At 65.2% G+C, this 114093-nt stretch carries 95 protein-coding genes and 2 pseudogenes (1 of these 97 only partly in view); 40 read left to right on the top strand and 57 right to left on the bottom strand.

What is annotated here, in order from left to right; genetic code table 11:
• From ACNFBT_RS25280 to ACNFBT_RS25245, 8 genes are all read left to right on the top strand, one after another.
• Positions 1-727, top strand: the 3' portion of a protein-coding gene (locus ACNFBT_RS25280) for a PAAR domain-containing protein (protein WP_416753449.1). 464 nt of this gene lie to the left of the window's left edge; the window shows 727 of its 1191 coding nt (coding positions 465-1191); its start codon lies beyond the left edge, outside the window; its stop codon occupies positions 725-727.
• A gap of 1491 nt (positions 728-2218) precedes the next feature.
• Complete coding sequence (locus ACNFBT_RS25275) at positions 2219-3259, top strand: sterol desaturase family protein (protein ID WP_416753448.1); 1041 nt, start codon at positions 2219-2221, stop codon at positions 3257-3259.
• A 146-nt stretch (positions 3260-3405) separates the two neighbouring features.
• The gene (locus ACNFBT_RS25270) at positions 3406-4104 is read left to right on the top strand and encodes an AzlC family ABC transporter permease (protein ID WP_416753447.1); all 699 of its coding nucleotides are present in this window, start codon (positions 3406-3408) and stop codon (positions 4102-4104) included.
• Positions 4101-4415 carry an AzlD domain-containing protein gene (locus ACNFBT_RS25265; protein ID WP_416753446.1) on the top strand — a complete coding sequence of 105 codons (315 nt, stop codon included), beginning with the start codon at positions 4101-4103 and terminating at the stop codon, positions 4413-4415. Before ACNFBT_RS25270 ends, ACNFBT_RS25265 begins: the two co-directional genes overlap by 4 nt.
• A gap of 148 nt (positions 4416-4563) precedes the next feature.
• Positions 4564-6057, top strand: a complete 1494-nt coding sequence (locus ACNFBT_RS25260; protein WP_416753445.1) for a PLP-dependent aminotransferase family protein — start codon at positions 4564-4566, stop codon at positions 6055-6057.
• Between the two features lie 266 nt (positions 6058-6323).
• Complete coding sequence (locus tag ACNFBT_RS25255; protein ID WP_416753467.1) at positions 6324-7391, top strand: sugar phosphate isomerase/epimerase family protein; 1068 nt, start codon at positions 6324-6326, stop codon at positions 7389-7391.
• Between the two features lie 54 nt (positions 7392-7445).
• Positions 7446-8717 carry an MFS transporter gene (locus ACNFBT_RS25250; RefSeq protein WP_416753444.1) on the top strand — a complete coding sequence of 424 codons (1272 nt, stop codon included), beginning with the start codon at positions 7446-7448 and terminating at the stop codon, positions 8715-8717.
• Positions 8718-9088: 371 nt separating this feature from the next.
• Positions 9089-9934 (top strand): DMT family transporter, encoded by an 846-nt coding sequence (locus ACNFBT_RS25245; protein WP_416753443.1) that lies wholly within the window; start codon positions 9089-9091, stop codon positions 9932-9934.
• A gap of 13 nt (positions 9935-9947) precedes the next feature.
• Here the strand turns inward: ACNFBT_RS25245 and ACNFBT_RS25240 are convergent, their stop codons facing one another.
• Genes ACNFBT_RS25240 through ACNFBT_RS25230 form a run of 3 tightly spaced genes read right to left on the bottom strand, consistent with a single transcriptional unit; the run spans position 9948 to position 11784 of the window.
• The gene (locus ACNFBT_RS25240; RefSeq protein ID WP_416753442.1) at positions 9948-10190 is read right to left on the bottom strand and encodes a DUF2790 domain-containing protein; all 243 of its coding nucleotides are present in this window, start codon (positions 10188-10190) and stop codon (positions 9948-9950) included.
• A complete protein-coding gene (locus ACNFBT_RS25235; protein ID WP_416753441.1) occupies positions 10187-10747 on the bottom strand; it encodes a cytochrome b in 561 nt (186 codons plus the stop codon). Before ACNFBT_RS25235 ends, ACNFBT_RS25240 begins: the two co-directional genes overlap by 4 nt.
• Complete coding sequence (locus ACNFBT_RS25230; RefSeq protein WP_416753440.1) at positions 10747-11784, bottom strand: catalase family peroxidase; 1038 nt, start codon at positions 11782-11784, stop codon at positions 10747-10749. Before ACNFBT_RS25230 ends, ACNFBT_RS25235 begins: the two co-directional genes overlap by 1 nt.
• 162 nt (positions 11785-11946) lie before the next feature.
• Between ACNFBT_RS25230 and ACNFBT_RS25225 the strand changes: the two genes are divergently transcribed.
• Both ACNFBT_RS25225 and ACNFBT_RS25220 read left to right on the top strand, forming a co-directional pair.
• Positions 11947-12456: a sigma-70 family RNA polymerase sigma factor gene (locus ACNFBT_RS25225; RefSeq protein ID WP_416753439.1), complete on the top strand. Its 510-nt coding sequence runs from the start codon at positions 11947-11949 to the stop codon at positions 12454-12456.
• Complete coding sequence (locus tag ACNFBT_RS25220; protein WP_416753438.1) at positions 12453-13199, top strand: anti-sigma factor family protein; 747 nt, start codon at positions 12453-12455, stop codon at positions 13197-13199. The genes ACNFBT_RS25225 and ACNFBT_RS25220 overlap by 4 nt, the downstream gene beginning before the upstream one ends.
• Positions 13200-13498: 299 nt before the next feature.
• Here the strand turns inward: ACNFBT_RS25220 and ACNFBT_RS25215 are convergent, their stop codons facing one another.
• Both ACNFBT_RS25215 and ACNFBT_RS25210 read right to left on the bottom strand, forming a co-directional pair.
• Positions 13499-14491, bottom strand: coding sequence for an asparaginase (locus tag ACNFBT_RS25215; RefSeq protein ID WP_416753437.1), 993 nt, complete (start codon positions 14489-14491; stop codon positions 13499-13501).
• 103 nt (positions 14492-14594) lie between these two features.
• Entirely contained in the window at positions 14595-16037 is a 1443-nt protein-coding gene (locus tag ACNFBT_RS25210; RefSeq protein ID WP_416753436.1) for an alanine/glycine:cation symporter family protein, read from the bottom strand.
• A gap of 168 nt (positions 16038-16205) precedes the next feature.
• Between ACNFBT_RS25210 and ACNFBT_RS25205 the strand changes: the two genes are divergently transcribed.
• Positions 16206-17024, top strand: coding sequence for a helix-turn-helix domain-containing protein (locus tag ACNFBT_RS25205; RefSeq protein WP_416753435.1), 819 nt, complete (start codon positions 16206-16208; stop codon positions 17022-17024).
• 164 nt (positions 17025-17188) lie between these two features.
• On the opposite strand, the gene ACNFBT_RS25200 is transcribed toward ACNFBT_RS25205, so the two are convergent.
• Positions 17189-18073, bottom strand: a complete 885-nt coding sequence (locus tag ACNFBT_RS25200; protein ID WP_416753434.1) for a DMT family transporter — start codon at positions 18071-18073, stop codon at positions 17189-17191.
• Between the two features lie 497 nt (positions 18074-18570).
• On the opposite strand from ACNFBT_RS25200, the gene ACNFBT_RS25195 reads away from it, so the two are divergent.
• Entirely contained in the window at positions 18571-19821 is a 1251-nt protein-coding gene (locus ACNFBT_RS25195; RefSeq protein ID WP_416753433.1) for an OprD family porin, read from the top strand.
• A 400-nt stretch (positions 19822-20221) separates the two neighbouring features.
• Here ACNFBT_RS25195 and ACNFBT_RS25190 read toward each other — a convergent pair whose 3' ends face one another.
• Positions 20222-21448 (bottom strand): PilT/PilU family type 4a pilus ATPase, encoded by a 1227-nt coding sequence (locus tag ACNFBT_RS25190; protein WP_416753432.1) that lies wholly within the window; start codon positions 21446-21448, stop codon positions 20222-20224.
• Positions 21449-21636: 188 nt separating this feature from the next.
• On the opposite strand from ACNFBT_RS25190, the gene ACNFBT_RS25185 reads away from it, so the two are divergent.
• From ACNFBT_RS25185 to ACNFBT_RS25170, 4 genes are all read left to right on the top strand, one after another.
• Positions 21637-21915 (top strand): peptidylprolyl isomerase, encoded by a 279-nt coding sequence (locus ACNFBT_RS25185; RefSeq protein ID WP_152223913.1) that lies wholly within the window; start codon positions 21637-21639, stop codon positions 21913-21915.
• A gap of 7 nt (positions 21916-21922) precedes the next feature.
• Positions 21923-22288, top strand: coding sequence for an MmcQ/YjbR family DNA-binding protein (locus tag ACNFBT_RS25180; protein ID WP_275611599.1), 366 nt, complete (start codon positions 21923-21925; stop codon positions 22286-22288).
• Positions 22285-22839: a putative glycolipid-binding domain-containing protein gene (locus ACNFBT_RS25175; RefSeq protein ID WP_416753431.1), complete on the top strand. Its 555-nt coding sequence runs from the start codon at positions 22285-22287 to the stop codon at positions 22837-22839. Before ACNFBT_RS25180 ends, ACNFBT_RS25175 begins: the two co-directional genes overlap by 4 nt.
• 346 nt (positions 22840-23185) lie before the next feature.
• Positions 23186-24367, top strand: coding sequence for an MFS transporter (locus tag ACNFBT_RS25170; RefSeq protein WP_416753430.1), 1182 nt, complete (start codon positions 23186-23188; stop codon positions 24365-24367).
• Here the strand turns inward: ACNFBT_RS25170 and ACNFBT_RS25165 are convergent.
• A complete protein-coding gene (locus ACNFBT_RS25165) occupies positions 24364-26013 on the bottom strand; it encodes a phosphoethanolamine transferase (RefSeq protein ID WP_416753429.1) in 1650 nt (549 codons plus the stop codon). The genes ACNFBT_RS25170 and ACNFBT_RS25165 overlap by 4 nt on opposite strands.
• Positions 26014-26383: 370 nt before the next feature.
• On the opposite strand from ACNFBT_RS25165, the gene ACNFBT_RS25160 reads away from it, so the two are divergent.
• Positions 26384-27661 carry an OprD family porin gene (locus ACNFBT_RS25160; protein WP_416753428.1) on the top strand — a complete coding sequence of 426 codons (1278 nt, stop codon included), beginning with the start codon at positions 26384-26386 and terminating at the stop codon, positions 27659-27661.
• 58 nt (positions 27662-27719) lie between these two features.
• Here the strand turns inward: ACNFBT_RS25160 and ACNFBT_RS25155 are convergent, their stop codons facing one another.
• Both ACNFBT_RS25155 and ACNFBT_RS25150 read right to left on the bottom strand, forming a co-directional pair.
• On the bottom strand, positions 27720-27998 hold the full coding sequence (locus tag ACNFBT_RS25155) for a hypothetical protein (protein WP_416753427.1): 279 nt from the start codon (positions 27996-27998) through the stop codon (positions 27720-27722).
• Positions 27999-28154: 156 nt separating this feature from the next.
• Complete coding sequence (locus ACNFBT_RS25150; protein ID WP_416753426.1) at positions 28155-29105, bottom strand: phospholipase D family protein; 951 nt, start codon at positions 29103-29105, stop codon at positions 28155-28157.
• 239 nt (positions 29106-29344) lie between these two features.
• Between ACNFBT_RS25150 and ACNFBT_RS25145 the strand changes: the two genes are divergently transcribed.
• Complete coding sequence (locus ACNFBT_RS25145; protein ID WP_416753425.1) at positions 29345-30934, top strand: ABC-F family ATPase; 1590 nt, start codon at positions 29345-29347, stop codon at positions 30932-30934.
• A 157-nt stretch (positions 30935-31091) separates the two neighbouring features.
• On the opposite strand, the gene ACNFBT_RS25140 is transcribed toward ACNFBT_RS25145, so the two are convergent.
• Complete coding sequence (locus ACNFBT_RS25140) at positions 31092-32105, bottom strand: alpha/beta hydrolase family protein (RefSeq protein ID WP_416753424.1); 1014 nt, start codon at positions 32103-32105, stop codon at positions 31092-31094.
• A 208-nt stretch (positions 32106-32313) separates the two neighbouring features.
• A complete protein-coding gene (locus tag ACNFBT_RS25135) occupies positions 32314-32922 on the bottom strand; it encodes an FMN-dependent NADH-azoreductase (RefSeq protein ID WP_416753423.1) in 609 nt (202 codons plus the stop codon).
• A gap of 134 nt (positions 32923-33056) precedes the next feature.
• Here ACNFBT_RS25135 and ACNFBT_RS25130 point away from each other — a divergent pair, with 134 nt between their 5' ends.
• Positions 33057-33962: a LysR substrate-binding domain-containing protein gene (locus tag ACNFBT_RS25130; RefSeq protein WP_416753422.1), complete on the top strand. Its 906-nt coding sequence runs from the start codon at positions 33057-33059 to the stop codon at positions 33960-33962.
• On the opposite strand, the gene ACNFBT_RS25125 is transcribed toward ACNFBT_RS25130, so the two are convergent.
• On the bottom strand, positions 33957-34667 hold the full coding sequence (locus ACNFBT_RS25125) for a DUF1294 domain-containing protein (protein ID WP_416753421.1): 711 nt from the start codon (positions 34665-34667) through the stop codon (positions 33957-33959). The two genes, ACNFBT_RS25130 and ACNFBT_RS25125, sit on opposite strands and share 6 nt — an antisense overlap.
• An 11-nt stretch (positions 34668-34678) precedes the next feature.
• Positions 34679-35509: an undecaprenyl-diphosphate phosphatase gene (locus tag ACNFBT_RS25120; protein WP_416753420.1), complete on the bottom strand. Its 831-nt coding sequence runs from the start codon at positions 35507-35509 to the stop codon at positions 34679-34681.
• A 614-nt stretch (positions 35510-36123) separates the two neighbouring features.
• Between ACNFBT_RS25120 and ACNFBT_RS25115 the strand changes: the two genes are divergently transcribed.
• Positions 36124-36774 (top strand): hypothetical protein, encoded by a 651-nt coding sequence (locus tag ACNFBT_RS25115; RefSeq protein ID WP_416753419.1) that lies wholly within the window; start codon positions 36124-36126, stop codon positions 36772-36774.
• Positions 36775-37028: 254 nt separating this feature from the next.
• On the opposite strand, the gene ACNFBT_RS25110 is transcribed toward ACNFBT_RS25115, so the two are convergent.
• Both ACNFBT_RS25110 and ACNFBT_RS25105 read right to left on the bottom strand, forming a co-directional pair.
• Positions 37029-38363, bottom strand: a complete 1335-nt coding sequence (locus ACNFBT_RS25110; RefSeq protein WP_416753418.1) for a sigma 54-interacting transcriptional regulator — start codon at positions 38361-38363, stop codon at positions 37029-37031.
• Positions 38364-38494: 131 nt separating this feature from the next.
• Positions 38495-39985, bottom strand: a complete 1491-nt coding sequence (locus tag ACNFBT_RS25105; protein WP_416753417.1) for a RimK family protein — start codon at positions 39983-39985, stop codon at positions 38495-38497.
• A gap of 153 nt (positions 39986-40138) precedes the next feature.
• Between ACNFBT_RS25105 and ACNFBT_RS25100 the strand changes: the two genes are divergently transcribed.
• Positions 40139-41233, top strand: coding sequence for a GNAT family N-acetyltransferase/peptidase C39 family protein (locus ACNFBT_RS25100; RefSeq protein WP_416753416.1), 1095 nt, complete (start codon positions 40139-40141; stop codon positions 41231-41233).
• A gap of 229 nt (positions 41234-41462) precedes the next feature.
• Here ACNFBT_RS25100 and ACNFBT_RS25095 read toward each other — a convergent pair whose 3' ends face one another.
• Together ACNFBT_RS25095 and ACNFBT_RS25090 are read right to left on the bottom strand one after the other, a co-directional pair.
• Entirely contained in the window at positions 41463-41897 is a 435-nt protein-coding gene (locus tag ACNFBT_RS25095; protein WP_416753415.1) for a carboxymuconolactone decarboxylase family protein, read from the bottom strand.
• A gap of 303 nt (positions 41898-42200) precedes the next feature.
• Positions 42201-42680: an Lrp/AsnC family transcriptional regulator gene (locus ACNFBT_RS25090; RefSeq protein ID WP_416753466.1), complete on the bottom strand. Its 480-nt coding sequence runs from the start codon at positions 42678-42680 to the stop codon at positions 42201-42203.
• 173 nt (positions 42681-42853) lie between these two features.
• Between ACNFBT_RS25090 and ACNFBT_RS25085 the strand changes: the two genes are divergently transcribed.
• Entirely contained in the window at positions 42854-44536 is a 1683-nt protein-coding gene (locus ACNFBT_RS25085) for a flavin monoamine oxidase family protein (protein WP_416753414.1), read from the top strand.
• A 229-nt stretch (positions 44537-44765) separates the two neighbouring features.
• Positions 44766-45554 carry a carbon-nitrogen hydrolase family protein gene (locus tag ACNFBT_RS25080; RefSeq protein WP_416753413.1) on the top strand — a complete coding sequence of 263 codons (789 nt, stop codon included), beginning with the start codon at positions 44766-44768 and terminating at the stop codon, positions 45552-45554.
• 403 nt (positions 45555-45957) lie between these two features.
• On the opposite strand, the gene fusA is transcribed toward ACNFBT_RS25080, so the two are convergent.
• Positions 45958-48066, bottom strand: coding sequence for an elongation factor G (gene fusA, locus ACNFBT_RS25075; RefSeq protein WP_416753412.1), 2109 nt, complete (start codon positions 48064-48066; stop codon positions 45958-45960).
• Positions 48067-48786: 720 nt separating this feature from the next.
• On the opposite strand from fusA, the gene ACNFBT_RS25070 reads away from it, so the two are divergent.
• The 3 genes from ACNFBT_RS25070 to ACNFBT_RS25060 all read left to right on the top strand — a co-directional run bounded on the left by ACNFBT_RS25070 (position 48787) and on the right by ACNFBT_RS25060 (position 51200).
• On the top strand, positions 48787-49446 hold the full coding sequence (locus ACNFBT_RS25070; protein ID WP_416753465.1) for a DsbA family oxidoreductase: 660 nt from the start codon (positions 48787-48789) through the stop codon (positions 49444-49446).
• 318 nt (positions 49447-49764) lie between these two features.
• Positions 49765-50400 carry a DUF1326 domain-containing protein gene (locus tag ACNFBT_RS25065; RefSeq protein WP_416753411.1) on the top strand — a complete coding sequence of 212 codons (636 nt, stop codon included), beginning with the start codon at positions 49765-49767 and terminating at the stop codon, positions 50398-50400.
• A gap of 77 nt (positions 50401-50477) precedes the next feature.
• Complete coding sequence (locus tag ACNFBT_RS25060; protein WP_416753410.1) at positions 50478-51200, top strand: DUF2182 domain-containing protein; 723 nt, start codon at positions 50478-50480, stop codon at positions 51198-51200.
• A 124-nt stretch (positions 51201-51324) separates the two neighbouring features.
• On the opposite strand, the gene ACNFBT_RS25055 is transcribed toward ACNFBT_RS25060, so the two are convergent.
• Entirely contained in the window at positions 51325-51660 is a 336-nt protein-coding gene (locus tag ACNFBT_RS25055) for a ribonuclease E inhibitor RraB (protein ID WP_152223940.1), read from the bottom strand.
• 205 nt (positions 51661-51865) lie between these two features.
• Between ACNFBT_RS25055 and ptrC the strand changes: the two genes are divergently transcribed.
• Entirely contained in the window at positions 51866-52057 is a 192-nt protein-coding gene (gene ptrC / locus ACNFBT_RS25050) for a type III secretion system co-regulatory protein PtrC (protein WP_416753409.1), read from the top strand.
• 408 nt (positions 52058-52465) lie between these two features.
• On the opposite strand, the gene putA is transcribed toward ptrC, so the two are convergent.
• The 9 genes from putA to ACNFBT_RS25005 all read right to left on the bottom strand — a co-directional run bounded on the left by putA (position 52466) and on the right by ACNFBT_RS25005 (position 64292).
• Positions 52466-56404 (bottom strand): trifunctional transcriptional regulator/proline dehydrogenase/L-glutamate gamma-semialdehyde dehydrogenase, encoded by a 3939-nt coding sequence (gene putA / locus ACNFBT_RS25045; protein WP_416753408.1) that lies wholly within the window; start codon positions 56402-56404, stop codon positions 52466-52468.
• Between the two features lie 432 nt (positions 56405-56836).
• Positions 56837-57157 (bottom strand): DUF2025 family protein, encoded by a 321-nt coding sequence (locus tag ACNFBT_RS25040; protein ID WP_416753407.1) that lies wholly within the window; start codon positions 57155-57157, stop codon positions 56837-56839.
• A 189-nt stretch (positions 57158-57346) separates the two neighbouring features.
• A complete protein-coding gene (gene ubiM / locus ACNFBT_RS25035; RefSeq protein WP_416753406.1) occupies positions 57347-58519 on the bottom strand; it encodes a 5-demethoxyubiquinol-8 5-hydroxylase UbiM in 1173 nt (390 codons plus the stop codon).
• Between the two features lie 137 nt (positions 58520-58656).
• On the bottom strand, positions 58657-59499 hold the full coding sequence (locus ACNFBT_RS25030; protein ID WP_416753405.1) for an IclR family transcriptional regulator: 843 nt from the start codon (positions 59497-59499) through the stop codon (positions 58657-58659).
• Between the two features lie 461 nt (positions 59500-59960).
• Complete coding sequence (gene zapE / locus ACNFBT_RS25025) at positions 59961-61031, bottom strand: cell division protein ZapE (RefSeq protein WP_416753404.1); 1071 nt, start codon at positions 61029-61031, stop codon at positions 59961-59963.
• Positions 61021-61626, bottom strand: a complete 606-nt coding sequence (gene pcaG / locus ACNFBT_RS25020) for a protocatechuate 3,4-dioxygenase subunit alpha (protein ID WP_416753403.1) — start codon at positions 61624-61626, stop codon at positions 61021-61023. The genes zapE and pcaG overlap by 11 nt, the downstream gene beginning before the upstream one ends.
• Before the next feature lie 12 nt (positions 61627-61638).
• A complete protein-coding gene (gene pcaH, locus ACNFBT_RS25015; protein ID WP_416753402.1) occupies positions 61639-62358 on the bottom strand; it encodes a protocatechuate 3,4-dioxygenase subunit beta in 720 nt (239 codons plus the stop codon).
• Positions 62359-62475: 117 nt separating this feature from the next.
• Entirely contained in the window at positions 62476-63405 is a 930-nt protein-coding gene (pcaQ, locus tag ACNFBT_RS25010) for a pca operon transcription factor PcaQ (protein WP_416753401.1), read from the bottom strand.
• Positions 63402-64292 (bottom strand): helix-turn-helix domain-containing protein, encoded by an 891-nt coding sequence (locus tag ACNFBT_RS25005; RefSeq protein ID WP_416753400.1) that lies wholly within the window; start codon positions 64290-64292, stop codon positions 63402-63404. The genes pcaQ and ACNFBT_RS25005 overlap by 4 nt, the downstream gene beginning before the upstream one ends.
• 106 nt (positions 64293-64398) lie before the next feature.
• Between ACNFBT_RS25005 and pobA the strand changes: the two genes are divergently transcribed.
• The 4 genes from pobA (at position 64399) to ACNFBT_RS24985 (ending at position 69877) form a co-directional block, all read left to right on the top strand.
• A complete protein-coding gene (gene pobA, locus ACNFBT_RS25000) occupies positions 64399-65583 on the top strand; it encodes a 4-hydroxybenzoate 3-monooxygenase (RefSeq protein ID WP_416753399.1) in 1185 nt (394 codons plus the stop codon).
• 553 nt (positions 65584-66136) lie between these two features.
• Positions 66137-66373 (top strand): hypothetical protein, encoded by a 237-nt coding sequence (locus tag ACNFBT_RS24995; RefSeq protein WP_416753398.1) that lies wholly within the window; start codon positions 66137-66139, stop codon positions 66371-66373.
• A 128-nt stretch (positions 66374-66501) separates the two neighbouring features.
• Positions 66502-68409 carry a di-heme-cytochrome C peroxidase gene (locus tag ACNFBT_RS24990; RefSeq protein ID WP_416753397.1) on the top strand — a complete coding sequence of 636 codons (1908 nt, stop codon included), beginning with the start codon at positions 66502-66504 and terminating at the stop codon, positions 68407-68409.
• Between the two features lie 313 nt (positions 68410-68722).
• Positions 68723-69877, top strand: coding sequence for a catalase family protein (locus ACNFBT_RS24985; RefSeq protein ID WP_416753396.1), 1155 nt, complete (start codon positions 68723-68725; stop codon positions 69875-69877).
• Between the two features lie 113 nt (positions 69878-69990).
• Here the strand turns inward: ACNFBT_RS24985 and ACNFBT_RS24980 are convergent, their stop codons facing one another.
• From ACNFBT_RS24980 to ACNFBT_RS24970, 3 genes are read right to left on the bottom strand one after another with little or no spacing between them, the layout of a single operon-like run.
• Positions 69991-70278: a hypothetical protein gene (locus ACNFBT_RS24980; RefSeq protein ID WP_416753395.1), complete on the bottom strand. Its 288-nt coding sequence runs from the start codon at positions 70276-70278 to the stop codon at positions 69991-69993.
• Complete coding sequence (locus ACNFBT_RS24975) at positions 70275-70988, bottom strand: peptidoglycan recognition family protein (protein WP_416753394.1); 714 nt, start codon at positions 70986-70988, stop codon at positions 70275-70277. Before ACNFBT_RS24975 ends, ACNFBT_RS24980 begins: the two co-directional genes overlap by 4 nt.
• Positions 70985-71554: a PAAR domain-containing protein gene (locus ACNFBT_RS24970; RefSeq protein ID WP_416753393.1), complete on the bottom strand. Its 570-nt coding sequence runs from the start codon at positions 71552-71554 to the stop codon at positions 70985-70987. The genes ACNFBT_RS24975 and ACNFBT_RS24970 overlap by 4 nt, the downstream gene beginning before the upstream one ends.
• Before the next feature lie 382 nt (positions 71555-71936).
• Between ACNFBT_RS24970 and ACNFBT_RS24965 the strand changes: the two genes are divergently transcribed.
• Positions 71937-72443 (top strand): Bro-N domain-containing protein, encoded by a 507-nt coding sequence (locus ACNFBT_RS24965; RefSeq protein ID WP_416753392.1) that lies wholly within the window; start codon positions 71937-71939, stop codon positions 72441-72443.
• Positions 72444-72647: 204 nt separating this feature from the next.
• Here ACNFBT_RS24965 and ppk2 read toward each other — a convergent pair whose 3' ends face one another.
• From ppk2 to ACNFBT_RS24930, 7 genes are all read right to left on the bottom strand, one after another.
• On the bottom strand, positions 72648-73565 hold the full coding sequence (gene ppk2, locus ACNFBT_RS24960; RefSeq protein WP_416753391.1) for a polyphosphate kinase 2: 918 nt from the start codon (positions 73563-73565) through the stop codon (positions 72648-72650).
• Between the two features lie 226 nt (positions 73566-73791).
• Positions 73792-74244: a PaaI family thioesterase gene (locus tag ACNFBT_RS24955; protein ID WP_416753390.1), complete on the bottom strand. Its 453-nt coding sequence runs from the start codon at positions 74242-74244 to the stop codon at positions 73792-73794.
• Between the two features lie 132 nt (positions 74245-74376).
• Positions 74377-74766 carry a hypothetical protein gene (locus ACNFBT_RS24950; protein ID WP_416753389.1) on the bottom strand — a complete coding sequence of 130 codons (390 nt, stop codon included), beginning with the start codon at positions 74764-74766 and terminating at the stop codon, positions 74377-74379.
• Positions 74767-75124: 358 nt separating this feature from the next.
• On the bottom strand, positions 75125-75730 hold the full coding sequence (locus ACNFBT_RS24945; RefSeq protein WP_416753388.1) for a TetR/AcrR family transcriptional regulator: 606 nt from the start codon (positions 75728-75730) through the stop codon (positions 75125-75127).
• Positions 75731-75733: 3 nt separating this feature from the next.
• Positions 75734-76156 (bottom strand): nuclear transport factor 2 family protein, encoded by a 423-nt coding sequence (locus ACNFBT_RS24940; protein WP_416753387.1) that lies wholly within the window; start codon positions 76154-76156, stop codon positions 75734-75736.
• Between the two features lie 270 nt (positions 76157-76426).
• Positions 76427-76585, bottom strand: a complete 159-nt coding sequence (locus tag ACNFBT_RS24935) for a hypothetical protein (RefSeq protein WP_275611552.1) — start codon at positions 76583-76585, stop codon at positions 76427-76429.
• 435 nt (positions 76586-77020) lie between these two features.
• Entirely contained in the window at positions 77021-78142 is a 1122-nt protein-coding gene (locus ACNFBT_RS24930) for a M14-type cytosolic carboxypeptidase (RefSeq protein ID WP_416753386.1), read from the bottom strand.
• Positions 78143-78353: 211 nt separating this feature from the next.
• Between ACNFBT_RS24930 and lpdA the strand changes: the two genes are divergently transcribed.
• Positions 78354-79754, top strand: a complete 1401-nt coding sequence (gene lpdA / locus ACNFBT_RS24925) for a dihydrolipoyl dehydrogenase (RefSeq protein ID WP_416753385.1) — start codon at positions 78354-78356, stop codon at positions 79752-79754.
• Positions 79755-79998: 244 nt separating this feature from the next.
• Entirely contained in the window at positions 79999-80268 is a 270-nt protein-coding gene (locus tag ACNFBT_RS24920; protein WP_152222743.1) for a hypothetical protein, read from the top strand.
• A gap of 333 nt (positions 80269-80601) precedes the next feature.
• On the opposite strand, the gene ACNFBT_RS24915 is transcribed toward ACNFBT_RS24920, so the two are convergent.
• Positions 80602-81519: a CobW family GTP-binding protein gene (locus ACNFBT_RS24915; protein WP_416753384.1), complete on the bottom strand. Its 918-nt coding sequence runs from the start codon at positions 81517-81519 to the stop codon at positions 80602-80604.
• Positions 81516-83264 (bottom strand): amidohydrolase, encoded by a 1749-nt coding sequence (locus tag ACNFBT_RS24910; RefSeq protein WP_416753383.1) that lies wholly within the window; start codon positions 83262-83264, stop codon positions 81516-81518. Before ACNFBT_RS24910 ends, ACNFBT_RS24915 begins: the two co-directional genes overlap by 4 nt.
• A gap of 123 nt (positions 83265-83387) precedes the next feature.
• Here ACNFBT_RS24910 and ACNFBT_RS24905 point away from each other — a divergent pair, with 123 nt between their 5' ends.
• Positions 83388-84434 carry an AraC family transcriptional regulator ligand-binding domain-containing protein gene (locus tag ACNFBT_RS24905; protein ID WP_416753382.1) on the top strand — a complete coding sequence of 349 codons (1047 nt, stop codon included), beginning with the start codon at positions 83388-83390 and terminating at the stop codon, positions 84432-84434.
• 50 nt (positions 84435-84484) lie between these two features.
• Here ACNFBT_RS24905 and ACNFBT_RS24900 read toward each other — a convergent pair whose 3' ends face one another.
• The 6 genes and pseudogenes from ACNFBT_RS24900 to ACNFBT_RS24875 all read right to left on the bottom strand — a co-directional run bounded on the left by ACNFBT_RS24900 (position 84485) and on the right by ACNFBT_RS24875 (position 96429).
• On the bottom strand, positions 84485-86731 hold the full coding sequence (locus ACNFBT_RS24900; RefSeq protein ID WP_416753381.1) for a molybdopterin cofactor-binding domain-containing protein: 2247 nt from the start codon (positions 86729-86731) through the stop codon (positions 84485-84487).
• Positions 86732-86742: 11 nt separating this feature from the next.
• Positions 86743-87201, bottom strand: a complete 459-nt coding sequence (locus ACNFBT_RS24895; protein WP_416753380.1) for a (2Fe-2S)-binding protein — start codon at positions 87199-87201, stop codon at positions 86743-86745.
• A 244-nt stretch (positions 87202-87445) separates the two neighbouring features.
• Positions 87446-90157 (bottom strand): annotated as a pseudogene (gene mgtA / locus ACNFBT_RS24890) (magnesium-translocating P-type ATPase); the annotation flags it as partial.
• A gap of 134 nt (positions 90158-90291) precedes the next feature.
• A complete protein-coding gene (locus tag ACNFBT_RS24885) occupies positions 90292-93957 on the bottom strand; it encodes a translocation/assembly module TamB domain-containing protein (RefSeq protein WP_416753379.1) in 3666 nt (1221 codons plus the stop codon).
• Between the two features lie 14 nt (positions 93958-93971).
• Complete coding sequence (locus ACNFBT_RS24880) at positions 93972-95702, bottom strand: autotransporter assembly complex protein TamA (protein ID WP_416753378.1); 1731 nt, start codon at positions 95700-95702, stop codon at positions 93972-93974.
• 79 nt (positions 95703-95781) lie between these two features.
• The gene (locus tag ACNFBT_RS24875; RefSeq protein ID WP_416753377.1) at positions 95782-96429 is read right to left on the bottom strand and encodes a GNAT family N-acetyltransferase; all 648 of its coding nucleotides are present in this window, start codon (positions 96427-96429) and stop codon (positions 95782-95784) included.
• Between the two features lie 129 nt (positions 96430-96558).
• On the opposite strand from ACNFBT_RS24875, the gene xthA reads away from it, so the two are divergent.
• Positions 96559-97371, top strand: coding sequence for an exodeoxyribonuclease III (xthA, locus tag ACNFBT_RS24870; RefSeq protein ID WP_416753376.1), 813 nt, complete (start codon positions 96559-96561; stop codon positions 97369-97371).
• Positions 97372-97443: 72 nt separating this feature from the next.
• Here the strand turns inward: xthA and ACNFBT_RS24865 are convergent, their stop codons facing one another.
• From ACNFBT_RS24865 to ACNFBT_RS24850, 4 genes are all read right to left on the bottom strand, one after another.
• Positions 97444-98727, bottom strand: a complete 1284-nt coding sequence (locus ACNFBT_RS24865) for a hypothetical protein (protein WP_416753375.1) — start codon at positions 98725-98727, stop codon at positions 97444-97446.
• Positions 98728-99127: 400 nt separating this feature from the next.
• Positions 99128-99751, bottom strand: a complete 624-nt coding sequence (locus tag ACNFBT_RS24860; protein ID WP_416753374.1) for a response regulator — start codon at positions 99749-99751, stop codon at positions 99128-99130.
• 253 nt (positions 99752-100004) lie between these two features.
• Complete coding sequence (locus tag ACNFBT_RS24855; RefSeq protein WP_416753373.1) at positions 100005-102359, bottom strand: hypothetical protein; 2355 nt, start codon at positions 102357-102359, stop codon at positions 100005-100007.
• 138 nt (positions 102360-102497) lie between these two features.
• Positions 102498-102731 (bottom strand): hypothetical protein, encoded by a 234-nt coding sequence (locus ACNFBT_RS24850; RefSeq protein WP_416753372.1) that lies wholly within the window; start codon positions 102729-102731, stop codon positions 102498-102500.
• Positions 102732-102927: 196 nt separating this feature from the next.
• On the opposite strand from ACNFBT_RS24850, the gene ACNFBT_RS24845 reads away from it, so the two are divergent.
• The 3 genes from ACNFBT_RS24845 to ACNFBT_RS24835 all read left to right on the top strand — a co-directional run bounded on the left by ACNFBT_RS24845 (position 102928) and on the right by ACNFBT_RS24835 (position 105717).
• The gene (locus tag ACNFBT_RS24845; RefSeq protein ID WP_416753371.1) at positions 102928-104310 is read left to right on the top strand and encodes a substrate-binding domain-containing protein; all 1383 of its coding nucleotides are present in this window, start codon (positions 102928-102930) and stop codon (positions 104308-104310) included.
• 200 nt (positions 104311-104510) lie between these two features.
• Positions 104511-105554 (top strand): TerC family protein, encoded by a 1044-nt coding sequence (locus ACNFBT_RS24840; protein ID WP_416753370.1) that lies wholly within the window; start codon positions 104511-104513, stop codon positions 105552-105554.
• A complete protein-coding gene (locus tag ACNFBT_RS24835; RefSeq protein ID WP_416753369.1) occupies positions 105520-105717 on the top strand; it encodes a hypothetical protein in 198 nt (65 codons plus the stop codon). The genes ACNFBT_RS24840 and ACNFBT_RS24835 overlap by 35 nt, the downstream gene beginning before the upstream one ends.
• Positions 105718-105911: 194 nt before the next feature.
• Here ACNFBT_RS24835 and ACNFBT_RS24830 read toward each other — a convergent pair whose 3' ends face one another.
• The gene (locus tag ACNFBT_RS24830; protein WP_416753368.1) at positions 105912-107141 is read right to left on the bottom strand and encodes an acyl-CoA dehydrogenase; all 1230 of its coding nucleotides are present in this window, start codon (positions 107139-107141) and stop codon (positions 105912-105914) included.
• A 169-nt stretch (positions 107142-107310) separates the two neighbouring features.
• Here ACNFBT_RS24830 and ACNFBT_RS24825 point away from each other — a divergent pair, with 169 nt between their 5' ends.
• Positions 107311-108243 carry a LysR family transcriptional regulator gene (locus ACNFBT_RS24825; protein WP_416753367.1) on the top strand — a complete coding sequence of 311 codons (933 nt, stop codon included), beginning with the start codon at positions 107311-107313 and terminating at the stop codon, positions 108241-108243.
• A 420-nt stretch (positions 108244-108663) separates the two neighbouring features.
• Here the strand turns inward: ACNFBT_RS24825 and ACNFBT_RS24820 are convergent, their stop codons facing one another.
• The 5 genes and pseudogenes from ACNFBT_RS24820 to ACNFBT_RS24800 all read right to left on the bottom strand — a co-directional run.
• Positions 108664-109791, bottom strand: a complete 1128-nt coding sequence (locus tag ACNFBT_RS24820) for an acyl-CoA dehydrogenase family protein (protein ID WP_416753366.1) — start codon at positions 109789-109791, stop codon at positions 108664-108666.
• A gap of 11 nt (positions 109792-109802) precedes the next feature.
• The gene (locus ACNFBT_RS24815) at positions 109803-110987 is read right to left on the bottom strand and encodes an acetyl-CoA C-acyltransferase (RefSeq protein WP_416753365.1); all 1185 of its coding nucleotides are present in this window, start codon (positions 110985-110987) and stop codon (positions 109803-109805) included.
• A gap of 15 nt (positions 110988-111002) precedes the next feature.
• A complete protein-coding gene (locus ACNFBT_RS24810) occupies positions 111003-111773 on the bottom strand; it encodes a 3-hydroxyacyl-CoA dehydrogenase (RefSeq protein WP_416753364.1) in 771 nt (256 codons plus the stop codon).
• An 18-nt stretch (positions 111774-111791) separates the two neighbouring features.
• Entirely contained in the window at positions 111792-113456 is a 1665-nt protein-coding gene (locus tag ACNFBT_RS24805) for an acyl-CoA synthetase (protein ID WP_416753363.1), read from the bottom strand.
• Positions 113457-113858: 402 nt separating this feature from the next.
• Positions 113859-114093, bottom strand: a pseudogene (locus ACNFBT_RS24800) (chemotaxis protein); the annotation flags it as partial.

The raw sequence follows: 114093 nt of genomic DNA, 5'->3' as shown, positions 1-114093 counted from the left end.
TCGCACCGCGCGGATTACGACGAAAGAAGCCACGCGAATCATCCGCCTGGAGTTGCTCCCGCCAGAGCCTTCCGAGTCGCCATGCTGTATCGCCAAGGGCATGGACGAGCCACTGGTCATAGACTTGAAAGCGAACCAGCTATTCACCGACAACTCACCCAATGGAGCCGCCATCAAAACCGTCCCGCTACCAGAAGGCGAAAAGCGCGCGCTGACGTCCGGCGAAATCGCCATGGCGCGGAGTGTCTTCAAGGACTCCATCGATTACAGCCAGGTCAAAATCCACCATGGCGGCTGGTGGTTGTTCCTAGGGTTCCAGAATACGGCTGTTACACCTAATGGGGAGTTGTACTTTCCTAATAGCACTGGCTTCTATAGAGATGACTTCTCCAATACGAGCAACGATAGAGATAAAGCCTTATTCATGCATGAAATGGTGCATGCCTGGCAGTATCAAATGGGCTACTGGGTAAAATGGAATTCCTTGTGGGTTACCAGTCGCGGCCCATCGGCCTACGAATATCAGCTTAATTCTGATGGAAAATTATCGAACTACAACATGGAGCAGCAGGGAGACATCGTCTCTGACTACTTCATAATATGCATTTTGAAAAAACCGCAATTTGTCTGGAACCCCGCAAACCAGTCAAAAGACCCCTCACTGCTTAAATCCACCATGCGAGATTTCCTAGACAACCCTCAAGAAACAAATAACCTACCAGAGTAAACCCTTAATGAGAATAAACCTCGCACTTACCCTGTTAATCACCCTGTCTTCTGAGGCATGTGCAACATCCATGGGTTGGAATGGGGAGCCTATAATAAAATCGATAAATAATTTGCCAGCAATTTGCTTACCGAATTATGCAAAGGAGGATTTCCCGGTTAGCAGAGTTGTTTTGTCCGAGAGCTATGTAAACACACCATTGATCTGGACAATCAAACTCAAGAAAAATGCCACCCCTCTAACACTAAAGGCAGGCGAATGCTTTAGATTTTCCGAAACCCCGAACGAATACGAATTAGATGAGAACTCCAACCTTGATAAATTGCAGAAGAATACAACCTACGTATTTATGATGGATAGAATCAACGACGCAAAACACCATAATTACTTTTATTCATCCTCCTTTTGCATAGAGGGGGATACCCCAGAGAAATACAAATACCTCCAATACGTACGCCTACCTGATGGTAGTTCAACAATTCCCGCCTGCGACTCCAAGAGCAAAAGAGACACTCCTTCATGGGGAAAATAATTCTGAAAAATAAACCATCCTCTTTGAGAAATCCAATCCAGCATGAGCAAAACCACCCGCATCCTAATAGTAGCTTTTCAGACTCTCGCCAACTGCGTATCCGTGTAACGCCGGGAGACAGAAAACAGTATGCCGCAATGTCTTTTTAGAGGTATTCCAATGCGAATAGCCCCTCTGGCCATATGCGCCTCCATTTCTGGTTGCATCCCATACCCAACATATAAGACATTACAGCCGTACGCCCAGGCTCATGTGATTGACCAATATGGAAACCCAATCTCAGGCGTGAAGGTTAGCCTTATTAGCAGTGCTTATCCTTATGGCTTTGAAAAAGCTAGAACCGTTTCGATTACTCGGAATGGGGTTGCGGAATTCTTCCAGGTTAAAGAATTTCGTATTGAAGCTATTGGGCTGCATGGTGCAGAGTTTTATTTCTGGAACTGGTGCATTGAAAAGGACGGATATAGAACATATTCAACACATTACGGTAGTAGTGATGAATTTGACCCAAAGCCCACATTTAAGCTTGAGTCTGGGCCTTCAAGTTCGTGCGACGCTGAATCCTCTTGATAAACTGTTTTTAGAAGAGGGAACACCCATTAGCCGGCCTAAAGCTGGCCGACGCGTCGGATTCCGTCGAGTCGATTCGCGTCGGCGGCCCCTTTTGACATTAAGAATTATTCCCAATTACCATTGCGCCCACACTGAGTCCGATGCCTGGCCTGCGCGTTCAGCCACTCCACACGCCGTGCATCGCTGAGCCCCACCGCCAAGCCATTCCAAGAACAAGAGACAACCCATGCTTTTCTTCCAGCCGGCCGCTTCGCCGTGGCAACCCGAAGCTACGATGAAGTTCATGAGCCTGAGCGTTGAATGCGCGCACCGGATTGCCGATGGCGCCGCGCCCCTGGCCTGCTCCGATCCCCAGCCCCCCGCCCTTCGCCAAAGACTCACCTGCCGTGGATGATCTCCTGCCGTTCCATAGCCACCTGACCGCCCTGGTAATCGATCCGGTCATCCACCGTTTCGCCGGTCTGTTCGACCTGAACGGCCGGGTCGGCGCGCTGTTTCTGTTCCTCTCCTATGCGGTCGCCTATGCGCTGTTCCGCTTCAGGAAGTACCGTGGGCTGACGGATGTGCGTTCGTTCTGGCAGTTCATCGGTGGCAACCGGGTGCATTTCCATCGTTCGGCGCTGCTGGATTATCAGTACTACTTCGTGCGGGGCATCCTGCATGCGGCGGTGATGGTGCCCATCATCGGTCTGGTCGATCCGTACATCCTGCGCTCCGGCGATTACATCGCCTTCTTCACCAAGCTGTGGGGCGCGCGCCCGCAGGTGGGTGAGAACCTCGGCCTGTCCCTGCTCTATGGGCTGGGGGTGTTCCTGGTGGGCGACTTCAAGAATTACTGGGTCCACCGGGCCTTCCACTCCCGCTGGCTGTGGGCGTTCCACAAGGTGCATCACTCAGCGGCGGTGCTGGTGCCGGCGACGGCCAGCCGCGTTCACTTCGTGGAGAAGCTCGCGGCGAAGCTGGCCGGGGTGGTCGCCCTGGGGGCCTACGCCGGTGCCTTCTGGTACGCCTGCGGCGGGGAGATCAGCCGCTACACGCTGTTCGGCGTGACCTATCTGATCTTCATCTTCAATGCGCTGGCGGTGAACCTGCGGCACAGCCATGTGTGGCTGTCGTTCGGGCCGGTGGTCGAGCATTTGCTGAACAGCCCGGCCCAGCACCAGATCCACCACAGCGATGCGCCCCGGCACTTCAACAAGAATTTCGCGATCAACCTGTCGCTCTGGGACTGGATGTTCGGCACGCTCTACGTGACCAGCCGGACGCCCGAGCGCATCCAGTTCGGCGCCGGGGAGCGCGATGACGACCGTTACCTGACGCTGTACAGCCTGATCGTCACGCCATTCGTGGAGACGGCGCGCAAGATTCGCAAGGCGAGACGCCGGCAAGCGGTGGCGCGCGGTGCGTCCCAGGCGCCGACTTCGTAGCCGATTCGAAAGTCAGCCGAGGGCAGCCGGGATGGCTGCCCTTTTCATTTGCGGCGGAGAAAATTCCCAACCGCAGCAAGATTGTTCAAGCCAGCGAGCGCCCCCTTCTGCCACGCTGTCAGGACGAAAGACTGCAAAGAATCACCATGTCCCACACCACGCTTTACTCCCGCGCCTTCCTCAAGGGCGCCATCGACATCACGCCGCTGTCCTTGGCGGTGCTGCCCTGGGGCCTGCTCGCCGGTTCGCTGGCCATCGACGCCGGGCTCTCGCCGCTGCAGGGTCAGGGGCTGTCCGCCATTGTCTTCGCCGGCGCCGCGCAACTGGTGGCCATCGGCATGCTCAAGGGCGGCGCCGGGTTCTTCTCGATCATGGTCACCACCCTGCTGCTGACCTCCCAGCACCTGCTCTACGGGATGACCATGCGCCCGGTGATCTCCGGCCTGCCGGGCCGCTGGCGCGCCGGCCTGGGCTTTCTGCTCACCGACGAGTTCTTCGCCCTCACCAGCGGCCACGACCGCGAGACCTTCAACCGCTGGTACGCCCTGGGCGTGGGCCTGACCTTCTACATCGCCTGGAACCTCTTCACCCTCGCCGGCGTGCTGCTGGGCAGCAGCATTCCGGGGCTGGAGCACCTGGGCCTGGACTTCTCCATCGCCGCCACCTTCGTCGCGCTGATCGCACCAGTGGTGAAGAACGTGCCGACCGTGGTCTGCGTCGCCGTCTCGCTGTTCTGTTCGGTGCTGTTCAGCTACTGGCAGCTGGGTTCGGCGCTGGTGCTGTCGGGGCTGGCGGGGATGTTCGCCGGCTTCATCTGCCAGAAATTCTCGGGGGTGCGCGCATGATGGTCTGGGCAGTGATCTTCGGCATGGGCCTGATCGTGTTCTTCAACCGCTACGTGTTCCTGGAGCCGCGCCTGCCGATCCGCCTGAGCAGCAACGTGCGCCAGTTCCTCGGCTTCGCCGTGCCGGGAATGCTCACCGCGATCTGCGGGCCGATCGTGTTCCTCCCCGACCACCAGTTGAACCTGCGCCCAGACAATCCCTACCTGCTCGGCGCCGTCGTTGCCGTGGCGCTGGTGCTGTGGACGCGCAACGTGCTGATCAGCGTGGTGCTGAGCATGGGGGCGTTCTATCTGTTGCGGTGGTGGTTGTAAGAAGACAAGGACGGGGCCAGTGGCGCGCCCCGTCCGATCCCGTCGATAACGCAGCACCGAAGCACGCCCGTAATCCCCCTCCCCCAATTTCCCCCGTCAAGGCACAATCCGAGCCTCTCGGCTCGCTATTGCGCAAGGCACACCCCGAATGAAAACGCCCGGCGGCATGCTGCTCACCGGCATCGAGCTGGATCGCTCCAGCCCGATCCCCCTCTATCGCCAGTTGTACCTGCAGGTGCGCAAGCAGATCCTCTCCGGCCGGCTGCCCGGCGGCACGCGGTTGCCGTCGACGCGGACGCTGTGCAAGGAGCTGGGCCTGTCGCGCATCACGCTGCTCAATGCCTTCGACCAACTGACCGCCGAGGGCTTCCTGGCCTCGCGCACGGGCGCGGGCACCTATGTCGGCAACGAATGGGAGGGGCGCAGCGCCGCCGACGCGCCGCGCAAGCCGCCGCGCCTGTCGAACCTGAGCCAGGCGGTGCACTCGCTGCGCGCCGAGCATTTCAGCGGGGTGTCGTACAGCACTTGGGCGCCGGATTGCCCCACCTCCTTCCTGCCCAGCCACCCGGCCTACGATGCCTTCCCGATGCTGGTGTGGAAGCGCCTGATGAACCGCCACTTGCGCAAGGGGACCAAGGATTCGCTCGGCTACGGCGAGCTCAAGGGCCTGCAACGCTTGCGCGAGGCCATCGTCGAGTATGTGTTCGATGCGCGGGGCATCGAGTGCAGCATCGACCAGGTGATCATCACCTCCGGTGCGCAGCAGGCGTTCAACCTGCTCGGCATGTTGCTGCTCAACCCCGGCGACAGCGTGTGGATGGAAGACCCCGGCCACATCGCCGCGCGCATCGCCTTCCAGGCGCAGGGGTGCGAGATGGTGCCGCTGCGCATCGACGACGAAGGACTGGACGTGCAGCAGGGCCTGCGCGAGCGGCCGGATGCGCGCCTGGCGTTCACCACCCCGTCGCGCCAGCACCCGCTGGGCACCACCATGAGTTCTGCGCGCCGGCAGGAACTGATCGACTGGGCCGGGCGCAACCAGGGCTGGATCGTCGAGGACGATTGCGACAGTGAATTCCGCTACGTGGGCCGCACGCTGCCGGCGCTGTTCGCGCTGGATGCCTGGGAGCGGGTGATCTATGTCGGCACCTTCAGCAAGGTGCTCTACCCCTCGCTGCGCCTGGGCTACGTGATCCTGCCGGAGGCGCTGGTGGAGCCGTTCTGCGCCATCCGCGCGGTGATGGACCGCAGCCCGTCGACGCTGCACCAGGCGACCACGGCGGACTTCATGCAGGACGGCCACTTCCTCGGCCATATCCGCCGCATGCGCAGCCTCTACCAGGCGCGCCAGGCCAGTGTGCTGGAGGCGCTGCAGCGCGAGCTGGGCGGCGCCATCAGGCCGACGCCCGCCGAGGCCGGGCTGCACCTGATCGGCTGGCTGCCCGAGGGCAGCGACGATACCGCCGTCGCCCGTGGCCTGGCCGAACACCAGGTGTACACCTACGCCCTGCGCGACTACTGCATCCGTAATTACCTGCCGCCGGGGCTGCTGCTGGGCTTTGCCGCGGTACCCGAGGAGCAGGCCGGACGCCGTGTGCAGGAGTTTGCCCAGGCCCTGAAAGCCCTGGGCTGGAAGCTGTGAGAACCTTTTTACGATCTGCTGCGCGTCGGCATAACTGCGTTAAAAACAGGCGAGGACTGCTCATTTACAGCGCGTAAACTCCGCGTCCTCGCCTGTTTTTGCCTTGTTCTGCTCTAGCTCGCGAGATCGTAAAAAGGTTCTGAAGCCGACCTAGAGCGGTCGGCAAAGTGGTCATACGAACAAAACAATAATGGCTATAGGGATAGCACCATTCCGGAGCGATAAAAGCACCGCCGGCCACCCCGGCGTCGCTATCAGGAATGACAATAATGAATGCTATCCAAGCCCGATTCGCGGCCCTGCTGGGGCGTAACGCCACGCCCGCAGATACGCCCCCTCCTACGCTGACCCCCGAACTCGCCCGCCGCCTGCTCGACCGTCTCGACAGCCTGCGCCTGTTCGCCCACGGCTACCCGCTGCTGACCAACCTCACCCACGGCCGGGTCACGCCCGGCGACATGCTCGACTTCACCTACCGCCACGAGCTGGACGGCCTCTCCCTGCACCTGCTGGACGGCGAGGAGAACAGCCTGTCGCAGATGACTCCCGAGCAACTGACCGCCTTCGGCGAAAAGGCCCGCCGCCTGGGTCTGGCCCTGCACGTGGAAATCAGCAGCACCCGCCCCGAAGACGTCGACCAGGCGGTCGCCGTGGCCCTGGCCATCGGCAGCCGCAATATCCGCGTCTACTCGCGCTACGAGGGTCACCTGTCGCGGGTGATGGACCTGATCGAGCTGGACCTGCGGCGCCTGGCGCAACTGGCCGATGCGCACGACCTGAACTTCGACTTCGAGCAGCACGAGGAGCTCAAGAGCGACGAGATCGCCGCCCTGCTGCGCAAGGTCGGGCATCCGCGCCTGAACGCGCTGTTCGACTTCGGCAACATGATCAACGCCTGCGAGCGCCCGCTGCCGGCGCTGGCCCACCTCGCCCCGTTCATCCGCCAGGTGCACCTGAAGGGTGTGCGCGTGGTGCCCGAGGCGAACGGCTTCGGCCATTACGGCGTGCTGCAGGGCAGTGCCGAGGACCAGTTGCCCGGCGCGCGGATGCTGCTGGAACTGCTGCTGCTTGGCGACAACGCCCCCCAGGTGGTGGCGTTCATCCTCGAGCAGGAGAACCACTACATCGCCCCGGCGTTCCGCCAGAGCGATGAAGCCGCCGACCCCTTCATTCCCTACCGCGAGATGAGCGAAACGCCGCTGCCGCCGGGCTACAGCCTGGAACGCATGCTGGCCGACGAGCACCGCTGGGCGAACAACCAGGTGCGCCATGTGCGCGGCCTGTTGAACGAGTTGCGCCTGCTGGCCGAACTGACCCTGGCCGACGCCGCCTGATTCCGACGGCCGCTCAGGCGGCCACCCCTTATCCGTAAACGGTGGAGAACAACAATGACAGCACAGGCTAAAGCCAAGTGGCTCCGTTTCCTCGTCCTGGTTCTGGGCGGCGGCACCATCTACAAGCTCGCCAACCTCAAGGACGCCTTCTACATCCCCATGCAGGAACACATGGGCCTGACGCACACGCAGATCGGCACCCTGCTCAGCGTCAACGCCATCGTCGCGACCGCGCTGTTCGTGGTCGGTGGCTTCCTCGCCGACCGTTTCGAAACGCGCCGGCTCATCCCGGTCGGCCTGATCAGCATCGGCGGGCTGGGCCTGTACCTGGCCACCTTCCCCGGCTACAGCCAGCTGCTGATCGTCTTCAGCCTGCTGGCGATCTGCGCGGACTGCATCTTCTGGCCCTCGCTGCTCAAGGCGATCCGCAACCTCGGCAATGACGACGAGCAGAGCCGGATGTTCGGCTTCCTCGAAGGCGGACGCGGCGTGGTCGACACCCTGGTGGCGTTCTCCGCGCTGGGCGTGTTCGTTGCTCTGGGCTCCGGCGCCGCCGGCCTGAAGGCCGCGATCCTGTTCTACTCGGGCATCGACATCCTGGTGGGCGTGCTCACCTTGTTCCTGCTGCGCGAAGCGCCGAAGGCCAACGGCGCCGCCCCTGCCAAGGCTGAAACCCAGGGCCTCTCCGGCCTGCTGGAAGCGATTCGCACGCCGGGGATCTGGCTGGTCAGCCTGAACGTGTTCATGGTCTACATCGTGTACTGCGGCCTGACCTACTTCATCCCCTACCTGAAGGACATGTACCAGCTGCCGGTGGCGCTGGTGGGTGCCTACGGCATCATCAACCAGTACTTCCTCAAGGTGCTGGGCGGCCCGCTGGGCGGCTACGTCGCCGACAAGCGCCTGAAGAGCCCGAGCCGCTACCTGAAGTGGGCGTTCGTCGCGCTGCTGCCGCTGATGCTGGTGATCCTCAGCATTCCCCGTGGCGAGAGCTACATCTACGCCGGCATGGCCGCCACCCTGTCCTTCGCCCTGGTGGTGTTCACCATGCGCGGGGTGTTCTGGGCGCCGATGAGCGAAGTGGGCATCCCCTCGCGCATCACCGGCTCGGCCTTCGGCATCGGCTGCCTGATCGGCTACGCACCGGGCATGTTTGCCTACATCATCTACGGCTCGCTGCTCGACCATTATCCGGGTGAGCAGGGCTACACCTACGTGTTCAGCCTGATGAGCATCCTGGCGGTGGTGGGCGTGGTGGTTTCCGGCCTGCTGCAGCACCTGGTGAGCAAGCGTGCCAATGCTCCGGTGGCGGAGGCGCTGGCCTGATCTCGAAGAACAGAACTACCAGCCACCCGAAGGTGGCTGGTAGTGCCGTAGGGCGTACAACCGTTCGCGGTTGTACGCCGGTTCACCGTGGATCACCGCCGGTGCCATGATCCGATTTGGAGTGCCTTGAGGCCAAGGCTAATCGGCGTATAACGCGGAGCGTTATACGCCCTACGGGGCCACCTTCGCGTGGCTGGTGGATTTCCGCCGGCAATAGAAATCATCCCAACGGCCGGGTTGCATACGACCTTCTTCCACATCCCCTCACCTGCTGTTTCATGGCACTCTGCACGGCACCGAAGAACAACAATCGGGGCCGTTAGCGCTTTTCTACCGGCGCACGCGACGCGACCCCGCGAGCCAGGACGCCCATGCCCCAACCCCGCTATCTGCTGCTGACGCTGCTCGCCATGCTGGCCTTCGCCGGCAATTCCCTGCTGTGCCGCCTCGCGTTGCGCGAGACGAGCATCGATGCCGCCAGTTTCACCGGGCTGCGCCTGGTTTCCGGAGCGATCACCCTCGCCATTCTGCTGCGCCTGCGCGACGGCGGTTGGCGCGCGGGTGGCGACTGGCGCAGTGCCTGCGCGCTGTTCGTCTACGCCGCCGCCTTTTCCCTGGCCTATGTGCAGATGAGCGCGGCCAGCGGTGCGCTGCTGCTGTTCGGCGCGGTGCAGGTGGGGATGCTGGTGGCGGGCTATCTGAACGGCGAGCGTCTGCGCGGCTGGCAGTTGCCGGGGCTGGTTCTGGCGCTGGGCGGGATCGTCGTGCTGCTGTTGCCGGGGGCCAGTGCGCCGCCGGTGGGCAGCGCCGCGCTGATGATCCTCGCCGGCCTGGCCTGGGCGCTGTACAGCCTGCGCGGGCGGCGTGGCGGCGATCCGCTGGCGGCCACCACCGGCAACTTCCTGCGCAGCGTGCCAATGGCGGCCGCAATGTGCCTGGCGCTGTCGATGAAGCTCGACCTCGACCTGCACGGGGCGATCTACGCGGTACTCTCCGGCGCGCTGGCGTCGGGCGTCGGCTACGCCATCTGGTACAGCGCGCTGACGGGCCTGGGCGCGCTCCAGGCCGCGTCGGTACAGCTCAGCGTGCCGGTGTTCACGGCGCTCGGCGGCGCGCTGCTGCTGGGCGAGCACCTGACCCTGCGCCTGGGCCTGTCGACCCTGGCGGTGCTGGGCGGCATCGCGCTGATCCTGGCCGGCAAGCGCAAGGCCACCTGAGCGCCGTAAAGACTCAGTTCTCGTTGCCGCAGAACAGCCCCCACACCGGGTAGCGCAGGCGATGCAGTTGCCCGGCGCTGTCCTCGTAGACCATCTCCACTTCACGGATACCGCAGAAGCTCAGGTCCGCCGGCTGCACCACGCGCTTGATATCAAGCGTCTGGCCGTAGTGGTAGTCCTGCGCGGGCGGTACGTCCTGGGTGGCAAACGCCGCGCAGGCGAAGGTGAAGCTACCCAGTGCGATCAGTGTTTTCATGGCCGTTCTCCGGTCGGGTTGGGAGGCATGGCTGCGCCGGTCATGCTGGGCAGGACTGCATCGCGGCGGATGAGTCCGTGGAACAGCGCGGCGGCGAGGTGCAGGAGGATGGTGGCGAGCAAGGCGTAGGCGATGACGCTGTGGGCGCCGCGCAGGAGGGTGTGAAGCCCCACCGAGGGCGCGACCAGCGCGGGCAGTTCGAAGCCGCCCCAGAGCACCACCGGGTAGCCGCCGGCGGATTGCATGGTCCAGCCCACCAGCGGCTGGGCGAGCAGCAGGCCGTAGAGCAGCAGGTGCGAGAAGTGCGCAGCACCGCGCTGCCAGCCGGCCATGTCGTTGGGCAGCGACGGGACGCGGTGGGTCAGGCGCACGGCGATGCGCAGCAGGACGAGGACCAGCAGCGCGGCGCCCAGCGGCTTGTGAATCGCCACCAGCAAGGCGTGGCGCGGGGAGACGCTGGCGACCATGCCCAGGCCGATGAGCAGCATGGCCAGCACCAGGGGCGCCATGAGCCAGTGAAGGACGCGCAGGGAGAACGGGAAGTAGGTCGGTTTCATCAGGGGGTCTCCTGGGCCTGCTCGCGGGTACGGCGGTTGAAGGACTCCGAGTAGGCGGCCGAGCGCGCGCTGAGCAACGGGTCGTCGGAGGCGCGGATGCCGTCGGGGAGAATCAGCGGGTCGTAGTTGATGTCGCGGCAGTCGCCGCCGATTTCCGCTTGCAGGCGCTCGATCACCAGCTCCCCGGCGTCCACCTGGCGGCGATCCTTCGGCCAGGCCTGGGTGGCGTCGGCGGTGCTGTCGCCGGGCTCGCCCAGGGTGAACAGCAGGCGCCAGCGCAGCGGGCCGCTCGCCAGGCGCTGGGCGAGTTCATCGGCGAGGAAGTTGGCGTCGCCGCGCTTGTCCGCCGCCAGCGGCTCGTAGGGCGCGACCGGCTGCACCGACCAGCGCACCGGCTGCTCGCGCCCTTCCCTGTCCACCAGGTAGAAGGCGTTGAGGCCGTAGTAGGCGCTGTTGGCGTAGCTGGAGGACGGCGTGGAGGACTTCGCCCAGTCGCGGAAGGCCTGGGTTTCCGGGTGCGCCTTGAAGAAGGCGCCGGCCTTTTCGGGATCGGGCTTGCCGGTGCCCGGCTGCGGGGCCGTCGCCTTCTGCAGGTCGTAGAAACTGGCGACGTCGCGGACGACGAAGACCGGCATGGTGTTCATCCCGGTGCGCCACTCTTCACCCTCGCCCGGTTGAAAGCGCAGGGCCAGGCTGCGGATCGGCGCGGCGCCGTCGCTGGCCGCCGGATTGCCGCCGGGAATGGCCAGGCGCCCTACCACCGGTACACTGCCCGGCGCGAAAACACTGGCTCGCGACAGCGCGGCGGCGCCGCCGTTGCTCTCGAAGTGGCCGATCACGCACAGGCCCTTGGCGTGGTTGCGCCGGTAGCCGGGGTGGACGCCGCCGTTGGCTTCCAGCGTGTCGATGACCTTGGCCGGGGTGAGGCGCTGCGGGTCGAGCCAACCGGCCGTGTAGGCGAAGACGGCGGCCACGCCGAGCACCACGGCGCCGATGGCGGCCAGGCGCAGGGGTGCGTTGGGCGGAGTTTCTGTCATTTCCAGCTCCTGAGGCTTAGGCTGAATGCGTTGAGCGGGTACGACGCGCCGCAGAACGGGTTATTCCCGAGAGCCGTGCAATAAAATTTTTCGTCCATGGCGGGAATAGATCGCCGGGGCATTCGTCCTTACCGCTCGAATCCACCACTGCCTGACGTTGCGATGCACTCACTGGACGACCATTCACTGCGCGAACTGCTGCCCCGGCTGCGGCGCTTCGCCCTGTCGCTGACCCGCAGCGCGAGCAGCGCCGACGACCTGGTCCAGGCGACCCTGGAAAAGGCGCTGTCGGCCTGGGCCGGCCGGCGCGAGGACGGCGACCTGCGCGCCTGGCTGTTTTCCATCCTCTACCGCCACTTCATCGACGGGCAGCGCCGCGCCCGCCGCTATGCGCGCCTGCTCAGCCTGTTCGGCGCGGACAGCGCGGTGAGCGCCTCGCCCGAGGACATCGTCAGCGCCCGCTCGACCCTGGAAGCCTTCGAGCGCCTGCCCGCCGAGCAGCGTGCACTGCTGGCGCTGGTCAGCGTCGAGGGCCTGAGCTACCGCGAGACGGCCGAGGCGCTGGATATTCCCCTGGGCACCGTCATGTCCCGCCTGTCCCGCGCCCGCCAGGCGCTGCGCGCGCTGAGCGAAGGACAGGCGGCGACTCCCTCATTGCGGGTACTGAAATGAACGAACGCATTCCCGACGAGCACGATCTGCACGCTTATCTCGACGACCAGCTGGACCCGGCACGTCGCCAGTGGGTGGAAGCCTGGCTTGCAGCCCACCCGGAAGATGCGCGGCGCGTGGAAGGCTGGCGGCAGGATGCCCAGCAGTTGCGCGCCGCCTTCGCCGGCCAGGGTCGCGCGCCCTTGCCCGAGCAGCTCGATCCGGCGTGGATTCGCCGGGGCATTCAGCAGCGGCGTCGGTCGCGGCTGGCCACGGCGGCAGCCTTGCTGGTGGCGCTGGGCGTGGGCGGCATGGGTGGCTGGCAGATGCGCGGCGATAGCCTGGCGCGCAACACGGTGCCGATGCAGGACGCGGTGCAGGCTTACCGGCTGTTCGCCGACGCCAGCCAGAATGGCCTCGATCTGCGCGATGGCGGCGACCTGCGCAACTGGCTGGCCCACTACCTGAAGGACGCCCCGCCACCGCCGGCGCTGGATCGCGTCGGCCTGAAGACCGTCGGTGCGCGCCTGCTCGCCACCGAACAGGGGGCTGCGGCGCTGGTGATCTACGAGGACGGCCAGGGCCGTCGCCTGACCTTCTTCATCCGCCCGCCGGGCCCGCGCCACGAAATGCTGCCTCAGGGCCAGCGCACCGACGGCGATCTGCTGACGCGCTACTGGAGCCAGGGCGGGTACAACTATGCAGTGGTGAGCCGCAGCGACGATCCGCAGGCGGGGGTCGTGGGGGAAATGGTGGGGTTCTAGCGGGTGGTGGCGTAGGAGCAACTGTCTTGTCCCGGCTGAATCTGTGCCGGGGCTTTCCCCCTCACCCCAGCCCTCTCCCTCAGGGAGAGGGAGCCAGATCGTGCCGGCTGACAAAGTGGTTTCATCCTGCACCGGACGGTCCCCTCTCCCCTTGGGAGAGGGTTAGGGTGAGGGCCAACCCGACGCAGATGCATCTCGTAAGCGAACTCACCGGAGGAAAGATGCAGCCGTGCTATGCGGTTCGCGAGCAAGCTCGCTCCTACAGGTACGCACGCCCCTGAGCGACGCGCGTTAACGGATCAGCCGTCGACCCGCTCGCCGCACAGGTCGAGGGCGAACAGGCGCTCCACTTCGGACGATGCCAGGCCGCTACCGATCAGGCTGAACAGCTTGCCCAGCGCAGCCTCGCGGGTCATGCCACCGCCGGAGACCAGGCCCGCGTCACGCAGACGGCTACCAGCGGCGTAGATGTCGAAGGCCACATGGCCCTGCGGGCACTGGCTGATCGCCGCCAGCACCACGCCGCGCGCATGGGCTTCGCGCAGCGCGGCCAGCAGATCCTCGTTGTCCGAGGGACCGGTGCCGCTGCCGTAGCACTCCAGCAGCAACGCCTGCACACCGCTGCCCAGCAGCGCACGCAGGTGTTCCGCGCGCAGGCCAGGGAACAGTGGCAACACGGAGAGATTCACCGGTAGGCGCAGCTGGCGGTAGTCCAGTGCGGCGGGGATCGATTCGGCGCGCTCGCCCTGGCGTTCGCGCGGCAGCACGGCGAAGGCGTCGAAGGCCTCGCTGCGCAGCTTGGTGACGCGGGCGCCGTGCATCAGCGCGCCGTTGAAGTACAGCCAGACGCCGGGTTCGACGCCGGCTTCCAGGGCCTTCAGGCTGCCCAGCAGGTTGGCCGGGGCATCGCTGTTCGGTGCGCCCATGGGCTGCATGGAGCCGGTCAGCACCACCGGAACGTCCAGGCCGAGCAGCAGGAAGGACAGCGCGGCGGCGCTGTAGGCCAGGGTGTCGGTGCCGTGCAACACCAGCACGCCGTCGTGGCCGCCCTGCTCCACTGCGTGGACGATGGCGTCGCGCATGGCCAGCCAGTTGGCCTGGGTCATGTTGGCGCTGTCGAGCAGCGGCTGCAGCTCGGCGAAGGACCAGTTGAGGCGGATCTCGCCGTGGCCTTGCAGCTGTTCGCGCATCCGAGCTTCGAAACCGCCCGCCGGCGCCAGGCCTTCGGCGGTCTGCAGCATGCCGATGGTGCCGCCGGTATAGAGGACGAAGAGGTTCTTCACGCGACGCATGCCAGTGCTCTTGTAGGAAAGTTCACAGGATAAACCGCGAGGCCGGGAGAAGTCCCGGCCTCGCGTATCAGACCTTGGTCCGAGGAGCAGGGTCAGATGGCTATCAGCCCTGGGCCGGCAGGCTGCCGTGGGCCGGAGCGGTCGAGTTGACCTTGTGGGCATCGCGCCAGGCATCGTGGTCGATGTCCAGGTCGGCGAACTTGGCCGCGTCGAACACCGGGCGCTCGATGCCGGCGGCGCGCTGCTCGTCGTAGTCGCGCATCACGCGCAGGCCGGTCTTGATCAGCATCGCCAGGGCCACCAGGTTGACGAAGGCCAGGCAGGTCATGGTGATGTCGGCGAAGGCGAACACGGTGCCCAGGTTCTGCATCGAGCCCCAGAGGATCAGGCCCAGCACCAGCACGCGGAAGGCGATCAGCGCGGTACGGCTGCGGCCAACGATGAACTGCAGGGCGTTCTCGCCGAGGTAGTAGTTGTAGGTGATGCAGGTGAACACGAACAGGGACAGCGCGACGCTGACGAAGATGCGGCCCCAGTCACCGACCACGGCGGCCAGGGAGTTCTGGGTCAGGGTGATGCCGTCGCCTTCGAAGCCGGGGGTGTAGAAGCCCGAGAGCAGGATCAGCAGCGCGGTGCAGGTGCAGATGACGAAGGTGTCGAGGAACACGCTGAACGCCTGGACCACGCCCTGGGACGCCGGGTGACGCACGGCGGCGACCGCGGCCACGTTCGGCGCACTGCCCAGGCCCGCTTCGTTGGCGAACACGCCACGCTTCACGCCCATGACGATGGCGCTGCCCAGCAGGCCGGCGAAGGCCGGTTCCAGGCCGAAGGCGCTCTTGACGATGGTGGTCAGCATGCCCGGAACCAGCTCGATCTGGGTGAAGATCACGTACAGGGTCACGGCGATGTAGGCCAGGGTCTTGACCGGTACCAGCAGGTCGGACACGGCGGCGATACGCTGGATGCCGCCGAAGAACACGATGGCCAGCAGCACGGCCAGGCCGATGCCGGAGTACAGCACCGGAATGTGGAAGGCGTTCTGCAGCGAGTGGGTGACGGTGAAGGCTTGCAGGCCGTTGAAGGCGAAGCCGTAGGTGACCAGCAGCAGGACCGCGAAGGTCATGGCCATCCAGCGCAGCTTCAGGCCGTGCTGGATGTAGTAGGCCGGGCCGCCACGGTACAGGCCGTCGCCGTCGCTGCGCTTGTAGACCTGGGCCAGGGTGCACTCGAAGAAGCTGCTGGACATGCCCACCAGCGCGGTGACCCACATCCAGAACACGGCGCCCGGACCACCGAGGGTCACGGCGATGCCGACACCGGCGATGTTACCGGCGCCGACGCGACCGGCGAGGGACAGCATCAGGGCCTGGAAGGAGCTCAGTTGGCCAGCCTGGCCGCGGATCGATTCCTTGAAAACGCCGAACATGTGGCCGAAATGGCGGAACTGGACGAAACGGGAGCGAATGGTGAAGTACGCGCCGAGTCCGACGATGAGGACGATGAGGACTTTCCCGGAGAGGAAATCGTTGATCGCGTCGAGCATGTGCTGGGGCCTCGATTGTTATTGTGGGAGCACGGGCCTGGGGCTGGCCCGCTCACTGGGGGCGCATGGTTGCGCTCGAAGCCTGTTGAAACAATTTCGCGGCTTGTTCCGAGTTGATGCGACCTGACGCTATAATTGCGCCAGTCGCATCACCTGGACCTGGCACAAATGTCCGAAAACCTCGGCCCCAATCTCAAGCTGCTTTGCGCTCACTACCGCTCTATCTCAGAGGTTTGCCGGAAGCTTGCGATCAATCGCGCGCAGTTCAACAAATACCTCGGTGGGCAGAGCCAACCCACCGCGTACAACCTCAAACGCATTGGAGATTTCTTCGGCGTCGAGGACTACGAGTTGCAATTGCCGCCCGAGCAGTTCGCCCGCCTGATCGGCGCGCGCGGCACGTCCCCGGCCAGTGTCCAGCGCGATGACCCGCTGATGGAAATGCTCCGCCCGCTGCGCGACCACGCGGGAAACCTGTCGCGCTATTGCGGCTACTACTTCGAATATTCCAACTGCATGTCGGTGCCCGGTTCGATCCTGCTGTCGCTGGTGCACCTGTACGAGGAAGGCGGCAACTTCCTCTTCGAGCGGCAGGAACGCCAGGAGCGCTCCAGCAGCACCGACGTGCAGGCCGAGGACTGGGTACGCTGCCGCTACCTGGGCGCGGCATTCCAGCTCCAGGACCGGGTGTTCCTGTTGGACTACGAGTCGCTCACGGTCAACGAGATGAGCCAGACCATCCTCATCCCCAGCTTCAAGAGCCGCATCACCCGCCTGAACGGCCTGAAGACCGGCGTCTCCAGCGGCGACCGACGCACCCCGGCCTGCACCCGCGTGGTGTGGGAGTACCTGGGGCCGGAGATCAACCGGATAGCCGCCTACCGCCAGGTGAAGCTGTACCAGCCGGATGATCCGCGCATCGACGACGACGTGCGCCAGCGGTTGTCGGTGGGGCCGATCCGGCATGGGTTGTTCGAGATCGAATAGTTGCGGGCCTCGCAGGAACGTAGGGCGTATAACGCTCCGCGTTATACGCCGATTGACCTTGGCCAAACCCCGCGTGGAATCGAACTGGAACACCCGCCAAGGTGAACCGCGACGCGATCGATGACATCGGCGTATCGGCGTACAACCGCGAACGGTTGTACGCCCTACGTTTTGCGGCTCTGCAACCAGGCCGCCGCCAGTCCGCTGCCGCAGATCACCGCGATGCCCAGCAGCGCCGAGGGCTCCGGTGTATGGCCAAAGATCACGAAGCCCAGCAACCCCGCAAAGACGATCTGGCAGTAGCTGAACGGCGCCAGCAGCGCCGGCGCGGCGTGCTTGAAGGCCTGGGTCAGGAACAGGTGCGCCGTCATCCCGCAGGTGCCCAAGGCCAGCATCATCAGGCCATGGACCAGCCCCGGCCATTGCCAGAAGAACGGCACCAGGGCGCTGACGATCAGGGTGTTGCACAGCCCGGCGAAGAAGTTGCTGGTGGTCGGGCTGTCCACCTGGCTGAGCTTGCGCGTGAGCAGTTGGTAGAAGCTGAAGAACAGCGCCGAACCGAACGGCAGCAGCACCGCCGGAGTGAAGAGCGCACCGCCGGGGTGGACGATGATCAGTACGCCGATGAAGCCGACGATCACCGCCGCCCACTGCCCCACACTGACCCGCTCGCCCAGTAGCGGCACCGACAGCGCCGTCACCAGCAGTGGCGCAAGGAAGTTCACCGACGTCGCCTCCGCCAGCGGGATGTACTGCAAGCCCGTGGTGAACAGGAAGCTGGTGCCCAGCAGGCACAGCGCCCGGGCCATCTGCAGGAACGGATGGCGGGTGCGCAGCACGGCGAAACCGGCGCGCGGCAGGAAGATGCCCGCCATCAGCAGCGTGTGCACCACATAGCGCGCCCAGACCACCATGACGATGGGATAGATGCTCGCCAGGTACTTCGACAGCGCGTCATGGCTGGAGAACAGGAAGGTCGCCAGGACGATGAGCAGGATGCCCTTGAAGGGCTGGTTGGCGCCGGACAACGGCGATTGGCTGGTACTCATCGGGTCACGGATTCTGGTGGCGGGAACGGCTCGCGCGCACGGCACGCCAGCCTACCAAGAAGCGCCGGGGAAACAACCCGCGCCGGCGCCTCGCGGGCCCGCCGCAAGGCGATGGTGCATGCGTTTCTGACAGAAGCTCGGCGCGCTGAACGGCATGCTACGCGTAATCCCCAGAAAGAAATGTCCCAAACGGTTAATTCCTGTTCGAACAGCGAACAGATACGCCTCGGACGAATTGCGGCGACTCGCCGGGCGGAACCACTATGGCCCCAGCCGCCTCGATGTGGCGTCCACAACTATAAGAAAGGTCCGTTCACATGCTCATGCTCTCCCTGGCACGCCGTCGCGCGTGCATCGCCCTCACCGCCCCGCCCTCCGCATCTGTCGCGCCCGGCTGATCGCCCGATCCACGCCCGCTGATCGTTTTCATCGCCTATCCGCTGCGCGGAGGCCCCCGTTTGCCCGCGAACAACGACAAGAATGCCGAGGGAACATCCATGATCCGCTACCTGCCGCATCTCACCGTCACAGCCTGCCTGCTGCCCGCCCTGCCCGTCCTGGCCCATGCCGACGAAGGCGGATTCCTCGAAGACGCCAAGGCCAGCCTGCTGCTGCGCAACTTCTACATGAACCGCAATTTCGTCGGCGACGCCCGCCAGGACAAGGCCGAGGAATGGACGCAGAACTTCATCCTCGACGCCCGCTCCGGCTACACCCAGGGCACCATCGGCCTCGGCCTCGACGTGCTCGGCCTGTACAGCGTCAAGCTGGACGGCGGCAAGGGCACTGCCGGCACGCAGTTGCTGCCGGTGCACGACGACGGGCGCCCGGCCGACGACTTCGGCCGCCTGGCGGTGGCCGGCAAGGCGAAGGTCTCGAAGACCGAGCTCAAGGCCGGGGAATGGATGGTGGTGCTGCCGATCCTGCGTTCCGACGATGGCCGCTCGCTGCCGCAGACCTTCCAGGGCGCCCAGATCACCTCGAAGGAGGTCGATGGCCTGGCCCTCTACGGCGGCCAGTTCCGCCAGAACAGCCCGCGCAACGATGCGAGCCTGGAAGACATGTCGCTGTTCAGCCGGCCGGCCTTCACGTCCGACCGTTTCAACTTCGTCGGCGGCGAGTACCGCTTCAATGGCGACCGCACCCTCCTCGGCCTGTGGAACGCCGAGCTGAAGGACATCTACCAGCAGCAGTACCTGCAACTGCAACACAGCCAGCCGCTGGGCGACTGGGTGCTCGGGGCGAACATCGGCTACTTCTGGGGCAAGGAGGACGGCAGCGCCCGCGCCGGCGACCTGGATAACCGCACCTTCTCCGGGCTGTTCTCGGCGAAGTACGGTGCCAGCACCTTCTATGTCGGGCTGCAGAGGGTCATGGGCGATGACGAGTGGTTCCGCGTCAACGGCACCAGCGGCGGCACCCTGGCCAACGACAGCTTCAACTCCAGCTACGACAACGCCAGGGAGCGCTCCTGGCAACTGCGCCACGACTACGACTTCGCCGCCTTCGGCATTCCGGGCCTGACCCTGATGAACCGTTACCTGCATGGCAGCGACGTGCACAACAGCAGCACCGACGATGGCCGTGAATGGGGCCGCGAGAGCGAGCTGGCCTATACGGTGCAGAGCGGCACCTTCAAGACCCTGAACCTGAAGTGGCGCAACTCGACCATGCGCCGCGACTGGGGCCGCACCAACAGCTTCGACGAGAACCGGCTGATCATCAGCTATCCGTTGTCGTTGCTGTAACTCGCAGGGCGTACAACCGCTCGCGGTTGTACGCCGATGCCCCGACTCAACATCAACGCCTGAGATTGCCGGAGACTACGGCTCCCGTAGGAGCAACTGTCTTCTTCTGGATAATCCGTGCCTGCGCTCCCCCTCACCCCGGCCCTCTCCCCCAGGAGAGGGAGCTGTCCGTGCCGGCTGACACCTCGGTTTGATCCTGCGCCGAACGGTCCCCTCTCCCCCTGGGTGAGGGCCGACCCGAGTGCAGATGTATCTCGTAGAAGCGGACCTTGTCCGCGAAGGAGCAGCTTCGCTGGAGAGCATCGCGGAGAAGCTCCGCTCCTGCGAAAGCGCTCCGTGCAAACCCATTACCCATGAAAAAGCCCCGGCGTGCCGGGGCTTTTTCATGACGGAGCCCGGCTTATTGCCCAGCCGGCTTGCCTTCGGCGTCCTCAGCCTCGATTTCCTCCAGCGCGAGTTCCAGCCCCCAGCTGGAGGAATCCGCCGCCGGAGCGGCCGGGGCGGCCGATGCAGCTGGCGCAGGGGCGGCACTGGTGGCCGCGGCGGAATTGGTCACCATGGCCGGGTTGTCCTTGTAGAGCTTGAGCTTCAGACGCAGGTTGTTCGCCGAGTCGGCGTTTTTCACCGCTTCTTCTTCGCTGATCGCCCCTTCCACAGCCAGGTCGAACAGCGCCTGGTCGAAGGTCTGCATGCCCAGGGCGCGGGACTTGTCCATGATCTCCTTGATCATGCTGAAGTCGCCGCGCTTGATGATGTCGCTGATGGTGGCGGTGCCCAGCAGCACCTCCACCGCGGCGCGGCGCTTGCCGTCCTGGGTGCGCACCAGGCGCTGGGAAACGAAGGCCTTGAGGTTGTTGCCCAGGTCGTTGAGCAACTGCGGCCGGCGCTCCTCGGGGAAGAAGTTGATGATGCGGTCCAGCGCCTGGTTGGCGTTGTTCGCGTGCAGCGTGGAGATCGCCAGGTGGCCGGTGTCGGCGAAGGCCAGGGCGTGCTCCATGGTCTCGCGGTCGCGGATCTCGCCGATCAGGATCACGTCCGGCGCCTGGCGCAGGGTGTTCTTCAGTGCGGCGTGGAAGCTGCGGGTGTCCACGCCCACTTCGCGCTGGTTGATGATCGACTTGCGGTGCCGGTGCACGTATTCGATGGGGTCTTCGATGGTGATGATGTGGCCGCCGCTGTTGCGATTGCGGTGGTCGATCAGCGCCGCCAGGGAGGTGGACTTGCCCGAACCGGTACCGCCGACGAAGAGCACCAGGCCGCGCTTCTCCATCACCACCTTGAGCAGCACTTCCGGCAGCTTCAGGTCCTCGAACAGCGGGATGTCCAGCTTGATGTTGCGCGCCACGATGGAGACTTCGTTGCGCTGCTTGAACAGGTTGATGCGGAAGCGGCCGACACCCTGCACCGAAATGGCCAGGTTCATCTCCAGTTCGCGATCGAACTCGGCGCGCTGTTCCTCGTCCATCAGACCGTAGCCGATGCGTGCCACGTCGCCCGCCTTGAGCGGCTCGTTGGACAGCGGCTTGAGCACGCCGTTGAACTTGGCGCAGGGCGGCGCGCCGGTGGAAAGGTAGAGGTCGGAACCATCCTGGGTGGCCAGGATCTTCAGCATCGACTGGATATCCATAAGAACTGCATCCGTTCGCAAGGAAGAAGGGGCGGACGCCGCCGGCTCGGCAGCAGACTGGGTGTAGGAATTTTCCGTCGACTCTAGGCAGCGGCCAGGTAAGGCACAATGCCACCCACCGGAAAATGCGACGTGCGTCACCGCTCCCGTACAATAGCCGTTCCGCGTGAAATTCCGAGGTAATACCAATGCCCGTCGCCATGGCCCGCCATATCCTGGTCAAGACCGCCGCCGAAGCCGAGCAGATCAAGCAGCGCCTGGCCCGTGGGGAGGATTTCGCCGCCCTGGCGCGCAAGCACTCCACCTGCGCCTCCGGCAAGCGCGGCGGCGACCTGGGGGAAGTCCGCCCGGGACAGATGGTGCGCAGCATCGACCAGGTGATCTTCAAGAAACCGGTCGGCGTGGTGCACGGTCCGGTGAAGAGCCAGTTCGGCTACCATCTGGTCGAAGTCTATTTCCGCGACTGAGCCCGGTATGACCCCACAACAGATCGCCCGTTTCTGCCTGCAACTGCCCGGCGCCCGCGAGGACATCAAGTGGGGCAGCAACCGTGTGTTCTCGGTGGCCGGCAACAAGATGTTCGCCATCCTCGACTTTCTCGACGAAGGCGCCGGCGGCCTGGCCTTCAAGGTCGGCCCGGAGCTGTTCCTGGGCTATGTCGACCGCCCTGGCATCCGCCCGGCGCCCTATCTGGCGCGGGCCTTCTGGGTCGCCATGCAGCGCCCCTACCCCATGGGCGAAGCCGAACTGCGCGAAGCGCTGACCCGCTCCCACCAGTTGGTGGTGGCCCGCCTGCCCAAGCGCCAGCGCCTGGGCCTGCTGCTGGACGAAACCCCATGAAGACCTTGAACTGGGAAGGCATCTGGCGGGCACCGACGGCCAGCTGGGAATCGCTGCAACTGGGCGATGGCGGCGCGCAAAGCCAACTGCGCGCCATCGACGAAAGCGGCGGCCCGTCCTATCAGCTGGACTACGAGCTGAGCTGGGACGACCACTGGCGCCTGCGCGAAGCGCGCTTCAGCGTCGAGAGCAGCCGTGGCGTGCGCCAACTGCACCTGCTGACCGACGGCGAAGGCCGCTGGCGCACCGCCGAGGGCGAGACGCTGGGTGAGCTGGAGGGCTGCCTGGACATCGACATCTGGCCCACGCCCTTCACCAATACCTTCCCGATCCGCCGCCTCGGGCTCGCCGATGGCCAGCGCGTGGAGCTGGCCGTGGTCTATCTGGAAGCCCCAAAGCTGAAGCCAGTGCGCATGCGCCAGGGCTATACGCGGGTGGATGCGCGGCACTACCTCTACGAAAACCTCGAAGGCACGAATTTCCAGGCACTGCTGACGGTCGACGACGACGGGCTGGTGCTCGACTACCCCACGTTGTTCCGGCGGACCTGAGCCGGTTAACGCAGGCCGCCGGGAATGGCACGCGCCCCGTAGGAGCGGACTTCGTCCGCGATAGGCCCCGTAGCGGCGCTGATCGCGGACAGAGTCCACTCCTACAAAAAAGCCTTTGCACCCGGCTCACTCGACACATCCGGACTGCACTTTCTGTAGGAGCGAGCTTGCTCGCGAACAATACCCCGCTGCGGAGCCAGGTTCGCGAGCAAGCTCGCTCCTACAAAGGCAGCCCTGGGACGACCGGACCTCCCGCCCCCGTCGAGGTAGTTCGTTAGCTTGCTTTCCTACACGCCAGGGCGGGTCCATCATGTATTACCCACCCGCCGTTCCGATCAAGCCTGCAATGTCCGCCCAATCCCGCCCCAGCGCCGCAACCACCCTGCAGGTGGTTTCCGTCGTTCTCTTCACCTTCCTCGCCTACCTGACCATCGGCATTCCGCTGGCCGTGCTACCCGGCTACGTGCACACCGACTTGGGCTTCGGCTCGGTGCTGGCGGGCCTGGTGATCAGCATCCAGTACCTGGCCACCCTCCTCACCCGCCCCTACGCCGGCCGGGTGATCGACACCCTCGGCCCCAAGCGCGCGGTGCTCTATGGCATGGCCGGATGTGCCGGCAGCGGCGCGCTGATGCTCGCATCCTGGGCGACCCAGGGCGTGCCGTGGCTCAGCCTGGCGACCTTGATGCTGGCGCGACTGGTGCTGGGCACCTCGGAAAGCCTGGTGGGCAGCGCGTCCATCAGTTGGGGCATCGACCGGGTCGGCGCGCCGAACACCGCCAAGGTGATCTCCTGGAACGGCATCGCCAGCTACGGCGCGTTGGCCGTCGGCGCACCGCTCGGAGTGCTGATGGTGCAGCACCTGGGCCTGGCCAGCATGGGCGTGAGCATCATCCTGCTGGCGGCGCTGGGCTTTGCGCTGGCCTGGCCGAAGCGGCCGGCGGCGCTGGTGCACGGAGAACGGATGCCCTTCCACCATGTGCTCGGCCGAGTGCTTCCCCACGGCATGGGGCTGGCGCTGGGCGGCATCGGCTTCGGCACCATCGCCACCTTCATCACCCTGTATTACGGCAGCCGCGGCTGGAGCGACGCGGTGTACTGCCTGACGGCCTTCGGTGGCTGCTTCATCGGCGCGCGCCTGCTGTTCTCCCAGGCGATCAACCGCCACGGTGGCTTCCGTGTGGCCATCGTCTGCCTGTCGGTGGAAAGCCTCGGGCTGATGCTGCTGTGGCTGGCGCCCTCGCCGTGGCTTGCGCTGGCGGGCGCGGCGCTGAGCGGTTTCGGCTTCTCCCTGGTGTTCCCGGCCCTGGGCGTGGAAGCCGTCGGCCTGGTGCCTGCTTCCAACCGTGGCGCCGCGCTGGGCGCCTACTCGCTGTTCATCGATGTGTCGCTGGGGATCACCGGTCCGCTGGTGGGCGCCATCGCGGGCGCCTTCGGTTTCGGCTCGATCTTCCTCTTCGCCGCGCTGGCGGCACTCAGCGGGCTGGCCCTGAGCCTGGTGCTGTATCAGCGCTCCTTCGGCCGTTAATCGAAGGCCAGGGCCTGGCGCACCGAAGGCTCGCGGCAACCGGCGAACATGTCGAGGCCGGCGTTGTAGGTGCGGGTACGCACCTCCAGAAGGCCGAGCATGGAGTGGAACAGGTTGTCCTGGGACAGCGGCTGGGCGGCGTGCTGGCGCAGGCAGGCGCTGTCCAGTGCGAAGGACTGCTGATAGCCCTCGGAGAACCAGGCCAGCATGCCGACGTGCTTCTGCTGGTCCGGCGCGAGCACGTAGGGTGTGCCGTGCAGGAACAGGTTGTACTCGCCCAGCGACTCGCCGTGGTCGGCCATATAGATCATCGCCGTGTCCAGCTTCGACTGGTTGCTGCGCAGCAGGTCGATCAGGTTGGCCAGCACGTGGTCGGTGTACAGCACGGTGTTGTCGTAGCCGTTGACGATGCTGTCCCGCGAGCAGGCGCTCAGATCATTGCTCTGGCACACCGGGGTGAACTTCTCGAAGTCCTTCGGATAGCGCTTGTAGTAGGCCGGACCGTGGCTGCCCATCTGGTGCAGGACCAGCACGGTGTCGCGGTCGAGCCCGTCGATGTAGGCCTGCAGGTCCTTGAGCAGGATCTCGTCATGGCACTCGCCGTCACCGCACAGCGCCAAGTCCTTCGAATGGCTCAGGTCCTGGAAGCTCACCCGGTCGCAGGTGCCCTTGCAGCCGGACTGGTTGTCCCGCCACAGCACCTGGAACCCGGCGCGCTTGAGCACGTCGAGCAACCCTTCCTGGCTCTTGGCCTCGGCGTCGCTGTAATGCTGGCGGGTCAGGTCGGAGAACATGCAGGGCACCGACACGGCGGTCTCGGTGCCACAGGAATGCACGTCGCTGAAGTTGATCACGCCCTGCTCCGCGCTCAGGCGCGGGTTGGTGTCGCGGTTGTAGCCGTTGAGGGCGAAGTTTTCCGCCCGTGCGCTCTCGCCGACCACCAGCACCGTCAGCGACTTGCGCGAATGCGCCTGCCAGCTTGTCGAGCGCTGGGCATCGCTGGCGACCGTCCGCAGCTGCGTGTGGCCTTGCGTCGCCTTACCCTTGGCCAGGCTGAGCAAGGCGCCAACGGTATTGCTGGGCGTGACCTCGTAGCGCAGCTCATGGTGATTGCGCAGCATCGACGACAGCCCCTGGTAGTTACCCAGGGCGATGCCGCCGATCATCAGCATCGACACGACGCCGACACACGCCTTGCTCAGCAGCTCACGGGGCCAGGTGCGGTAGGCGATCGGCAGACGCCACAGCAGCGCCACCGGCAGCACCCCGAGAAGCAACAGGTAGGCGACGAGCTTGAAGGACAACAGATCGCGGACTTCCGCCGGATCGGTTTCCAGCACGTTGCGCAGCATCTCGACATCGATCAGCACGCCGTACTGGTTCATGAAGTAGGCCACCCCGGCACTGAGCAGCAGCAAGGCGCCCAGCACCGGCTTGAGCAGGCCGCGGAACGCGAACAGGCTCAGGATCAGGTTGAAGCAGATGACCAGAAGCAGCGCGAACGCCCCCGCCAGCAGGCGTCCCGACCAGCCCGCCGGAGTGATGTCGAGCAGACGCTTCCAGAGCGGCAGGTTATAGCAGGCAAGCAACAGGACACTGGTGAGCAGCGTGACCCATTCGGGGCGAAGCGGACGGAGCTTGAACATCGGGGAAAGGATTCCGGAACTGCGGGAATTGCCCGGAAACCGCGGCGTTCCGCGCCCCGGCAGGCGAGCGAGGGGGATGCTAGGAGCGCTGCCGTCAATCTTTCGTGAAAAATAACTGCAAAAAAGGTGGGAGCTCGATCACAGCGGGAAACACACCTTTGCCTGCCGATCAGCCACTGAGTCAACCCTGGGCGCATCAAGTCCGAAAAGTTTCGATCCTCTGCTATCATCGCGCCGCTGCGGCCCGCAGAGGCCGACTACAACCAGAAAAACCAGCCAGCACAGGACGCCACTTCCCTGATGACACACATCGGGGCGGGACGCCTTTTCCGTCTTGTCGGCGCTGCACCATTAGCACAAGGAAAACAACATGCTGCACCACCGCATCAGCCTGCTCGCGCTGGGCATTCTCGCGTCCACCGCCGCCCTGGCCGAGGACCAGTCCACCGCCAAGGGCTTCGTCGAAGACGGCCATCTGGACCTGCTCTTCCGCAACGGCTACATGTACCGCGACTACAAGCACGGCCGTGACGACAAGTCCGAGTGGGGCCAGGCCGCCACCGCGACCTTCACCTCCGGCTTCACCCAGGGCACCGTTGGCGTAGGCGCTGATGTCTTCGGCATGTACGCGCTCAACCTGGACAAGAACGGCGCGCGCGCCGGCGCTCCGGGCATCGACTTCTTCAAGCAGGACAGCGATGGCAACCCGGCCAGCGACCTGGCTCGCGCCGGTGGCGCGGTGAAGGCCCGCGTCTCCAACACCGTGATCAAGTACGGCGACCAGATGCCCGCCCTGCCGGTGCTCAGCTACGACAACTCCCGCCTGCTGCCGGAAACCTACTCCGGCACCCTGATCACCTCCAAGGAGATCGATGGCCTGGAGATCAACGTCGGCCGCTTCACCTCGGAAGTCCGCAAGAGCGCGGAAGGCCACGACAGCGGCGGCCTCAAGCGCATCGACGTCTACGGCGGCAGCTACAAGTTCACCGACAACTTCAGCGGCGCCCTGTACGCCCAGGACAACGAAGACGTTGCCCGCAAGCAGTACATGAACCTGAACTACGTCATCCCGATGGCCGACCGCGAGTCGCTGACCTTCGACTTCAACGGCTACAAGACCAAGCTGAACAAGGACTGGGCCGACGAGTTCAACAGCGGCAACCGCGACAACACCATCTGGAGCCTGTCGGCCGCCTACAACATCGGCGTCCACACCTTCATGCTCGCCCACCAGCGCAACAACGGCGACACCGGATACCTGTACGGCGGCTACCAGAGCGGCGACTACATCGGCGACGGCGGCACCACCATCTGGCTGGCCAACTCCTACTGGTCGGACTTCAACGGCGAGGACGAACGCTCCTGGCAGGGCAGCTACAGCCTGGACTTCTCCGAGTACGGCGTGCCGGGCCTGAGCTACACCGTGGCCTACGTCTACGGCGACAACATCAAGACCGAAGAGACCAGCAACGGCAAAGAGCGCGAAATCTTCAACCAGCTCAAGTACGTGGTGCCGAGCGGCCCGGCCAAGGACCTGTCGGTCAAGCTGCGCGGCTCCTGGGTACGCGTTTCGAACGATGCCCGCTCCTACAACGACGACGGCAACGAAGTCCGCGTATTCGTCGAGTACCCGGTCAACATCTTCTGATGCGCTGATCGACGCTTGATGCAAGACGCCCCGTGGCAGCGATGCCACGGGGCGTTTTTCATTCCAGGCCGCGCGAGCGCGCAGGGCTCAGCGGCGGCAGCGACATGCGCAGGATAGGACGGCACAGGAGCAGGATCAGCACGCCGGCTGCCAGGAAGCCCAGGCGCAGGCCCGGTTCCAGTGTTTCATTCAGGGTATTGAGGAAGAGCATCGCACTGCCGCCCAGCATGCAGGCCAGCAGGAAGATCGACAGGATGTAGACCTTCAGGGTCACCAGGCGCCAATGCCAGCGCATGCGGCGACGTGGGGGGACTTGATCGATAGGGAGATTGGGCATGCTCCATTGCCTCCTGCCAGCTTTCCGTCGAAGTCGACCAACGGCGCCCGTCGACGCCGGGATACTGGCAGAAGGCTAGTCAGCCCGGAGAAAAAAGCCAAGTCGTCCACCGCAGACCCGAGGGGCGCGGCGACGCCGGCCGATGAACGGCGGAAGTCAGCGCACCACGCTGTTGATGTCGTGGCGGTTGAGCGAGGTGCGCATTTCCTCGTACCACTCCGGAATCACTTCCTTCAGGCGCTCCTTGGCGTCTTCCAGCTTGAACGGCTGGGTGTAGCGCTTCTTGCGGTACGAGTAGATGTAGTAGGTGCCGTTGCGGTAGAGGATGCGGTCGAAGGTGTAGAAGCCGATGTTCGTACCGTTGCAGCGCGCAGTCAGCACCATGTCGCCCTCTTCGTAGGGCAGCACGCCCTCGGCGCATTCATAGGTGAAGAACTCGCGCACGTCGTCCCAGTCCACGCCATCACTGCTGGCCCGCAGGAAGGCCTCGGCTTTTTCCTCAGAATCATCGGAATGATCGCTGTACCAGATGAACAGCGGAATGCTCTGGTTGGTCTCATCGCCCAGCCAGCTCTCGCCGTCCAGGTACTGCGCGCCGCGCGCCAGGCTCGCCTGCATGCGGCGGTGGCTCTGGCGGTACTCTTCCAGCGCCTCGTCGAAGGCCGGGCTGTCCTCGCCCAGCATCACGCCTTCGACACCCTTGATCGCCGCTGCGCGGGCCAGGTAGTCGGCATACAGCGCAGCGTCTTCGATGACGGTGCAGGTGTCGCGGGTCAGGCTCAGGCCGATCTCGGTGAAGTTGGAGCTCCCCAGGATCACCACGTCCGGTTCGACCAGGATCAGCTTCCAGTGCACGCTGTTCTGCGCGCGGAAGTCCACATGCAGGGTCACGTTCGCGCCGGTGTCGCGCACGCAGAAGTCGATGAACTCCGGCGAGGTGAAGGAATTGATGGTGCCGACCAGCAGATCGACCTTGTTGCCGTTCTCCACCAGGGTCTCGACCAGCGACTCGGTTTCACTGGCGGAGGCCGAGACAACGGTGATCAGTTTGTCGCTGACCTGCTCCAGGTACTGCTTGAGCGAGTTTTGCGCGTTAAGGATTTTCATACAGCCCCCACCAGAATTCTGAACACCCGGATTCTGAGGCAGGACAATGGGGGGTTTCAACTGCCTCGTTACTCCCCTGCCCCCGCAGAATGGGCGCTTCAGGCGTACGGCATGCAAGGAGCCGACCCTCTGTGGCATAATAGGCGGCTTTGCCAGGCGCGCCTCGATCCGCTCGACCGCAGCGCCCTCCCCGCACGCCCGCGCCCGGCGCGCACCATGTCCAGCCAAAGGTTACCCAGTTGATCTCCACCGCCAATATCACCATGCAGTTCGGCGCCAAGCCGCTGTTCGAAAACGTTTCCGTCAAGTTCGGCAACGGCAACCGCTATGGCCTGATCGGCGCCAATGGTTGCGGCAAGTCGACCTTCATGAAGATCCTCGGCGGTGAGCTGGAACCTTCCAGCGGCCAGGTGATGCTGGAGAACGGCGTGCGCCTGGGCAAGCTGCGCCAGGACCAGTTCGCCTATGAAGACTTCACCGTGATCGACACCGTGATCATGGGCCACGAGGAGCTGTGGAAGGTCAAGGCCGAGCGCGACCGCATCTACTCCCTGCCGGAAATGAGCGAGGAAGACGGCATGGCCGTGGCCGAGCTGGAAGTCCAGTTCGCCGAGTTCGACGGTTATACCGCTGAATCCCGCGCCGGCGAGCTGCTGCTGGGCCTCGGCATTCCGCTGGAACAGCACTTCGGCCCGATGAGCGCCGTCGCTCCGGGCTGGAAGCTGCGCGTGCTGCTGGCCCAGGCGCTGTTCTCCGATCCGGACCTGCTGCTGCTCGACGAACCGACCAACCACCTGGACATCAACACCATCCGCTGGCTGGAAAACGTCATCACGGCGCGCAACAGCACCATGATCATCATTTCCCACGACCGTCACTTCCTGAACAGCGTCTGCACCCACATGGCGGACCTGGACTACGGCGAGCTGCGCCTGTTCCCGGGCAACTACGACGAGTACATGACCGCGGCCGAACAGGCCCGCGAGCGCCTGCTGTCGGACAACGCCAAGAAGAAAGCCCAGATCGCCGAGCTGCAGACCTTCGTCAGCCGCTTCTCGGCCAACGCCTCCAAGGCCAAGCAGGCCACCAGCCGCGCGCGCCAGATCGACAAGATCCAGCTGGAAGAGGTCAAGCCGTCCAGCCGCGTTAGCCCGTTCATCCGCTTCGAGCAGCACAAAAAGCTGCACCGCCAGGCCGTGACCCTGGAGAAAGTCAGCCAGGGCTTCGACGGCACCTCGCTGTTCAAGAATCTGAGCATGCAGGTGGAAGCTGGCGAACGCATCGCCATCATCGGCCCGAACGGTATCGGCAAGACCACACTGCTGCGCACCCTGGTCGGCGACATGGCGCCCACCCACGGCGAAGTGAAGTGGACCGACAGCGCGGACGTGGGCTACTTCGCCCAGGACCACGCCGAGGACTTCGAGGACGATTACAACCTGTTCGACTGGATGGCCCAGTGGACCCAGGGCGGCGAGCAGCTGGTGCGCGGCACCCTCGGCCGCATGCTGTTCTCCAACGACGACATCAAGAAGTCGGTGAAGGTCATCTCCGGTGGCGAGCAGGGTCGCATGCTGTTCGGCAAGCTGATCCTGAAGCGCCCCAACGTACTGGTGATGGACGAGCCGACCAACCACCTGGACATGGAATCCATCGAGTCGCTCAACCTCGCGCTGGAGAACTACCCGGGCACCCTGATTTTCGTCAGCCACGACCGCGAGTTCGTCTCCTCCCTGGCCACCCGCATCATCGAGCTGTCGGAGAACGGCGTGACCGATTTCAGCGGCACCTACGACGACTACCTACGCAGCCAGGGCGTGGTCGTCTGATCACTCCCCCGTCGCGATGAAAAAGCCCCGCCAGTGCGGGGCTTTTTTTTGCTCTGCTCTTGTAGGAGCGAGCTTGCTCGCGAACTCAACTCCGCAGAGGCGCTTGTTCGCGAGCAAGCTCGCTCCTACGAAAAGCGCGCCGGAGCATACGAATGGATTACCGCCCCGACGTCTGCATCGTCGCGCTGCCCAGGCTCACGTCGAAGAACTCCGCCGCCGAGGCCGCGAGGTCGCGGTGGATGGCCTTGCGGTCCAGCCCCTGGTTGTCGGTGCAAAGGTCCGGCGTAGCCTCAAGCTCTTCCTCGGAACAGGGCGACATGAACACGAAGTGCCCCGCCCCATCGAGCACCCGCAGGTCCGGCTGCTGCGGCAGCTTGCGTGCCAGGGCGCCGGCATTCTTCTGCCACTTGAGGATCTGGTCCTGGTTGCCGGTGTAGAGCAGCACCGGCACCTGCACGTCTTCCAGCTCGTGGGCGCCATACATCAGGCTCAACGGCGCCAACAGCAGCAAGGCGCCGACCCGGGGGTCGGCCATCGGCACCAGGTCACTGCGATCGGCGCGCAGTTTGCCCTTGTCGCTGCAGGCATCGGCGTCGTCCGGGTATCTCTGGCAGTACTTGATCAGTCGATCCAGGCTCGGCTGCGCGCCGGCAAGGATCAGCGCCGTCTCGCCGCCGGCGGAATAGCCGATCACGCCGATCTTGCGTGGATCGACAACGCCCGCCACCTCGGGGTCGAGCAGCGCCGCGCTGATGGTTTCCGAGACCTGCAGCGGCCGGCCATAGAGATTGCTCAGGGCGCCCAGGCGACTGTGGTCGTGCAGGTTGTCGCCGGGGTGCAGCAGCGCCACCACGACGAAGCCCTTGCGCACCAGCGCCTCGATCAAGTCACGGTGCGCCAGTGGAGTGCCGTAGTTGCCGTGGGACATGACCAGCATCGGGAAATGGCCATTGGCAGTCTTGCCTTCATAGGCGACGTCGAGGATGTAATTACCCAGGTGCAGCGGCCGTTCCGGCGCGCGCGTGGGGTAGAAGGCGATGGCCTTCATCGGCTCCATATCCAGCGGATCGCTCACCTGCAGGCGATGAAAGCCCACATTCCAGCCCGACACCGCCCAGGCTCCGCTACTGAAGGTAACGAGCAATAGAAACCAAAACAGACGCCTCGCCATGGTGCAGTCCGCCCCGATGCGCATCCCGCTCAGGCGCCACGGACCTACACCGCACAGAATGCGGGGCTTCGGGCGCCGCCTGGGAGATTCCTTGCATACTACGCGCCAGCCCGGAGCCACCGGGATCGACAGATGAACGGTCTCCTCGCTCAAAAGCCGGAAATGAAAAAGCCCCGCCAGGCGGGGCTTTTCCTTGAGCGTGTTGCGATCAGGCGGCAGCGAACTGGCTGGCGATGCTTGCCTGGGCGCCGGCGATGGCATTGCGGCGCGGCTCGTCACCGTAGGCCAGGCCTTCGGCGCGCACCACTTCGATGTCGGTGATGCCGAGGAAATTCAGCACCAGTTGCAGGTAGTTCTCGTGGGCGACACCGGTCGGCTGGCCAGCATGGATGCCACCGGCGGTGGAAACGATGATCACCTTCTTGCCACCGGCCAGGCCGACCGGGCCGCTTTCGGTGTAGCGGAAGGTCTTGCCGGCGACGGCGATGCGGTCGATCCACGCCTTCAGCTGGCTGGGCACGGAGAAGTTGTACATCGGCGCGCCGATGACGATGGCGTCGGCAGCCAGGAACTCTTCGATGCTGGTTTCGCCCAGGGCAGCTTCGTGCTTCTGCGCGGCGTCGCGCAGTTCGGCCGGGGTGCCGGCGGCGACCAGGCTGGCGGAAGACAGGTGGCTGATGGCGTCGGCAGCCAGGTCACGGTAGGTGACTTGGACGCCCGGCTCGGCGGCAACCCAGGCGGCAACCAGTTCGGCGCTGAGCTGACGGGAAGCGGAGTTGTCGCCGAGGATGCTGGAATCGATATGCAGAAGTTTCATGTGTGAGTTCTCCAAACGGGTTAGCCAGGTGGCTGGCGGGAGTAATTCGTCGTTGGAGGCAAGACTACGCATGTAGCCAATCATCGATAAGTCGGCAAAAATGTGATGATTCGTCTCATCAGCAGGACAATCCCATGCAGGACCTCAATGACCTCTTCTATTTCGCCAAAGTAGTGGAGTGCGGAGGGTTCGCCGCCGCCGGCCGCCTGCTGGGGCTGCCGAAGTCGCGCCTGTCGCGGCGCGTGGCGGAGCTGGAAGCGCGCCTGAACGTGCGCCTGCTGCAGCGCACCACCCGCAAGCTGGCGCTCACCGACCTGGGCGAGCGCTATTACCGGCACTGCCAGGCCATGCTGGTGGAGGCGGAAATGGCCGATGAAGTGGCCGCCCACCTCAGCGCCGAGCCGCGCGGGCGGGTGAAGCTGTCCTGCCCGGTCGCCATGGCGGAAACCTCGCTCAACGAGATGCTGCCCGGATTCCTGGCGGCCTATCCGCAGGTGAACCTGGAGTTGCTGCTGACCAACCGTCGCGTCGACCTGCTCAACGAGGGCGTGGACGTGGCCCTGCGCGTTCGCGCGCCGGGCGATGAAGACTTGTCACTGGTGTCCCGCCGCCTGCGCCCCGCGAAGGCGGTTCTGGTGGCGGCGCCCGCGCTACTGCAGGGGCGGCAACTGACTCACCCGGAAGACCTGGCCAGCCTGCCCGTCCTCGGCGCAATCGAGAGTGACCGCAAGGTGCACATGAAACTGATCGGACCGCAGGGGGACGTCTGCGAGCTGGCGCTGGAAGCTCGCCTGGCGGCGGAAGACTTCAACCTGCGCAAGAACGTCGCCCTGGCCGGGCTGGGCGTGACCGTGCTGCCGAACTACTACTGCATCGAAGAACTGGCGGACGGCCGCCTGGTGCGCGTGCTGCCGGAGTGGCGCGAGCCCGAAGCCAATCTGCAGGCGGTGTATCCGCACCGGCGCGGCGTTCTGCCGGCGGTGCGGGCGCTGCTGGACTATCTGGCAGAGGAATTCTCGAAGGACGACTCGCCGTTATGACGCGCCCTGCCCCAGCCCCATCAGCACACCGACCCAGCCCAGCAGGCGCCCGCCGCTGAGCCAGTCGATCCAGAACAGCTGGTGGACCAGGACAATCGCCCAGAACACCAGCTGGAACGACAGCTTGCGGGTCTTGTGGCGGAACAGCTGCTGGGCAAGCAAAGCGCCCGGCCAGCCGCCCAGCAGCTCCAGCAGGTGCAGGCTCTGCTCGGGGGTGCGCCACGCGTCCCGCTCGGCGCTGCGCTTGTCCCGCCAGTAGGCGAAGAATGCCAGCACGCTGAACAGCGGATAGAGCAGCAGGAACCAGGCAAAATAGCCGTCCTTCAGCCACACCACCGCGCCAGTGACCGGCAGCGCCAGCAGCACCGCCAACAGCAGCAGGACGCGGCCGATGGAGCGCCGGGGCGGCGTCGGGAAAGCCACTTCTCGCCCGCTGCGTGCCCGCTCACGGGTCGCAGGCGCCCCCGGCTTGCGACGGATATCGGGCATGTCGATGGCAAGGCCGGCCAGGCGCGCGTGTTCCGCGCGCGGCCGGCCCTGCTTGTCGCTACCCGCGACGTAGCACACCTGGTCGCCACTCTGCGGACGGCGGTCGCCGCGAAATGCCGAAATGTGCAGGAAGAGTTCCTCGCCACCGGATTGCGGACGGATGAAGCCGAAGCCCTTGTCATCGTCCCAGCGGCTGATGATGCCGTTCTTTTCCATCGCTATCAGACTCAGGGCTTGGCGCTGCTCCAGTCGATCAGGCCGAATTGCCAGGTCGCCAGGATCAGCAGGCCGAAGGCGATGCGGTACCAGGCGAAGGCCGCATAGCTGTGGCTGGCGATGAACTTCAGCAGCCCGCGCACGGCGATCATGGCGAAGATGAAGGAGGTCACGAAACCGATGGCGAATACCGGCAGATCGTCGTGCTGGAACAGATGGCGGTACTTGTAGCCCGAGTAGACCGCCGCGCCGACCATGGTCGGCATCGCCAGGAAGAAGGAAAACTCGGTGGCCGCCTTGCGCGACAGCCCGAACAGCAGGCCGCCGATGATGGTGGCGCCGGAGCGCGAGGTGCCGGGCACCAGCGCCAGGCACTGGGCGCAGCCGACCTTGAGGGCATCCTTCCAGGTCATGTCGTCCACCGTTTCGGCGCGGACGCGATGCTCGCGGCCTTCCGCCCAGAGGATCACCACGCCACCGATGACCAGCGCCACGGCGACGGTGATGGGGTTGAACAGGTAGTGATGGATCATGTCGGCGAAGGCCACGCCCAGGACCACGGCGGGTGCGAAAGCGATCAGCAGGTTGACGGTGAAGCGCTGGGCCCGCGCCTGGGTCGGAAGGCCGACGACGACGTCGAGGATCTTGCGGCGGAACTCCCAGACCACCGCCAGGATGGCGGCCAGCTGAATGATGATGTTGAAGGCTTGTGCGCGTTCGCCGCCGAAGCCGATGACGTCCGCCACGATGATCTGGTGGCCGGTACTGGAGATTGGCAGGAACTCCGTCAGCCCCTCGACCACCCCGAGAACGAATGCCTGGAAGGCACTCCACAAATCCATATCGCTTCCCCCGCGCGGCTCGATGGCTCGCTTTTTAATGATGTATTCCGGCTGGGCCGGCCGACGAGGCCGTGACACGGACCTCGACAAGGCGTCGGCATGCTAATGCATTGCCCGCGGCTTGCTACGGATTTAACGAAAAATTCTCATCCCGCCAGCGGCCCGGCCAACCCGGCCCCGGCGAGACCATCGCTCGCGTGAAGCAGACCACCCGAGGAGGATTGCGTTCGCCGGCCGGAGAAAAATGCCTGACTCGTGGCGATGCAACGCGACAACCGCTCTGGAAAGCCAATAGCAGCGGCCAAGTGTCAAGCGGATGAAACAGGTAGCGCCCCCGCAACACCCGCGCACCGGGAAAGGCCAGCCTCGGCACAGCATTGTGTTTCAGCTGCGATACAGCCACTGATTCATCCATGATCCAAGCCCGGTTCCAGAGCCCTCGCCGGGATTTCCCTCCGGCGGCGATGTAATGAGGGTGCAACAGTTGCTTCACCGCAGCCCCGTTCGAATTTTCCAAGTCACTGATTCTGCAACGCAACTCGATTTCGGCACAGCAACTGCTTCTCCTGGGTAGCGCTGAATACAGGTCAGCGCTTCACGTAGGAGCCACTGGCATGTTGGGACGTATTGCAAGGACAGTCGCCACCTGCTCGTCATGGGCAGCGGGTGTCTGCGCCGCGCTTGCGCTACTGCCGTTGGCCGTGGCCCAGGATTTCCCCTCCAACGGCGCCCTGCGGGTGGCTGACGACGATAGCCGGCAGGCCAGCAACACCCCTGCGCTTCCCTACTTCGGGGACTCGTTGCAACGCACCACCCGCCACGTCCTCGTCATCATGACCGCGGGCATCGGTCACCCACAGAAAAACCACAAGGCGGCACCCGTTCTCTACGGTCAGCGCGCCACTTCCGCTGGCAGCGCAACGCAGCCCAGCACTGGCAACATCGCCGTCAGCAACGCCACCATCAAGACCGGACTTGCATCAGCCGGCATGACCTTCGCTACTGACGGCTGCAACTCGGGTATCTCCGAGCACAATGGCGATACCTATCCCAATACCTGGAGCGCCCCGCTGTGCCCCGGGAGCAATAAAACCGGCGATGCGGAGAGCCAGGCCCTGTACGCTCAGGGCCACCTGAACGGCTCCGCCATCCATAGCGCAAGCGTCTACATGGCTGCCAGTGGCGGCCCCCCGCACACCCACTTGCAGCCCATTGACGCTGGCTGCCCAGCCTGCGTTTGCGCCGGCAATTACTTCTTCAGCTAAACACGAAGGCCCCGATTCCGGGGCCTTCGCCTTGTTCCGTCACGAGGCGTCCTTCCACCTCGCCGATGCCCTACGCAGTGGCAATTCAGCCCTTGTAGGAGCGAGCTTGCTCGCGAATGGTCCGGGCACGGTGCAGAGAGGTTCGCGAGCAAGCTCGCTCCTACGAAGAGCCGCACGCCCTCGAAGTCATCCGCAAGCGGTCGATCAGCCGCGTCGAAAAACCTCTGCGGCGCAACGGCCTTCGCCGCCCCGCCCTAGCGCAACTGATGCTTGTGCAGCAGCCGATAGAACGTCGGCCGGGAAATCCCCAGCATCCGCGCCGCCACGCTGAGGTTGTCGCCATGCCGCGCCAGCGCATCGCACATCGCCTGGCGCTCGGCGCCGAGCTTGTACTCTTCCAGCGTCACCAGCGGCTGGTGCGTGGGCTTGCCCTTCTGCCGCTCCAGCCCCAGGTCGCGCGCCTCGATCTGCCGGCCCTCGGCCAGCACCAGGCCCCGGCGCACCCGGTTGGCCAGCTCGCGCACGTTGCCGGGCCAGCCGTGCTCCGCCATCGCCGCCAAGGCATCGTCGGAAAAACGCCGTGGCCGGCGCCCGGTTTCGACGCTGTACAGGTGGGCGAAGTGATTGGCCAGCAACGCCATGTCGCCATTGCGGTCGCGCAGCGGCGAGGTCGAGACCTGCAGGACGTTGAGCCGGTAGTACAGGTCCTCGCGAAAGGTTCCCGCACGGATAGCAGCCTCCAGATCGATGTGGGTCGCCGCCAGCACCCGCACGTCGACATCGATCGGCTGGCTGCCGCCGACCCGCTCGAACTGTTTCTCCTGCAACACCCGCAGCAGGTTGGCCTGCAGCTCCAGCGGCAGGTCGCCCACCTCATCGAGGAACAGCGTGCCGCCGTTGGCCTGCTCGAAGCGGCCTATCTTGCGCTGGTGCGCGCCGGTGAAGGCGCCCTTCTCGTGACCGAACAGCTCCGACTGGATCAGGTTCTCCGGGATCGAGCCGCAGTTGATCGCCACGAACGGCCGCACCGCTCGCCGCGACAGGCGGTGCAGGGTGCGCGCCACCAGTTCCTTGCCGGTGCCGCTCTCGCCACGGATCAGTACGGGGGACTCGGTCGGCGCGAACTTCGCCAGCAGCTTGCGCAATTCGCGCACCTCGCGGCTTTCGCCGAGCAACTCGTGCCGCCCTTCGTCACTGTGCGCACCGCCGCGCCCACGCAGGCGCGCCATGCCGAAGGCGCGGCCCAGGGTAACCTGCACCCGCGCCACGTCGAACGGCAAGGTATGGAAGTCGAAGAACCATTCGCTGACGAAATCGCCGACCTCATGGATCGGCAAGATGTCGGGACTGAGCACCGCAATCCATTCGGTGCCGCTGCGGCTGATGAGCTCCTTGATCGATTCGGGGCGGTCCAGGTGCTCGGGCTGCAGACGCAGCAAGCCGACGTCGCAGCTGTGCTCGCCGGCTACATCCAGCTCGCAGCTGTCCACCTCCCATCCTGCCGCCCGGAGCCCGGGCAACAGCCGCCGACAGTCATCGCAAGGATCAACCACCAGCAGGCGTCGAAGATTCGATGCCGCCTCAAGCATGCTCCCTTCCTTGGCGCCATTTTTTTGAAAAACTTTTAAAAACAGCTGTTTGGCGCTCTAAATTGTAAAGCTAGCAATATCTTGACGGCGTCCATCGACCGTTTTTCTATAAGGTCAATGCCAAAACGGTCTCACCAGCCACGCCCGCGCCGCTTCATCTCCAGTCGGCGAATGAACTCCTCGAGCACCAGCTTGTAGAGGTCGTCGCCCAGATAAACATCCTCCACGCCGCAGTCGATATTCGGGTTGTCGTTCACCTCGATGACCACCACCCGATCGCCGGATTGCTTCAGGTCCACCCCGTACAGGCCATCGCCGATCAGGTTGGCGGTCTTCACCGCCAGCTCCACCACCTTGCGCGGCGCTTCGTGGACCGCCATGGTGCGGAAATCGCCGCTGAGCTCGGCCGCATCGGGGCTGTGGTCGTAGATTTGCCAGTGGCCCTTGGACATGAAGTACTGGCAGGCGAAGATCGGCTTCTGGTTGAGCACGCCGATACGCCAGTCGTATTCGGTATAGAAGAATTCCTGGGCCAGCAGCAGCACCGAGCGCTCGAACAACTCGGCGCTGGCCTTGAGCAACTCCTCCTGGTTGGAAACCTTGATCACCCCGCGGGAGAAGCTGCCGTCGGGAATCTTCAGCACCAGCGGGAAGCCCAAACGCTCACCGACCTTTTCCAGCTCCTGCGGGTTGTCCTTGTAGAGAATCTCGGTGGCCGGCATCCCCAGCTTGTGGCTGCGCAGCAGGTCTGCCAGGTAGACCTTGTTGGTGCAGCGCAGGATCGACACCGGGTCGTCCATCACCACCATGCCCTCGCTCTCGGCCTTCTTGGCGAAGCGATAGGTGTGGTCGCTGACGCTGGTGGTCTCGCGGATCAGCAGCGCGTCGTACTCGGCCAGCCGCGCGTAGTCCTTCCTCTCGATCAGCTCGACGTCTATGCCCAGGCTGCGGCCGACACGGATGAAGTTCTTCAGCGCCTTGGCATCCGACGGCGGGAAGGCCTCCTCCGGATCGTGGAGGATCGCCAGGTCATAACGGTACTGCTTGCGCGAGCGCGGCTTGCGCCAGATCTGCCGGCTGAAGCTGTCCAGCGCGTTGGCGAACAGGTCTTCCTGGTCGTCGCGCAGCTTGTGGATGTTGCCCGGCTTCACCCCTTCGATGTGCCAGCCACGGCTCTTGCGGAACTCCACCAGCAGCAGCGGACAGGGAAAGGCCTCGAACAGCTGGCGCGCCAGATCCTGCAGCGGCTCCATGTCGGTGCGGCCGAAGTACAGGGTCAGGGTGAAGCCGTCGGTGTTGCCGTAGGGGTGGTCGGCCAACGCCTTGTCGAGGGTCTTTTCCAGGTCTTCCAGGGCCAGGCTGTAGAGGGACTTCTTCGCCAGCTCGCTGATGCTGCGCACCGACGGAATCACCTTGTGCCCGCGCGCCTCGGCCAGCAGCGAGCAGTAATAGCCGTGGCCCAGATATTTGTAGTTGCGGCACAGATTGATTACCTGCACGCGCTTGCCGTTGTCGTCATCGATGGGCATCTCCAGGTATTCCTGGGCGCTGACCACATCTTCACTGGGGTAGTAGGACGACCAGTCTTCCTTGCGTTCGACGATGATGAACAGCTTGCTCACGACACCTCCAGGAGACTCGGGATAGCGCTTGCCGCGCCTTGAGCCAGGGACAATACTCCGCTGAACGCTGCTTCGACCGCGTGGCCGGGCTGTACGTTCGCGCCCGTTCAGCAAACCAACCTGCTCCTTTCAGGTTAACGAATCCTTACCGGTATGAACCTGCAACTTCGCTCCGCCACCGTCGACGACCTGAACGCCCTGGTCGAGCTGGAAAACCGCTGCTTCGATTACGACCGCCTGTCGCGGCGCAACTTCCAGTGGATGATCAGCCGCGCCCATGCCTCGCTGGTGGTCGCCGAGGCCGACCGCAGCCTGCTGGGCTACGTGCTGGTGCTGTTCCACCAGGGCACCTCCCTGGCCCGCCTGTACTCCATCGCCCTCGACGAGCGTGCCCGCGGCATCGGCCTGGGACAGAAGCTGCTGGACCGCGCCGAGGCGGATGCGATCGAAAACGACTGTGCGTACATGCGCCTGGAAGTCCGCCCGGACAATCGCGGCGCCATCATCCTCTACCAGCGTAACGGCTATCGCCCCTTCGCCACGGTGCGCGACTACTACGAAGACCATAGCGAAGCGCTGCGTTTCGAGAAACGCATCCGCAAGATCAGCGGCCACGCGCCACGGCACGTGCCCTTCTATCACCAGACCACCGAGTTCACCTGCGGCCCCTCCTGCCTGTTGATGGCCATGGGTGCGCTGGAACCCGAGCGGATGCTGGAGCGCCGCGAAGAACTGCGCCTGTGGCGCGAAGCTACGACTATCTATATGACCGCCGGCCACGGCGGCTGCAGCCCGCAGGGACTGGCCCTGGCCGCCTGGCGCCGGGGATTTCGCGTGCAGCTGCAACTGTCGGAGGATGGCCCGCTGTTCCTCGACGGCGTACGCAGCGAGGAAAAGCGCGATGTGATGCGCCTGGTACATGACGACTTCGCCCACGAACTGGCGCAGAGCGACGTGGAGCAACTGCTGGTCAGCCAACTGGACATCGGCAGCGCGCTCGAGGCCGGCGGCCAGCCACTGGTGCTGATCAGCAGCTACCGCCTGACCCGCTCCAAGGCGCCGCACTGGGTGGTGGTCACCGACTGCGACGAGGACTTCGTGTTCCTGCACGACCCCGACGTCGACCACAGCAAGCACCGCCAGCCACTGGACTGCCAGCACATCCCGGTAAGCCACGGGGAATTCGAGCAGATGAGCCGGTTTGGTCGCAGCAAGTTGCGGGCGGCGGTGGTTCTCTACAAGCGCTGAAGCGTTCGCATTCTGTAGGAGCGGACTCCCAAACCCCGGGCCGTGCGGTTCGCGAGCAAGCTCGCTCCTACAGGGAGACTGCGGCGCGCTCTTCGTAGGAGCGAGCTTGCTCGCGAACGAACCTTGCTGCGGGGCTGATCGCGGACGGAGTCCGCCCCTACGAAAGCGTTACGCCATGCGGGCCGGCCCCGCCAAAACGAAAAAGGCGCCCTCTTCCATTAGCCCCGGCTCAAGGCACCAACGCCATCCCCACGCCAAAGCGGTTCCACGCGTTGATGGTGGCGACCGCCAGGGTCAGGCTGACGATTTCCGCCTCGCTGAAATGCTCGCGCAGGGCCTCGAACTGATCCTGCGGCGCGTGTTTCTCGGCCAGCAGGGTCAGGCTTTCCGTCCAGGCCAGCGCGGCGCGCTCGCGCTCGGTGAAGAAGCGGGTTTCGCGCCAGGCGCTCAGGGTCTGCAGGCGCGCCTCGGTCTCGCCGGCCTTGCGCGCATCGTTGGCGTGCATGTTCATGCAATAGGCGCAACCGTTGAGCTGCGAGGCACGCAGGCGCACCAGTTCCAGCAGCGGAAGTTCCAGACCGGATTTCTCCAGGGCCTGCTCCAGGCCGAGCATGGCCTTGTAGGCGTCAGGGGATTTCTTGGGCCAATCGATACGTGCACTCATGATCTTCTCCAGTGGGTCCGCGGGCTGCGGGAATGGCGATACGTTACCGCTGCGGGGCGCCGCTTCGAATAGCCAATTTCCGCCAATACCGGCAGACCAATGGGGCCAATCGAAAACTCCGCCCGACGCGGAATCGCGTGCACCCCGTAGGGCGTATAACGTTCAGCGTTTTACGCCGTTTGACCTCGGCTCCCGGCCGCACGGCCTTCAACCTGGACACCTGCCTCCGAGCGCTTCGAACTCGACCACAGCGTCGACGGATGATCAGGGCATACAACCGCGAACGGTTGTATGCCCTACGCATCAGCGATCAATCCGCGTCGACAGAATGATCGACGACATGGTCCGCTCCACCCCGTCCAGCGCGCCAATGCGGTCCAGCACCGCGTCCAGGTCGCGGATCGACAGCGCCTCGACGATCACGATCATGTCGAAGTTGCCGCTCACCGAATGCAGCGTCTTCACCTCCGCGATCTTCTCCAGCGCCTGCACCACCTGGTGCGACAGTTTCGGCAGCGCCGTCACCAGCACATGGGCGCGCACCAGGGACTGCGCGTAGCTGTCCGACACCTTGATCGAATAGCCGCTGATGATGCCCTGCTGTTCCAGTCGCTCGATCCGGCTCTGCACCGTCGAGCGCGACACGCCCAGCTTGCGCGCCAACTCGGAAATCGACTCGCGGGCGTTGGCGCGCAGCAGGTTGAGCAGCATGGCGTCGGCGTTTTTCGTGGTTTTGTTCATTTGACTTATCAATCTGCCTGAAAGCTCTTGTGCATTCTGCAGATTAACGGATTCATTTCAACGACTTCCTTTGTAATAGTGAGCGCCAAGGCGAGCCCCCGCGGCTCGCCATTTCTTTGCCCGCGCGCCATCCATCGACTGGCCTCTGCGGGCCGCGAAAAGCCTTGCCAAGCTGGTTGATCAAAACCGGCACGCCGAACAAACGGGAGCCTCCAATGCACAAGAACCGCCATCCCCACACCCCCGGCAAGAAACCGGTGACCATCTTCGGTCCGGACTTCCCCTTCGCCTTCGACGACTGGATCGAACACCCCGCGGGTCTGGGCAGCATCCCCGCCGACAAGCACGGCCAGGAAGTGGCCATCGTCGGCGCCGGGATCTCCGGTCTGGTGGCGGCCTACGAACTGATGAAGATGGGCCTGAAGCCCGTGGTCTACGAGGCCTCGAAGATGGGCGGCCGCCTGCGTTCGGAGACCTTCGAAGGCGCCGACGGCATCATCGCCGAGCTGGGCGGCATGCGCTTCCCGGTGTCCAGCACCGCCTTCTACCACTACGTCGACAAGCTCGGCCTGGAAACCAGGCCCTTCCCCAACCCGCTGACCCCGGCTTCGGGCAGCACCGTGGTCGACCTGGAAGGCACCAGCCACTACGCAGAAAAAATGGCTGACCTGCCGGAAATCTTCCGCGAAGTGGCCCAGGCCTGGGCCGACGCCCTGGAAGACGGCGCACGCTTCTCCGAAATCCAGGACGCCATCCGCGAGCGCGACACCGTCAAGCTCAAGGCCCTGTGGGACGAGCTGGTGCCGAAATGGGACGACCGCACCTTCTACGACTTCGTCGCCACCTCCAAGGCCTTCTCCCGCCTCTCCTACCGCCACCGCGAAATCTTCGGCCAGGTCGGCTTCGGCACCGGCGGCTGGGACTCGGACTTCCCCAACTCCATGCTGGAAATCTTCCGCGTGGTGATGACCAACTGCGACGACCACCAGCACCTCGTGGTTGGCGGCGTCGAGCAGGTGCCGCGCGGCATCTGGAGCCACGTGCCGGAGAAATGCGCGCACTGGCCGGCCGGCACCTCCCTGGCCAGCCTGCACAACGGCGCGCCGCGTCCGGGCGTGAAGAAGATCGCCCGCGCCGCCGACGGCACCTTTGCCGTCACTGATTACTGGGGCGATACCCGCCACTACGCCGCCGTCCTGGCAACCTGCCAGACCTGGCTGCTGACCACCCAGATCGAGTGCGAGGAAGCGCTGTTCTCGCAGAAGATGTGGATGGCCCTGGACCGCACCCGCTACATGCAGTCCTCGAAGACCTTCGTGATGGTCGACCGTCCGTTCTGGAAGGACAAGGACCCGGAAACCGGTCGCGACGTGATGAGCATGACCCTCACCGACCGTCTCACCCGCGGCACCTACCTGTTCGACAACGGCGACGACAAGCCGGGCGTGATCTGCCTGTCCTACTCCTGGATGAGCGACGCCATGAAGATGCTGCCGCACCCGGTGGAGAAGCGCGTGCAGCTCGCCCTGGACGCACTGAAGAAGGTCTACCCGAAGGTCGACATCGCCAGCCACGTCATCGGCAACCCCATCACCGTCTCCTGGGAAGCCGACCCGCACTTCCTCGGCGCCTTCAAGGGTGCGCTGCCGGGCCACTACCGCTACAACCAGCGCATGTACGCGCACTTCATGCAAGACGACATGCCGGCCGAGCAGCGCGGCATCTTCATCGCCGGTGACGACGTGTCCTGGACTCCGGCCTGGGTGGAAGGTGCGGTGCAGACCTCGCTCAACGCCGTGTGGGGCATCATGAAGCACTTCGGCGGCGCCACCCATCCGGAGAACCCCGGCCCGGGCGACCGCTTCGCCGAACTCGGCCCGATGGAGCTGCCGGACTGAGCCCCGCCCACTGAAGACCGGCTCGCGCGGGATCGGCAGAAGGCGCACACTTTGTCGATCCCGCCTGCGCCAGAGCCAGTTCAGAATCTCGCGAGCTAGAGCAGAACAAGGCAAAAACAGGCGAGGACGCGGAGTTTACGAGCTGTAAATGAGCAGTCCGAGCCTTTTTTTAACGCAGTTATGCCGACGCGCAGCAGATTCTGAACAGGCTCTTATCGAGGAGATCACCATGTACCTGGCCCTATACCAGTGCCCCCCCGGCCCCGATGACGTCGCCGGCAACCTGCGCCGCCTCGAACAGGCTGCCCGCCAGGCGGTGCAGAGCGGCGCGGACCTGCTGGTCCTGCCGGAAATGTTCCTCAGCGGCTACAACATTGGCGCGAAACGCGTCGCCGAACTGGCCGAAGCCAGCGACGGCCCCTCGGCAGCCCGCATCGCCGAAGTCGCCCGCCAGCACAGGATCGGCATCCTCTACGGCTACCCCGAGCGCGACGCTGGCGGCGCCATCTTCAACAGCGTGCAACTGATCGACCGTCAGGGCGAACGCCGCGTCAACTACCGCAAGACGCACCTCTACGGCGACCTCGACCGCAGCCAGTTCAGCGCCTCCGATACGCCGCCAGCGATCTTCGAGCTGGACGGCTGGAAGATCGGCCTGCTGATCTGCTTCGACGTGGAATTCCCCGAGGCCGTGCGCACCCTGGCCCTGGCCGGCGCCGACCTGGTGCTGGTGCCCACGGCCAACATGCGCCCCTACGAATTCGTCGCCCAGGTGCTGGTACCCACCCGCGCCTACGAGAACCAGGTGTTCCTCGCCTACGCCAACTACGTCGGCAACGAAGGCGAGCTGGAATACTGCGGCCTGAGCTGCGTCGTCGCACCGGACGGCCAGGTGATGGCCCAGGCCAAGCATGGCGAGGAGCTGCTGGTGGCCGAGCTGGACCCGCAACGCATCGCTCTGGCGCGCGAGGGGTACAGCTACGTGCACCTGCGCCGGCCGGTGCTGTATCGGTCGTAGGGCATACAACCGTTCGCGGTTGTACGCCGATACGCCTGGTCTCGGGACTGACGCCAAGGTCGACCTCGGAGCGCTCTGGGGCCAAGGTCAGACGGCGTATAACGTCGAACGTTATACGCCCGGCGAAGAGCATTGCGGACAAGAGCTAGGCGCCCCCGTCGCTCCTACGAGATCAAGAGCCCCTCACCCTAACCCTCTCCCGCAAGCGGGAGAGGGGACCGTTCGGTACAGGATGAAACCTCGACGTCAGTCGGCACGATCTGCCCCCTCTCCCTTTGGGAGAGGGCTGGGGTGAGGGCAAGCATTGGCACAGATATCCCAGCAGAAGACAGTTGCTTCTACGAGAGCCAATCCACGCAAAAAACAACGGCGCCCTCGGGCGCCGTCGTTCATTCCGCCACTGTCACCCGTTGGCCTTCTTGATGATCGCCTCGGCGATATTCGCCGGCGCCTCGGCGTACTTGGTGAACTCCATCGAGTAGCTCGCCCGCCCTTGCGACATCGAGCGCACGTCCGTGGCATAGCCGAACATCTCGCCCAGCGGCACCTCGGCGCGGATCACCTTGCCCGCCGGCGTGTCCTCCATGCCCTGGATCAGGCCGCGCCGGCGGTTGAGGTCACCCATCACGTCGCCCATGTAGTCCTCCGGCGTCACCACCTCGACCTTCATCACCGGCTCCAGCAGCACCGCGCCGCCCTTCTGCGAGAGCTGCTTGGTGGCCATGGACGCGGCGATCTTGAACGCCATCTCGCTGGAGTCCACGTCGTGGTAGGAACCGTCGAACACCGAGGCCTTCAGGCCAATCAGCGGGTAGCCGGCGAGCACGCCGTTCTGCATCTGTTCCTCGATGCCCTTCTGGATCGCCGGGATGAACTCGCGGGGGATCACGCCGCCCACCACCTCGTTGACGAACTCCAGGCCGTCCTTGCCTTCCTCGCCCGGCTCGAAGCGAATCCAGCAATGGCCGAACTGGCCGCGACCGCCGGACTGGCGGACGAACTTGCCCTCGATCTCGCACTTCTTGCGGATCGCCTCGCGGTAGGCCACCTGCGGCTTGCCGATGTTGGCCTCGACGTTGAACTCGCGGCGCATACGGTCGACGATGATGTCCAGGTGCAGCTCGCCCATGCCGGAAATGATGGTCTGTCCGGTCTCCTCGTCGGTCTTCACGCGGAACGACGGGTCTTCCTGGGCCAGCTTGGACAGGGCGATGCCCATCTTCTCCTGGTCGGCCTTGGTCTTGGGCTCCACCGCCACCGAGATCACCGGATCGGGGAAGTCCATGCGTTCGAGGATGATCGGCTTGTCGATGGAACACAGAGTGTCGCCGGTGGTGACGTCCTTCATGCCGATCAGCGCGGCGATGTCGCCGGCGCGGCATTCCTTGATTTCCACTCGCTGGTTGGCGTGCATCTGCACCATCCGCCCGACACGCTCCTTCTTGCCCTTCACTGAGTTGAGCACGGCGTCGCCACTGGAGAGCACGCCGGAATAGACACGGGTGAAGGTCAGGGTGCCGACGAAGGGGTCGGTGGCGATCTTGAAGGCCAGGGACGAGAACGGCTCGCTGTCGTCGGCGTGGCGTTCGTCGTGCTTCTCCTCGTCGTCCGGGTGGGTGCCCTTGATCGCCGGGATTTCCGACGGCGCCGGCAGGTAGTCGATCACCGCATCGAGCACCAGCGGCACGCCCTTGTTCTTGAACGAGGAGCCCAGCACCGCCGGGACGATCTCATTGGCCAGGGTACGCTGGCGCAGGCCGGCCTTGATTTCCTCGACGCTCAGTTCCTCGCCTTCGAGGTACTTGTTCATCAGTTCCTCGTTGGCCTCGGCGGCGGCTTCGATCATGTGCGCGCGCCATTCCTCCGCCAGCGCCTGCAGCTCGGCGGGAATCGGCTCCTCGGTGTAGCTGGTGCCCTGGTCGGCGTCATTCCAGAGGATGGCCTTCATCCTCAACAGGTCGATCTGCCCGGCGAAGTTCTCTTCCGCGCCGATGGCCAGCTGGATCGGCACCGGGTTGTGGCCCAGGCGCTGCTGGATCTGCTTGACCACCCGCAGGAAGTCGGCGCCCTGGCGGTCCATCTTGTTCACGTAGGCCAGGCGCGGCACGTGGTACTTGTTGGCCTGGCGCCACACGGTCTCGGATTGCGGCTCGACGCCGTCGGCGCCGCTGAATACCACCACCGCGCCGTCGAGCACGCGCAGGGAGCGTTCCACCTCGATGGTGAAATCCACGTGGCCGGGGGTGTCGATGATGTTGAAGCGGAACTTGTGGCCGTACTGCTTGGTGGACCCCTGCCAGAAGGCCGTGGTCGCCGCCGAGGTGATGGTGATGCCGCGTTCCTGCTCCTGCACCATCCAGTCCATGGTCGCCGCGCCGTCGTGCACTTCACCCATCTTGTGGTTCACCCCGGTGTAAAACAGGATGCGCTCGGTGGTGGTGGTCTTGCCGGCGTCGACGTGGGCGACGATGCCGATATTGCGGTAAAGCTCGATGGGCGTGGTGCGAGCCATGGCGTGCTCCGTATCTGCTGGTTGACTGCCGGGCCTGCAGCTGCGGATCCGTTGCCTGCGCGGGGACGGCGGGGAGCGGTGCGCAACGAAAAAACTCTGCGCACAACAGGCTCAAGGTAGCGCGTCTTCGTGGCAATTCCAGTATCGCGACGCGGCGGCTGCGACCGTCCGACCGGCTGCGTAGGCACGACGTTCAACGACCGCTGCGCAGGCGCCCCCACAGCCTTGGCGGAGCCGTATCGCCAGTTCGAGGGAGACACACAAGGTCACCGGCGCGCCCGACGGGGTGCCATCGCCACTCGTCCCGTCGGCTTTCGCCAGCGGCGGCCATCACCTCCGGGGAACAGACCGCGCCGCCTGGAACCGTCGGTGAGCGCCCATCGTCGACACCGCTGAAGCCAGTAAATATTATCCTTTATAAATCATATAGTTATAGATATAACATGATGTACAACTTGATGAATGCCCCGCGCACTCCGCCAGCCAAACCACGTCAGAAGGCCAGAATCCAGGGGCTTTTCCTCCTGTCGATGAGGCCCCGGAGAACCGGCCTAGTTAAAGTCATTTATCAAGAAATTTAATTTATTTAAATACAATACCTTACGATTCATTCAGAGAATCAACATTAGATAATATTCCGACCCGGCAACTCCGCCACTGGATCGAACCACCCTTCCGGGTCCATCCTTGAACCATTCCCAATTGCCGGAGATCGCCACCGTGAGCGACAGCATCACCATAGATTTCGTCTCCGACGTGGTCTGCCCCTGGTGCGCCATTGGCCTCAACGGCCTGCTGGAAGCCATCCGCCGCGTGGACGGCGAGCTGACCGTGGAACTGCACATCAAGCCTTTCGAGCTCAACGCGGACATGCCCGCCGAAGGCGAGGACCTGGTGGAGCACCTGCAGCGCAAGTACGGCAGCAGCGCCGAAGAAATTGCCCGCAACCAGGAACACCTGCGCACCCTGGGCGAGGAAGTCGGCATGCACTTCGACCTGAAGAAGCGCAACCGCATCTACAACACCTTCGATGCCCACCGCCTGCTGCACTGGGCGGCGGAATCACACCGCGACGTCGCCCTCAAGCAGGCCCTGCTGCACGCCTACTTCGGCGAGGGCCGCGACCCGAGCGATGCGGAGGAACTGCTGGACGTAGCCGTCAGCGTTGGCCTGGACGCCGTCCGGGCACGGGAAATCCTCGACAGCGACGCCTATGCCGACGCAGTGGTGGCCGAAGAAGACTTCTACACCAACCGCGGCATCCACGCCGTACCGGCGGTGATCCTCAATGGCCGCCAACTGATCTCCGGCGCACAGAGCGTGGACTATTACGAGCAGGCGCTACGGCAGGTGGCACGCAAGCAGCCGCTGCCGGAGTGACGGCAGGCTCGCCTGCCCGGGCGATTGGCCGTACAGGCTTCGGACTGGCGCTCTCGTAGCCATACCGGTGCTGCCTGAGGCGCAGTGGCAGGCTCCAGAGCGCCGCCCGGAGCTGGCGGAGCCCTCCAGCAACACCACGATAGGCCTCCTTTCTGGCCGTCAGTCCGGTTATCGCCGCCAGGCGCCTGCATGACCGGCAACCGACGGCGGCCTCACTCTGCACCCCCGGTCGGCAGTCCCTTCGGCGCGCAGGGTGTCTGCTAGCGTTAATTAATGAGGGCAGTTTCCGGTTCAGATCAATAGATGAGGAGGTGAGCCATGGCCATGGCTGACTGGCGCCTCGAAGGCGTCGAGTTTGCGTCCTGTAACTGCAACTGGGGTTGCCCCTGCCAATTCAGCTCGCCCCCGACCCACGGCAAGTGCGAAGCGGTGGTGAGCATGCGAGTCGACAAGGGCCATTTCGAGGGCCAGGTCCTCGATGGGCTCTGCTGGGTCGGTACCTTCGCCTGGCCCGGCGCCATCCATGAAGGCAATGGCCGCTGCCAGGTCTTCATCGAAGAGCGCGCCACCCCGGAGCAACGCGCAGCCCTGCTGACCATTCTGTCGGGCGCGGAAACCGTGCCGGGCGCTACGGTGTTCCAGGTATTCAGCAGCACCCTGTCCGAAGTCCTCGAGCCCCGCTTCGTCCCTATCGAATTGACGATCGACGTCGATGAGCGCAGCGCGCACATCCGCATCCCGGACGTGCTCGAGGTTACCGGCGAACCGATTCGCAACCCGGTGACCGGAGAGCCGCAGCGGGCCCGCCTGACGCTTCCCGATGGCTTCGAATTCACCGAGGCGGAAATGGGCAGCGGCAGCTTCGACGCACAGGGCGGCATCAGGATCAGCTCGAAAGGCGGTCACGGCCACTTCGCCCACCTGCGCTTCACGGGACAGGGCGTGGTGCGCTGACGGTGTCGGAGTCCAGCTCCGGCCCCCGTGCTGCGTCCAGGTGGTTGAGCCGGCAATCGGCATTGCTGGCGTTGCTGTTGTCCGCCCTTACCCTGGTCGCATGGCTGCTCCTGCTGGACCTCGCACGGCGCATGGCCGCTCCCGGGGGCATGCTGGAGATGGCCATGGAAGGCATGTCGATGCCATGGACGCTCCGCGATGCCCTGCTGATGTTCGCCATGTGGAGCATCATGATGATCGGCATGATGCTCCCCAGCGCCACGCCGATGTTCCTCCTTTATCAGCACAGCATTCGCCGACGGCTCCCCGCCGACCAGCGAAACCTGGCGCTGCTGCTCTTCTGCGGCGCCTATCTGCTGGTCTGGGGCGGGTTCAGCCTGGCCGCCACGCTGCTGCAATGGCTGCTGGACCAACGGGCCCTGCTCGGCATGGAAATGCGCAGCCAGAAGCCATGGCTGGGAACGGCATTCCTGCTGGGCGCCGGCTTCTATCAGTTCCTGCCCGCCAAACGCGCCTGTCTGCGCCGCTGCCAGTCTCCCCTGCAGTTCCTGCTGGCTTACTGGCGGCCCGGCCCGTCCGGTGCATGGCGCATGGGGCTGGCCCATGGACTGTATTGCCTGGGCTGCTGCTGGGCGTTGATGGGGGTGCTGTTCGTCGTGGGACTGATGAACCTGCTTTGGGTCGCCTTGATTGGCGCCTACGTGCTGCTGGAGAAGTATCTGCCCGGCGGCACCTGGCTCAGCCGCACGTCGGGGGTATTGCTGGTGCTGTGGGGACTCCTGTTGCTGCACGGCAGCTAGTCACGGCTTTTCCATCCCCCAGAAACACCAACGCCCCGAACCTGTCGGGGCGTTGGCCTGGCGTGCAGTCAGTGCGTTTTCACGCAGCCTGCGAAAGCGCCATTTTTCATGACGAGCCGGCCGCTCAGAGCGCCGACCAGCCGTCCAGCTGGCCGCCCAGGTCGGCGGAGTGCTCGGACAGCAGCGCGGCATAGCCGCTGATGTGCTCGTGGCTGAGCTCCATCACCGGGTAGGCCAGGACCTGCCAGGGCAGCTGGTCATTGCCGTCGTATTCCGAGTAGGCCACTTTCTGCCCGTTCTGCAGCAGCATGATGGCGAAGTCCAGGGCGGACTGTTCGTCCGGGAAGATCACCGCGAACTCTACCTCGTGCTCGACGGAAAGGTCCTCACCGTCCTCCTGCAGGGCCCACAGGGCGTCACCGATTTCGTCGTCCGGGAAAAGCTGCTTGTCGCGGCTCATGTCACTGCTCCAGTTGTAGGTCAGCGTGGCCGTCTGGACACGCCCGCGCAGGATACCCGTCCTGCATGACAAGTGCCGGAAAATCTCGCCGACACCATCGCCAGCCGTGATGTTCACCATCACGGCTATTCACTTCAACCCTAGCCCAACCGGCGCGAATATTCCGCCATCGGGCCTGCGGCCCTCCTACATCGAGTTGCCGATCATGAACCGCATCGACGAGGCCTACCGCATCACCTACATCACCCTGGACGAACTGCAACTGCAGTTCGAAACCCAGATCGCGGTCACCGAAGCCGACGGCAGCCTCGCCCTGCACCGCGCGGCGACCCCGCCGGCCGAGCGCAGGGCGCTGCGTGAGCTTATCCGTCGGGAGCCGCTGGGCTCTGCAGCTTGAGTCGCGCCAGCCTCGCCAGCACATTTTCTCCCATCTGATCGCCATCACCCCGGTTCGCGAGCAAGCTCGCTCCTACAGGCATGCACTGACCCGCTCTTCGTAGGAGCGAGCTTGCTCGCGAACCATGGCCTGCACCCGCGGCATGAACTGGAAGCCCATCGTGGACAGAGCGCGCGGCCACAGGGAGCACCGGCGAACCAGGAAAGCATTCGAAAGAAAAACGGCGAAGCGGGTAGCTTCGCCGTTGTGCCGGGCGCTCGGCCCGATACGGAGTGCGCGACTGCGCGAGGGAAGCGGACTGCCCGGAGCGGATAGCTCCACCCTAAGGCTGGCAGGCCGGATGGCCATCGAGCGATGGCCGAAAAACCGCCGGAAGCGCGCCGCTGCGGCGCGCTCCCGGCGCAGGCGTCAGCCGATGGTCATCAGGCTGGCGTTGCCGCCGGCAGCGGCGGTGTTGACGCTCAGGGCACGCTCGATCAGCAGGCGCTCCAGCGGAATGTCGGTTTCCCCACGATTCAGCCCGGTAACGCCAACGATGGCGCCCTTGCGCTTGGAGGCCTGCTCGCAGACCGCACGCAGCTGATCGGAGTCGCCGTGGTGCAGGATGGCGTCGAAGGCGCTGTCGGTGGCGGCCCAGTCGGCGATCAGGTCGATGCGCTTCTGGACTTCCTTCGGCAGGCTGGTGACCAGCTCGCTCTGCGCCTGCAGGACCAGCGCGCGGCTGCCCACGGACAGCACGGCGGCCAGTTGGGCCAGCAGATCGGCACGTTCCTCGGCCAGGCACAGCACGTGTTCGCGCGGCAGCAGGCTGTAGGTGTTGCGCTCGCCGGTCGGGCCGGTCAGCACTTGCACGGTGTAGCCCTGCGACAGCTCGGTATAACCTGCGATCAGCGCGGCCAGCGCCGGCTCGTTCTGGCCAGCCCACTGGGTCAGCGCATCCAGCGCCTTGCTCGCCTCGGCCGGACGGGCCACCGCCTGCGCGCCGTCGCCCTGCAGCTGCTTGGCCACCGCATCGGTCGGACGGGTCGAGAGCAGGCGGTACAGGTACAGCGGGCCACCGGCCTTCGGACCGGTGCCGGACAGACCTTCACCGCCGAAGGGCTGCACGCCGACCACGGCGCCGACCACGTTGCGGTTGACGTAGAGGTTGCCGACGTTGGCGCTCTCCACCACCTGGGCGATGGTCTCGTCGATGCGGGTGTGCACGCCGAGGGTCAGGCCATAGCCGCTGGCATTGATCTGCGCCAGCAACTGATCCAGTTCGGCGCGCTCGTAGCGCACCACGTGCAGCACCGGGCCGAAGATTTCACGCTTGAGCTCACTGAAGCTGTCCAGCTCGATCAGGGTCGGCACGACGAAGGTGCCGCGCTTGATCTCCTCGGCGTCCACGCGGGCGCTCTGGAACACCTTGCGGCCTTTGTCGCGCATGGTCTGGATGTGCTTGTCGATGTTGCCCTTGGCCTCCTCGTCGATCACCGGACCGATGTCGGTATGCAGGCGCTCCGGCGCACCGACGCGGTATTCGGCCATGGCCCCCTTGAGCATGGCGACCACGCGGTCGGCCACGTCGGCCTGCACACACAGTACGCGCAGGGCCGAACAACGCTGGCCGGCGCTGTCGAAGGCGGAGTTGACCACGTCCACCACCACCTGCTCGGCCAGGGCCGAGGAGTCGACGATCATGGCGTTGAGGCCGCCCGTCTCGGCGATCAGCGGGATGGTGCGACCCTGGGCGTCCAGGCGACCGGCGATGTTGCGCTGGAGGATGCCGGCCACTTCGGTGGAGCCGGTGAACATCACGCCACGCACACGCTCGTCACCGACGAGACGGGCACCGACGGTCTCGCCACGGCCCGGCAGCAGCTGTACCGCGCCGGCCGGCACGCCGGCTTCGAGCAGGATGCGCACGGCCTGGGCGGCGATCAGCGGAGTCTGCTCGGCGGGCTTGGCCAGCACGGTGTTGCCGGCGGCCAGTGCGGCGGCCACCTGGCCGCTGAAAATCGCCAGCGGGAAGTTCCACGGGCTGATGCACACCACCGGGCCCAGCGGGCGATGGCTGTCGTTGGCGAAGTGGGTGCTGGCCTGGGCGCCGTAGTAGCGCAGGAAGTCCACCGCCTCGCGCACTTCGGCGATGGCGTTGGCGAAAGTCTTGCCCGACTCGCGCACCAGCACGCCCATCAGTTGCTGGATTTCAGCCTCCATCAGGTCGGCAGCGCGCTGCAGGATGGCACCGCGCTCGGCCGGCTGGGTGGATTGCCAGATCTGCGCGCTGGACAGCGCGCCGAGGATGGCATTGTTCACGTCGGCTTCGCTGGCTTCACGCACATGGCCCACCACGTCGCGCAGGTCGGCCGGGTTGCGTACCGGCTGTGGCTCGCCCGGAGCGGCGTCGACCAGACCGAGGATCGGCGCGGCCAGGTAGGCCTGGTTGGTGCTCGACAGCAGCGCCGAGGACAGCGAGCCCAGACGGTGCTCGTTGGCCAGGTCGATGCCGGCGGAGTTCTGGCGCGACTCCCCGTACAGCTCACGGGGCAGTGCAATGCGCGGGTGCGGCAGGCCCAGGGTGCCTTCCTGCGCGGCCATCTGCTCGACCTGCAGCACCGGGTCCAGCACCAGATCCTTGAGGGAAATGCTGTGGTCGGCGATGCGGTTGACGAAGGAGGTGTTGGCGCCGTTTTCCAGCAGGCGGCGAACGAGATACGCCAGCAGGGTTTCATGGCTGCCGACCGGTGCGTAGATACGGCACGGACGGTTGAACTTGCCGTCGGCGACCTTGCCCACCACCTGCTCGTACAGCGGCTCGCCCATGCCGTGCAGGCACTGGAACTCGTACTGGCCCGGGTAGTAGTTCTGCCCGGCGAGGTTGTAGATGGCCGACAGCGAGTGGGCGTTGTGAGTGGCGAACTGCGGGTAGATGGCTTCCGGCACGGCCAGCAGCTTGCGTGCGCAGGCCAGGTAGGAAACGTCGGTGTACGGCTTGCGGGTATAGACCGGGTAGCCTTCCAGGCCGTTGACCTGGGCCATCTTGATCTCGCTGTCCCAGTAGGCGCCCTTCACCAGACGGATCATCAGACGGTGGCGGCTGCGCTTGGCCAGGTCGATGACGTAGTCGATCACGTAGGGGCAGCGCTTCTGGTAGGCCTGGATGACGAAGCCGATGCCGTTCCAGCCGGCCAGGCTCGGCTCGAAGCACAGGCGCTCCAGCAGGTCGAGGGAGATTTCCAGGCGATCGGCTTCCTCGGCATCGACGTTGATGCCGATGTCGTAGTCGCGGGCCATTTTCACCAGGCCGAGCACGGTCGGGTACAGCTCGTCCATCACGCGGTCGTACTGGGCGCGGCTGTAGCGCGGGTGCAGCGCGGAGAGCTTGATCGAGATGCCCGGGCCTTCGTAGATACCACGGCCGTGGGAGGCCTTGCCGATGGCGTGGATGGCCTGCTCGTAGGAAGCCAGGTAGCGCTTGGCGTCCTCATCGGTCAGCGCGGCTTCGCCGAGCATGTCGTAGGAATAGCGGAAGCCCTTGGACTCCATGGTGGCCGCGTTGGCCAGCGCCTCGGCGATGGTCTCGCCGGTGACGAACTGCTCGCCCATCAGGCGCATGGCCATGTCCACGCCCTTGCGGATCAGCGGCTCGCCGGACTTGCCGATGATGCGGTTGAGCGCGGAGGACATGCCCGCCTCAGTGTGGGTGGAAACCAGCTTGCCGGTGATCAGCAAGCCCCAGGAGGCCGCGTTGACGAACATCGACGGGCTCTGGCCCAGGTGCTGGCTCCAGTTGCCGTTGCTGATCTTGTCGCGGATCAGCGCGTCACGGGTGGCCTTGTCCGGGATGCGCAGCAGCGCCTCGGCCAGGCACATCAGCGCCACGCCTTCCTGGGACGACAGGGAGAATTCCTGCAGCAGGCCCTGCACCAGACCCTGGCGGCCGCCGGCGTTCTTCTGGTTGCGCAGCTTCTCGGCGATACCCAGGGCCATCTTGTTGGCGGCGTCGGCCTGCTCCTTCGGCAGACGGGCCAGGTCCAGCAGCATCGGCAGCGCCTCGGTTTCCGGGCGGCGGTAGGCGGCGGTGATGGCGGCGCGCAGTACCGACTGCGGCAGGATGCTTTCGGCGAAATCAAGGAAGACCTGCAGACCCTGCTCGCTCAGCGAGTCCACGGACTCCTCGCCTGCGGCGGCGGCCAGCCCGGAGTGCTCGGCGGGAGTCAGCCCACCCTCGACCTGTTCCAGGTACGTGAAGATCGCCTGCTTGATCAGCCAGTGCGGGGTGCGGTCGAGCTGCTGTGCGGCGAGCTTGAGACGTTCACGGGTGGCGTCGTCGAGCTTCACGCCGAGGGTAGTGGTGGCCATGGGTCGTCCTATTGTTAAAAGTTTGGAGCATGCAAAGCGGCGCAAGGTTAAACCGCCGCCCACAAAGGCGCAACCAGGTGCAACCACTCTTTCGCAATCGACCCGAAGCCCAGGAATCCTGCGCACTCGCAAGGTGTACCGAGCCCAGCCGCGACCCACCTGATGGATCATGCCGACAGGCGGATGCGACCAAGGTATAACCCGCACGACGAACAGGTTGCACCTTGACGCAGGGCGAACCAGAACAGCATAGGCCAGGGCGCGGCAGGTTGCGCTCGCCAAGACGGCCAAGGAGAGGGAGAAGGAATGAAAGGCGTCGGCGCCCTGCCCGGGCCCATCGGGCAGCCCGATCCGTCCGCCGGAGGCGAACGCGGTGGATTCCCGATGGAATGCGAGGTCGACCGGTGCAGCCGGCCACCCCGCCGAATCGGCTTACTTCAGGCGTCGTTCCGCCGTGATTTCCGGCAGATCGGTGCGCCGCAGGTAGGTGAGCAGCGCTTCGCTGAAGTTGAGGCGGTCGTTGATGTTCTGCTCGGCGAGAATCTGCAGGCACTCGCGACTCAGGGTCATGACATCCCCCGCCCTGGGCGCCCAGACGAACTCGCAGGCCGGGCGAATGCTGTCCTCGGCCACGTCCATGCCGAAGGAGTCCTCGCTGAAACGCACGATGTACTTGCCCGTCTTGCGGTTGAAACCGACAAAGCCGCAAAGGCCGTCGGCGGCCGCGCAGATGTCGCTTGAAGTGATGGCCATGATGCCCCCTGGATCGGATTGTTATGGATTGCGCACGCAGGAGGGGCCGCTCTGATGGCGGCTGGATCGTTCATTTCGCCCCCATTGGCGAGGGCCTGACTGTCGCAGCGGACTGCTCCTACAAGGCTTGGCATTCGCGCTGGACACAGGGCGTACAACCGTTCGCGGCTGTGAACGCCCTACGCTTCTTCACGCCCCCTGCGCCAGATGCCGCGCGATCACCTGCCGCAGCGGCGGCAAGCCCTGCGCCAGGCGCAAACCCGCATTGCGCAGCAGGCGTACAGGCGGACGCGGATCGGTGTACATGCCGACGATCAGGCGCGTGGCCTGGTACAGCGGCCAGGTCGCCAGGCGATGGGCCGTGGCGTAACGGCGCAGCGGCCAGGTACCTCCGATGTCGCCGCCGCGCCTGTGGGTGGCCAGCACCTCCGCGGCGAGACGGCACTGGCTCTGCAAGCCGAAATTGAAACCATGGGCGGTGACCGGGTGCATACCGACGGCGGCATCGCCGATCAGCGCGCTGCGCGGACCGGCGAAGCGGTCGGCGAAGACGCCCACCAGCGGGTAGCCATGGCGCGGGCCGAGCAGTTGCATCGCACCCAGGCGGCGCTCAAAGCGGCGCTCCATCTCCTGGGCGAACGCCGCCTCATCCAGCTCCAGCAACGGCGCCATCTCCCTCTGCGGCAGGGTCAGCACCACCGAGGAGCGATCGCCATTGATCGGCAGCAGCGCCAGGGTCTGGCCGTAGCCGAACCACTCCCAGGCCACGTTGTGGTGCGGCCGTTCGTGGGCCATGCGGCAGACCATCATGGTCTTGCCAAAATCCTCCATGCTCGCGCCGATGCCAAGCATGCGCCGCGTCTCGGAGAAGCGGCTGTCGGCGGCGACCAGCAGGCGCGCATGCACCCGGCTGTCATCGTCCAGGGTCAGCTGCACGCCGTCGCGCTCCACCCGCAGCGAGCGCAGGGCCCGGCCGCAGACCATCGAAACGTCCGGGCACTCGTGCACCGCATCGAAAGCCGTGCGTCGAATCACCTGGTTGGAAACGAAGTAGCCCAGTTGCTCGGCACCCGCCTGCCCCGCCTCGATGCGCAGCGCGAACAGCGACGGCCCGTTGAGCACCTGGGCATCGCGCAGCGGCGAAATTTCCTGCGGATCGATGCGCGACCACATCCCCAGCCGCTGCAGCTCGGCGCGGGAGGCATGGGTCAGGGCGATCTCGCGGCCGTCCTCGGCCGGCTCGGCCAGACTCGCCAGCGGCTGGCGCTCGATCAACTGGACCGACAGGCCGTGGCCGGACAGCGAGCGGGCCAGGCACAGCCCGGCGGGGCCGGCGCCGACGATGGCGATGTCCACGTGCATGGGTGACTCCTTTCGCGGGGATGGGCGGTCCCGGAGTCTAGGTTGGCCGCCCGGCGCTTTCGTTGCCGTGGATCAGTACGACGCAGCGCCGCCCCTGCGGCGGCACGGCGCATACCTCCGAGGAGGCATGCCGCCGTTCAATGGAACAGCCGGGTGCCCAGCTCGCGACTGGCTTCGAGCAATACCGGCAGGAAACGCGTTTCCAGCTCCTGGCGCGACACCCGTCCGGCATGGGTGCCAACGTTCAGCGCGGCCAGCACCTGGCCGGCGGAATCCTTCAGCGGCACGGCGATGGAACGCAGGCCGACTTCCAGCTCCTGGTCGATGATCACCCAGCCCTGCTGGCGGATCTCGGCGATGCTCGCGCGGAGCATTTCCGGGGTGTGCACGGTGCGACTGGTCTTCACCTGCAGGTCGGCGTGGGCCAGGTAGTCCTCCAGCGCCTCGTCGTTCAGGCCCGCGAGCAGGATGCGGCCCATGGAGGTGCAGTAGGCCGGCAGCCGGCTGCCGACGCTGAGGTCCACGGAAATCAGGCGCTGCGGCGTCGCGGAGCGGGCGATGTAGAGGATTTCGTCCCCCTCCAGCGTGGCCATGGAACAGGCCTCGTGCAGTTGCTCGCTGAGGCGGTCGAGAATCGGCTGGGCGGTGACCGCCAGCGGCGTGGACGACAGGTAGGCGTGGCCGAGGGTCAGCACCTTGGGCAGCAGCGAATAGGTGCGCCCGTCGGAGGTGACGTAGCCGAGCTTCATCAGCGTATGCAGGCAGCGGCGCACGGCGGCGCGGGGAATCTCGGTGCGGTGGCTGATCTGGGCAATGGTCAGGTGCCGCTTGCGCTCCTGGAAGGCATGGATCACCGCCAGGCCACGGGCCAGCGAGGTCATGAAGTTGGGGTCGCCGGTGAAAGCCTCGATGCGCTTGGCCGGCGAGGCAACGATGGGCGGCGCGAGGGGCGGCAGGCTGGCACGGGGGGCGTCGGTCATTTCTTGTTTTTCCTGGCAGGCGGGCTTCGGGCGATTATCGATACGGATGGGCGATTATCGCAACACGGATGTCCGATTATCGAACGGAGGTTGAATGCCCGCCGCCCCGCCCGGCTTTTCGTGAGCCCCAGATCCCCCTTGTTCGCGGACCGAGTGACCCCTGATACATCGGTGCCGGATGGAAATTCCATCGCGGACAAGGTCCGCTTGTACGGGAGCGGATCGGTGTACACGGAGTTGCTTTTTGCAGGAGCAAAGGTTTTCTTCTGGGCAGTCTGTGCCTGCGTTTTCCCCTCACCCCTGAGATCGTGCCGGCTGACGCTTACGTTTCATCCTGCACCGAACGATCCCCTTTCCCGCGTACAGGAGAGGATTAGGGTGAGAGGCTCTTGATCCCGTAGGAGCGGACCTTGTCCGCGAAATCCCACAGCCGCACCCAGGCCTGCTGGTAAAACCCGCGCTTAGAGCGGCTCCAGCTTCAACTGCCGCAACCGGCTCAAGGTGCGCGCAAAATCCACCGCAGCCCCACCCGCCGCCAATTCCTCCAGCGAAACCGAAGCGAACAGCTGCAACCGCAGCTGGCGGTCATAGGCGATGTCGATGAAGTTGAGGAAGCGCATGCTCACGTCCGGCGGGTAATCCGCCAGCGGGCCGAGGCCACTCACCGCCATGCGCGGGTAATGCTCGATCAGCCACAGGTAGTCACTGGCCGAACGCGGCCGCTCGAACATCTCGCTGAAGTCCATCCAGGCACAGCGGTCGTCGTGGGCGTGAACCTTCAGCGGATGGTGGTTGACGTTCAGCACCTCGTCGAAGCGCGCATCCTCGGCCAACCCCAGGCGCGCACCGATCAGCGGCTGGTCGTCGGCCGCCGCCGGGCACAGGTAGCTGCCCCACTCCTCCAGCGCGCTGCTGTCCTCGCGATAGTCATGGCCGCCATCCAGCGACACCACGTCGAAGCGCTTTTCGATCAGCTCGATGGCCGGGCGGAAGCGTTCGCGATACATCGGGTTCGGGCAGAGATTTTCCGGCTGGTAGTTGGAAGTGCAGACCAACCCCACGCCCTCATCCACCAGCACCTTGAGCATGCGCCCCAGCAGCATGGCGTCGCCGATGTCATGCACGTGGAATTCGTCGAAGCACAGCAGCCGGGTTTCCTCGGCGATGGCGCGGGCTACGCGCACCAGCGGGTCGGACTGCCCGGTGATCGCCAGCATGCGCCCCTGCAATTCCTGCAGGAAGGCGTGGAAGTGCACGCGGCGCTTGGCCTGGATGGGTGCGGCGGCGAAGAAGTGGTCCATGACGAAGCTCTTGCCCCGCCCCACGCCACCCCATAGGTAGACACCGGCCACCGGCTTGCGCAGGAAACCGTGGCGGCCGGCGAGAAAGTCATCGAGCCAGCTGGCGAGCTGTTCCACCGCCGCCAGCTGGGCTTTGTCCGCACGGTAGCCGCGCTCGTCGAGCGCGGCGGCGAAGTGCCGCCGAACGCGGTCGGCGACCGCTTCGGCGAATATTTCAATATCAAAAGTCAAAGAACACCGTTTCCGCATCACCCTGGACGCGGATATCAAAGCGGTAAGCGAGCTTCCCGTCCACCTCGCAGCGCTTGGCAATCAGCGTCTGCCGACGTTCGGGCTGCTCGATGCGGTTGAGCACCGGGTCCGCCGCGTTGGCCTGCGCTTCGTCCTCGAAGTAGATGCGCGTCTGCAGGTGGATGTTGATACCGCGAGCGAACAGCGAAACGTTGATATGCGGCGCCATGGGCACACCGGCGGCGTTCTTCACCACGCCGGGCTTGATGGTGCGCACCTGCCATTCGCCGGCGTCGAAGGTGGTCGCGGTGCGGCCGAAGCCGTTGAAAGGCTTTTCCAGGTCGTAGGCGCTGTCGTACACGCCTTCGTGATTCGCCTGCCACAGTTCCAGGAAGGAATCGCGGATCAGGTGGCCGTTGCCGTCGTAGACGTGGCCAACCAGCACGATGTGCTCGCCGGGAGCGCCGGGCTTGGCCATTTCGCTCCAGATTTCCTGGTCACGGGTCGGGTTGCCGGCGGCGGCCAGGGCGAGGCCGATGTGCACGTAGGGGCCGGCCGTCTGCGAGGGGGTTTCCGGCAGCAGTTCAATGGGCATGTTCGGTCCTCCTCACTTGTTCTCGAAGTGTGTCTTGCGCTGGCCGCGCAGCACGATGTCGAAGCGGTAGGCCAGGCAGTCCATGGGGTTGGCGTTGCTCATGTCGAGCTTGGCGATCAGCGTCTGCACCGCGTCCGGATTGGCGATGGACTTGACGATGGGGCACATGGGGATCAGCGGGTCGCCCTCGAAGTACAGCTGGGTGATCAAGCGGGTAGAGATCGACGGACCGCTGATGGAGAAGTGAACGTGTGCCGGGCGCCAGTCGTTCGGGCCGTTGCCCCAGGGGTACGGGCCGGGCTTGATGGTGCGGAAGATGTAACGTCCTTCGCTGTCGGTCAGCGCGCGGCCGACACCGCCGAAATTCGGGTCCAGCGGCGCCAGGTAGCGGTCGTTCTTGTGGCGGTAGCGGCCGCCGGCGTTGGCCTGCCACATCTCCACCAGGGTGTGCGGCACGGGCTTGCCGTACTGGTCCATGACCCGGCCGGAAATCAGGATGCGCTCGCCGATGGGCAGGCCGCCGTTATTGAAGTTCAGCAGCAGGTCGTTGTCGTGCTCGCCCATCTTCAGGTGCGAGAAGTCCGGGCCGCTGGTTTCGGAGACCGACTGCGGAATGCTCACCAGCGCCTGGCGCGGGGAGCGGGCAATAGAAGTCTTGTAGTCTGGGGTAAGAGCTTTGGGGTGCCAGTTTCGGTCACGAATGACGAAGCGGCTGTTCTCCGCGTCGGACATGTCGGTCTCCTCTTGTTGGATTTATAGGAGCCTGTTGCATCAGGCAGTGCGGCGGAGTGTCCCCTGCCCGCCCGACACGGAAAATTGAAAAGATGCCCAGCATCCATAACCCGACGGTTATGGATAAGCCCCCTCGCGGTAGGCCTCGCCCACCTCGCGCAGCACCTCCAGGCACCAGTGCGCGCCGAGGGACAACGGCAGCGTCGAGTTGCTGCACACCCCCACCGAGCCGCCCGGCTCCTGCACGTCCAGCGGCAGCTCGACCATCTCGCCGCTGCGCAGGTCCAGCCGCACCGAGTCCAGCGGGGCGATCCACAGCGCATCGCTGCTCAGCACATAACGGCGGCTGAGCACGGTGGAGAGGGTTTCCAACCGCCGCCGCGGCTGACCCAGCCCGCTCTGCACCAGAAGGCTGTCGGCGGATTTACGGATAGTGGTGCCGGCCAGCGGCAGCACCAGCGGCCAGTCGTCCAGCGCCGAGGGCGGCAACGGACGGCCCAGCAGCGGATGCCCGGCGCGGGCCACCAGGGTCATGGATTCGCTGTACAGGTGCTCGAAGGCCAGGCCCTGGATCTGCGGGCTTTCGGTCATGCGCCCGACCACCAGGTCCAGCTCGCCGACCCGCAGCTGCGACAGCAGGTGTGCGCTCGGCCCGCCGACCACACTGACCACCAGCGCCGGATGGCGCTCGTGCAGGCGCCGCACCACTTCCGGCATCAGCAGGCTCTCGACGGTGGAGAGCACGCCCAGGCGCACCGTGCTGGAGGCGTACTCACCACCACGCAGGCTGTTCACCCCATCGCGCAGAGCCTGCACGCAGGGGCCGGCGTAGCGCAGGAAGGCCACCCCCGCCTCGGTCAGGCTGGCGCCGCTCTTGCCGCGCTCGAAGAGGCTGGCGTCCAGCAGATCCTCCAGCTCCTTGAGCGTCTTCGAGATCGCCGGCTGGCTCACCGCCAGGGCGTCCGCCGCGCGGGCCAGGCTGCCCTGCCGGGCCACTTCGAGGAAACACACCAGGTGACGGAACTTGATACGCGAATCGATATTCATGGCAGCTCACGCGGCTGGCGGAACGCACGGGGCGAAACCCCGGCGTAGCGCTTGAAGAATCGGGAGAAGTACGCGGGCTCGGAAAAACCCAGGCTGTCCGACACCTGCTGCACGGTCATGGCCGTGTAGACCAGATGCCGCTTGGCCTCCAGCAGCAGACGCTGGTGGATCATCTGCAACGCCGACTGCCCGGCCAGGCGCCGGCACAGGGCGTTCAGGTGCGCGGCGCTGATGCCCAGCTTCGCCGCGTAATGCTCGATCGGCCGGTGTTCGCGGAAGTCCTGCTCCAGCAGGCGGGCGAAGGCCTGCACATGCTCGATGCCGCGATCCTGCTGGCTGGCCTCGGCATGGGACTGCTCCAGCGCCCGGCGGCTGAGCCAGACCAGCAGCATGTTGAGCAGCGATTGCAGCATCAGGTCGCGGCCCGGCGCCTGCTCCGCGTACTCGCGGTCGATGGACTCGAACAGCGCATCCAGGTGGCGCTTGCCCTCGCCCACGGCGAAGCATGCCGGCTGCTCGAGCACCGTGCTTTCCAGCAGGCGACCGAGCTGTTCGGCCAGCGGCAGGCCCATGCTCAGCACCCAGCCCTGCACGTCCTCGGCGAAGCGGAAACCGTGCACCGCCAGTGCCGGCGTGACCTGCAGCGACGCCTCGCGAACCGGCATCACCCGCCCCTCCACCTCCAATTCGGCCTCGCCGGACTGCACATAGAGCAGCTGCACCAGGTCAGCGTGGCGGTGCGGGCGGATTTCCCAGTCGTGCAGGCGGCTGCGCGAGGCGATGGATTCGCAGTGGATCAGGTCCGGCGTCGGCCACGCGGAGGTCTCGCCATACAGGCGGAACACCGGGACAGGATTGCCGCGTGCTTGTTCGATCACCGAACACATCCATGAAAAATCCAAGAAGACTGTTGGAAATTACCTTCAAAGCCCAATCCGATCCACAAAAAATGCAGGTAACAAAAACAACAGGCCACTCGAAAGGACCTCCCCCATGAAAACCCAGGTCGCCATCATCGGCGCCGGCCCGTCCGGCCTCCTGCTCGGCCGGCTGCTGCACAAGGCCGGCATCGACACCGTCATCCTCGAACGCCAGACCCCCGACTACGTACTCGGCCGCATCCGCGCCGGGGTGCTCGAACAGACCACCGCCGACCTGCTGCGCGAAGCCGGCGCGGGCGAGCGGATGGACGCCGAAGGGCTGCTGCACGACGGCTTCGAGTTGGTGCTCAATGGCCGCCGCGAACGCATCGACCTCAAGGGCCTCACCGGCGGCAAGCAGGTCATGGTCTACGGCCAGACCGAAGTCACCCGCGACCTGATGCAGGTCCGCGCCGCCAGCGGTGCGCTGAGCGTGTACGAAGCGGCCGACGTGGAGCTGCACGACGTCACCAGCGCTGCGCCCTACGTCACCTTCACCCACCAGGGCGAGCAGGTGCGCCTGGACTGCGACTACATCGCCGGCTGCGACGGCTTCCACGGCGTTGCGCGGCGCACCATTCCGGCCGAGCGCCTGAGCCTCTTCGAGCGCGTCTACCCCTTCGGCTGGCTCGGCCTGCTCAGCGACACCCCGCCGGTCAACCACGAACTCATCTACGCCAGCAGCGAGCGCGGCTTCAGCCTGTGCAGCCAGCGCAGCGCCACCCGAAGCCGCTACTACCTGCAGGTGGGGCTGGAGGAGAAGGTGGAAGACTGGTCCGACGAGCGCTTCTGGGACGAGCTCAAGCGCCGCATCCCCGAAGACGCCGCGCGCCAGCTGATCACCGGCCCCTCGCTGGAAAAGAGCATCGCCCCGCTGCGCAGCTTCGTGGTGGAGCCGCTGCAATACGGCCGCCTGTTCCTCGTCGGCGACGCCGGCCACATCGTCCCGCCCACCGGCGCCAAAGGCCTGAACCTGGCCGCCAGCGACGTCAACACGCTGTACCGCATCCTGGTGAAGGTCTACGGCGAAGGCCGCACCGACCTGCTGGAGCGGTACTCGCCCATCGCCCTGCGGCGCATCTGGAAGGCCGAGCGCTTCTCCTGGTGGATGACTTCGATGCTGCACCACTTCCCCGAGAACGACGCCTTCACCCGGCGCATGCTGGAGACCGAGCTGGACTACTTCGTCGGCTCCGAAGCCGGGCGCACGACCATTGCGGAGAACTACGTGGGGTTGCCGTTCGAGGATGTGATCTGAGCCCCTTCCGGGTCAGGAGCTCTTGCTCCCGTAGGAGCGACTGTCTACTTCTCGACAGTCTGTGCGTGCGTTTCCCCCTCACCCCAGCCCTCTCCCTCAGGGAGAGGGGGCAGATCCTGCCGGCTGATGCCATGGTTTCATCCTGCACCGAACAGTCCCCTCTCCCCTTGGGAGAGGGTTAGGGTGAGGGCAGGCCTCGCACAGGACTCCGTCCGCGATCGCTCGCACCCACGGGAGCCCCCTGTACCCCGCCGCGAAATCCCCTACCAACTATCCTTACCCTCCAACCACACCGCTCGCCGCGTCACCGCCGGAGGGCAGCATCGATCAGGACGAAGAAAACTTCCTCAGCCACCTGCTCGCCGAAAGCGGCGACGGCGACCTGCGCGCCTTCGCCACCCTCTACCGCTGGGTCGCACCGCGCCTCTACCCACTGGCGCTACGCCTGCGGCCACGACAGGACGAGGCGGATGCCCTGTTCGTCGACACCTTCCTGCACATCTGGACCGACGCCGACGGTTACCACCCCACGCGCAGCGCCGCGCTGGACTGGATGATCGCCCTGCTCTACCAGCGTGCCGACCTACCGCCGCCCGCCCCCAGCGATGAACCCTGGCCGGAGCTGCCGCCGCCGGACGAACTCTGGCCCGCCATCCGCACCCACCTACCCGACGATGAAGACGACAGCCGCAGCCTGCAAAAGCCGCTGATCATCGCCTGCGTGATCGGCGTGCTGATCGGTGTACTGCTCAGCCTCAGCCTGCTGCTCGACCTGCGCCCCGGTCATTAGCGCCTGGGCGATAGCCATGCCGACCGCCTAGAAAAACCCCGAATCCCGCGTGCCATCACCTTGCCAATCCGCCGCGCACTTGGCATAAACGTCCGAATCCATTTCGCACAGATAACAAGGAAGTTTCGATGCGCATTTTTGGCCGCGTCCTACTTGCAGTCCTGCTTCTGCTTCTTCTGATCGGCGCCGTCATCGCCTGGTACACCGCGCATCCCAACCTGCCGCAGTACACCCCGCCGGAGAAGATAATCCACCTCGACCAGTGGACCAAGGCGGATCGCGAGACCTACTACTACACGCCCCAGGGCACCCAGGTGAAAGGCCTGCGCTACGACTGGTTCACCCACCTCGAGCAGCCCTTCTCCAGGGACAAGTTCGCCAGCCCCGAGAACCTCGCGCGCTTCGGCTTCCTCATCGAGCCCGAGCAGATCGGCCGCGACGCCGACGACACCCAGGCCGCCAACCCGGCCAACCCCGGCAACCTGCCCGTAGGTTTCGCCCGCCACCAGGACGGCGAGACCGGCGCCTGGTACCTGGACATCACCTGCTCCGCCTGCCACACCGGCGAGCTGCGCTACAAAGGCACCGCCGTGCGCATCGACGGCGGCGCGGCCATGCACTCCATCGCCTCCACCGTACCCACCCTGCGCGGCGGCGCCTTCGGCCAGGCGCTGGGCGCGAGTCTCGCGGCCACCTACTACGTGCCGTGGAAGTTCGACCGCTTCGCCAAGGGCGTGCTGGGCGACCGCTATCCCAAGGGCAAGGCCGCGCTCAAGCGCGACGTGCGCAACGTGCTCGGCACCCTGGTCTCCACCGCCTGGAACGACACCCACCGCGGCCTCTACCCCACCCTTGAAGGCCCCGGCCGCGCCGACGCCTTCGGACGCATCGCCAACAGCGTGTTCGGCGACAACATCGACGCCTCTAACTACCGCGTCGCCAACGCCCCGGTGAACTACCCGCAGGTGTGGGACATCTGGAAATTCGACTGGGTACAGTGGAACGGCTCGGCCATGCAGCCCATGGCCCGCAACATCGGCGAAGCCCTCGGCGTGGGCGCCACCCTGCGTCTGTTCGAAGCCGACGGCAAACCGGTACAGGGCGACGAGCGCTACACCTCCAGCGTGCGCCTGCGCGACCTCCATACCCTCGAAGAAACCCTCAAGCACCTCAAGCCGCCGACCTGGCCGAAGGACGTCTTCGGCGAGATCGACCTGGCCAAGGCCTCCCAGGGCCGCGCCCTGTTCCAGGCCAACTGCGTCTACTGCCACGGCCCCCACGTGAAGGAACCCGGCGCCAAGGACTACATCGCCCCGGCGCGCGTGCCCGAGTGGCGCATGAAGATGGTCCCCACCAAAGAGATCGGCACCGACCCGACCACCGTCGACAACATCGCCGACCACACCTTCGACATCCGCCCGCTGAAGCTCAAGACCGAGGAACTGCAGGGCATGAACGTCCACCTCTACCCGTACAGCGAGCAACCGCTGGACCTGTCGAAGATCTCCGCCGCCAAGGGCCTGGCCTACGTCACCGCCTTCGTCGAGCAGCGCGCCTACCGCGATGCCCATATCGGCGCCGAGCAGCAACAGGACATGAACGGCTACGGCCTGCCCATTGGCGTGCAGGAACTGCGCGCCTACAAGGCCCGCCCGCTGGATGGCATCTGGGCCACCCCGCCCTTCCTGCACAACGGCTCGGTGCCCAACCTGTTCCAGCTGCTCTCCCCGGTAGCCGAGCGCGAAAGCCAGTTCTGGGTCGGCAGCTTCGAGTACGACCCCAAGTACGCCGGCTACCGCACCGAGCGCTTCCCCGGCGGCTTCCTCTACAAGACCAGCATCACCGGCAACGGAAACGGCGGCCACGAATTCCGCGACGGCTGCCGCAAGGACGGCGCCATCGGCCGCGCCCTCAGCCCGGAAGAACGCTGGGCGCTGGTGGAATACCTGAAGGTACTGGGCAACCCCGAGTACGAAGCCAAGCTCGACCCGAACGTCACCACCCAACCGTGGACACCCGGACCGAAGTGCGAATAACGGGCTAGCGCAGAACTGCCTTTCGTAGGACCGAGGGGGACGCCCAGTTCTTGCTCGCGAACAGATTCCCCGACAGCTCCGACGTCAAGCAGGTTCGCGAGCAAGCTCGCTCCTACATGAAAGAGCAGGCCCCGCTCCGAACCACCACCGAAACACCGATCCGCCCCCTCTCCCCCTGGGAGAGGGCTGGGGTGAGGGCAAGCCCCCGCTCCGATCCATCCAGGCAGTCCCCTCTCCCCAGATAGAGAGGGTCAAGGAGAGGGAAGCTCCCGGAGTCCCCTCCATAAAAAGGAACACGAAAGGACCCCGTGCCATGCAATCCCTGCTCACCCGCCTCTGGCTCTCCCTCGGCAAACTACTCGGCCGCCTGCTGCTCGCCCTCGCCGCCATCGGCCTGCTCGGCTGGGGCATCGGCAGCCTCTACTACGCCTGGAAATTCTCCGGCCCCGTCTCCGCCCAGGAAGAAATCCCGCCGGGCGAAGCCCAGCTCACCCAGGCCATCATCGAAGACGCCCTGCGCATCGTCGAACAGCACCGCGACAACACCCGCGTCCTGCGCGACGCCCACGCCAAGGCCCACGGCTGCGTGAAGGCCCAGGTCACAGTCGCCAGCGACATAGCCCCCGGCCTGCGCCAGGGCGTATTCGCCGAACCCGGCCACAAGTGGGACGCCATGGTCCGCTTCTCCAACGGCAACCCCTACCCCCAGTTCGACAGTACCCGCGACGCCCGCGGCATGGCCATCAAACTGCTCGACGTCCCCGGCGCCAAGCTCATGCCCGGCAAGGGCCACGACACCGAGCAGGACTTCGTCATGTTCAACCACCCGGTGTTCTTCGTCCGTGACGTCGCCGAATACCGGCAGAACTTCGCCGCCCAGGCCAGCGGCCAGAAGATCGGCGCCTTCTTCCCCAGCTGGAAGCCCAGCACCTGGGAACTCCGCCACCTGGTCATCGCCCTGCAAACCCTCGCCCCCGCGCCGGACAGCCCGCTGCAGGCCGGCTACAACGGCATCGCCCCCACCAAACTGGGCGAGGCGAACAACATCAAATACCGCGTCATCCCTATGACCGAAGGCTGCCCGGCCTACCAGCTACCCAAGCTCAACGAAAAGCAGCCCAACTTCCTGCGCACCGCGATGTACCAGCAACTCTCGGTCGACCGCGTGCCCGCCTGCTTCGCCCTGCAAGTGCAAAAGCAGGACCCGAGCCAATACATGCCCATCGAAGACACCAGCGTCGAATGGAGCGAAAAGGACGCCCCCTTCCAGACCGTCGCCACCGTCAGCATCCCCGCCCAGGACTTCGACAGCCGCGAGCAGAACCTCGCGTGCGACAACATCTCGTACAACCCGTGGCATGCATTGCCGGAGCATCGGCCGATTGGCGGCATCAACCGTTTGAGGAAGGCGGTTTATGAGGCGGTGAGTGTTTATCGGCATCAGCGCAACGGAGTCGGTGGAGAGTAAGGCTGCACGGAGATGTACCAGGTGCAGTAAAGCCGCTGGGGCGGCAGAGCAGCATGAGAAATGAGGCAACAAGCCCGCTGGCGTGCGGGCTTGTTGAACCTGAACCATTTACCTCAGCGCTCTTTACACGCATCCAAATCGGCCTGCGTTTTCAGATCAGTTTCGATACCTAGACGATACTTGCAGTAATCACGTACCGCAGCCCGCTCCAGTGGACTCAGCTGATAAAGAGGCTTGTCGTCCGCATCGCTGGCAAAGAGATTTACGAACTCAACTTGCAGCGAAGGATATTTCTTTATGAAGAAGACCCTCTTGTTATCCTCGGCCCAGCGAGTCTTATAGAAGCCCACATACAGATGGGCCACGCACAGCATCAGAAGAAAAACGATAAGTCTTTTCATGATGTTGGCGGAGGAAGCAAATCCATATTCTTGCGAATATTTCTCACAAGCTCCATTCCAACATTCCCCGGACAAATCTTTCCCTCGGACAACTGATTAGGGTACTCCCGGTGACCGCCAAAGTGCTTGATGACGAACACGCTCTTCAACGCAGAAATCAGGGTTAGTACCGAATCAATTTGCGCCTCCGGAATGGAGTTTGTTGTGCTCACACCAAAAAACTCCAACCCCTGGCGCCCCAAAGCAACGGCATCCCCACCCTCATTGGCTGTACTGAGGTTATTCAACAACACAATACCGATGACTCCTGTGTTGTACTGCCTCACATGCGAACCCTTCAGACGGATGTCCCGTCCTTCATAAATCACCCCATCGCAACTGATGCCAAAGTGGTAGGAAAAGTCCTCGAACTTATCAATCTGCTCTTTTTGGGTCTCTCGCATTTGCTCTGCCCCAGCGCCGCACGAGTAGCTCCGCCCAGCATGATGAAGAGCAATCATCGAGTAATCCCAGTCAGATGCCGTAGCATTGCCTTTTACCGCGCCCCATTCGGACCGTTCGACAAACTGACCACCAAGTTGACGCACTTTCCTTATAAGTGCCTCGCGAGTCGCCGCGCGGTCATTCACTGTAATAGGGACAACAGTAGCTGACTGACCTGCATTAACTTCCTGCGCTCTTACTTTCGTCGTGAAGGCTTCATCGTTCATTTGATCGCCTCCGAGAACTCCATCAGTTCGCGAGCAGGGGCATGGAATATAACGTGAAGCTCAATCACTGCGCCCTCCACGGGTGCTTCGACGGTAGCTATACCCTTGGCGTCTGTCAGTCCTATCTTGCGATATCCATCAATTAGAGCGATGTATTTTCGGTTGGCCAATGGCTGACCGGTGTTGCTATCGGTGATGGCAAAGGATTTCGCAAACACGCGAGCGGCACTTATTGAACGAGAGGAGACCACTGCACTTTCTGGATTTTTTGCTGTTGTGGCGGAACCTCGCTCAGACTGATATGTTGCACTTGGCAACGAGTGAATTAGGCGTGCCTTGCAGGGACAAGTACTGACGCTGTCCAAAGTGCCAGCCACGCTTCCACCAATCATGAAGTGCTGAAAGCCTCCAGCAATCACGTAGTGCTGCCCGTCCTTGCCGCACGTTACTGTATCTCCCGCACGCGCCACAGGAACACCGTGCATGGAGAAACTAGGATGCCCTTCCAGGACTACCCCACCGCAGGTCGTCCTGTCACCTCGACGTATGTAATGCCCGATAGCCATATCCTTTCCTTGTTTGCAGGAATCGAGCGGTGACCGTAGCGAAGAGGGCTGCTGGAAAAATGTAGGACTGCTCCGAAATCATGTGAAGAAGCGTGTCCAAATCAGTTCCCAAATGCGCACGAAGGAACTCACGCTTCGCAGGGCGCACCTTAATACGTCCATGGCAAACTCTTGACCGCCTCAACTCAAACTCCCTACCCTCCACCTGCTCCGTGAAACCGACGGGGCCGGGATTAGCAGCCCGAACACCAGAGACAATCGCCGATCTGTATCGGCGGCCCAACCATTTGGGCCGTCCACCGGAACGCGGCGTGTTGGTTCGTGTGGCTGCTGATCCAACATCGTCCGCTGGTGGTCTGCTCGTAGTAGAGATGTGACTGAAATGGACGATTCAACCCTCCCTACCCCACTCCCCTTCATCCGCAATCGCCGCCAACTGCGCGCCCTGCTGATCGACGATCAGGTCTGGTTCCTCCTCTCCGATTTCTGCCGCGTGACCGGCTACACGCACGAAGACCGCATGGCCATGCGCATGGCCGATGACCAGATTCGCCAGGAGCGGCTGCTGACCGAAGACGGCCTCGAACTCGACTACGTGCTGGTGAGCGAATCCGGCGTGTACCAGGCGCTGGTGCTGTTCAACGTGCCGGACTACGGCTCGCTGCGGCGCTGGATCAGCGGCACGGTGGTGCCGCAGGTGCGCAGCCAGTTCGCCGCCAATGGCCCGCGCCATGTGCAACTGCAATTCGAGAAGCAGTGCCTGGGCGTGCTGGAGTGGCAGGACAAGTACTGGCTGAGCGTCGGCGACCTGCCCCGCGTGCTTGGCGGCCATTCGCCCATCGCCGGGCGCAGCGGCTGGCGCAACTGGGCAAGGCGGTTGCGGACGTAGGGCGTATAACGTTCGACGTTATACGCCGTTTAACCGGGGTCCTAATGCACTCCGGACCGAGCCCTGGAGCCGCAATAGGTTGAGGTGTATCGGCGTACAACCGCGAACGGTTGTACGCCCTACGAATCGGTGTGATTAGCCGGTGAGGCCGTGCGATGCAGGTTCGCGAGCAAGCTCGCTCCTACGAGGAGCCAGAGCGCGCGGTCAGTAGAACTCCGGCACCAGCAGCTGTTCCGGCGTGGGGTTGCGGCGGTAGCCGGTGTTGCGCTGGCGTTCGGGGAGCTGGACGCTGGGCTGGCGGACTTCTTCGTAGGGGATCTGGCTCAGCAGGTGGTGGATGCAGTTGAGCCGGGCCTTTTTCTTGTCGTCGGCGTGCACCACCCACCAGGGTGCTTCGGCGATGTGGGTGCGCTCGATCATGATTTCCTTGGCCTTGGTGTAGGCCTCCCAGCGCCGTCTCGATTCCAGGTCCATGGGGCTGAGCTTCCACTGCTTGAGCGGGTCGTGGATGCGGCTGAGGAAGCGGTCGTGCTGTTCTTCGTCGGAGATGGAGAACCAGTATTTGATGACCTGGATGCCGGAGCGCACCAGCATGCGCTCGAACTCGGGCACGCTGCGGAAGAATTCCTCGTACTGGTCATCGGAGCAGAAGCCCATCACCCGCTCGACGCCGGCGCGGTTGTACCAGCTGCGGTCGAACAGGACGATTTCCCCCGCCGCCGGCAGGTGCGAGACGTAGCGCTGGAAGTACCACTGGGTGCGCTCGCGGTCGTTCGGCGCAGGCAGCGCGGCGACGCGGCACACGCGCGGATTCAGGCGCTGGGTGATGCGCTTGATCACCCCGCCCTTGCCCGCCGCGTCGCGGCCTTCGAAGAGGATCACGACTTTGTGGCCGGTCTTCACCACCCAGCTTTGCAGCTTCACCAGTTCGGCCTGGAGGTGGAACAGGGTGTGGAAGTAGCGCTGGCGCGCCAGGCGCTCTTCGTGGGTTTGCAGGCTGTCGGGATGCAGGCCTTCGAGGTCGTAGAGTTCGTCGAACAGTTCGAGTTCGAGCTCTTCGTCTCGGTCGTCGAGGAGGTCGCGTCGGACGCGCCGGGGGAAGTTCTTGTCATCGAGCAGCATGAGAGTTGCCTTGTGCCGTCACTGGCTCATTCATCCGTGGGTGACATTTTCATGACAGAAAAATGTAGTTACGTTGTATGACGAATTCGTGACAACAAGGCAAGGAAATATCCTTCAGAGCCCGAATTAGAGCCTTCTCAGGTCTGACAGCTGAGGGTCAGCAAGTCCTTATGACGCTGGATGGCGGATGACTGCGCTGGCATCCGCCATCCAGCGCCGGGGCCAATCAGGCGTCAGCCAGCGGACGCGGCGCGTTGACGTACTTGAAGGTGCCGGACGCGGAAGCCACTGCAACGCCCGCGCTGTTGCGCAGCTCAGCCTCGCAGAAGGCGATGGAGCGCGTGTGGTGCCGCACGCTGCCGTGGGCTTCGAGCACCTCGCCCACTTCGCCGCCGGGGCGCAGGAAGTTGGTCTTCATTTCGATGGTCACCACGCCGCGACTGGCTTCGTCCGCCGCACTGGCGTTAACCGCCATGGCTACGTCGAGCAGGGTCATGATCAGTCCGCCGTGGGCGTTGGCCCAGCCGTTGAGGTGGTGGGGCTCGACGCGCAGGACGATGCAGCCCGGGCCCTTGCCGTCCGCCGCCGGGGCGTGGCGGAACTGCAGGAGGTCGAGCAGGGGGATGGAGAGGCCACGGTGGGCGGTGTAGAGCTTGAGTTGGTCGACGTCGAGGGGCATGGGCGGTTCCTGGCGCTACGGGCTGGGCCAGGCGATGTTCCCCGCTCCCGCCGACGGATCGCAAGCCTGACGGCGCTCCATAGGCTTCGGGAATGCAGGGCGATGCAATGCGAGGGGACGGCGGGCAGGTATTCAGCGGGCCTTGCGGGTGCCGCGCTTCTCGCTCTGGCGGTTGACGGCCTGGACGAAGAGCTCCTCGACCAGCAGGGACTGGATGGGCGCATGGGTTTCCAGCGAGATGCTCATGGATTCGAGCTTCTGGTTGACGCCCAGGCGGGCGATTCCGCACAGCAGGATGCGCTGGCCGCCGACAATCTTGCTCTTGTCGAGCCGCACTTCGCGGGTCCGTTCACCGTCCTGGTAAGTGACCTTTAGGATGATCGGCGTTTCGGCACGCACGCTGAGGTTGAGCCAAGTGGCGACATTGAATTCGACCACCCAGCCCAGGCCGGTTTTCTTGGCTACAGCTTCGCGGATCAGGTGCGCCGGTACAGGCCCGATGGGGGTGTTGTGGGTATCCATGAGCGCGTCAGACTACCGGGGTAAAACAGGATTAAGCAGAAGACTCGATTCTATGTGATGCGATTCCGCTTTTCAGGTGGTTTTTTGTATGAGACGGGTTACTGGGTAAGCGCCAGGATACAAATCAAAAAAGCTCTAGGTCGCGGCTTTCGGACGATCACGCGGGAAATCCAGGCGAGCCGGCACACCCCTGTCGGACGTGCTATCCGATGAAGGGTCTGGTCGCGCCACGGGATGCGGAAGCCGAGGCTGAAGTCGATACCCTCGCTGCCAGTAATCCGGCGCTGGCGTGCTGTCGCGGGTGCCGGTCTGGACGTCCGTGGTGAGGCTCCGGATGCCATCGCGAAGAGCGGAAAGGTCAGCGCCGCCGTGCCGCCTCGACCAGAGCCTCCAGGGCCCAGCGGGTCACTTCGCGCGCGTCGGCGTCATCCAGTTGCAGCACGTCCTTGAACACCACCCGGGCCTCGATGCCGAAGAACAGTGCCAGCACCTTGCCCAGGCGCTCCAGGGCCTGTGGGTCGAACTGCTCGCGTACCGGCTCCAGCGCGGCCTCGATCAACGGGCTGCGGCGGTTCTGGCGTACCGGTGCGGCGCCCTCTTCCTCGCCGCTGTCCGCCAGCCGCAAACTGTTGGCGAGCAAGGCGCGCATCGCCCCTTCGTTCTGCTCGATCAGTTCGCTGAAGCTGCGCTCAAGGCACTGGATGCGGGCCTGCGGGTCATCCTCCGGCGCGCCGGCGAAGACCTCGCCGGCCTCGGGGACGCTGAGGTCCAGCGCGGCTTCCAGCAGCAGCGCTTCGACGCCGGGGAAGTAGCGATAGGCCGTGGCGCGGGAGACCATGGCTTCCTCGGCGATCTCTTCCAGGCTGGGGTTGCGCCCTTGCCGCAGCAGGCGGTTGGCCGCCTGCAGCAGGTCCTTGCGGGTGCGGCGCTTCTGGTTCGGGCGTTCGGCCTTGCGGCTTTCCATGCATCACTCCTGGGGTAGCTGGCGCTGGATGGCGCCCAGGTCGACCCATACGTTTTCGCGCTGGATCGCCCCTGATTCGGCGAACTCGACCACATGCAGCAGGCGGAACTGCAACGCCCGCCCCCGCCCCTCCAGGCCGAAGGGCCGGCCCGGCGCATGGCCGCTCCAGTACGATTCGTCGACCACGAAGTTCTCGCCGTAGAGCCGGCGCCGGGTCTCCACATGGCCTTCGGCGAGGTCAGCGAACAGGCCTTCGTAGAACGGCCGGGCCGCCTCGCGCCCGTGGGTGGGGCCGCCGGGGTGGCCGACGATGTCGTGCTCGACGTCACCGGCCAGGGTGGCCAGCACGCCGTCGACATTGTCGTCGGCTTCGAAGCGGAAGTGTTCGTCGATCTTGCGATCCATTTCTTCTCGCGGCAGCGCCATGGTCGGACCCTCCGGGGGTTGGGCGATGGAATGACGCTAATGAGATTTTCGTCTCACTGCAAAATAAATATCTCAATTCAATATTTTCGTCTCATAGATTTTCGCCAATGCACGGGCGCGACGACGCACCGCGCGGGGCGCTTCGGATGAGCGGGGGGATGGCCGGGAAATCGGATCACGGAGGCCGGTCCGGCGAGTAGCGCCGGATCGGCCCTGCCGTGTTTCCCGAGTGGCTTGCGCCAGTGAGGATGGGCCCTGGGGCCCTGTTGATCAGGCTACCGCGCCTGCGTAGGTGCGTGGCCTGTGTTCGCCCGAGCGGTTCTTGCGCACTTCACGGCGCTCTCTGAAGTCCAGTTCTTCCATGGCATCCATGCGTTCCTGCAGGTCTTCGATCTCCTGAGGGGTTAACAGCTTCCGTTGTCGATTCATACGCACCTCCTTCCGTGCGAATGCCTCAACCTTTGGACTAGCAGCTGGATGGGAAGATTCAACGAATTGGACGGTCGGACTGATCGAACGGTCAGTTCGGGGGGCTGTAGGAGCAACTGTCTTCTTCTGGGGAGTCCGTGCCAACGCATCCCCCTCACCCCAGCCCTGGCTGCGCGCCCCGCTCCTCAGGGAGAGGGGGCAGTCCGAGCCGACTGATGCGAAGGTTTCATCCTGCTCCGAACGGTACCCTCTCCTGCGTGCGGGAGAGGGTTAGGGTGAGGGCCGACCCGAGCGCAGATATATCTCGTAGGAGCGGGCTTGCTCGCGAATCGGGTATCTGGCGACTCTGTCGCTGGGCGGTTCGCGAGCAAGCTCGCTCCTACAAGAGCACAGGTGTAGCGGCGTACAACCGCGAACGGTTGTACGCCCTACCTGTCAGCGCAGGTCGTCCAGCAGACTGGCGACCGTGGTCAGCACGGCGCCGGCGAGGGCCTTGGAGCGCGCGCCGTTCCAGCCGGTGCGGGTGTTGGGCGACAGGTTGTGGTCCTTGAACGGCATTTCCAGGGTCAGCGACAGGCAATCGTAGGTGCGGCCGACGTGGTTGCAGGCCAGGGTCAGGTTGGCCTGGCCCGGCGCGTCCTTCGGGTAGCCGTGTACGCTCTGGAACTCGCCATTGGCCTCCAGGCGCTCACGGAACAGGCTTTCCAGGCGGTCCAGGCGCGGGGTGAATTCCGGGTTGCCTTCGCAGCCGGCGGCGAACACGTAGGGGATTTCCTCGTCGCCGTGGATGTCGAGGAACAGGTCGACGCCGTACTTGGCCATCTGCTCCTGCACGAACAGCACTTCCGGGCTTTCCTCGGCGCTGGGCGCGGCCCAGGCGCGGTTGAGGTCCTTGCCGGCGGCGTTGGTCCGCAGGTGGCCGTGGTAGGCGCCATCGGGGTTCATGTTCGGCACCAGGTAGAAGTCGGCGCGCTCCAGCAGGCGCTGGATGTCGGCGTCGCCGGATTGCAGGCGTTCGATCAGGCCTTCCATGAACCATTCGGCCATGTGCTCGCCGGGGTGCTGCTGGGCGATCAGCCAGATCTTGCGTGCGCCCGCGGCGCCCTTGCCGATGCGCAGCAGTGGCAGTTCGCGGCCTTCCAGGCTGTGGCCGGTGGCGAGCAACTCGGCGCCATTGGCCCGGGCACGCTTGACCAGCTCGGCGTGGCGCTCGCGGCTGTAGGGTTCGAAGTAGGCGAACCAGGCCTGGGGCTGCTCGGCGTCGAGGGTGAAGTGCAGGCCGTCGGCGTCATAGGTGCTGGGTACGCGGAACCAGTCGCGCTGGTCATGGGAGGCCACGGCGTTGTAGCCCGGCCAGCCGCCGGTGTAGCTGGAGCCGGGGGCGTTGGTCAGGCTGAACTGGTACTGCTGGCCGGGCTGCAAACCTTCGGCCTTGAAATGGAACCACTGGAAGTGCGGGCTCCGGGTATCCGGGCGCAGCGCCAGGCGCACGTGGCGCGGGTCGCTGTCGTCGAGGACCTGGATGTTGCCGCTGTCGAAATCGCAGTCGATTTTCATGAATTCTCCGTAGGCGCACGAACCGGAGGCGCCAAAGCCCTGCATTCTCGCCCTCCCCGCCGCGCCTGTCATGTCCGTGTGACTTGCGCCGCGCCATATATTATGTTCGTAATATAAATCGAGTAACGCTATTCCAGGGCCCTGCGTTGGTGATCCGTCGGGCACGGACTAACCTCGATTGACCCCTTTTCCCTACTGCGGAGAACACTGCATGAGCGCATACGATGTGATCGTCATTGGCGGCGGCCCCGGCGGCTACAACGCCGCGATTCGCGCCGGCCAGCTCGGCCTGAAGGTCGCCTGCGTGGAGGGTCGCGAGACCCTCGGCGGCACCTGCCTGAATGTCGGCTGCATGCCGTCCAAGGCCCTGCTTCACGCTTCGGAGCTTTACGAAGCGGCGGCCGGTGGCGAGTTCGCCAACCTCGGCATCCAGGTCAAGCCGAAGCTGGACCTGGTGCAGATGATGAAGCAGAAGGCCGAGAGCGTGACCGCGCTGACCAAGGGCGTGGAGTTCCTGTTCCGCAAGAACAAGGTGGACTGGGTGAAGGGTTGGGGCCGAATCGACGGGCCGGGCAAGGTGGAAGTGACCGCCGCCGACGGCAGCAAGACTTCGCTCAGCGCCAAGGACATCATCATCGCCACCGGCTCGGAGCCCTCCCCGCTGCCGGGCGTTGAAGTCGACAACCAGCGCATCCTCGACTCCACCGGCGCGCTGTCCATTCCCGAAGTGCCCAAGCACCTGGTGGTGATCGGCGCCGGGGTGATCGGCCTGGAGCTGGGCTCGGTGTGGCGCCGCCTGGGCGCCGAGGTGACGGTGATCGAGTACCTGGATCGCATCTGCCCGGGCATGGACCTGGAAACCGCCAAGACCTTCCAGCGCGCGCTGACCAAGCAGGGCATGAGCTTCAAGCTGGGCTCGAAGGTCACCCAGGCCAAGGTCAGCGGCCAGCAGGTGACCCTGAGCGTGGAGCCGGCCGCCGGCGGCGCGGCGGAGTCGATCCAGGCCGATTACGTCTTGCTCGCCATCGGCCGCCGCCCTTATACGCAGGGTCTGGGCCTGGAGAGCGTGGGTCTGACCACCGACAAGCGCGGCATGCTGGAGAACCAGCACCACCGCAGCAGCGTCCCGGGCATCTGGGTGATCGGCGACGTGACCTCCGGCCCGATGCTCGCGCACAAGGCCGAGGACGAGGCCATCGCCTGCGTCGAGCTGATCGCCGGCAAGGCCGGGGAAGTGAACTACGACGTGATCCCCAGTGTGATCTACACCCACCCGGAAGTGGCCACCGTGGGCAGGACCGAGGAGCAGCTCAAGGCCGAGGGCCGCGCCTACAAGGTGGGCAAGTTCCCCTTCACCGCCAACAGCCGGGCGAAGATCAACCACGAGACCGAAGGCTTCGTGAAGGTGCTGGCGGACGAGCGCAGCGACGAGATCCTCGGCGTGCACATGATCGGCCCGAACGTCGGCGACATGATCGCGGAATACTGCGTGGCCATGGAGTTCCGCGGTGCCGCCGAGGACATCGCGCGCACCTGCCACCCGCACCCGACCCGTTCCGAAGCGCTGCGCCAGGCGGCGATGAACGTGGACGGCTGGGCCATGCAGGCCTGACCGTTCGTCAGCGACGACGAGCGGTACGTGCGGCGCGGTGGCGCACCCCGGGTATCGCTGCAGGCCACGGCTGACGGGGCCTGCAGCGATCCATTCGGATTAATTTGCGACCAGTTTGTGTACAAACGCGACATGAGCTGTGACTTTCTTCGGTTCTGAAACCATCAATTGCGTGAACGAACACGATGGCGGATGGACTGCCGTCGCCATCTTCGCAATGGATTACCCGCAGAGAGATCACACCATGAATGCGACCCTTCGTTTCAACGAGGCTCTGCTGATCACCGGACGAGCCTTCCAACCCTTCCAGTGCGTGACCTGGGTTTCTCAGGGGGGCGACGGCAGCCTCGATCTGTCCGTCATCGACCGGACCGGCACCCGCCTGCTGGGGCTCACCCGCATCCCCAGCTCCGCCTATTCCGACCCGGAACAGCTCGAAGGCCTGCTGGTACAGGCCCGCGATGAGCTGAACCGCGAAGGCTACCGCCTGCAGGAGTGGCACATGCCTGCCTGACCCCAGGTGCAGCCCGAAAAAAAGCCCGGCGAAAGCCGGGCTTTTTCATTTCCGCGCAGATTTTGCAGGAACGAGGGGACACCGGGTTCTTGCTCGCGAACGTTCTCCTGATGGTTCTGGAGCTGGGCGCTTCGCGGACAAGGTCCGCTCCTACGAGGTATATCTGCGCTCGGGTTGGCCCTCACCCTAACCCTCTCCCAGGGGGAGAGGGAACCGTTCGACACAGGATGAAACCTTGGCGTCAGTCGGCTCGAACTGCTCCCTCTCCCTGAGGGAGAGGGCTGGGGTGAGGGGGATGTATCGGCACGGCCTCCCAGAAGGAGACAGTTGCTCCTACAAAAAGCAATTTCGCAGTCCGGTCTCAAGATCAGCGCGCAGCTGTCCGCCCTTCTCCGCGATGAACACCAACCGCGAACCCTGCGCAGCCTCTGCAGCGGTCGCCGGGCGGAACTGGTAGCGCCCGCCCACGTATTGCAGCCACAGCGCCCCGTCCTGCCCGGCCAGCCGCACCAGCCCCTTGAGCCGCAGCAGCCCTCGCGGCAGCGTCTCCAGCCAGTGCTTCAACCGCGCGCCATCGAAGGTCGCGTCGCCCTGCCAATTCCAGCTCTCGAACAGGTCGCCGTGATCGACGCCCTCCTGCCCGTGCGGGCGCAGCTTGCGCGACGGTTCGCCAAGCAGCAGCTCATCGGGTATCTGGGCCTGGATGGTCTCCAGCACCCGCGCGCCACGGCCGAAGCGCTCGCGTTGCGCCGCCAGCGTTTCGGCGTCCAGCAGGTCGCATTTGTTCAGCAGCAGCAGGTCGGCAGCCGCCGCCTGCATGCGTTCCAGCCGGGCGTATTCGCCTTCCAGCGGTTCGCGGCGCGCCGCGTCGACCACCGTCAGCACCGCGTCCAGGTGCAGGCGCTTGCGCAGTTTCGGATAACCCAGGGTCTGCACGATGCGCTGCGGGTCGGACACGCCGCTGCATTCGATCACCACCTGTTCCAGCGGAGGATTCATGTTCGCCAGGCGCTCGAGCTGCGCCAGCAGGTCGTCCTGCACGCTGCAGCAGATGCAGCCGTTCTCCAGGCTGTACACCGCCTCGGTCTGCTCGGCGATCATCCCGGCGTCGATGTTCAGCTCGCCGAAATCGTTGACGATCACCGCCAGCCGCCGGCCCTCGCAGCGCTCCAGCAGGTTGCGCAGCAGCGTGGTCTTGCCGGCGCCGAGGAAGCCGGCGACCACCGTTACCGGAATGCTTGCGGCGTTCATGCGTTCACGCCTTCGATGCGCGGCGGCTCACCCTTCCACACGGCTTCCAGCGGGGTGTCGCTGAACTGGCCGAGGCGGTCGTACACCGGGCGCCCCTCGACGAAGGTCAGTTGCACCTCGGTGCGGTGGATGTAGTTGCGCGCGGGCTGGGCGAACAGGTCGCGGTCGAGCACGATGAAGTCCGCCGACTTGCCCGCCTCCAGGCTGCCGGTCAGGTGTTCCAGGCCCATGGCATAGGCGCCGTTGAGGGTCGCCACGCGGATCGCCTGCTCCAGGCTGATCGGCTCGCCGAAGCAGGCCGGGTCGTCGTTCCAGGGGTTCTGCCGGGTGACCAGGGTTTCCAGTGCCAGCCAGGGGTCGATGGACGCCACCGGCCAGTCGGTGCCGAACACCGCGATGCCGCCGGCGGCCAGCACGCCCTTGAAGTCGTAGATGCGCTTGAGGCGGTCCGGGCCATAACCGGAGCGCGCGCCGCTGGCGAAGGGCGTCGGGTACCAGGCCGCCGGGGAGAACTCGGCGATCACGTCCAGCTCGCGGAAGCGCTTGAGGTTGCCCGGATGCAGGATGGTGCTGTGCGCGCACTGGTGGCGCACGCCGCTGAAGCCGTTGCGCCGGCGCGCCTCGGCCACCGCGTCGAGGAACACGTCGGACGCCGCATCGCCGGTGCAGTGGGCGATGACGCGGATGCCACGGCGGTCCATGTCCACCACCATGTCGGTGATGTGCTCGGGGGTCAGGTTGAGCTTGCCGCGCCAGGCGTTCTCGCCCGGCCAGGGGGTAATCAGGAAAGAGGAACGCGGCTCGACGGTGCCGTCGAAGTGGAATTTCACCGCGTTCGCCGACAGCCGCGCGCTGCGGTAGTAGTGGCGCTCGCCACTGAGCAGTTCCCAGCGCCGGCGCACCGGGAAGATGTCGTCCTGCCAGCTGATGGCCGCTTCCACACGCAGGGTGAGCTGGCCTGCGTCGTCCAGGTGCTTGAGAGCATCCAGGCGGTTCTCGCAGACGTGCACGTACTTGGCGGCGGTGACGCCACGGGAGCTCTGGAAATGCACGCCGTCGCGGTAGGACTGGCGCAGCACCTTGGCCGGGGTCGGCGGCATGGCGGCGTGGATCAGCGCGTAGGCGCCGTCGATCATCAGGCCCTTGGGCTCGCCGGTGAGTTCGTCGCGCTCCAGGTAGCCGTTGCGCGGGTCGGGCGTGTCGGCGTCGATGCCGGCCAGCTCCAGCGCACGGGAGTTGACCATCATGGTGCCCCACATGCGGTCGAGCAGCGCCACAGGGCGGTCCGGCATGATGCTGTCGAGCCACTCGCGGCCCGGCGTAAGCCCGGCCTCGCGGAAGGTGTAGCGGACCCAGTACTGGCCGTAGATCCAGCCGTCGCCGGGGTGGCTGGCGGCGTAGTCGCGGATGGCCTTGGCCAGTTGCTCCGGGGTCGGGTCCTCGATGCCGACGTCGAGGTCGTCGGCATAGCGCGGCGCCAGGGCGAGATCCGGGTGGGTGTGCATGTCGTGCAGGCCGGGCATGCAGAAGGCGCCGTCCAGATCGCGCACCAGGGTGTCGGGGCCGACCAGGTGTTCCATCTCCTCGCGGCGCCCCACCGCCAGAAGTCGGCCGTCGCGGATGGCCACCGCCTCGGCCCAGGGCTGGGCCGGGTCGAGGGTGTAGAAGCGACCGTTGTGCAGCAGCAGTTCGGCGAAGCGGTCAGTGGGGGAATTGGAGGAGCGGAAGCGGTCCGGAGCGGTCATGGGAAGCCCTTGTTGTTCTTGTCCGTGGGCGCAGTATAGGGCTCGGCTTTCACCACTCGACTAGCATAAGATGACAACTCACTAGCACAAGATGACAATCTCCTGACCACCCGGAATGCCGTCATGCCCACCGCGTCCTTCGACATCGATTACGCCGCCCGCCAGCTGTTCCGCCACTTCCTCGAAGAATGGCAGGCGCGCCCCGCCCTGCCGGCGCTGGCGCCGCTGCTCGGAGGCCTGGGGCTGCCGACAGGCGGCGAAGCGGCCGCCGCCGAGATGAACTTCGCCCGCTATTACCGCCTGCTGCAGCAGGCCGCCGGGCTGCTGGGCAGCAGCGATTTTTTCCTGCGCCTGGGCCAGCGCTACAACCTCTACGACCTGGGGGTAATCGGCTATGCACTGATCAGCGCGGCCAACCTGCGGCGCTCCTGGGACATCTCCCTCGGCCAGCCCTCGAGCCTGATGCCGCACCCGATCCACATCCTGCGCGACGAGGACGCCAGCCACCTCCGCCTGACCCTGCAACTGCCGCCGTTCAGCGAGGTGGAGCGCAACGCGCTGTGCGAAGAATGGCTGAGCAGCACCTGGCGCTGGCTATGCCAACGGCTGCCGGAGCTGGAAGGCTGCGCCGGCATGCAGGTCCACCTGCCCTACCCGCCGCCGGCCCATGCGATGGTCTACCAGGAACTGTTCCCCGGGCAGTGCCGGTTCAACGCCGCGCAGGCGGAGCTGTGGATTCCCCGGGAATTCCACGACCGCCCCTTCTCCACCGCCAACCCGACGGTGACGCGCCTGTGCCAGGCCCAGGGCGCGGCGACCCTGGCCAGCTTCGAGCGCGGCCAGGCACTGCCCGACGACGTGCGTTTCTATCTGCTGCAGAACGCCCGCATCCCCCTGCCCGACCTGGAGCAGACCGCCGCCTGGCTGCGCATGCCGCCCTACACGCTGCAACGGCGGCTGCGCGCGGACGGGCTGACCTTCAAGGGCATCGTGCTGGAGGTGCGCATGGCGCTGGCCCAGCGCTACCTGCTGGCGAGCCGCATGGCCTTGCAGGAGATCGCCTTCCTGCTCGGCTACGAGCACGTGACCAGCTTCCACCGGGCGTTCCAGCGCTACACCGGGACGACGCCGGAACGGTTTCGCGCCGAGGGCGGGAAGCGCGAGGCGTAGGCTGCCGAGCCGCCCCTCTCCGTATCACAGGAGAGGGGCGATCCGGCGCCTCAAGCCTGCAACTGATTGCCGATCGGCAAGGTGCGGATGCGCTTGCCGGTGGCGGCGAACAGCGCGTTGGCCAGCGCCGGCGCCAATGGCGGCACGCCGGGCTCGCCAACCCCGGTCGGCGGTACCGCGGACGGCACGATATGCACGTCCACCACGGGCATCTCGTTGATGCGCAGGACCTGGAAGTCGTGGAAGTTGGACTGGTCCACCTTCCCGTCCGTCAGGGTGATGGCGCTGTGCAGCGCCGCCGACAGGCCGAAGCCAATGCCGCCTTCCATCTGCGCCTTGATCACGTCCGGGTTGATCGCCAGGCCGCAGTCCACCGCGCAGACCACGCGGTCCACCTTGAAGCTGTGGTCCGCCTTGACTGTCACCTCCACCACCTGAGCCACGAAGCTGCCGAACGACTCGTGCACGGCGATGCCCCGGCCGCGCTGCTCGCCTTCGGCGCCCTTCGCCAGCGGCGCCTGCCAGTTGGCCCGTTGCGCCGCCAGCTCCAGCACGCCGCGATGGCGGGGATGATCCTTGAGCAAGGCGTGGCGGAACTCGTACGGGTCCTTGCCGGCGGCGATGGCCGCCTCGTCGATCAGCGTCTCGGTGGAGAACGCCGTGTGGGTATGCCCCACCGAGCGCCACCACTGGGTCGGCACCGTGACGTTGTCGGCCAGGGACTGCTCGATGCGCAGGTTGGGCACGGCGTACGGCAGGTCTTCCGCGCCCTCCACGACGACCTTGTCGATGCCGTCCTTCACCAATACCTTCTCGAACGGCGTGCCGATGAGGAATGACTGGCCCACCAGACGCTGCTCCCAGCCCACCAGGTTGCCCGATCCGTCCACGGCCAGCCGCGCACGGTGCAGGAACGCCGGGCGGTAGTAGCCGCCACGGGTATCGTCCTCGCGGGTCCAGACCATCTTCACCGGTGCCTTGATGCCCTGCTCATGGGCCGCCTTGGCGATCGCCGCGGCCTCCAGCACATAGTCCGACTGCGGATTGGCACGGCGGCCGAAACTGCCACCGGCATACAACTGGGTGATCGTTACCTGTTCCGGCGCGACGCCCAGCAATTGCGCCACCGCTGCCTGGTCGGCGGTCTGCCACTGCTCGCCGTTCCAGATCTGGCAGCCACCGCCGTCCTTGAGCTGGACCACGCAGTTCAGCGGCTCCATCGCCGCGTGGGCCAGGAACGGGAACTCATACTCCGCCTCGATGATCTTGGCCGGCTGCTTCAGGGCCTTGTCGACATCGCCCACATTGCGCGCCACCAATCCGGGCTTGCCGGCCATCTCGCGGTACTGGGCGAAGATTTCCTTGCTGCCCATCTTGAAGGCCTTGCTCTCGTCCCACTCGACCTGCAGGGCATCACGGCCCTGGCGGGCGGCCCAGGTGTTCTTCGCCAGCACGGCCACACCGGCGAAGCGCGTCGGACTGCCGGGGAACTCGACCACCGCGACCACGCCCGGCACCGCCTTGGCCTTGGTCGAGTCGACCTTGGCCGGCACCCCGCCGAAACGCGGCGGATGGGCGACGACGGCCACCAGCATGTCCGGCAGGTGGATGTCCTGGGTGAACACCGCCGAGCCATCGGTCTTGCCGCTGCTGTCGATGCGCGGCAGCTTCGCCTGGCCAATCAGCTTGAAGTCCTTCGGGTCCTTCAGCTTCACCTCGGTGGGCACCGGCTGTTTGGCCGCCGCTTCGGCCAGCTCGCCGAAGCCGGCCTTGTGTCCCGAAGCGGCGTGGGTCACCACGCCGTCGTGCACTTCGATCTGCGCGGCGGGCACCTTCCACTGTTCGGCGGCGGCGGCCACCAGCATGGCGCGGGCGCTGGCTCCGGCCTTGCGCATCTGTTCGAAGGAGTTGGCGGTAGCGGTACTGCCGCCAGTGCCCTGCAGATTGCCGAAGGCCAGGTTGGCGTAGCGCCTGGCGTCGGCCGGCGCGCCCTCCACGCGGACATGGGCCCAGTCGGCATCCAGTTCCTCGGCCACCAGGGTGGCGAGTCCCGTGTAGCTGCCCTGCCCCATCTCCACGTGCTTGGCGATCACCGTTACCGTGCCGTCGGGGGCAATGCGCACGAAGGCGTTGGGTTCGAAATCACCGGCCGCCTGCGCGTCGCCGATGTGCGCGAGCAACGGCGCGAAATAGATGCCCAGGGCCAGGCCACCGGCGCCCCGGAGGAAATGCCGGCGGCTGAGATTGAAGATGCCGCGCTGCTGCGCCTCTTCCTGATCGATGCGGGTATCACGCATGTCGGAGCTCCTCAGGCCAGGGTCTTGGCGGCGTCGTGGATGGCCGCGCGAATCCGCGCGTAGGTGGCGCAGCGGCAGATGTTGCCGCTCATGGCCGTGTCGATGTCGGCGTCGCTGGGCGCCTTGTTGGAGGCCAGCAGCGCGGTGGCGGACATGATCTGCCCGGACTGGCAGTAACCGCACTGCACCACGTCCAGCCGCCGCCAGGCATCCTGGACGGCCTTGCCGGCGGGCTGCTCGCTCACCGCCTCGATGGTCGTGACCTTCTTCCCCGCCACCGCCGACAGCGGCGTGACGCAGGAGCGCGTCGGCTGGCCGTCGATATGCACCGTGCAGGCGCCGCACAGCGCCATGCCGCAGCCGTACTTGGTGCCGGTCAGCCCGGCGACGTCGCGCAGGGCCCAGAGCAGCGGCATCTCGCCGGGCGCGTCGAAATCATGGTCCTTGCCGTTCAGGTTCACGGTAATCATCTGCGAGGTCACCTCTTCCGCGGGTGATGGAGTGGCCGGAGCCGGCAGCTTCCGGCACGGATCGATTGAGCCTAGGCGCAACGCCCGGCACGCGCCGCGACGATACGCGAAGAAGGCGCCGAGCGGTTTGCCTGGTCCTGCGCAGACTTGCCTGAAACTGCCGGCGCTCGAATCAGATCGCGCCGGAATCCACGCGTTCCCCCAGCGCCATCGGTGCCCGCGGCTGCGGCCGCTCGCTGCGGTCCCAGCCGTAGCGCCGGGCAAACCAGCCCTTCACGGCCTGGGTCAGGACCATGTACCCCGCGAGGATGCCCGCCAGCCATGGCCAGTACGCCAGCGGCAGCGCCTGCATGTGGAACGAATGGGCCACCGGCCCCATGGGCAGGAAGATCGCCACGGCAACGATGGCCAGGGTCATGCCCAGCAGCGGCCAGGCCGCGCGGCTCTGCAGGAAGGGAATGCGCCGGGTGCGGATCATGTGCACCACCAGCAGCTGCGAGATCAGCCCCTCGACGAACCAGCCGGACTGGAACAGCGCCTGGTGCTGGGGCGCATTGGCGCCCAGGGCGTACCACAGGACCAGGAAGGTGGCGATGTCGAACAGCGAACTGATCGGACCGAAGAACACCATGAAACGCCCCAGCCCGCCGGGGTTCCACTGCTGCGGGCGGCGCAGCTGCTCGTCATCGACGTGGTCGAAGGGAATGGCGGTCTGCGACAGGTCGTACAGGAGGTTCTGCACCAGCAGTTGCAGCGGCAGCATCGGCAGGAAGGGAATGAAGGCGCTGGCCACCAGCACGCTGAACACGTTGCCGAAATTGGAGCTGGCGGTCATGCGGATGTACTTGAGCATGTTGGCGAAGGTGCGGCGGCCTTCGATCACCCCTTCTTCCAGCACCAACAGGCTCTTTTCCAGCAGGATAAGGTCGGCGGCTTCCTTGGCGATGTCCACCGCCGAGTCCACCGAGATGCCGATATCCGCGGTGCGCAGCGCCGGGGCGTCGTTGATGCCATCGCCGAGGAAGCCCACCACGTGCCCGCGCTCGCGCAGCACGCGGACCAGCCGCTCCTTGTGGCCGGGGGTGAGCTTGGCGAACAGCGTGGTGTGCTCGGCCCGCTCGCCCAGCGTCGCGTCATCCAGGCTGTCCAGCTGCGGGCCAAGGAGCACGCCCTGCACCGGCAGCCCCACATCGCGACAGACCTTCAGGGTGACCCGCTCGTTGTCGCCGGTCAGCACCTTCACCGCCACGCCGTTTTCCGCCAGCGCGCGCAGCGCCGGCGCGGTGGTTTCCTTCGGCGGATCGAGGAAGGCGATGTAGCCGGCCAGGCACAGCCCCGTCTCGTCGGCCACGCCATAGCCTTCGCGCTCCGGCGGCAGCTCGCGGGTCGCCACCGCGACCACCCGCAGGCCTTCCTGGTTGAGGGCCTCGGCCACCGCGCGGATGCTCGCCAGGCGCTCGCCGTCCAGCGGCACCACGGCGTCGCCGGCCTCCACCGAGACGCAGACGTCCAGCACCTCCTCCAGCGCGCCCTTGCAGATCAGCAGGTGGTAGTCGTCAGGCTCGCTGACCACCACCGACATGCGCCGGCGGGCGAAGTCGAAGGGAATCTCGTCGACCTTGCGGTAGCGGCTGTCCACCCGCAACGCCTGGCGCAACTCGACATGCTCCAGCACGGCCACGTCCAGCAGGTTCTTCAGCCCGGTCTGGTAGTGGCTGTTGAGGAAGGCCAGTTGCAGCACGCGGTCCTGGACCTGGCCGAAGGCATCGGTGTGGCGCTCCAGCACGATGCGGTCCTGGGTCAGGGTGCCGGTCTTGTCGGTGCAGAGGATGTCCATCGCGCCGAAGTTCTGGATGGCGTCCAGGCGCTTGACGATGACCTTGCGCCGGCTCAGTGCCACCGCGCCCTTGGCCAGGGTCGAGGTGACGATCATCGGGAGCATTTCCGGGGTCAGCCCGACCGCGATGGACAGCGCGAACAGCGCCGCTTCCAGCCAGTCACCCTTGGTGAAACCGTTGATCAGCAGCACCAGCGGCGCCATCACCAGCATGAAGCGGATCAGCAACCAGCTGACCTTGTTCACCCCGGCCTGGAAGGCGGTGGGCGCCGGGTCCGCCGCGATCACCCGTTCGGCCAGCGAACCGAAATAGGTCCGCGCCCCGGTGCCGACCACCACGGCCTGCGCCGAACCGCTGATCACGTTGGTGCCCATGAAGCAAAGGTTGTCGCGCTCCAGCGGGTTGCCCTGGCGGGCATCGCGCAGCTGGGCGAACTTCTCTACCGGCAGCGATTCGCCGGTCAGCGCGGCCTGGCCGACGAACAGGCCCTTGGCGCTGAGCAGCCGCACATCCGCCGGCACCATGTCGCCGGCCGACAGCCACAGCACGTCGCCGGGCACCAGCTGGCGGATCGGCACCTCAAGCCTGCGCAGCGGACCTTCGCCATCCGGGCTGCGGAACACCGTGGCGGTATTGCTGACCATCGCCTTGAGCCGCTCGGCGGCGCGGTTCGAGCGCTTCTCCTGGACGAAGCGCATCAGCGTGGAAATCAGCACCATGCTGCCGATCACCACGGCGGCCTCGGCGTCCTCGGTCACCCAGGAGATCGCCGCCAGCAGGCTCAGCAACAGGTTGAAGGGATTGCAGTAGCAGTACCAGAGGTGCAACCAGGCACCGATCGGGCGGTCCTGTTCCACCTCGTTCGGCCCCAGGCGTACGAGCCGCTCTTGCGCCTCCGACTCGCTGAGTCCTTCGCGGCGGCTGTCCAGGCGATCAAGCGCCGCCTGGGGCTCCAGCACCGACCACTCCAGCAAGGCGCCGGCCAGCGGCGCGGGCGCCTGCCGTCCCGCCGCGGCGCCACGCAGCAGGTCGCGCGCAGCCAGACGGCGCAACTGGCGGGCGGGAAAGCCCTTGTTGATGAATTCGAGCAGGTGGGTCCTGAGGTGATCCAGGCGCATGGTGACTCCCTGTTACCGCCGGGCAATCGGCGGCACAGAAAGTCTGTAGGGCCTTTCTTAAGGCGCAATGAAGGTTGCCATGGGCGCCCGCCGGGAGCGAGGAAGACGCTGCCGACAGCACCGCATCCGAACCCTCAGAAGTCGCGCTTGTAGAAGATATCCAGGGAGCTGGCCAGGCCGCTGGCCGCTTCCAGATAGACCTTCTTGCTCAACAGGTAGCGCAAGGCGATGGTATTCGCCGGTTCGAACACCCCCACGCCGTAGCGCAGGCTGAGCTTGTCGGAGAGCTGGCCGCTGGCGACGACGCTGGTGCTGTTGCCGGCGCCTTCGGTGTCCAGCTGGAAGTCCTGGATACCCAGTTTTTTTGCGACCTCGCCGGTGAGCGGCGCGCTGCCGGCCAGACCCAGGGCCAGCGCCGCTTCGCCCATCATGTTGCTGTCCTCGCCGGTGCTCATCGGCCGGCCCAGCACCAGGTAGGACAGCGCCTGCTGCTGGCTCATCGCCGGTTCCGAGAACACTTCGCTGCGCGGCTGGTCGGCGCTGCCGGTCAGGCGCAGGCCAGCGATCACGTCGTCGACCTTGCGGATCGCCTCGATGTCCAGGTATGGCTGGTCGATGGGGCCGGCGAACAGCAGGCGGGCACGGCGGATGGTCAGCTTCTGCCCGTAGGCGCGGTAGCGGCCCTTGTTCAGGCGCAGCTCGCCACGCGTGTCGAGGTTGTCGCCCACGTGCACCTGGCCGGCCAGCTCCGCGTTCAGGCCGAAACCTGCGAAGGTCAGCTTGTCCTGGCCGACGATCACGTCGACGTCCATGTGCAACGAAGTCGCGGCCTTCTGCTCCTGCTTCTGGCCAACGATCACGGTGTCGTCCGACACCTTGACCGTCGACGGCGGAAGCTGGCGGATGGTGATGGCGCCCCTGGGCACCTGTACCTTGCCGGAAATGGCCAGGCCCTCGCCCGCCATGCGGATCGCCAGGTCCGGCTCGACCTCCAGCTCGGCGTACGGGTCGACCGTCACCGGCAGGCGGTTGCCGCGCACGTTCAGGTCGACATTCAGCGCCTCGTTCCAGGCGATCCGCCCGGACAGGTTGCCGTTGCCATGTTCCCCCGCCGTCCAGTTACCGCTCAGGTCCACTTGTTCGCCGGCGATACGCGCCTCCACTTGCAGCTGTTCCAGGCGGGTCGGCAGGTCGCCGCCGGACACCTCGCCATCGACCAGGCGCAGGTTGCCGTCCACCCGCGGCGCCAACAGCCCGCCGGAAATCTGCCCGTTGCCGTGGAGCCGCCCCTTGAGGGTCTCCACGGCGGGCACGAAGGGCCGCGCGATGGACAGGTCCAGTCCGTTGAGGCTGAAGCTGCCGTTCAGCGGCTTGGACTTCGGCCAGGGGTCGAGCTGCACCTGGGCATCCAGCGTGCCCAGCTTCTCGCCGTGGAACTGCAGGCGGGTATCGATGCGCCGGGGCGTCAGGCGGCTTTCCAGTTGCAGGCTCTGGTAGGGGAAGTCGACCCAGTCGTCCTGCTCCTTCAGGCGCAGCGTACCGCTGCCGGCATTGAGCAGGATCGAACCGTTCGGGCCGCTGGCCGGCAGGTCCAGTTGCACGTCGCCGTCCAGCTGGCCGCGCCAGGCGAAATCTTCGGGAAGCCAGCGCACCAGGCTGTCCAGCGGGAACTGGCGCAAATGCAGGCGCAGGCGCGGGTCGGGCATCAGGCGCTGGTCCTCCGCGCACAGGCTGGCGGGGCCCGAGGCCCAGCAATGCGCACCGAGGTTCAGCCGGCCATCGGCCAACCGCTCCAGCTTCGCCGGCTGCTGCAGGCGCCAGTCCTGCCCGCCGCTCTGGATTTCGCCTTGCGCCAGGCGGCCACGCCAGTCACGGCCGTTCCAGGTGCCGTCGAGGTCCAGTGCGAGGACCACCGGCTTGCCCTGCAAGTTCAGCGAGAGCCGCTGGCGCTGCTTGTCGCCGCTGCCTTCCAGCTTGAGCGCGCCCAGGCGCGTGTCACCGCTGCGCAGGCCCTGTACCTGAAGGTCGAGGCGGCCGCGTTGGGCGGCGTCCAGCTTCGCGTCCAGTGCCAGGGTGCGCAGGCTCTGGCCGGCGTAAGCGACGCGCTGGCCATTGAGCGCCAACTGGCCTTGCGGTGCCTGCAGGGTGCCGGCCAGGTCGAGCCGCCCGCCCAATTGCCCGGACAACTGCGGCCATAGCTGGCCCAGTTGATTCAGGGCGAGGTCCAGCTTGCCGGAGAGACGCTGGTCCAGCGCCGCCTGGCCGGTGATGCGGTTGTCGCCCAGTTGCAGGGTCAGTTCGTCGGCCTTCCAGGACTGCCCGGCGCCCTCGGCGCGGGCCTTGAGCAGCGCCGGCTGGCCACGCAGGCGCCCTTGCAGGTCGAGGTTCGCGGAGAGGTTCAGGCTGCCGCCCTTGAGCGAGCCCTGGCTGCGCAGCGGTCCGCCCAGGCGCCCCGGCATCTGCTCCAGCCAGTAGGCGGGGTCGAGGTCGCGCAGGTCGAGGGCGGCGTCCCAACTGACGGTGTCGGCGAAGCCGACCTTCACATGCCCCTCGGCCTTGCCCTGCCCCGCCACCAGTTGCAGCGACGGCAGGAAGACTTCAGAGAGGTTGCCGGAGACCGGGCTGGCCAGGGTGAACGCGCCTGCCGGGCCGTTCAGCGCGGCATCGAAATTGCCCAGGTAGGCGCCGTCGCGGTACTGCACCTCGGCCTTGAGGTTGTGCACGCTCACTGGCGGTTCCTCGATGGCCGGGTACAGGCGCCGCCAGGGGAAATCCAGCCAGTCGAGGGTGGCGTCGGCGGCGAAGCCTTCCCTCCAGTCAAGCCGTCCCTGCACGCCCAGCCGTTGCGCCTGGGCGGCCGTCAGGTCGAGGGCGGCGATGTCCGCCCCCTGCGCGTCCACGCGGCCGCGCAGGGTCAGCACCACCGGGCTGTCCTGGGCCGGGAGCACGGCCGCGCCGGCGATCTGGTAGCCCTTCATCAGGTCGCCGTCGGCGTTCAAACGGACTTGATTGAGCGTCAGCGTATCGGGCAGCGAGGCATCCGCCTTGAATCCGTCGGCCAGCACCAGGGCCTGGGCCGGCAGGTTCTCCGCCAGCGGCTGCACATCGCCCTGCAGCTGAGCGTCGAGGTAGCCACTGCTCTGCGCCTGCAACTTCAGGTGGCCTTGCAGTTCGCCGTCGACCTGCAGCTTCAGCGACCAGGGCTTGCCGCCCACGGCCGGCAGATCGAGGCTGCCCTGCGCCTGCAAGGGCCAGCCCTGGGTGGGCTTGAGCAGGCCGGAGAGCGTCAGGCGCAGGTCACCCCGGGCCAGCGTCGCCGACTCGATGTGCAGGCCGACAGGGTCCCAGTTCGCCACCAGGCTGGCGTCACGCAACTGCTCCTGGTCGTCGAGCAGGAAGCGACCGATGCGTACATCGCCCAGTTCCAGGGCCAGCGGCAGGTCGAGACTCGGCAACTGGACCGGTCCGGAAGACTCGCTTGCCTCGCTCGGCGGCAGGGTCAGCCGTATCTCCCTGGCCGCCACGCGGTCCAGGCACAGCGCCATGCGCAGCAGGCAGCCCGGCGACCAGGCGATGTCCGGCTCATCGAGCACCAGGCGGGTAGAGCCGTCGCTCCACTCCAGACGCTTCGCGGTAAAGGCGCCGGCCAGCCGGCCGCTGAAGCCGTCCACGGTCAAACCCGGCACCCGCTGCAGCGCCATCCGGCTGCCCGCTTCGGTGCCCAGCAAGGCGGCCAGGCCCGCTATCGATAGCAGGATCAGGCCGAGCAGCCCGCCTAGCAGCCAGCGCAATGCGCGCATCCAGCCCGCGCGGTTCACAGTTCAGGCCCCATGGAGAAGTGGATACGGATGCCGCCGTCCTCGTCCAGGCCGTCGGCGAGGTCCAGGCGCAACGGGCCGACTGGGGAAACCCAGCGGATACCGATACCCACGCCGGTCTTGATCGACGGGAAGTCCAGCGAGTTGAAGGCGTTGCCCTGGTCGACGAAGGCCGCCAGCCGCCAGCGTTCGGCGATCGGGTACTGGTACTCGACGCTGCCGGCGACCATGTAGCGCCCGCCGATGCGGTCGCCTTCGGAGTTCTTCGGCGAAAGCGTCTGGTAGTCGTAGCCGCGCACGCTCTGGTCACCGCCGGCGAAGAAGCGCAGCGACGGCGGGATCGAGGAGTAGTCGTTGGTGGCGATGCCGCCGAGCTGGATGCGCCCCAGCAGACGCTGGCCGCCCCAGAAGCTGGTCAGCCCCTTGGCCAGCGCATTGACGTGGGCGACGTCGGCGTCGGCCAGGAAGCCCTGCTTGGCACCCTTCACATCGAACTGCAGGCGATAGCCGTGGCTGGGGTCGACCTTGTTGTCCGCTTCGAGAATCGAATAGCCGAGCCCCGGCATGAGGAAATGGCTCAGACCCGAGTCGTCGCCCAGCTTGTATTCTTCGCGCTGCCAGTTCAGCGACACCACCCGCTGCCAGCCGCTGTCGAGCTTGTGGTGCCATTCGCTGCCGAGGGTGAGCAGTTTGCTCTGGGTGTCCACCAGGTCTTCGTTCTGATAGCCGCTGGTGAAGCGCACCTTGTCGGTCAGTGGTGGGTCCAGCGGAATCTCGTACCAGGCGCCGACGTTCTGCCGGGGCGCGGACACCTCCGCCTCAAAGCCCAGGCTGTGCCCCTGCGGGTTGACCCAGTGGCGCGTCCAGTTCGCCTTGGCACGCGGCCCGACGTCGGTGGAGAAGCCCAGGCCCAGGCCCATGGTCCGTGGCTTGCGCACCTGCAAGTGGACGTTCACCGGAATCACGTCGGAACTGGCCTTGGCCTGCGGCGCCGCGTCCACGCGCACACCGTCGAAGTAGCCGGAGGATTGCAGCGCCTGGTTGAGGTCGGCGATCAGCTCGGAGTCGTAGGGGGTGCCGTCCTTGAACGGCACCATGCGCTGCAGAAGCTCATCGTCGAACGGGTAGTCGCCACTGAATTCGACTTTGCCGAGGGTCGAGCGCGGCCCGCTGACATAGACCAGTTCGATGTCCGCGACACCGGCCACCGGGTCGACCTGCAAACGCTGCTGGCTGAACTGCCCACGAAAGAAACCGAAGCGCGACGCCTGGTTCTGGATCAGCCGCTTGGCATCCTCGTAGGCACCGTGATTGAGTTGTGCGCCAGGCTTGAGGGCTTCGCCACCGGGCACCCGGAAGCTCTTGAGTTCAGCGGCGGGACCTTCCACCCGAATGGTGACGTTGCGCAGATGCACCGGCTCGCCCGGCGTCACGTTCAGGCGCAGGGTCGGCGGTTGCCCGTCGCTCACCCGGCTGCGAACGCGCGCCTGGTAGTAGCCCAGCGCCTGCGCGGCTTTCTGCGCCTGTTCTTCGGTAGTGCGCCGCATGCGCCGCAATGCGGCCTGGTCACGCTCGCCAAGACTGCCCACATAGGCCTCGATATTGGCCTTGAGCGCAGGGGTGGCGGGAGTGATGCGAACGTCGAGTTGGGCTTCGGCCGCCAGCGCCCTGTGCAAGCAGAGCGCCATCAACAGCAGCAGCCCAAGCAATCCTTGGACAACTCTCATGGCGCGGAATGCTAGCACGGGACTTTTGCGTTATGCCTTTTTCGCTTCAACCGCGCAGCCCAATGAGGCGAGTCGCAATCTATCCGGAGTGTGCCAACTGGCTTTCCGGCCGCGGATTCGGATGGAACAGCACATGCTCCCGGATCGGCCCCAGGGCCACCTCGCCCAGCTCCTCGTAGCCGTGGCGGCGATAGAACTCCAGGTAGCGCGCGTTCCCCGTGTCGAGCACCAGCCCCTGGGAACTGCCCTCCTCCGCGCACCAGGCATGCAATGCATCGAGCAGTTGCTCGCCCAGGTGCTTGCCCTGGAACTCGGGATGAATCCCGATCAGCGGCAGGATATGGAACGGCCCCGGCGGCAGGCAGCCGAGCACGGCGGCGTGATAGTCCAGGTAACGGCGGGTGCAGCGGAAACCGGTGGTGAGCAGCATGCGCATGCGCCAGGCCCAGCTCTCGGTGATATCCAGGCGCTGCTGCGGTGGCGCGATCAAGGCCACGCCCACCAGGCGGTCCTCACGCAGAAGGCCAATGGCCGGCAGTTCCTCGAGGAAGTGCTGGTTGGCCAGCTCGCGCACCGTGGCGCGCACGCGCTGGTCGAAACCGGGGCGGTCGGCCTCGAACAGGTAGGCGAAGGTGGGTTCGTGACGGTAAGCGTGATACAGCAATGAGCGGACTTCGCGGCTGTAGCCGCTGTCGAGCAGGCGCACTTCGGCGACGGTATCGGGCATGCGGACACCTCTTCTTGTGGTCGCTTCTTATGGTTGGGGTCCCAGCCCCGAAACACTAGCAGCGGCGCGCCAGGGTCGCCAGAATCGGCCGCCTTGGGCTAGCATCATGCTTTTGCCAGGACGTCCAGGATGAAAATCGTCTCCTTCAATATCAACGGCTTGCGCGCACGTCCCCATCAACTGCAGGCCATCATCGAGCGCCATCAGCCGGACGTGATCGGCCTGCAGGAAACCAAGGTCGCGGACGATCAGTTCCCCCGCGAGGAAGTCGAAGCCCTCGGCTACCACGTGCACTACCACGGGCAGAAAGGCCACTACGGCGTCGCCCTGCTCTCCCGCCAGGAGCCGCTGGAATTGCAGCGCGGCTTCCCCGGCGATGGCGAAGACGCACAACGCCGTTTCATCTGGGGCACCTTCAAGGACGGCCAGGGCCAGCCGGTCACCGTGATGAATGGCTACTTCCCCCAGGGCGAGAATCGCGAGCACCCGGTGAAATTCCCCGCCAAGCAACGCTTCTACGCCGACCTGCAGGCGCTACTGGAAACCCGCTTCCAACCCAGCCAGCCACTGGTGGTGATGGGCGACATCAATATCTCGCCGGAGGATTGCGACATCGGCATCGGCGAGGAGAACCGCAAGCGCTGGCTGAAGACCGGCAAGTGCAGCTTCCTGCCCGAAGAGCGCGAGTGGCTGGCGCACCTGAAGAGCTGGGGTCTGGTGGACAGCTTCCGCCTGCAGAACCCGGAAGTGAACGACCGCTTCAGCTGGTTCGACTACCGCAGCCGCGGCTTCGAGGACGAGCCCAAGCGCGGCCTGCGCATCGACGTCATCCTCGCCTCCGAGGCGCTGCGCGGGCGCATTGCCGACACGGGCGTGGACTACGACATCCGGGGCATGGAAAAGCCGTCGGACCATGCGCCGATCTGGCTGCAGCTGAAGTAACCCGCGCAAACGACAAAGCCCGGCATCGCCGGGCTTTGTCGTTCTTCAGGTCAACCTCGGAACAGTGCTGACTCAGGACTCTTCCGCAACAGTGCCAACGCTCTTGCTGATGGCACTGTATGTGGTGTTGAAGCGCACGGTCTCGTTGAAACCCTTGACGATGGCGCCGAAACGCTCCTTGGCATCGAGCAGTTGCTTGAAGCGTGCAGCCAGGTCGGCGCCTTGCCGCTGCAGGCTGAGTTCGCGGTCATCCAGCTCCAGAGCCCGAGCGCGTACCTGGTTCAGTTGGCGCTCGATACTCTGCTGCTCCTGTTGCAGGGCCTCGGCGCGTTTGACCGTCGCACGGTCGCGGCTTTCCACGGACTCCGCCAGGGCTTGTAGAGCACTGCTGCGCTCGGCGAGGATCGCAGCATTCTGCTCAGCCACACGCTCGATGCTTTGCTTTTCCTCCTGCAGACGTTGTTCCTGCTGATACAGGCGTTCCTCCCGCTCGACCAGTTGGCGCTCACGCTCCAGCGCTTGCACACGACGCTCTTCGAGCCCTTCACGCATATTCACCAGCTCCAGCTTCTGCTGTGACAGGCCGTGGGCCATGCCGGCCAGCGAGTCGAGGGTGGACTGCACATCGTGCAGGACGCCATCGGTTTCCACCTCAGGGGACTGGAATGCCGGCACAACGGGCTCTATCGACGCCCGGGCAATGACTGCATCGGTGTTGGCGTGTTCCTGCTGAAGTTGAGTTTGGGCATTCATGGTGGAAAATTCCTTTTGGGAGAAGTGGGAAAGAATCTGGCTGGAAGGGTCGTTCACCGGGGACTGGGCCGAATGGCTTTCGGACACACGCGAAATGGCATTCGGCAAGTCTGCGTCAGGCGCTGCGGATTCGGATTGCTGCGAATCGGGCTGTGCCTCGCCGATGGCATCGATAGCCACACAGGAGCCCTCGTGGGACTGCTGCTCCGACGCCCCGAGGCCCGAGCAGGCCGATTCGAGTTCGGCCAGGTCTTTCTCGAGCAATTCGAATGCATCGATGACCTGCGCAGCGGGGACCTGGCTGTCCATGGCGTCCTCCGCCACCAGGACACTTCGTCCAGACGGCTCGTCGGCGCGCAGCAAATCGTCCGACGTAACCGACATCTTCGCGCTGATGGGGATATGACCCGCCGACAGAGAGTGGCGAGGCGCCTCCTTGCCGCGAAGGGACAGGGAATGTGCAGGACGGGATTGAGCACCGCTCTCCTCCTCGCCCATACCGGATGATTGAGACTGAGCGGTCTGCGCGGACTGCTGGGAGATGGTCATGGCGGGGAAGCCATGCTCCTCCTGTCCTTCGAGCCGCTTCGTATGTGAAGTCATGAAACGTCCTACCCTCAGGGTGATCGACCACACTCCAGTCCTTGCACAGATCGATGTTCCGATCAGTGCCTGTGCTGGGTGGCGCGCCGCTTCGGTGCTGGTCTCCAGTCGAAGGGCATTCAGGCCGATGAGAAGAGCCGATGAGTTGCCCCACTCATCCGTTGATTCGGAAGTGCAGGACAGGTTGCGGGATGAATTCTCACAACTGCGCATAGGGAGGAATGTCAGTAGATTCCTGCATCGACGAAGGAAATCTATGCAAGACGCCTTGATCACCACATTGGATGACAGGCGGGGATACGCAACCAGCGGGCTGAGTCGGTGATACGGAGATTGCAGCTTGCTTGCGGGGGAAAGAGGACCCGCACGAACAGGTCCGGAAGAGGCAGAGATCTCCGCGCTATAACAGTCCGATCTCTTCGCAGATGCTGAAGAGTTCGTCCAGAGTGCCGGCAGAAAGCTTACGCATCAGTTGCCGCTTATGCTGTCCGATGCTTGCTCCCGACAACTCAAGAAGCTCCGCCAGCGAAGACACCGAATTCCCCCGATGCAGCCCATGCAGCACGGCAACCAGGTGGGTAGGAAACGCCAGCGCAGATTTCAACCTTGGGTCGTCCCCCAGCGGCAGCCGCGCATGTTCGGGGAAGATCGTCCCCCCCGCCAGAACAGTCTCAATGGCACGCCCGATCAAGGCCGAACGATCATCCATCAACAGAAAGCCGGACACGCCAGTACGAATGGCACGCTGGATGTTCAGTGAAGTGCCCAGACTGGAGCACACCAAAACCGGCGTAGACGCGTCGATCTGACCACCACGCCGAAGCATTGCGACCAGCTCCATTCCATGAATATCCGGCAGTTCCAGCGTCACCACCAGCAGGTCGCAATCACCGGTTTTCAAGTGATTCAGCGCCTGCCGTGCAAGCCTGAAATGTAGCTCGCACTGATGGCCGCTGGTCTGCAAAAACCGGCGGATAGTCATGAAATCGCGCCTTGACGGTTCGATGATTACGATTTGGGCCATGTTGCTCCTTGTTGCGAAGGCCTCGTTTCGCCGACCGCAGGCCGGGTCCGGCCCGGCGCAGTGACAGCTGTCACTGCGCAAGCCAGACCCGCAGGGCTGCTATGAACATTCTGCAAGCGTCGGTGAACGCAACCGGATGACATGATGGCGTCGGACAATCCCTTGTCCTGGGCAACACCCATCGAATCAGCGCGAACACATCCGCCGATAAGAACGGTCAATGCGTCTCCCCCCTACGCATTGGTCCGCAAACTCACTCGGTTACGGTTTTGGAAATGGCGGACAGGGTGCTGTTGAACTGCACCGTCTCGTTGAAGCTCTTGACGATGGTGCTGAACTTATCCTTCGCACTCTGCAGTTGTTTGAGCCGCATCCCCAGCTCCTCACTCTTGCGCTTGAGGGAGCTTTCACGTTCATCCAGCTCGCTGGAACGAGCACGCAAGCTGGCCAACTGCTCATCGATACGCTGTTGCTCGAGCTGGATCGACTCGGCTCGCTTGAGCGTCGCCTTGTCGCGCAGATCGACCGTCTGGGCCAGATCCTTGAGCGCCTCGCTACGCTCCGCCAGCAAGCGATTGTTCTCGGAGGCCATGCGGTCCAGGTTGGCCTTGGCTTCCTTGAGATGGCTCTCCAATTGCAGCAGACGCTCTTCCTTGTCATCGGCCAGGCGCTCGCGCTCCTGCAACTGACTGTTCCACTCGTCCAGCTCCTCCTGCAGACGCCCCGCCGCCTGCTTTTGCTGGCTCAGGCCCTGGGCCATGCCGGCGAGCGAGTTGAGCGTGCTCTGCACATCGGAAAGAACATCATCCGGATCGGCATCGAGCTGAGGAACGCTCAGCGCGGCCGCCACCTCCTGCAACTCCGCGGAAGTGATCGGAACAGAGGCGCCCGGCATATCGGTTTCAGGCATCACATCGTGCATTTCGGTCATTACAGATTCCTTCTGGATCAAGATTCCCTGAAGCACCGCGGCTTCAAGGCTGCTGTTTGCCGTCTCGCGGGCGTCCGCTGCGTACGCTGTCGGCTTGTCCGGTGTAGCCACTGCTGCCGCGCCAATGGCGGCTGCGTGGCCGACCTCATCCAGACTCGATGCCATCGCCTCGAGGAACTCATGCACGCTCGCTTCGTCGGAGTCAGAGACTGCGCTTGAAGACTGGTCGGCCTCGGCGGACTCGGTCATCAGCGGCTCGGTCCGCTGTTCCTGCTCGATCGCCACGCACGGCACAACGACGCTCGGCGTTTCCACCGCGTTCTGCTCGGCGGATGCCATCGCTTCTGGCGCGGCCTGCTCGATACTGGCCGCGTCTGCCGGCCCATCCACCCCAGCGACGACTGGTACTTCTGCGAGCGCAGCCACTTCCGGCGCAGACGCCTCAGCAGCATTCGCAACCGCCGGCTCATCCATCTCCGCGATGATCGGTGCGTTCACATCCTGCGACTTGCGGAATGCAACCGTTTCCGGCGCGGGCTGCTCGACTGCCTCTGCGAACAGCGACTCAGCCATCTCGGCAGCGGCCGGTGCTTCCACTTCCTTCGGCTCGGAAAACGCAACCGCTTCCGGCACGGGTTGCTCGACTGCCTCTGCGATCAGCGACTCATTCATCTCAGCAACGGAAGGTGCTTCCACCATTCGCGACTCGGAGATCACCGGTGCTTCCGGCGCTGGTTGCTCAGCGGCGCTTGCAGTCAGCAGCTCCTCCGCCTCAGCAACGACCGGTGTTTTCACCACCTGCTGCTCGGAGAACGCCACCTCCATCGCGGATTGCTCGTGAGCACTTGCAATCAGCGGCTCATCCATCACAGCCATTGCTGGTGCTTCCTCAGTTTGCGCTTCGGGAAGCGCCACCGCGTCCAGCACGGGCTGTTCAGGAGCGTCCGCAACTGGCGCTTCCATGACGGCGGTGCTTGGAGATTTCGCTGCTTGCGTCTCGGCAGACATCGACACCCCAGACTCATGATGTTCGAACGACGCAGTTTCGGTGGAGGACGAGTCGGCCGGCCCGAACGGTGCTTGCTCAACCGGCCCCACTCCAAGATCACGTAATGCCGTCAGCGAATCGCCCCCCAGGAATTCCAGGTCCATGGAATCCGGCGACACAGTTTCTTCCGGTCCAAGCCCCTGCAGTTCATTCCCACCCGCATTCGCCACAACATCGGTGGACGAAAGCGCCTGATCCTGCCTGGAAGAGTCCGGCTCTTCACTGGAATGGGCCGCCTGCGCCTCCTCGTTTTTCAGCCTGGACACCCGAGCCATCTGGGCGAAATCAAGAAGCATGTCCATGTCCGAAAACAGCTCGAATTTCAGGTCTGCAATCGTCGGCGTCTCATCGTCTGTCTCCGCCGGTCTAATCAGGGCGCTGATGGGTGCAGGGCGCCTGCCCAGGAAACCTGCCTTTGCCAGCAGATGCAGCCATGACCGCAGAGGCTGCGTAGGCAGCCTGATGCCTTGGAACGTCATTTCACGCGGGGCTGGCAAACTCAGCGCGTGCCGGCGCCAAGGGCGGCCCCAGCCCGTAGCGGAAGCATTGTGTACAGCCAGCGAAATCAGCCTGACGCGATGGCCGGGGCCGGTCGGGAGTGGCCTGGGAGCCGAGCGGAGTTGAGTCATGATTTCCTTCCAGCGGCGAGGTTGAAACGGCGCAAGTGTCGCTTGGCCAGTGAACCGGCGTTATCAGAGTTCCCTGATGCGCCCAGGGAATTTTCCCAACCCTGATAGACAGGCAGAGCTCCGCCCACAACGGCAGTCTCAATCGCGACGAGACTGCTTCGACAAGAAGCTGCCCACCGTACGGCCTCGGAAGAGACCCGCAAGATCCAATAGCGTCGTCAGGACGAACAACGGCACGATGAGCATGAGCATCGATGGCACGAACCCACCGGCCTTGTCCGGAATCACGATCAACGAGCCGGCCATCAGCACGATCACCAGGATGATCACCAGCTTCATCAGTACCGACGCAAAATCGACGATTTCGTCCATCTCGATCCCCAGAACTCCCAACACGAGCGCTTGTATAGCGACGCAGAAAAGAAGCGGAAATCGGAAACTTCCTGCAATCCACCAGTCATGTCCGAAGGGGGCTGCAACAGCTCTGCAATGAGGCCAAGCGTCATATCGCTGCAATGATTCCGACTTAATCTGCCGCGCCATCGATGCCTCAAATGGAAGCTGCTCAATGTCGTACAAACCGAGCGCCAGCGATGCCCAGGCCTGGCCCGTCACCATCGCCTGGCTCATCATCGGTTTCATCTGCTATGCGTTCCCCTGGCAGGCGTTCGCTGCCCTGCCCTCCTCCCATGCCGGGGAGCCGGTACTGCGCGTGCAGGGCTCCAACACCATCGGTGCGCATCTGCTACCGGAGCTGGTCAAGGGTCTGCTGGTCAGCGAGGGCTACGCCAACGTCAGCGCCCAGCCGGGCAAGGCAGAAAACGAGCAGCGCATCATCGGTCGCAGCGCCGACGGCAAGGAGGCCATCGTTGACCTGGCGGCCCATGGTTCCAGCACCGGTTTCGTCGCCCTCAAGGACAACACCGCCGAGCTGGCGGCCGCCTCGCGGCCGATCAAGGACGCGGAAGCGGCAGGTCTGTCGGCGTCGGGAAACCTGCGTAGCGCCAAGTCCGAGCAGGTGATCGGCATCGACGGCCTGGCGATCATCGTCAACCCGGCGAACGCCCTGGACGAGCTGACCACCGACAACCTGGCGCGAATCTTCTCCGGCGAAGTGAAAGCCTGGGAGGAACTCGGCGGCCGTGGCGGAGCGATCCACCTTTATGCCCGCGATGACAATTCCGGGACCTTCGACACCTTCAAGGAGCTGGTGCTGGCCAGCCATGGCAAGACCCTGGCCAACGGCACGCAGCGCTTCGAATCGAGCGACCAGTTGTCCGCGCAGGTCAGCTCCGACCCGCAGGGAATTGGTTTCGTCGGCCTGTCGTCGATCCAGAAAGCCAAGGCGCTGCGCATCGCCGACGGAGACTCCCAGGCGATGCCGCCATCGACCACGCTGATCGCCACCGAGGACTACCCGCTATCGCGCCGCCTGTTCCTCTACATGAAGCCCGAGGAAAGCAACCGCTGGGCCCACGCCCTGCTGCAATTCGCCCAGGGCGACCAGGGCCAGGCGCTGGTCAGCACCAGCGGCTTCGTCGGCCAGCGCGTGAAAGCGGTGAAAATGGCACCGCGGGCCGGTATGCCCGAGGCATACCAGACCCTGGCGCGCGATGCCCAGCGACTGTCGGTGAACTTCCGCTTCCGCGAGGGCAGCGCCACCCTCGACAACAAGGCCCAGCGCGACCTGGACCGCCTGCTGGCCTACCTGCAGCAGAACGGCAAGATGAACAAGCAGGCGGTGCTGGTCGGCTTCGGCGATCCGAAACAGGACCCTGCGCGCGCCGAACTGCTCTCCAAGCTTCGCGCCATGGCAGTGCGCCGCGAGTTGGCCAAGGACGGCGTGATGTTCCGCGAGATCAGCGGCATGGGCGACGCCCTGCCGGTTGCGGCCAACAACGACGATGACGGGCGGGTCAAGAACCGTCGCGTCGAGGTCTGGGTCTACTGATCCTCTCCGGCGATCGGCGTCTGACTTTTTTGCAAGCGCCGATCGCCCAGCCTGAACTGATGTAGGAACTTGTTACGCTCCTCCGCTTGCCTGCGCCGGGCGCTCTGCTATTTTCCCGCTAGTGACGCCGGGCCCCTCTGACGGTTGCCAACCGCCATGTCGGAGTCACTTTTCGACAACGACACTAAGGGAGGGGCCACATGACAGCTCTGCACGCCTTTTTGACCGAACCATTCCTCGGAACCGCCACCTGGTTCTGGCTGGCCTTCCTGGCCATCGTGATTCTTCTGCTCGTACTCGACCTGGGCGTTCTGCAACGCGATCACCATGAGATCGGCGTGCGCGAAAGCCTGATGCTTTCCGCCGGTTACTTCGCCTGCGGCCTGGCCTTCGGAGGCTGGGTCTGGTACGAGTTCGGCGCCACCAGCGCGGTGGAGTACTACACCGGCTTCCTCGTCGAACAGTCGCTGTCGATGGACAACGTGTTCGTCATGGCGATGATCTTCGGCTTCTTCGGCATCCCGCGCCGCTACCAGCACCAGGTGCTGTTCTGGGGCATCCTCGGCGCCATCGTCATGCGTGCGCTGATGATCGGCCTGGGCGCGGCGCTGGTGAAGGAGTTCGAGTGGATCATGTACGTGTTCGGCGCCTTCCTGCTGTTCAGCGGCGTGAAGATGCTGTTCTCCAGGCATGAGGACGAGCCGGACCTGGCGCGAAATCCCGTGCTCAAGTTCCTGCGCAAGCACATCCGCATGACCGACAAGATTCACGAGCATCACTTCTTCGTGAAGATGCCGGACGCCTCGGGCAAGCTGGTGCGCTACGCCACCCCGCTGTTCCTGGCGCTGATCCTGATCGAACTGGCGGACCTGGTGTTCGCCGTGGACAGCGTGCCGGCGATCTTCGCCATCACCCAGGACCCGTTCATCGTCTACACCTCGAACATCTTCGCCATCCTCGGCCTGCGTGCCCTGTACTTCTCGCTGGCGGCGATGATCCATCGCTTCGTCTACCTGAAGTACGCCCTGGCCCTGGTGCTGGTGTTCATCGGCACGAAGATTTTCCTGCACGGCTTCATCGGCAAGGTTCCCGCCGCCCTGTCGCTTGGCGTAACCTTTGGCCTGCTCGCCGGTGGCATCCTGCTATCGTTGATCAAGACCCGCCGTACCCCCTCGGGTCCGCTGGAAATCGTCAGCCAGGAGACTGTGCATGCAAGCACCGGAGGTGAGGATCGAAGCCGTTGAGTTTCACGGCCAGGCCTACTGGCAGGTCCGTCTCGGCCGTCGCGCGCTGCGCTTCCCCCACGAGGCCGCCGCGCGCACCTTCGCCGCCCAGTTGCATACCAGGCGGGAATGGTGGCTGGCGCAGATGGAGGCGGATGGGGTAGAGCCTTCTCCCGAGCAGTGAGACGACGAGGCCAGCGCAAGCTGGCCTTGTTGTTTCAGCATCACCTGCAGGCGCGAGCCTGCTCGCGAACCCAAACCCCGCTGCGGGGCTGTTCGCGAGCAAGGACTAGGCGTCCCCTCGCTCCTACGAAAAGCGCACGGCGCGAACATGAAAAAGGCCCGCATCTGCGGGCCTTTTTCGTTTCGGGCTGCCGATCAGTGACCGCTGCGCAGCATCTCCTTGGGCACGTACTTGCCGATCTCGAACTTGCCGATGGCCGCGCGGTGCACTTCGTCCGGGCCGTCGGCCAGGCGCAGGGTGCGCTGCATGGCATAGAAGTACGCCAGCGGGGTGTCGTTGGAGACACCGGCGCCGCCGTGCATCTGGATGGCGCGGTCGATGACCTGCAGGGCGACGTTGGGCGCCACGACCTTGATCTGGGCAATCTCGCTCTGGGCGATCTTGTTGCCGACGGTGTCCATCATGTACGCGGCATTGAGGGTCAGCAGACGGGCCTGGTTGATCTCGATGCGCGAGTTGGCGATGTGGTCGATGTTGCCGCCCAGACGGGCCAGCGGCTTGCCGAAGGCCGTGCGGCTGACGGCGCGCTTGCACATCAGCTCCAGCGCGCGCTCGGCCATGCCGATGGAACGCATGCAGTGGTGGATGCGGCCCGGGCCGAGGCGGCCCTGGGCGATCTCGAAGCCACGGCCTTCGCCGAGCAGCACGTTTTCATAGGGCACGCGAACGTTCTCGAAGACCACTTCGGCGTGGCCGTGCGGGGCGTCGTCGTAGCCGAACACCGGCAGCGGGCGGAGGATTTTCACACCGGGGGCGTCGGTGGGTACCAGGATCATCGAGTGCTGCTGGTGGCGCGGCGCGTCGGGGTTGGTCAGACCCATGAAGATCATGATCTTGCAGCGCGGGTCGCAGGCGCCGGAGGTCCACCACTTGCGGCCGTTGATGACCCACTCGTCACCGTCGCGAACGGCGTTGGCCTGCATGTTGGTGGCATCGGAAGACGCCACGCCCGGCTCGGTCATGGCGAAGGCGGAGCGGATCTCGCCGCGCAGCAGCGGCTCCAGCCAGGTGCGCTTGTGCTCTTCGGTACCATAGCGCACCAGCACTTCCATGTTGCCGGTGTCCGGCGCGGAGCAGTTGAATGGCTCGGAGCCGATCATCGAACGGCCCATGATCTCGGCCAGCGGCGCGTATTCCATGTTGGTCAGGCCGGCGCCCAGCTCGGACTCGGGCAGGAAGAGGTTCCACAGCCCTTCCGCCTTGGCCTTGGCCTTGAGCTCTTCCATGATCGGCGTGGGCTGCCAGCGGTCACCCTGGGCCACTTGCTCATCGAACACCTTCTCGGCGGGATAGACGTAGGCTTCCATGAACGCGGTGACGCGCTCACGCAGATCCTGAACCTTGGCGGAATAAGCGAAATCCATGGGGGGCTACCTTCTGGCGGCGGGCTGTTTGTCGTGGAGATGATGCTAGAACAGACAGGAGGATTTACCCAGCCTATTATCCGAATCAATAAACATTCATAACCCATATGGACCTGAACGTCCGTTCGGGTATGATCGGCCATAGAACAACTACAAGCGGAGCCCTGGAATGAACCTCAGCAAGGTCGATCTGAACCTGTTCATCGTCTTCGACGCGATCTATACCGAAGCCAACCTGACCCGTGCCGGGCAGATCGTCGGCATTACCCAGCCCGCCGTCTCCAACGCCCTCGCCCGCCTGCGCGAAACCTTCAACGACCCGTTGTTCGTGCGTACCGCCCAGGGCATGGTGCCCACGCCGATGGCACAGAACATCATCGGCCCGGTGCGCAATGCGCTGCAGTTGCTGCGCATCTCGGTGCAGGAGAGCCGCACCTTCACCCCCACCCAGGCGAACAAGACCTACCGCATCAGCATGACCGACCTCACCGAGGCCATCATCCTGCCGCCGCTGTTCCAGCGCCTGCGTCGCCAGGCGCCGAACGTGCACATCGAGAGTTTCCTCTCCAAGCGTCGCGAGACCACCAAGGAACTGGCCGCCGGCCGCCTGGACTTCGCCGTGGACGCGCCGCTGAACACCGATCCGCAGGTGCGCCACGTCAAGCTGATGGAAGACCGCTACGTCTGCGCCATGCGCCAGGGCCACCCGCTGGCCAAGGACAAGGTGACTCTGGAGGAGTACTTGTCGGTGGCGCACATCCAGATTTCCAGCCGCCGCAGCGGCCTGGGTTACATCGACCTGTCGCTGGGCAAGATGGGCCTGCAACGCAAGATCGCCCTGCGCTCGCAGCACTACCTGATGGCATCGACCGTGGTACAGCAGACGGACATGGTGGTCACCGTGCCCGAGCGTTTCGCCCGCCACCATGGACTGCACTTCGTCGCCCTGCCGGTGAACGACGTGCCCAAGCTGGAAACCCACCTGTACTGGCACGAAAGCACCGACCAGGACCCGGCCAACCGCTGGATGCGCGAGCAGATCATCGAGCTGTGCCAACAGGTGGCGGCGCGGGAAGCGCGGGAGGCGGCGGAGCGGGCGTGAATATTCGCAGGGGCAGCCGTCTACTTCTGGACAATCTGTACCTGCGTGCCCCTCACCCCAGCCCTGGCTGCGCGCCCCGCTCCTCAGGGAGAGGGGGCAGTCCGAGCCGACTGACGCGAAGGTTTCATCCTGCACCGAACGGCCCGCTCTTCCGTTTGAGGAGCGAGGCGCTTGGCCAGGGTTAGGTTGAGGGGCTCTTGATCTCGTAGGAGCGGAGCTTCTCCACGAAATCCCGGCGAAGTCGGGACAGTCGTTGAGGCAGAGGCACCGGCCTGTCGGCCGGATCGTGGATAAGATCCGCTCCTACGAAAGCGATACGCCCCGAAGCCCGCTCCAGCGCGGGGAACTTCCAAGCCACCCGCAGCCCCGCCCTGCCGAAGTGCCTGTCCAACAGACAGGCCGGGGCTGCCGGCGAACCCGTCAAAGACTCCGCGCGATCACCAGCCGCTGCACGTCGCTGGTGCCTTCGTAGATCTGGCACACGCGCACGTCGCGGTAGATGCGTTCCACCGGGTAGTCCTGCAGATAGCCGTAGCCACCCAGGGTCTGGATCGCGGCGGAGCACACGCGCTCGGCCATTTCCGAGGCGAACAGCTTGGCCATGGAGGCTTCGGTCAGGCACGGCAGGCCGGCTTCGCGCAGGCTGGCGGCGTGGTGGACCATCTGCCGGGCCACGGCGATCTCGGTGGCCATGTCGCTGAGGCGAAAGGCCACGGCCTGGTGCTGGATGATCGGCTTGCCGAAGGTCTCGCGCTCGTGGGCGTAGTCACGGGCGTATTCGAACGCCGCGCGGGCCATGCCGACGGCCTGCGAGGCGATGCCGATACGGCCGCCTTCCAGGTTGGCCAGGGCAATGGCGTAGCCCTGCCCCTCCTCGCCCAGCCGATAGCTGGCGGGAATGCGCACGTCGTCGAAGGCGATCTGGCAGGTGTCCGAGGCGTGCTGGCCGAGCTTGTCCTCGACGCGCACCACGCGGTAGCCGGGCGTGTCGGTGGGCACGATGAACGCGCTGATGCCCTTCTTGCCCGCCGCCGCGTCGGTCACGGCGAAGACGATCACCATGCCGGCGTGGCTACCGGAGGTGATGAACTGCTTGCTGCCGTTCAGCACGTAGTGGTCGCCGTCGCGGCGCGCGCGGGTCTTGAGGAAGCTGGCGTCGGAGCCGGCCTGCGGCTCGGTCAAGGCAAAGGCGCCGATCATCTCGCCACGGGCCAGGGGCACCAGGAACTGGCGCTTCTGCTCATCGTTGCCGAACTTGGCGATGGGCATGCAGCCCACCGAGTTGTGCACGCTCATGATGGTCGAGCAGGCGCCGTCGCCGGCAGCTATCTCTTCCAGCGCCATGGCGTAGGCCAGGTGGCCGGTCTGCGCGCCGCCCCACTCCTCCGCCACCAGCATGCCGAGGAAGCCGAGGTCGGCCATTTCCTTCAGCGCCTCGGCGGGGAAGCGGTGCTCGCGGTCCCACTCGGCGGCGAAGGGTTTCAGCCGCTCCTGGGCGAACTGGCGGGCGACGTCGCGGATCTGGATGTCTTCTTCACTGGGAATCATCAGGTCTCTCCTCAGCTCAGGCGCTCGACCGCGATGGCGGTGGCTTCACCGCCGCCGATGCACACCGAGGCGACGCCGCGCTTGAGATCGTACTGCTTGAGCGCCGACAGCAGGGTCACGATGATCCGCGCGCCGGACGCGCCGATCGGGTGCCCCAGGGCACAAGCGCCACCGTGGACGTTGAGCATGTCGTGGGGGATGTTCAGCTCGCGCATGGCGGCCATGGCGACCACTGCGAAGGCTTCGTTGACCTCGAACAGGTCGATCTCGCCCATCGCCCAACCGGTGCGTAGCAGCAGGCGATTCACCGCGCCCACCGGGGCGGTCGGGAACAGGTTCGGCGCATCGGCGAAGGACGCGTGGCCACGGATTGCCGCCAGCGGGGTCAGGCCGCGCCTTTCGGCTTCGGACAGGCGCATCAGCACCAGCGCGGCGGCGCCATCGGAGATGGAGCTGGAGTTGGCCGCCGTCACGGTGCCGCCGTCGCGGAACGCGGGCTTCAGGGTCGGGATCTTGTCCAGTTTCGCCTTCGGCGGCTGCTCGTCTTCGCTGATGGCACGCAGTTCCTTGCCGGACTTGACCGTCACCGCGACGATCTCGTCAGCGAAGCGGCCTTCGCTCATGGCCTTCTGCGCACGGGTCAGCGAGGCGATGGCGTAGTCGTCCTGCTGCTCGCGGGTGAAGCCGTATTTCTCGGCGCAGTCCTCGGCGAAGGTGCCCATCAGGCGGCCCTTGTCGTAGGCGTCCTCGAGGCCGTCGAGGAACATGTGGTCGAGCACCTTGCCGTGGCCCATGCGGTAGCCGCTGCGAGCACGCTCCAGCAGGTACGGCGCGTTGGACATGCTCTCCATGCCGCCGGCCAGGGCGACGCGGGCGCTGCCGGCGAGCAGCGCGTCATGGGCCATCATCGCGGCCTTCATGCCCGAGCCGCACATCTTGTTCACCGTGGAGCACGGCGTGCCGCGCGCAAGGCCCGCGCCCAGCGCTGCCTGGCGCGCCGGCGCCTGGCCTTGCCCGGCGGAAAGCACGCAGCCGAACACGGCTTCATCCACTTCTTCGGCGCCCAGGCGGGCCCGTTCGACGGCGGCGCGAATGGCAGCGGCGCCGAGGGTGGCGGCACTGACATCCTTGAAGTCGCCCAGGAAGCCGCCCATGGGGGTGCGGGTAGCACTGACGATGACGATGGGATCGTTCATGGTGGTTTCTCCTGCTTACTTCGCAGCCATGCGGATGGCGCCGTCGAGGCGGATCACCTCGCCGTTGAGCATGCTGTTCTCGATGATGTGGCGGGCCAGCGCGGCATATTCGTCCGGGCGGCCGAGGCGCGGCGGGAACGGCACGCTGGCACCGAGGGAGTCGCGCACTTCCTGGGGCATGGCAGCCATCATCGGCGTCTCGAAGATGCCGGGGGCGATGGTCATTACGCGGATGCCCGAGCGCGCCAGTTCGCGGGCGATCGGCAGGGTCATGCCGACCACGCCGCTCTTGGAGGCCGAATACGCGGCCTGCCCGACCTGCCCGTCGAACGCGGCCACCGAGGCGGTGTTGATGATGATGCCGCGTTCGCCGCCGGCATCCGGCTCGTTGCGCGCCATGGCCTCGGCGGCCAGGCGCAGCATGTTGAAGGTGCCGATCAGGTTGATGTTGATGGTGCGGGCGAAGCTCTCCAGGGCATGCACGCCATTGCGGCCGATGACCTTCTCAGCCGGTGCCACGCCTGCGCAGTTGGCCAGGCCATGCAACGCGCCGAAGGTATCCAGGGCCAACTGTACGGCGGCCTTGCCGTCGGCCTCGCTGCACACGTCGGTGCGGATGAAGCGCGCGTTGGCTTCACCCAGTTCGGCGACCTGCGCCGCACCGGCTTCGGCGTTGACGTCGGCCAGCACCACCTTGGCGCCGGCGGCCACCAGCGTCTTCGCGGTGGCCGCGCCGAGGCCGGAGCCGCCGCCGGTGATCAGGAATACCTTGTTCTGGATCTGCATGGAGTGTCTCCGCTGTACTCAGTGTGCGGCCGAGCGTTCGGCCGCTTCGCGTTGCTTGGCTATCTCCTGGTTGCGCAGGAGGAAGCGCTGGATCTTGCCGCTGGGGGTCTTGGGCAGTTCCTCGACGAACTCCACTTCCCGCGGGTAGCTGTGCGCCGACAGTCGCTTGCGCACGTACTGTTGTAGTTCCTCGGCCAGCTCCGCGCTCGGCCGGTAGGACGAACAGAGCACCACGAAGGCTTTGACCAGTTCGGTGCGCTCAGGGTCAGGTTTTCCGATCACCGCCGCCTCAACCACCGCCGGGTGTTCGATCAGCGCGCTTTCCACGTCGAACGGACCGACCCGGTAGCCGGAGGTGGTGATCAGGTCATCGGCGCGTCCGACGAAGCTGATGCTGCCGTCCTCGTTCAGCTCCACGGTGTCGCCGCTGAGGTAGTAGTCGCCGACGAAGGCCTTGGTTTCCATGCCCTGGTAGCCGGCGAACCACATCAGCGGCGACTGGCGGCGGTCCATGGCGAGGATGCCGGGCTGGCCGACGGGCAGCTCGGCGCCCTGCTCGTCCAGCACCACCACGCGGTGGCCGGGAATGGAGAAGCCGGCGGCGCCCAGGCGTACCGGGTGCTCCAGCGCGTGGTGGTTGGCCAGGACCATGCCCAGCTCGGTCTGGCCGTAGTGGTCGTGGATGGTCACGCCGAGCTGATCGGCGAACCAGCGGATCACTTCCGGCGTCAACGGCTCGCCGGCGCTGCTCACCGCGCGCAGGCGCCCCTTGAGCGGTTTGGACACGGCTTCGCCAGCGGCGATCAGCAGGCGGTACGCAGTGGGCGAGCCGGCCAGGTTGGTGATGCCGTACTTGCGCACGATGCGGCAGGTGCTCTCCACCGTGAACGCACCTTCGTAGAAGGTGATCGGGTGCCCCATCGCTAGCGGGCCGGTGACACCGTAGTAGAGGCCATAGGCCCAGCCCGGATCGGCGAGGTTCCAGAAGGAGTCCTCGGGGCGCAGGTCCACCGCATCGCGCATGTAGCCGACGAAGGCGACGATGGCCTTGAGCGGTACCGCGAGCGGTTTGGCCAGCCCGGTGGTGCCGGAGGTGAACATCAGCAGGAAGGTGTCTTCGCCGCTGCGCAGGACCGGCTCGAAGTCCGGCGAGTGGCGTTCCAGTTCAGCCCAGAAGCTGTAGTCGCCGTGGCGGATGCCCTGCCCCTTCGGCCCACCGACGGTGATCTGCGTGGGTGCGTCCGGCACTTCATCGAGCTTGCCGCGATTGGCGCCATCGGTGACCACCACCTTGCTGCCGGCCAGCTTCACCCGGTGCTCGATGGCCTTCGGCCCGAATGCGGTGAACAGCGGCTGGTAGACCGCCCCCAGGCGCCAGGTGCCGAGTACGGTGATCAGCAGTTCCGGGGTACGCGGCAGCATGCCCGATACGACGTCGCCGGGGCGCACGCCGAGGCTGTGCAGGAAGCCGGCGAAGCGGCCGGAAAGCTCCTTGAGCTGGGTGAAGGTGTAGGAGGCGCTGTCGCCGTCCTTGCCCTCCCAGAACAGCGCGACGCGGCCGGGAATGGCGTGGCGGTCGCAGCATTCGACGCAGGCGTTGAGGGCATCGAGGTTGCCGGCCAGGGTGGCGGCGGCGGTGGCGCGGTAGTCGAACTCGGCCGTGGCGGCGGTATGGGAACGCATCGCGGAACTCCTGGGTTTGTTCTTGTCTGGAGTTCCCTGATGTTCCCGCTGCGCTGGCGCGCGGGCAATGTCGAAAGCCGCCAATCTGGATGAGCGGATTGGACAGCGCTGGTGTTATGGGGGCGTTTTCATAGGAGCGGACTCCGTCCGCTATTTAGCTTGGCGCCGTGCGGATCGCGGACGGAGTCCGCTCCTACGGGATATTTCTGCGTTTGGGGCTGCCCTCACCCTAACCCTCTCCCAAGGGGAGAGGGGACCGTTCGGAGCGCGCTGAAGGATCGGCGTTAACCTGATGACGATGGTGCAGACAGAGCGACTAGCTTATCGCTGACCGTGGACTACCCCCTCTCCCTCCGGGAGAGGGCTGGGGTGAGGGGAAAGCCCGCGCACCGAGGCTAAGCGTCAAACCCGGAACTGATCCATCAACCCCTGCTGATGATTCGCCAGCTTGTTCAGCGACTGGCTCACCTGCGCCGATTCCTGCGCCTGGCTCGACAGCGACTCGGTCACATCGCGAATCCCTGCCACGTTGCGGTTGATCTCCTCGGCCACCGCGCTCTGTTCCTCGGCGGCGCTGGCGATCTGCAGGTTCATGTCGGTGATCACACTGACCGCGTCACCGATGCGCTTCAGCGCG

It is taken from the genome of Pseudomonas sp. NY15181 (assembly GCF_048068055.1).
Lineage (GTDB): Bacteria > Pseudomonadota > Gammaproteobacteria > Pseudomonadales > Pseudomonadaceae > Pseudomonas.
This window is presented reverse-complemented; position numbering and strand designations above follow the sequence as displayed.

Coding starts and splice junctions, on each gene's coding strand:
- ACNFBT_RS25270 (WP_416753447.1), top strand. CDS start 3,406: ATGTCCCACACCACGCTTTACTCCCGCGCCTTCCTCAAGGGCGCCATC.
- ACNFBT_RS25265 (WP_416753446.1), top strand. CDS start 4,101: ATGATGGTCTGGGCAGTGATCTTCGGCATGGGCCTGATCGTGTTCTTC.
- ACNFBT_RS25260 (WP_416753445.1), top strand. CDS start 4,564: ATGAAAACGCCCGGCGGCATGCTGCTCACCGGCATCGAGCTGGATCGC.
- ACNFBT_RS25250 (WP_416753444.1), top strand. CDS start 7,446: ATGACAGCACAGGCTAAAGCCAAGTGGCTCCGTTTCCTCGTCCTGGTT.
- ACNFBT_RS25245 (WP_416753443.1), top strand. CDS start 9,089: ATGCCCCAACCCCGCTATCTGCTGCTGACGCTGCTCGCCATGCTGGCC.
- ACNFBT_RS25240 (WP_416753442.1), bottom strand. CDS start 10,190: ATGAAAACACTGATCGCACTGGGTAGCTTCACCTTCGCCTGCGCGGCG.
- ACNFBT_RS25235 (WP_416753441.1), bottom strand. CDS start 10,747: ATGAAACCGACCTACTTCCCGTTCTCCCTGCGCGTCCTTCACTGGCTC.
- ACNFBT_RS25230 (WP_416753440.1), bottom strand. CDS start 11,784: ATGACAGAAACTCCGCCCAACGCACCCCTGCGCCTGGCCGCCATCGGC.
- ACNFBT_RS25225 (WP_416753439.1), top strand. CDS start 11,947: ATGCACTCACTGGACGACCATTCACTGCGCGAACTGCTGCCCCGGCTG.
- ACNFBT_RS25220 (WP_416753438.1), top strand. CDS start 12,453: ATGAACGAACGCATTCCCGACGAGCACGATCTGCACGCTTATCTCGAC.
- ACNFBT_RS25215 (WP_416753437.1), bottom strand. CDS start 14,491: ATGCGTCGCGTGAAGAACCTCTTCGTCCTCTATACCGGCGGCACCATC.
- ACNFBT_RS25210 (WP_416753436.1), bottom strand. CDS start 16,037: ATGCTCGACGCGATCAACGATTTCCTCTCCGGGAAAGTCCTCATCGTC.
- ACNFBT_RS25205 (WP_416753435.1), top strand. CDS start 16,206: ATGTCCGAAAACCTCGGCCCCAATCTCAAGCTGCTTTGCGCTCACTAC.
- ACNFBT_RS25200 (WP_416753434.1), bottom strand. CDS start 18,073: ATGAGTACCAGCCAATCGCCGTTGTCCGGCGCCAACCAGCCCTTCAAG.
- ACNFBT_RS25195 (WP_416753433.1), top strand. CDS start 18,571: ATGATCCGCTACCTGCCGCATCTCACCGTCACAGCCTGCCTGCTGCCC.
- ACNFBT_RS25190 (WP_416753432.1), bottom strand. CDS start 21,448: ATGGATATCCAGTCGATGCTGAAGATCCTGGCCACCCAGGATGGTTCC.
- ACNFBT_RS25185 (WP_152223913.1), top strand. CDS start 21,637: ATGCCCGTCGCCATGGCCCGCCATATCCTGGTCAAGACCGCCGCCGAA.
- ACNFBT_RS25180 (WP_275611599.1), top strand. CDS start 21,923: ATGACCCCACAACAGATCGCCCGTTTCTGCCTGCAACTGCCCGGCGCC.
- ACNFBT_RS25175 (WP_416753431.1), top strand. CDS start 22,285: ATGAAGACCTTGAACTGGGAAGGCATCTGGCGGGCACCGACGGCCAGC.
- ACNFBT_RS25170 (WP_416753430.1), top strand. CDS start 23,186: ATGTCCGCCCAATCCCGCCCCAGCGCCGCAACCACCCTGCAGGTGGTT.
- ACNFBT_RS25165 (WP_416753429.1), bottom strand. CDS start 26,013: ATGTTCAAGCTCCGTCCGCTTCGCCCCGAATGGGTCACGCTGCTCACC.
- ACNFBT_RS25160 (WP_416753428.1), top strand. CDS start 26,384: ATGCTGCACCACCGCATCAGCCTGCTCGCGCTGGGCATTCTCGCGTCC.
- ACNFBT_RS25155 (WP_416753427.1), bottom strand. CDS start 27,998: ATGCCCAATCTCCCTATCGATCAAGTCCCCCCACGTCGCCGCATGCGC.
- ACNFBT_RS25150 (WP_416753426.1), bottom strand. CDS start 29,105: ATGAAAATCCTTAACGCGCAAAACTCGCTCAAGCAGTACCTGGAGCAG.
- ACNFBT_RS25140 (WP_416753424.1), bottom strand. CDS start 32,105: ATGGCGAGGCGTCTGTTTTGGTTTCTATTGCTCGTTACCTTCAGTAGC.
- ACNFBT_RS25135 (WP_416753423.1), bottom strand. CDS start 32,922: ATGAAACTTCTGCATATCGATTCCAGCATCCTCGGCGACAACTCCGCT.
- ACNFBT_RS25130 (WP_416753422.1), top strand. CDS start 33,057: ATGCAGGACCTCAATGACCTCTTCTATTTCGCCAAAGTAGTGGAGTGC.
- ACNFBT_RS25125 (WP_416753421.1), bottom strand. CDS start 34,667: ATGGAAAAGAACGGCATCATCAGCCGCTGGGACGATGACAAGGGCTTC.
- ACNFBT_RS25120 (WP_416753420.1), bottom strand. CDS start 35,509: ATGGATTTGTGGAGTGCCTTCCAGGCATTCGTTCTCGGGGTGGTCGAG.
- ACNFBT_RS25115 (WP_416753419.1), top strand. CDS start 36,124: ATGTTGGGACGTATTGCAAGGACAGTCGCCACCTGCTCGTCATGGGCA.
- ACNFBT_RS25110 (WP_416753418.1), bottom strand. CDS start 38,363: ATGCTTGAGGCGGCATCGAATCTTCGACGCCTGCTGGTGGTTGATCCT.
- ACNFBT_RS25100 (WP_416753416.1), top strand. CDS start 40,139: ATGAACCTGCAACTTCGCTCCGCCACCGTCGACGACCTGAACGCCCTG.
- ACNFBT_RS25095 (WP_416753415.1), bottom strand. CDS start 41,897: ATGAGTGCACGTATCGATTGGCCCAAGAAATCCCCTGACGCCTACAAG.
- ACNFBT_RS25085 (WP_416753414.1), top strand. CDS start 42,854: ATGCACAAGAACCGCCATCCCCACACCCCCGGCAAGAAACCGGTGACC.
- ACNFBT_RS25080 (WP_416753413.1), top strand. CDS start 44,766: ATGTACCTGGCCCTATACCAGTGCCCCCCCGGCCCCGATGACGTCGCC.
- fusA (WP_416753412.1), bottom strand. CDS start 48,066: ATGGCTCGCACCACGCCCATCGAGCTTTACCGCAATATCGGCATCGTC.
- ACNFBT_RS25065 (WP_416753411.1), top strand. CDS start 49,765: ATGGCCATGGCTGACTGGCGCCTCGAAGGCGTCGAGTTTGCGTCCTGT.
- ACNFBT_RS25055 (WP_152223940.1), bottom strand. CDS start 51,660: ATGAGCCGCGACAAGCAGCTTTTCCCGGACGACGAAATCGGTGACGCC.
- ptrC (WP_416753409.1), top strand. CDS start 51,866: ATGAACCGCATCGACGAGGCCTACCGCATCACCTACATCACCCTGGAC.
- putA (WP_416753408.1), bottom strand. CDS start 56,404: ATGGCCACCACTACCCTCGGCGTGAAGCTCGACGACGCCACCCGTGAA.
- ACNFBT_RS25040 (WP_416753407.1), bottom strand. CDS start 57,157: ATGGCCATCACTTCAAGCGACATCTGCGCGGCCGCCGACGGCCTTTGC.
- ubiM (WP_416753406.1), bottom strand. CDS start 58,519: ATGCACGTGGACATCGCCATCGTCGGCGCCGGCCCCGCCGGGCTGTGC.
- ACNFBT_RS25030 (WP_416753405.1), bottom strand. CDS start 59,499: ATGACCGACGCCCCCCGTGCCAGCCTGCCGCCCCTCGCGCCGCCCATC.
- pcaG (WP_416753403.1), bottom strand. CDS start 61,626: ATGCCCATTGAACTGCTGCCGGAAACCCCCTCGCAGACGGCCGGCCCC.
- pcaH (WP_416753402.1), bottom strand. CDS start 62,358: ATGTCCGACGCGGAGAACAGCCGCTTCGTCATTCGTGACCGAAACTGG.
- pcaQ (WP_416753401.1), bottom strand. CDS start 63,405: ATGAATATCGATTCGCGTATCAAGTTCCGTCACCTGGTGTGTTTCCTC.
- ACNFBT_RS25005 (WP_416753400.1), bottom strand. CDS start 64,292: ATGTGTTCGGTGATCGAACAAGCACGCGGCAATCCTGTCCCGGTGTTC.
- pobA (WP_416753399.1), top strand. CDS start 64,399: ATGAAAACCCAGGTCGCCATCATCGGCGCCGGCCCGTCCGGCCTCCTG.
- ACNFBT_RS24995 (WP_416753398.1), top strand. CDS start 66,137: ATGATCGCCCTGCTCTACCAGCGTGCCGACCTACCGCCGCCCGCCCCC.
- ACNFBT_RS24990 (WP_416753397.1), top strand. CDS start 66,502: ATGCGCATTTTTGGCCGCGTCCTACTTGCAGTCCTGCTTCTGCTTCTT.
- ACNFBT_RS24985 (WP_416753396.1), top strand. CDS start 68,723: ATGCAATCCCTGCTCACCCGCCTCTGGCTCTCCCTCGGCAAACTACTC.
- ACNFBT_RS24980 (WP_416753395.1), bottom strand. CDS start 70,278: ATGAAAAGACTTATCGTTTTTCTTCTGATGCTGTGCGTGGCCCATCTG.
- ACNFBT_RS24975 (WP_416753394.1), bottom strand. CDS start 70,988: ATGAACGATGAAGCCTTCACGACGAAAGTAAGAGCGCAGGAAGTTAAT.
- ACNFBT_RS24970 (WP_416753393.1), bottom strand. CDS start 71,554: ATGGCTATCGGGCATTACATACGTCGAGGTGACAGGACGACCTGCGGT.
- ACNFBT_RS24965 (WP_416753392.1), top strand. CDS start 71,937: ATGGACGATTCAACCCTCCCTACCCCACTCCCCTTCATCCGCAATCGC.
- ppk2 (WP_416753391.1), bottom strand. CDS start 73,565: ATGCTGCTCGATGACAAGAACTTCCCCCGGCGCGTCCGACGCGACCTC.
- ACNFBT_RS24955 (WP_416753390.1), bottom strand. CDS start 74,244: ATGCCCCTCGACGTCGACCAACTCAAGCTCTACACCGCCCACCGTGGC.
- ACNFBT_RS24950 (WP_416753389.1), bottom strand. CDS start 74,766: ATGGATACCCACAACACCCCCATCGGGCCTGTACCGGCGCACCTGATC.
- ACNFBT_RS24945 (WP_416753388.1), bottom strand. CDS start 75,730: ATGGAAAGCCGCAAGGCCGAACGCCCGAACCAGAAGCGCCGCACCCGC.
- ACNFBT_RS24940 (WP_416753387.1), bottom strand. CDS start 76,156: ATGGCGCTGCCGCGAGAAGAAATGGATCGCAAGATCGACGAACACTTC.
- ACNFBT_RS24935 (WP_275611552.1), bottom strand. CDS start 76,585: ATGAATCGACAACGGAAGCTGTTAACCCCTCAGGAGATCGAAGACCTG.
- ACNFBT_RS24930 (WP_416753386.1), bottom strand. CDS start 78,142: ATGAAAATCGACTGCGATTTCGACAGCGGCAACATCCAGGTCCTCGAC.
- lpdA (WP_416753385.1), top strand. CDS start 78,354: ATGAGCGCATACGATGTGATCGTCATTGGCGGCGGCCCCGGCGGCTAC.
- ACNFBT_RS24920 (WP_152222743.1), top strand. CDS start 79,999: ATGAATGCGACCCTTCGTTTCAACGAGGCTCTGCTGATCACCGGACGA.
- ACNFBT_RS24915 (WP_416753384.1), bottom strand. CDS start 81,519: ATGAACGCCGCAAGCATTCCGGTAACGGTGGTCGCCGGCTTCCTCGGC.
- ACNFBT_RS24910 (WP_416753383.1), bottom strand. CDS start 83,264: ATGACCGCTCCGGACCGCTTCCGCTCCTCCAATTCCCCCACTGACCGC.
- ACNFBT_RS24905 (WP_416753382.1), top strand. CDS start 83,388: ATGCCCACCGCGTCCTTCGACATCGATTACGCCGCCCGCCAGCTGTTC.
- ACNFBT_RS24900 (WP_416753381.1), bottom strand. CDS start 86,731: ATGCGTGATACCCGCATCGATCAGGAAGAGGCGCAGCAGCGCGGCATC.
- ACNFBT_RS24895 (WP_416753380.1), bottom strand. CDS start 87,201: ATGATTACCGTGAACCTGAACGGCAAGGACCATGATTTCGACGCGCCC.
- ACNFBT_RS24885 (WP_416753379.1), bottom strand. CDS start 93,957: ATGCGCGCATTGCGCTGGCTGCTAGGCGGGCTGCTCGGCCTGATCCTG.
- ACNFBT_RS24880 (WP_416753378.1), bottom strand. CDS start 95,702: ATGAGAGTTGTCCAAGGATTGCTTGGGCTGCTGCTGTTGATGGCGCTC.
- ACNFBT_RS24875 (WP_416753377.1), bottom strand. CDS start 96,429: ATGCCCGATACCGTCGCCGAAGTGCGCCTGCTCGACAGCGGCTACAGC.
- xthA (WP_416753376.1), top strand. CDS start 96,559: ATGAAAATCGTCTCCTTCAATATCAACGGCTTGCGCGCACGTCCCCAT.
- ACNFBT_RS24865 (WP_416753375.1), bottom strand. CDS start 98,727: ATGACTTCACATACGAAGCGGCTCGAAGGACAGGAGGAGCATGGCTTC.
- ACNFBT_RS24860 (WP_416753374.1), bottom strand. CDS start 99,751: ATGGCCCAAATCGTAATCATCGAACCGTCAAGGCGCGATTTCATGACT.
- ACNFBT_RS24855 (WP_416753373.1), bottom strand. CDS start 102,359: ATGACTCAACTCCGCTCGGCTCCCAGGCCACTCCCGACCGGCCCCGGC.
- ACNFBT_RS24850 (WP_416753372.1), bottom strand. CDS start 102,731: ATGGACGAAATCGTCGATTTTGCGTCGGTACTGATGAAGCTGGTGATC.
- ACNFBT_RS24845 (WP_416753371.1), top strand. CDS start 102,928: ATGTCGTACAAACCGAGCGCCAGCGATGCCCAGGCCTGGCCCGTCACC.
- ACNFBT_RS24840 (WP_416753370.1), top strand. CDS start 104,511: ATGACAGCTCTGCACGCCTTTTTGACCGAACCATTCCTCGGAACCGCC.
- ACNFBT_RS24835 (WP_416753369.1), top strand. CDS start 105,520: ATGCAAGCACCGGAGGTGAGGATCGAAGCCGTTGAGTTTCACGGCCAG.
- ACNFBT_RS24830 (WP_416753368.1), bottom strand. CDS start 107,141: ATGGATTTCGCTTATTCCGCCAAGGTTCAGGATCTGCGTGAGCGCGTC.
- ACNFBT_RS24825 (WP_416753367.1), top strand. CDS start 107,311: ATGAACCTCAGCAAGGTCGATCTGAACCTGTTCATCGTCTTCGACGCG.
- ACNFBT_RS24820 (WP_416753366.1), bottom strand. CDS start 109,791: ATGATTCCCAGTGAAGAAGACATCCAGATCCGCGACGTCGCCCGCCAG.
- ACNFBT_RS24815 (WP_416753365.1), bottom strand. CDS start 110,987: ATGAACGATCCCATCGTCATCGTCAGTGCTACCCGCACCCCCATGGGC.
- ACNFBT_RS24810 (WP_416753364.1), bottom strand. CDS start 111,773: ATGCAGATCCAGAACAAGGTATTCCTGATCACCGGCGGCGGCTCCGGC.
- ACNFBT_RS24805 (WP_416753363.1), bottom strand. CDS start 113,456: ATGCGTTCCCATACCGCCGCCACGGCCGAGTTCGACTACCGCGCCACC.